The following is a 112,635-nucleotide window of genomic DNA, read 5'->3' on the forward strand; positions in this document are numbered from 1 at the left end:
TGTTGAAGGCGCTGCTTGAGGCGCCATCGACCGTGACCAGCCATGCGCCGACAGAAGCGAACCGCGCCAACCTGGCGAAGAGTTTTCTGGAGGAAGTGCGGGCGCGTTATGCAGGGACGCGGCTGGGGCGGCAGGAACTGGACGGCGTGTTGCTGGCAGACGCGGAGGGGGCGCTGTGGACTTCGGCGGGCCTGAGTGCGGTGCGGGTGGCCAAGGCACCCGAACTGGACCGCGTGGTGGTGGCGCTGGACCCTGCGACGACCAATGGCAAGGGATCTGACGAATGCGGGATCGTGGTGGTGGGGGCGCAGACCCAAGGGCCGCCCGAGACCTGGCGGGCCTATGTGCTGGCGGACCGGACGGTGAAGGGGGCCAGCCCTGCAGAATGGGCGCGGGCGGCGATCCGTGCGCGGGATGAGTTCAATGCGGACAGGCTGGTGGCCGAGGTCAATCAGGGCGGGCAGATGGTGGGCGAGGTGATCCGGCAGGTGGACCCGCTGGTGCCCTACAAAGCGGTCCATGCGAGCCGGGGCAAGGTGGCGCGGGCCGAGCCGGTGGCGGCGCTGTATGAGCAGGGGCGGGTGCATCATGCGGGACCGCTGGATGCGCTGGAGGACCAGATGGTGAAGATGACCGCGCGGGGGTACGAGGGTGCGGGGTCGCCTGACCGCGTGGACGCACTGGTGTGGGCGCTGCACGAGCTGATGATCGTGCCTGCGACAGAGTGGCGGAGACCCGGCGTACGGTCGCTTTGATCGGTATTAACACTTTGTTGGCATAGTGCCCTCAACGCCGACATCACCCGGCTCGGACGGGTGGTGTTGGTCCCGACTTAGACATCAAGGCGTGGCTTGGACGGTCGGCGGTGATCCCGCCGACGCAAGAGGGCTGCGGGGTGGTTGGCACCGGTTGCGCCAACCAAGGACAGGTGAGGAGCGAAGCGATGGTCCTGGATTTCTTTCGACGCGGTGGCGGGCAGGATGCGCCGCAGCAAAAGGCCAGCGCGACGGGGCCTGTGGTGGCCTATCAGACCTCGGGGCGCGTGGCCTGGAGCCCGCGCGATACCGTGTCGCTGACGCGCACGGGGTTCAGCGGCAATCCGGTTGGGTTTCGCTGTGTTAAGCTGATTGCCGAGGCGGCGGCCGCGCTGCCGCTGGTGGTGCAGGACGACGTGCAACGCTATGACGTGCATCCGCTGTTGCAACTGGTGACGCGGCCCAACGCGGCGCAGGGGCGGGCCGAGATGCTGGAGGCGCTGTACGGGCAGTTGCTGTTGTCGGGCAATGGCTATGTCGAGGCGGTGTCGGGTGGCAGCGGCGTGCCGCAAGAGCTGCATGTACTGCGCAGTGACCGCATGAGCGTGGTGCCGGGGGGCGATGGCTGGCCTGTGGCCTATGAATACGCGGTGGGCGGGCGCAAGCACCGGTTCGATGCCAGCGGTGCGCCTGCTCCGGTGTGCCATATCAAGAGCTTTCACCCGCAGGACGACCATTACGGGTTCAGCCCGATGCAGGCGGCGGCGATGGCGCTGGATGTGCACAACAGTGCAAGCCGCTGGTCCAAGGCGCTGTTGGACAATGCGGCACGGCCCAGCGGGGCGATTGTCTATCGCGCGGCCGAAGGACAAGGCAGCCTGAGTTCGGATCAATATGACCGGCTGGTGAGCGAGATGGAAAGCCATCATCAGGGCGCGCGCAATGCGGGGCGGCCGATGCTGCTGGAAGGCGGTTTGGACTGGAAGCCGATGGGGTTTTCACCCAGCGATATGGAGTTCCAGAAGACCAAGGAAAGTGCCGCGCGCGAGATCGCGCTGGCCTTTGGTGTGCCGCCGATGCTGCTGGGGATTCAGGGGGATGCGACCTATGCCAACTATCAGGAGGCGAACCGCGCGTTTTTCCGGCTGACGGTGCTGCCGCTGGCGACGCGGGTGACGGCGGCGCTGGCTGAATGGTTGGGGCAGTTCAGCGGCGATGCGGTGGTGTTGAAGCCCGATCTGGATCAGGTGCCGGCACTGGCCGCCGAGCGCGACGCGCAATGGGCGCGGGTGGCGGGGGCGGATTTCCTGAGCGATGCGGAAAAGCGCAGTCTGTTGGGCCTGCCTGCCGCGCAGGATGGCGACGATGCCTGAGGGGCCGGTGCTGGAGCGGTTCGAATGTGCGCCGGGGTTGCGGTTGCAGGCGCACGAGCGGGTGACACAGATTCATCTGGAGAACATTGCCCGCCGTCTGGACCGGCTGGACGAGACCATGGAGCGGCTGGAGCGGCGGTTGTGGCTGACGGTGTACGGCGTGGTCGCGGTGATTTTGGCGCAGGCGCTGCAATCTTTTCTGGTGGCGACACCATGAGCGGACAAACAAAGGAGTGGGCCATGAGCGTGGAGACTGGACTGGAAACGAAATTCGCCCGTTTCGGCGAAGGCTTGCAGGTGCAGGACGGGGCGGTGATCGAAGGCTATGCCAGTCTGTTCGGGGCCTGTGATCAGGGCGGCGACGTGGTGGCCAAAGGGGCCTATGCCGCATCGCTCAAGGCGCTGGTGGCATCGGGGCGCAAGGTCAAGATGCTGTGGCAGCATGATCCGTCCCAGCCCATCGGCGTGTGGGACGAGGTGCGCGAGGACGCCACGGGGCTGTGGGTCAAGGGCCGGTTGCTGGACAGTGTCGAGAAGGGCCGCGAGGCCGCGTCGCTGATTGCAGCGGGGGCCATTGACGGGCTGAGCATCGGTTATCGGACGGTGCGGGCGGCGAAGAATGACAAGGGCCAGCGGCTCTTGACGGAACTGGAGCTTTGGGAGGTGTCGCTGGTGACATTCCCGATGCTGCCCAGTGCGCGTGTGGCTGGCAAAGCGGGCGACATGCTGCCTGACGAAGCTGCGGCACTGCGCGGAATGGCGGCGGCCTTTGAGGACGTGCGCACAAGGCTGATGCGCACGTAAGTCGCGTCTGAACTGCAATCAACCAAGGACATGCGGATGAGCAAGACCGAGATCAAGGCTCGGACCGGGGAAGATCTGTCTCCGGTTCAGGAAGTCACGCGGGCCGTCAATGGCTTTGTCAGCGATTTCAAGGGCTTTCAGGCTGACATTGAGATGAAACTTCAACAAACAGAAGAGCGACTGACCATGCTGGACCGGAAACAAATGACACCTGCGCGCCCCCCTTTGGCGGGCGCTGTGGACACAGGCGCGCCGCATCAGAAGGCGTTCAATGCCTATCTGCGGACGGGTGACGATGACGGGCTGCGCGGCCTGGAGATGGAGGTGAAATCGCTGTCGACCGCGGTGAACAGCGATGGGGGTTATCTGGTGGACCCGCAGACGGCGGACACGGTGAAGTCGGTTTTGAATGCGACCGCATCGGTGCGTTCGATTGCGTCGGTGGTGAATGTCGAGGCGACGACATTCGACGTGCTGGTCGATCACACGGATGTGGGTGCGGGTTGGGCCACGGAAACGGGTGCCGTGTCGGAAACCGATACGCCGCAGATCGACCGGATCACCATCCCGCTGCATGAATTGTCGGCGCTGCCCAAGGCGTCGCAGCGGTTGCTGGATGACAGTGCGTTCGACATCGAAGGCTGGCTGGCCGGGCGCATTGCGGACAAGTTTTCGCGGGCCGAGGCGGCAGCCTTTGTCAACGGTGATGGTGTGGACAAGCCCAAGGGGTTCCTGGCCCATCCGAAGGTTGCGAACGGCAGTTGGTCGTGGGGCAGCATCGGCTATGAGACGACGGGCATTGACGGGATTGTCACGCCTGACGCGATCATTGGCCTGGTCTATGCGCTGGGGGCGCAATACCGCGCCGGCGCGAGTTTTGTCATGAACTCGAAAACCGCAGGCATCGTGCGCAAGCTGAAGGACAGCGACGGGCGGTTCCATTGGTCTGACGGCATGGGGGCGGGGCAGCCTGCGACCTTGCTGGGCTATCCGGTGCTGGTGGCCGAGGACATGCCGGATGCAGCGGACGAAGGCTTTGCCATTGCCTTTGGCAACTTTGCGGCGGGCTACACCATCGCGGAACGTCCCGACCTGCGCATTCTGCGCGATCCGTTCAGCGCCAAGCCGCATGTGCTGTTCTACGCGACCAAGCGCGTCGGCGGCGATGTCAGCGACTTTGCCGCGATCAAGCTGCTGAAATTCGCCGTCTCTTAATCGGGGTGGTGGATGGCGCGGGGGGCGTTGGTTTCCCCGCGTTGGCCGGGCGTGTGCCCTTTTGACAGGCCAGCGTTGTCTAGCTGCTCCCCTCCGTCTGAGCAACGCGGGCTGGTGTGCGTCCGGCTCTGATCTTTGAGGGGCCGGAATTTTGGAGATGTTCCATGATGTTGATCGAAGAAACCACGGTGCCTGACGCGGGCCTGCCGGTGGATGAATTCAAAGCGCATTTGCGTCTGGGAACCGGATTTGGCGCGGGATCGCTGCAGGACGAGCTGTTGATAAGCTTCTTGCGGGCAGCAATGGCGGCGGTGGAGGCGCGCACGGGCAAGGTCCTGTTGCAGCGTGGTTTCAGCTGGTCGTTGACCCGCTGGCGGGACCGTGAGGCGGCAAACATTCCGGTGGCGCCGGTGGTGGCTGTGACCCGTGTCGAGATCGTGGACCGGTTGGGGGTGCGCAGCGAGGTGCCCGCGGCGCACTACTGGCTGGAGCAGGACGGACAGCGGCCCCAGCTGCGCCCGGTGGGTACATTGCTGCCTGCGATTCCCGCGGCGGGTTCGGTCGTGATCGGCTTTGACGCGGGATACGGCGCCACATGGGGCGAGGTGCCCGCGGATCTGCAGCAGGCGGTTTTGCTGCTGGCGGCGCATTACTACGAATTCCGCAATGAAACGACGCTGAGCGAGGGTTGTATGCCCTTTGGCGTCAGCAGCCTGATCGAGCGGTATCGCACGTTCCGCGTCTGGTCCGGGGGGGTGGCATGAAGCTGCCGCGTTTGAACCGCCAGCTTATCCTGGAGACGCCCGTGCGGGTGTCTGACGGGGCGGGGGGATATGCGCAGAGCTGGACCGTGCTGGGCGTGCTGTGGGCGCAGGTTTTGCCGCGCACGGGGCGCGAGGCGGCGGCGGGGCCTGTGGCGGTGTCCAGGGTGTCCTATCGCATCATCGTGCGGGGCGCGCCCGAGGGCCACCCCGAGCGGCCGGCGGCGGAACAGCGGTTTCGGGATGGGGCGCGGGTGTTTCGCATCACGGCGGTGGCCGAGCATGATCCCGAGGGACGCTATTTGACCTGTTTCGCAGATGAGGAGGTGGCGACATGAGCTATGGTGTATCGGCTGCGCTGCAAGGCGCGATTTACGAGGCTTTGACAGCATCGACCGCGGTCACGGACCTGGTTGGGACGGACATTTACGATGCGGTGCCCACGGGAACTGTCCCGTCGCTGTATGTCAGCATCGGGGCCGAGACCGCACAGGCGGCCAATGACAAGACCGGCACCGGTGCGCTGCACGATGTGCGGATTGCAGTTGTCACGGATGTGCAGGGCTTTGCCGCAGCCAAGGCGGTGGCGACAGCGGTCAGTGACACGTTGCACGGTGCCGACCTGACGCTGACGCGTGGCAGGCTGATTTACCTGAATTTCGACCGCGCGGTGGCGGACCGCAGCGATGCGGGTGCGGGACGGATGATTGCCCTGCGGTTCAAGGCCCGCGTCGAAGACGCATGATGTGACGCGCGTTGGGGGCGCATGACCTGGCGCGTGACGAGAAAGTTTAACCTTTTGCCCTGATTGGAGAATTTCATGGCTGCTCAGAATGGAAAAGACCTGTTGGTCAAGGTGGATATGACCTCGGACGGTCAGTTCGAGACGATTGCGGGCCTGCGGGCCACGCGCGTCAGTTTCAATGCCGAAACGGTGGATGTGACCAGTCTGGAAAGCCAGGGCGGCTGGCGCGAGTTGCTGGCGGGGGCAGGCGTGCGGTCGTGCAGCATCAGCGGCGCGGGTGTGTTCAAGGACGAAGGCACGGACGAGCGCGCGCGCCAGTTGTTCTTTGACGGTGAAGTGCCGGATTTCCAGATCATCATTCCCGATTTCGGTGTGATCGAAGGTCCGTTTCAGGTGACGGCCATTGAATACGCGGGCAGCCACAATGGCGAGGCGACCTATGAGATGTCGCTGGCGTCGGCCGGTTTGCTGACTTTTGTGGCGCTGTGATCTGACATGGCCAATCCGTGGAGGGGAGACGTGGCGCTGACCATCAATGGACAGCGGCATGTGATGCGCCTGACCCTGGGTGCGCTGGCGTCGCTTGAGGCGGCGCTGGAGACCGGATCGCTGGTGGCGCTGGTCGAGCGGTTCGAGAGCGGTGCGTTCTCTACCCGCGATGTGCTGGTCCTGCTGGGCGCGGGGTTGGAGGGGGGCGGCTGTGATCTGTCACCCGCCGCGCTGGCGCAGGCCGAGATAGAGGGCGGGCCGATGGCGGCGGCAAGGGCGGCGGCAGAGTTGCTGGCGCGTGCCTTTGTGGTGCCCGCAGCATGAGGCAGACGATGGACTGGCAGGCGTTGATGCGGGCGGGATTGCATGGACTGGGGCTGTCCCCGGACGTGTTCTGGAGCCTGACGCCTGCCGAGTTGCGGATGATGCTGGGGGATGCGGGCGCGGGTGCGCCGCTGTTGAACGACGGGCTGGCGGCGCTGATGGCGGCCTATCCCGACAAAGAATGTGAGGGAACGAGATGAGCGAGTATCAGGACAAGATCGAGGATCTGGACGCCAGTGCGGACGCGCTGTCGGACAGTTTGGGTCAGGCCTCGGTCATGGTGACAGGATTTGACAGTGAGCTGCGCCGGATGCGCATATCGCTGGCGGCGACGGGGCAGGATGTGCAAACGCTGGAACGCGGGTTGAGCCGTGGCCTGCGCCGCGCGTTTGACGGTGTGGTTTTTGACGGGATGAAGCTGTCGGACGCGCTGCAAACCGTGGCGCAGTCGATGATCAACGCCACTTACAATGCCGCGCTGAAACCCGTGACCACCCATTTCGGCGGCTTGCTGGCGCAGGGGGTGAACGGGCTGGTGCAGGGTATTCTGCCCTTTGCCGGCGGGGCGTCGTTCAGCCAGGGGCGGGTCATGCCCTTTGCCAGTGGAGGCATCGTCAGCAGCGCCACGCCTTTCGGGATGCGCGGAGGAATGGGGCTGTTGGGGGAGGCAGGCCCCGAGGCAATCATGCCGCTGGCACGCGGGGCTGATGGCAAGCTGGGCGTGCGCGGTGGCGGGGTGGCAGCGCCCACCATCGTGATGAACATCACCACGCCGGATGTGCAGGGGTTCCAGCGCAGCCAGAACCAGATCGCGGCCAAGATGGGCCGTGCGCTGGGCCGTGGCAACCGTAACCGCTGAGGAGGGGAAGAACATGAATTTTCACGAGGTAAGATTTCCCGCGTCGCTGAGTTTCGGATCGCTCGGGGGGCCGGAGCGACGCACCGAGATTGTCACGCTGGCCAATGGGTACGAGGAGCGCAACACGCCCTGGGCGCATTCGCGCCGCCGCTATGATGCGGGGCTGGGGATGCGGTCGTTGGATGACATCGAGGCGCTGATCGCCTTTTTCGAGGCGCGGCGCGGGCAGATGTTCGGGTTTCGATGGAAGGACTGGGCCGATTTCAAGACCTGCAAGGCCAGCGGGCAGATCGCCTTTGACGATCAGGTGATTGCGGTGGGTGACGGGGCGACGGTCAGCTTTCCGCTGGTGAAAACCTATCGGTCAGGGGTGCAGAGCTATGACCGGATCATTTCCAAGCCTGTGGCGGGCACCGTGCGCGTTGGCGTCGAGCAGGACGAACTGCAAGAAGGCGTGGATTACGAGGTGGATGTGACCACTGGCATCGTTGCCTTTGCCCATCCGCCCGATCCGCAGATGCAGATCGTGGCGGGGTTTGAATTCGACGTGCCGGTGCGTTTTGCAACCGATCAGATCCAGACCAGTGTTGCCAGTTTCCAGGCGGGCCAGGTGCCGGATGTGCCGGTCATCGAGGTGCGGGTCTGATGGCGGGGCTGAGTGCTGCGTTTCAGGCGCATGTGGCCACGGGCACGACGACATTGTGCCGGGCCTGGGCGATCACCCGTGCGGACGGGGTTCAGTACGGGTTTACCGATCATGACAGGGCGCTGTCCTTTGACGGGATGACGTTCCGGGCCGACACGGGTTTGAGCGCGGCGGCGCTGGCGCAAAGCACGGGGCTGTCGGTGGACAACACCGAGGCGCTGGGCGCGCTGAGCGATGCCGCGATCACCGAGGCGGACATCGAGGCGGGACGTTTCGACGGGGCCGAGGTGCGGGCGTGGCTGGTGAACTGGCAGGACGTGTCCGTCCGATGGTTGCAGTTTCGTGGCAGCATGGGCGAGTTGCGCCGTGCCAACGGTGCCTTTCACGCAGAGTTGCGCGGGCTGACCGAGGCGTTGAACCGTCCCTTGGGCCGGATCTACCAGAAGCCCTGTACGGCTGTTCTGGGGGATGCGCAGTGTCGGTTCAATTCCGCGACGCCCGGTTATTTTGTCGACGTCACGCTGGAGGTTGGCAGCGACGGGTTGCTGTTCGAATGGCCGGATGCGGGCGCGTTCGAGCCGGACTGGTTCCGGCGCGGGCGACTGGATGTTCTGAGCGGTGCGGCAGCAGGCTTGTGGGGTGTCATCAAGGATGACGCGCTGATCGGAGGGACGCGGCGGATCGAGCTGTGGCAAAAGCTGCGGGTGCCGCTGGTGGCGGGGGACCGCGTCCGCGTCTTGGCCGGGTGTGACAAACGCACCGAGACCTGCCGGTTGAAGTTCGACAATCTGGTGAACTTCCAGGGCTTTCCCGACATTCCGGGCGAGGATTGGGTGATGTCGGTCCCGCGCGCGGACGGTGTCAACACCGGGGGCAGCCTGCGATGAGCGGGGCGCGGGTTGTTCATGTGGCGCGGGGCTGGATCGGCACGCCCTATGTGCATCAGGCGTCCTGTCGCGGGGCCGGGGCCGATTGCCTGGGGCTGGTGCGGGGCATCTGGCGCGAGGTGATCGGGGCAGAGCCGGAAGTGCCCCCTGCCTATTCGATGGATTGGTCAGAGCCGCAGCGCGACGAACGGCTGTGGGCAGCGGCCTTGCGGCATCTGACGCCAAAGGCGCTGGAGGATGCGACTGCGGGTGACATCCTGTTGTTCAGGATGCGCGACGGGGCGGTGGCCAAACATCTGGGGGTGGCGGCCGACATCGGTGCGGGTGCCAGTTTCATACATGCCTATTCCGGTCACGGCGTAGTGGAAAGTCCGCTGAGCACGCCTTGGCGGCGGCGTCTGGTGGCGCGGTTTCAATTTCCCGAGGAAGGGTCCTGAATGGCGACGATAGTTCTTTCGGCGGCGGGTGCCGCAATTGGTGGCTCGGTTGGTGGCACGTTGGCAGGTCTGTCGTCGGTGGCCATCGGTCGGGCCGTTGGCGCGACGCTGGGCAAGGTGATCGACCAGCGGTTGATGGGCCAAGGCTCGGATGTGGTCGAAACCGGCCGCGTGGATCGCTTTCGCCTGACCCATGCGGGCGAAGGCGACCCGGTGGCGCAGGTTTACGGGCGGATGCGGGTCGGCGGTCAGGTGATCTGGGCGTCGGATTTCCGCGAGACAGTGGCGCAGTCGGGGGGCGGCAAGGGCGCGCCAAGCCGTCCTGCGACGCGCGAATACAGCTATTCTGTGTCGCTGGCGATAGCGCTGAGCGCGGGGGAAATCCTGCGCGTGGGGCGCGTCTGGGCGGATGGCGAGGAAGTGGCGGCGGATGAGTTGAACATGCGTGTCTATACGGGAACGCAGGACCAGTTGCCCGATCCCACGATCGAGGCGATCGAGGGCGCGGGGCAGGTGCCTGCCTATCGCGGGACGGCTTACGTGGTGATGGACGACCTGGGGTTGCAGCGCTTTGGCAACCGCGTGCCGCAGTTTTCGTTCGAGGTGATCCGCGCCGAGCAGCCCGGCGAGGACGGTTATGCCGCCGAGATGGCGCAGGCGGTGCAGGGGGTGGCGTTGATCCCCGGCACGGGAGAATATGCCCTGGCCACGACACCGGTTTATTACGACGATGGCAAGGGCGGTCGGTGGAGTGCCAATGTAAACACGCCTGCAGGCAAGCCTGACTTTGCACAATCGCTGGAGGTTCTGGACGGCGAGTTGCAGAACTGTGGTGCGGTGTCATTGGTGGTGTCGTGGTTCGGGGACGACCTGCGCTGTGACACCTGCACGATCCGGCCCAAGGTGGAGCGCAAGGATGCGGACGGCCAGAACATGCCGTGGGTTGTGTCGGGGCTGACACGCAGTGCTGCGCAGGAGATTGCCGAGGTGGGCGACCGTCCGATCTATGGCGGTACGACGGCGGATGCCGCTGTGGTCGAGGCGATCCGCGCGCTGAATGACGCGGGCAAGGCGGTGATGTTTTACCCCTTTGTGCTGATGGATCAGCTTGCGGGGAATGATCTGCCAAATCCCTATTCGGATGCGTTGGGCCAGCCCGCTTTGCCGTGGCGGGGGCGGATCACCACGTCCAAGGCGGCTGGGCAGAATGGGTCGCCTGACGGGACGGCTGTGGCGGATGCGGAGGTTGCGGCCTTTGTCGGCAGCGTGACGGCGGCGGATTTCATCGTGGGCGATGGCACAGTCACCTACACCGGCCCCGAGGAATGGAGCCTTTCGCGGTTCATCCTGCACTATGCGGCGCTGTGCGCGGCGGCGGGTGGTGTTGACGCGTTCTGTGTGGGGTCCGAGCTGCGCGGGCTGACGCAGATCCGGGGGGCCGGGAACAGCTTTCCTTTCGTGGCCGCCTTGCGTGGGCTGGCAGGGGACGTGCGCAGCTTGCTGGGGGCCGGGACCAAGATCGGCTATGCGGCGGATTGGTCGGAGTATTTCGGCTATCAACCGCAGGACGGGTCGGGTGATGTGTTCTTTCACCTTGATCCGCTGTGGGCCGATGACGAGATCGACTTTGTCGGAATCGACAATTACATGCCTCTGTCGGACTGGCGGGAGGGCGACGCGCATCTGGATGCGGACCAGGGGGATATCTACAACCTGGATTACCTGCGTGCCAACATCGAGGGTGGCGAAGGCTATGACTGGTATTACCATTCCTCGGACGCCCGCGACGCGCAGATCCGCACGCCGATCACCGATGGCGCGCATGACGAGCCTTGGGTCTATCGCGTCAAGGACTTGCGCAACTGGTGGCAGAACACGCACCACGAACGGGTGAACGGCGTGCGAAGCGAAGTGCCGACCGCCTGGGAGCCGCAATCCAAGCCGATATGGTTTACCGAACTGGGCTGTGCGGCGGTGGACAAGGGGACCAACCAGCCGAACAAGTTCCTGGATGCGAAATCCTCGGAAAGCGATCTGCCGTATTATTCGGACGGCACGCGCGACGACCTGATTCAAAAGCGTTATCTGCGGGCGATGTATTCCTATTGGGGGGAAGCAATGCACAACCCGGTGTCGGTTGAATACGGGGGGCCGATGCTGGACCTGTCGCGCAGCTTTGTCTGGGCCTGGGACACGCGGCCCTATCCGTTCTTTCCCAACAACACAGCGCAGTGGAGCGACGGGGAGAATTATACCCGTGGTCACTGGATCAACGGGCGCACCGGCGCGCGCACGCTGGCGTCCGTGGTGGGTGAGATTTGCGAAAAGGCAGGCTTGCAGGCCTATGACACGTCGCAATTGCATGGCTATGTGCGTGGCTACGTGGTGGACGATGTGGCCGACGCGCGGGCGTCGCTGCAACCGCTGATGCTGCGGTATGGCTTTGACGCGATTGAACGCGACGGGGTGCTGGCCTTTCGTAAGCGGGACGGGGCCTTGACGGCAGATCTGGCACGCAGCGATCTGGTCGTCAGTGACGAGATGGAAGGCACGCTGGAACGTATCCGCGAGGCCGAAGCCGAAATGGCAGGGCGCGTGCGGCTGCGGTTCGTGCAGGCAGATGGCAATTTCGAGACCATCGCGGAGGAAGCCGTGCTGCCGGATGACGCGACGCATGCGGTTGCCACATCCGAGGTGGCGCTGGCGATGACGCGTGCCGAGGGACGGCAGGTGGTGGAACGCTGGCTGGTCGAGGCGCGTGTGGCGCGCGACGCGGTGCGTGTGGCCTTGCCGCCGTCGGTGATGGGCGTTGGTGCGGGAGATGTGATCGGGTTGAGCGGTGAGGGCGAAGATGCCGCGCGCTACCGTGTGGACCGGGTCGAGCAGGGCGCATTCCAGATGCTGGAAGCGGTGCGGATCGAGCCGGGTGTTTATGAACCTTCGGACATGGAGGATGCGCTGGCGCGGGTGCATGACTTTGTCCCGCCGGTGCCGGTGTCGCCGTTCTTTCTGGACCTGCCACTGATGACCGGCGACGAGGTGCCCCATGCGCCGCATCTGGCGGTAACCGCGCAGCCCTGGCCCGGGACGGTTGCCGTATACAGCGCACCGTCGGATGAGGATTACACACTGAACAGCATCATCGCGCAGGAGGCGGTGATTGGCCTGACGCAATCGGCATTGGTGCGCCATGCGCCCGCGATCTGGGATGAGGGCGAGGCACTGGAAGTGCGCCTGTTGCACGGGGCGCTTTCATCGGTTTCAGAGGCAGCGGTGCTGAATGGGCGAAACCTGTGCGCCATCGGGGATGGGAGCAGTGACAACTGGGAGCTGTTCCAGTTCCAGGAAACGGAACTGATCGCGCCGGACACCTATCTGTTGCGCCGCAGGTTGCGGGGACAGTTGGGCACCGATGCGCTGATGCCGGATGCCTGGCCGGTGGGGTCATGGGTGGTGCTGATGAACGGCACGCCTGCGCAGATCGACATGGCCGCCAGCCTGCGGCGCGTGGCGCAACATTACCGCATCGGCCCTGCGCGGCGGGGGCTGGACGATCCGAGCTATGTCGCGCAGGTGCAAGCCTTTGACGGCAACGGGTTGCGGCCCTATGCGCCGGTGCATCTGCGCGCGGATGTGCTTGGCTCAGGTGATATTGCAATAAGCTGGGTGCGGCGGACGCGGATTGATGGTGATGGTTGGGACATGGCCGAGGTGCCGCTGGGCGAGGATATCGAAAGCTACCGCGTCCGGGTGCTGAAGGACGGGGCGGTGCTGCGCGAAGACAGTGTTGCGGGGCCCGTGTGGACCTATGATGCCGCGGCACAGGCTGCCGACGCGGCGCTGGGCGCGGTCGTGGTCGAGGTGGCGCAGCTGTCGGCGCGCTACGGGGCCGGGCTGGCAGGGCGGATCACGGTCGATCTGTGATGCGTCCCGTGTTGCACACCGACCTGCGCGATGCGGCGCGGGCGCTGATGGCGGTGCCTGCGCGATTGCGCGCCGATCAATGCAGGCGGATGCTGAAAGAGGCCACCTGGGCCGACAAATATGCCCGCCGCACGGGGCGACCGCATCCGCTGTGGGGCAATGGCACCTTGTCGGATGCGGCACGCAAGCGGGTTCTCGCAGCCGAGCCGACGCTGGATGACAGTGGCTATTGCGACTGTCTGGCCCTTGTTTTGTTGGGGCTAAGGGATCGCTTGGGGCAGGTCAGGGACGGTTTCTAACGCCGCCGGAGCGGACCCATCAGATTTGGGAATGTGCCCCTTCACAGGTTTGCGTTTGGTCATTTTACCGCTATTGCGCTATCAATAAGCGTGAAAGGACAGGTGTCATGGCTGAATTGAGAACCAACGTCTCTGCAATCGACCCGGTGTGGGACCAGATCATGGACGAAGCCCGCATGGCGGTGGATGACGAACCCCTGATCGGGGGCTTTGTCCACGCGTGTATCCTGCATCACAAGACCATCGACAAGGCGCTGAGCTATCGGATTGCCGCGAAACTGGCGTCGAACGAGATGTCGATGGTGGTGGTGCGCGAGATTGTCGACGAGGCCTATGCCGCAGCTCCCGAGTTGATCGACGCCGCGCGCGCCGATCTGGTTGCCGTCTACGAACGCGATCCTGCCTGCCACCGGCTGGTGCAGCCGATCCTGTATTTCAAGGGGTATCAGGCGGTCCAGGCCTATCGCGTGGGGCATTACCTGTGGCAGCAGGGGCATCGTGATCTGGCCTATTTCTTCCAGATGCGGGTGAGCGAGATTTTCGGCGTAGACATCCACCCCGCTGCGCGCATCGGCAAGGGGATCATGATCGACCACGCCCATTCCATCGTGATCGGTGAAACCGCCGTGGTCGGCGACAACGTGTCGATGCTGCATTCGGTGACGCTGGGCGGGACCGGCAAGGAAGAACAGGACCGTCACCCCAAGATCGGCGATGGTGTGCTGATCGGGGCGGGGGCCAAGGTTCTGGGCAACATCAAGATCGGCCATTGCAGCCGGATCGCCGCCGGGTCCGTGGTTCTGGAAGAGGTGCCGCCCTGCAAGACCGTGGCGGGCATTCCCGCGCGGATCGTGGGCGAGGCGGGGTGTGACCAGCCTGCGATTTCGATGAACCACATGCTGGGCAAGAACGAAGAGTTTTAACCCGCTCTTCGCGTAATCAGATTGAAAAAGCCGGGGCAATGCCCCGGCTTTTGTCGTTTTTGCCCTGCCGCCCTTGCGGGCGTCTCCGGATTTCTCAAACCAGAGATCAAACGGGCCTAAGCCAGCATTGCCATCGGGTTTTCAAGGTTGTCCTTGATCGCGTTCAGCAACTCGGCCCCCAATGCGCCGTCGATGACGCGGTGGTCGACCGACAGGGTGACCGACATGACCGTGGCCACAGCCAGTTCGCCGTCCTTGCCGACAACCGGTTTCTTGACGCCGGCACCCACAGCCAGGATCGCACCGTGGGGCGGGTTGATCACCGCGTCGAAGTTGTCGATGCCGAACATGCCCAGGTTCGAGATCGCAAAGCTGCCGCCCTGGTATTCATGCGGCGCAAGTTTGCGGTCGCGGGCGCGGGTGGCGAGGTCTTTCATCTCGGATGACAGGGCCGACAGCGACTTGTGGTGTGCGTCTTGCAGGACCGGTGTGAACAGTCCCCCTTCGATTGCCACGGCCACGGCCACGTCCGAGGGTGTCAGTTTCAGGATGCGGTCACCGGCCCAGACCGCGTTGGCGTCGGGCACCTGTTGCAGGGCGTTCGCGCAGGCCTTGATGATGAAGTCGTTGACCGACAGTTTCACACCGCGCGCTTCAAGCTGTTTGTTCAGCGTGGCGCGGAAGGCCAGCAGTTCGTCCAGATGGATGTCGCGGCGCAGGTAGAAATGCGGCACGGTCTGCTTGGCTTCGGTCAGACGGGCAGCGATGGTTTTGCGCATGCCGTCCAGCTTGACCTCGGTGTAGTCGCGGCCTTCGTACATTTTGGCGACGGCGCTGGCGGACGGACCAGAGGCCATTGCCGCTTTGGGTGCATCCGACGCCTCGGCGGGTTTGGACGCGGCGGCCTTGGGGGTGTCCGAGGCGGACAGCCCTTCGACGTCGGCCTTGACGATGCGGCCGTGCGGTCCCGAGCCGGAGACCTGAGCCAGGTCCACGCCCTTGTCCGCCGCGATGCGACGCGCCAGTGGCGAGGCAAAGATGCGTTTGCCATCGCCGCCTTTGGGGGCAGGTGGGGCAGCGACGGCTTCGGGTGTTGCAGCTTCCGGTGCTTTGGCGTCCGGGGCTTCCTTGGTCGCGTCCTCTTTTGGCGCCTCCTCTTTCGGCGCGTCGTCTTTCGGCGCGGCCTTGGCCGATCCGAGGTCATCGGCGCTTTCGCCGTCTTCCAGCAACACGGCGATCACGGTGTTCACCTTGACCCCCTCACTGCCTTCTTCGACCATGATCTTGCCGATCACGCCTTCGTCCACGGCTTCGAATTCCATCGTCGCCTTGTCGGTCTCGATTTCCGCCAGCAGGTCGCCCGAGCTGACGGTGTCGCCTTCTTTCACCAGCCATTTGGCCAATGTGCCCTCTTCCATGGTGGGCGAAAGCGCGGGCATGAGAATTTCAATAGGCATATCGCGCGCTCCTTATTTGTATGTCACGGTCTTGACCGCTTCGATAACCTCGGCGGTGGTGACCAGTGCGTGTTTTTCCAGGTTCGCCGCATAGGGCATCGGCACATCCTTGCCTGTGCAGTTGATCACCGGCGCATCCAGGTAATCGAACGCCTCCTGCATCAGGACCGAGCTGATGTAGTTGCCGACAGACCCCTGTGGCCAGCCTTCTTCAACAGTCACACAGCGGTTGGTTTTCTGTACCGATTTGATGATGCTGGCGGTGTCCATCGGGCGCAGGGTGCGCAGGTCGATGACCTCGGCGCTGATGCCCTCTTCGGCCAGTTTCTCTGCTGCTTCCAGGGCATAGGTCATGCCGATGCCAAAGCTGACGATGGTCACATCGCTGCCCTCGCGCCAGATGCGGGCCTTGCCGAACGGCACGGTGTAATCTTCCACGTCAGGTACGTCAAAGCTGCGCCCATAGAGGATTTCGTTTTCAAGGAAGATCACCGGGTTCGGATCGCGGATCGCGGTTTTCATCAGACCTTTGTAGTCCGATGCCGAATAGGGCATCGCGACCCTAAGGCCGGGGATCTGCATGTACCAGGCGGCATAGTCCTGAGAGTGCTGCGCACCGACGCGGGCGGCGGCTCCGTTGGGACCACGGAAGACCATGGGCGACCCCATCTGCCCGCCGGACATATACAGCGTCTTGGCGGCAGAGTTGATGATCTGGTCGACGGCCTGCATGGCGAAGTTCCAGGTCATGAATTCGACGATGGGGCGCAGACCGCCCCAAGAGGCGCCGACGCCGATACCGGCAAAGCCGTGTTCGGTGATCGGCGTGTCGATCACCCGCTTGGAGCCGAATTCATCCAACAACCCTTGGGAAATCTTGTAGGCGCCCTGATATTCGGCCACTTCTTCGCCCATCAGGAACACGTTTTCGTCGCGGCGCATTTCCTCGGCCATGGCATCGCGCAGGGCCTCGCGCACGGTCTGTTGTTTCAGCTTGGTGCCTTCGGGCCAGTCGGGTGTGGTGTCGACCGAAGGTGCCGCCGGGGCAGGGTGGTCCTTGCCGCTGGCGGCACTGTCGCCTTTGGCCTCTTCCTTGGCAGGGGCCTCGGCGGGTTCGGCAGGCTTGGACGCCTCGACGTCGCCGACCTCTTCGCCTTCTTCGACCAGAATGGCGATGGCGGTGTTCACTTTCACGCCTTCGGTGCCTTCTTCGATCAGGATCTTGCCAATCACACCTTCGTCGACGGCTTCGAATTCCATCGTGGCCTTGTCGGTTTCGATCTCGGCCATGATGTCACCGGATTTGACGGTGTCGCCTTCCTTGACCAGCCATTTGGCCAGCGTGCCTTCTTCCATCGTGGGGCTCAGGGCGGGCATCAGAATTTCGGTTGCCATGGATCAAGCCTCCTGCGGAATTTCGGTTGCGTAAATGTCGGTCCACAGCTCGTCGAGCGCAGGCTCCGGGCTGTTCTTGGCGAACTCGGCACTTTCGTTCACCACGTCTTTGATCTTCTTGTCGATGGCTTTCAGGTCCTCTTCAGTCGCGTGCTCGCCCTGAAGCAGCAGCGTGCGCACGGCTTCGATCGGATCACGCTCGTCACGCATTTTCTGCACTTCCTCGCGGGTCCGGTATTTGGCCGGGTCCGACATCGAGTGGCCGCGATAGCGGTAGGTTTTGATTTCCAGGATATAGGGGCCCTTGCCCGAACGGGCGTGGGCCACGGCGGTTTCGCCGGCGGCCTTGACCGCAAGAACATCCATGCCGTCCACGGCTTCGCCCGGAATGCCGAACGCCTTGCCGCGTTCCCAGATTTCGGCGCTCGAGGTCGAGCGTTGTTGCGAGGTGCCCATCGCGTACTGGTTGTTTTCGATCACGAAGATGCAGGGCAACTGCCACAGCGCGGCCATGTTGAAGGTTTCGTAAACCTGACCCTGGTTGGCCGCGCCATCGCCGAAATAGGTGAATGTGACGTTGTCATTACCCTTGTACTTGTCCGCAAAGGCCAGCCCCGCGCCCAGTGGCACGTTGGCGCCCACGATGCCGTGACCGCCGTAAAAGCGTTTGTCCTTGGAGAACATGTGCATCGAGCCGCCCTTGCCCTTGGAATAGCCGTCCTCGCGGCCGGTCAGCTCGGCCATGACGCCATTGGGGTCCATGCCACAGGCCAGCATGTGGCCGTGGTCGCGGTAGGTGGTGATGCGGCTGTCGCCTTCCTTGGCCGTGGCTTCCAGGCCAACGACAACGGCTTCTTGCCCGATATAAAGGTGACAAAAGCCGCCGATCAGACCCATGCCATAAAGCTGTCCTGCCTTTTCTTCGAAACGGCGGATCAACAGCATGTCGTGATAATAGGCCTTCAGCTCGTCTGCCGAGACATTCGGCTTCTTGGTGGTCTTTCTCGCGGCCATGCGCGACCCTCCCTGACGTTAATAGTTTAGCGTTAAACTATCTTTTATCGGATTCGGCGGAGTGATGCGAGAGGTTATATTCAAGCGTGGCAATTCGCGCCCGTATCGTCGGGGAGTGCCTTGTTTTCCGGCACTTGAGTGTCTGAACCTGCGTGCAGGCGGCGGATTTGCAGGGCGTCGGCGCAGATCCGGGGGGCCAGACGTGCCACTGCCCCCGGCATACGGGGGCAGTGTGTCACTTGCTGTGCCGCGCCCTCGCGGTGGAACGGGATGAATTCCTCTGCGACAGACCGGGGGCGCGGCGGCGGGATTACAGAATGATATCCGACCCCAGCAAGGTGATTTCGCCGTCCAGGATCAGGTGGAAGTCGGCCAGGCCATCGCCGTCCACGTCACCGCTGACAAAGGTGCGCCCGTCCGAGATCACCGACCGCAATTCACCCGCGGTGCCGGTAAAGTCCGCGTCACCCAGGAAATTGAAGTTCTGGTCGCCGGCGGTGTTGATGTCCGCGTCGATGCCGCGCATCCGCAGGCGGTCCTCGCCTTGGGTAAAGTCGGTGATCACCTCGCGGGCGCCGCCGTTCCACAGGTCCTCGATCTCGGTAAAGATGAACAGATCGGCACCTGCGCCCCCTGTCAGCGTGTCGTTGCCGTGGCCGCCATAGATCATGTCGTCGCCCGCACCGCCGTCGATGACATCGCGCCCCTTTCCGCCATCCAGTATGTCGTTGCCATCGCCGCCGTTGATCACGTCGTTGGCCCCTTCACCCCGCAGCAGATCGTCGCCGCTGCCGCCGGTCATCGTGTCGTTGCCCTGACCCGCGATCACGGTGCGGGCCTGCGTGGACCCGGTGCCGTCAAAGCTGTCGTTGCCGTTGCCCAGCCGCACAAATCCCGACAGGCTGCCGGTCGCGGTGACATCGTCATCGCCCGACCCGGTCAGGATATTGCCGTTGATCGCGGCCGTTTCGCCGACGTTCAGGACATCATTGCCGCCTTTCATGTAAACACGTCCGTTGACCTGCGCCTGATCGGTCAGCTCCAGCGTGTTGGCTTGGTTGTTGAAGGTCAGGTCTGTGTTCACGGCAGAGGTGCCCATCAGATCCAGCCCGCCGCCGAACTTCAGCGATCCGGACAGGGTGCCGCCGTTCATGGTGACATCAGAGGAAATGGTGCCCGTGCCACGCAGCACGCCGGTGCCGGACAGGCTGACATCCGAGGTGGTGATATTGCCGTTCACCTCAAGCACACCCATCGACACCGTGGTGGGGCCCGCATGGCTGTTGGTGCCGTTCAGGATCAATGTGCCGGTGTCACCCAGAACCACGTCGCCTGCGGTGATATCCTGGTCGATGGTCAGGGTTGCGCCGTTGTTGACCGATATGATCGATCCGGTTCCCAGCCTGAGGTCTTCGCCGGCATCGCCGTCGATCAGGATGTTGCCGCCTTCGACGACAATGTCACCGGCCCGTACGCCCAGTCCGCCGGTGTCGAAGGTAACCGTGTAATTGCCCGAACCGAAAACGGCATCGCTGCCGTTGGTGAACAGGGCAGGAAGCGACACGACGATCAACAGGTCGGGGTCAAGCACCTCGACCTCCCAGTTGAGCGTGGTGAAATCCCAGTCGCCGTTGTCATTGAAGAGATTAAGAGAGTTCCAGGTGAGCTGTGTCATACCGATACCTCGTTAAACAATGGTTAACTCTCCCTAAGGATGTATTCAGGACTGTGTCACGAATTTGGCAAAAGATTGCTACTGGCAAATTATTTTAGATTTAGCCCTTATAAATATGATCATATCGCGCCCGTTCCGAGTTCTGGCCGCCATGTGGTTTCGAAGAAAAACAACCAAAAGTAGACTTGATATTTGAGTCCGATTCGGCCCTAAAGTCTTTGAATCCTAAGACTTTATCGCGCGCCGCATGGCCAGTGCGCTCCGGCGGGGATCAGAATGCACCCTCCGCGCCTGCGGAACATGGCAACTGGCAGGACAAAATACCCCGCAACCTCAGTCAGAGGGCGCAGTGTGCAGCAGTGGCAGGAGGAATGGCGAGAATCGGGACAGGCCAGCGCACAACTCTGCCACATTTGGCAGGGCGAGGCAGGTCGCGCGCGATTCGAACGTCGGAAAAATGTCAGGGAAAAATGTCGCGCGGGGGTCTTTGCCCGCCGCCGCGGCTTTAGCGGATCACGATCTCGTCGCTGCGGACCATGCCCAGAACGCGCCGTGCCTGTTCGTCCAGCAGGTCCAGGTCAAGAAAGTCGTCCGACAAGCGATAGGTCAGGTTTTCCATCCGCCGGACATCGGCGCGCACTTCGGCCAGCTGTGCGCTCAGGGCGCGGCTTTCGGCCTCGATCTGGGCGCGCTGGAACAGTCCGAAATCCCCCTGAACGGCGGCAAAGGTAAAGTATACGCACAGGGCAAAGGCCACGGCGAAAAAGAGGAATGTACCAAATGCGGGGCGCGCGATGCGGGTCATGACTGCTGCCTTCAGGTTTCGCCTCTTGGGTGGGCGATAGGATCGTTATGGCACAGATGATTCGCCAAGGGAATCCCTCGATTCGCTATGTGCGCACACAATCGGGTCAGGTGAATCCGGCGTGCAACACTGTGAAATGTGCCACCGCACCCCGGCGAGCAGGGCGGGGCGCGTGCGGCGATTGACCGGGTGCGGCTGCTTAGGAAAGCGCCGCCACGCCGGGCAATTCCTTGCCTTCCATCCACTCCAGAAACGCGCCTCCGGCGGTGGAGATATAGGTGAACGCCTCCGCCGCACCCGCCTGGTTGAGGGCCGCGACCGTGTCGCCGCCGCCTGCCACCGTCACCAGCGCACCCTCGCGGGTCAGCTTGGCCGCTGCTTGGGCCGCCGCTACGGTTGCGGTGTCGAAGGGCGCGATTTCAAAGGCGCCCAGCGGGCCGTTCCAGATCAGCGTTTTCAGCGTCTCGAAGGCGGTGACAATCTCGACCACTGCCGCATCACCTGCGTCCAGCACCATCTGGTCGGCCTCCAGCGACGTGTCACCGTTCAGCGCGATCAGCTCATAGGCGGCCCCGGCGGCAAAGGTGCGTGCCACGCGACCGTCCACCGGCAGGATCACCCGGCAGCCTCGGTCTTTCGCCTCGTCCAGAATGGCGCGGGCGGTGTCCAGCAGGTCATCCTCGCGCAGCGACGCGCCCATATCGGCGCCCATGGCGGCGAGAAAGGTGTTGGCCATGCCGCCGCCGATCACCAGAATGTCCAGCTTTTGCACGAGGTTCTGCAACAGGTCGATCTTCGTCGACACTTTGGCCCCGCCGACCACGGCCCCCACGGGACGCTCCGGCGCGCTCAGCGCGCTTTCCAGCGCCTGCAGTTCCGCCTGCATCAGACGCCCCGCGCAGGCAGGCAACAGCCGCGCCAGTGCCTCGGTGCTGGCGTGCGCGCGGTGGGCTGCGGAAAATGCATCGTTGCAATAGACGTCGCCCAGACCCGCCAGGCGCTGCGCAAAGTCAGGGTCGTTCTTTTCCTCGCCGGGGTAGAAACGGATGTTTTCCAGCAGCAGCACGTCGGCGCCCGCGATCTCGTCAGTGCCGGCCTCTGCGGCCTCGAGCGTTTCGATCAGGCGCACCTTGCGGCCCAAAGCCTCGGACAGGGCAGGGACCACCACCCGCAGGCTCAGGTCCAGCACGACCTTGCCCTTGGGGCGGCCAAAGTGGGCGATCAGGATCGGTGTGCCGCCCTGTTCCAGGATATACTGCACCGTGGGCACGATCCGCTCGATCCGCGTGGCATCGGTGACGTGGCCGTGTTCGACCGGCACGTTGATGTCCACGCGGCACAACACGCGTTTGCCCTTCAGGTCCATGTCGTCCAGTGTCTTCCAGGTCATCGTTTTCGTCCCCTTGATCCGATCCGTTGCGCGGTGTTTCGCGGCATTTCTCGTTCAGGTCAATGCAGCGGCTTGGCAAAAGCGGGTCTGCGCCTTAGGTATCCTTGCAATATCAAGACAGAGGAGCCGAAAATGGCCGAGATCAAAGACCCGGAAAACACCATCCTGATGGAGCTGAAAGACGGCACCGTCGTTATCCAGCTGCTGCCCGACCTGGCGCCCAAGCACGTCGAGCGGATGAAAGAGCTGGCCCGTGCCGGTGAATATGACAACGTTGCCTTCCACCGCGTGATCGACGGCTTTATGGCCCAGACCGGCGACGTGCAGAACGGCGACATGGAAGACGGCTTTAACCTCCGTGCCGCTGGCACCGGCGGCTCGTCGCTGCCCGACCTGCCTGCCGAATTCTCCAAGGTGCCGCACGCGCGCGGCTCCATCGGTGCGGCCCGTTCGGCCAACCCCAACAGCGCCAACAGCCAGTTTTTCATCAACTTCAAGGACAATGATTTCCTGAACGGTCAATACACCGTCTACGGTCAGGTCATTTCCGGCATGGAACATGTGGACGCGATCACCCGTGGCGAGCCGCCTGCGCAGCCCGACCGTATGATCAGCGTCAAGGTTGCCGCAGATGTTGCGTAACTTTCTGATCCCGCTGGCCTTTGTGGCCAGCCCTGCGCTGGCCACCGGTCTGGCCATCGAGGTCGAGGGCGAAAATGCCAAGGGCACGATCCAGATCGACCTGCTGGAAGACGTGGCGCCCGAGCATGTGGCCCGCATCACCGAACTGGCCGAGGCAGGCGCCTATGACGGCGTGGTGTTCCACCGCGTGATCGATGGCTTTATGGCGCAGACCGGTGATGTCCAGTTCGGCAAGTCCGATGGCGACACCTCTCGTGCGGGCATGGGCGGATCGGACAAACCCGACCTGCCGCAAGAGTTCTCTGATATCCCGTTCGAGCGCGGCGTGGTCGGCATGGCCCGTTCGCAAAGCGTGGACAGCGCCAACAGCCAGTTCTTTATCATGTTCACCGAGTATCCCTCGCTGAACGGTCAATACACGGTCGTGGGCCGCGTGACCGAAGGTCTGGACGTGCTGGACAGCCTGAAGCTGGGCGACCCGCGCACAGGCGCCATTGACGGGCAACAGGACGTGATGAAATCGGTGACCGTGACCGAGTGATCGGTTTTCAGGTTTCTTCGACAGGCCCGCGCAGCGATCTGCGCGGGCCTGTTGCGTTTGGGGCCATGCCGTGCGGTGCGGTATGGCTTTACCTTGGGCGCGACCTTTGTCACGGCGTTACATAGCGCGGGCAAAGGAGGATTCATGTACAGCTTTGGTCAGTTTATGTACAGTTTCGCAAAGATCGTGCGGGGGCTGGGGCCTGCGATGCCCACAGCCCATCCGGCCGAGGCGTTGCGCGCCGGTGTCGGGGCCTGCGTCGGGCTGGGGGTGGTCGGGTTGTTCATCCTGTCACCGCTGGTCGATCTGCGGTTGGGCCTGTATCTGATCGCGCCATTCGGAGCCAGCGCCGTGCTGCTGTTTGCCGTGCCCAACGCGCCACTGGCACAGCCGTGGTCGGCGGTGGTGGGCAACACGGTGGCCGCGTTGATTGGTGTGGCTGTCTGCCTGTCGGTGCCCGACCCTGCGCTGCGCATTGCGCTGGCGGTGGGGCTGGCGATTGCGGCGATGATCCTGTGCCGTGCGGTGCACCCGCCCGCAGGCGCCGTGGCGATGACCGCTGCCATGAGCCCGGATGCCGTGGCCCATCTTGGCTATTGGTTCGCGCTGGCCCCTGTGGCCGTGGGCACGGCAGCGCTGGTGGTGCTGGCGATGATCTATGCGCGCCTGACCGGGCGGCGCTATCCCTTTCGACATTTTGAGGATCGCAACGCACAGGGCACGACCGACCCTGCGCCGATGCAGCGTCTGGGGTTGACCAGGGCCGAATTGACCGACCTGCTGGACCGTTATCGCCAGTCGTTCAACATGGGGGCCGAAGATCTTGCGCGCTTGATCGGTGCCGCAGAGTTGCAGGCGGCCAGTCACCGCACCGGACCATTGACCGCCGCCGACGTGATGTCGCGCGATCTGGTCACCGTCACCGCCGAAACGCCGCTGGGTCAGGTGGCCGATCTGTTCCGGCGGCACCGCTGCACATCCTTGCCGGTGGTCGGGGCAGAAGACAGGTTTCTGGGTTTGATCTTCCAGATGCACCTGATCGACCGCGCCCGCGACGACGCACTGCGGCTGAACCGTGGCTTTGGCGCGGCGATGGCGCGGATGCTGGACCGCAGTCGTGACACACCCGCCCAAGCGCATGAGATCATGGGCGTTGCGGGGCCACGCGCGGTGCCCGAGACGCCGATCGCTGCCTTGCTGCCGATGATGGCCGAAGGCGCGGTGGACGCGGTTCCGGTGCTGGCGCGGGGCCGGTTGCAGGGCATCGTTACGCGTACAGACCTGATCGCGGCGCTGGCCAAGGTCAGCCTGCAACAGCCCGTGGCGGGCTAGGCGCTCAGGTTGGCGCGGGTGAAGGTCTGTCCGGCTCTGTTATGCTGCGGGAAGCGGACCATCGCGCAGATCGCAGCGAAGGTCGGCTTCGAGCCCTTTCCGCATTCCCCCGCGCGGAACAAGGCCGAAGGCCGCCGCGCATCGCCGGGCCGTCCGCCGGCACGGCGATTTGGTTTCTGTTGTGCGTGACGGATCGCTAGGATGTGCTTGGCTGCCATAAAGTGCCAGTCAGGCAGGTCTGATCGCCGCACCACGGCCCGACGATGCGCGGCTGAGTGAACAACCACACCCTCCCGCACATCGGACCTTGAACCACATCGCGCCTAAGGTCCGCTTTGAAGCGTTTCGCATCTCCCAACGAAAACGGGCGTCGCGGCAATGCCGGACGCCCGTTTCCCTAATCTCGAACGCAAGCCTTAGCCTTGTGGCTGGCCTTGCGGTTTGGGCGCGGGGGCAGGGGCCGCCTGTTTCGCGCCGCCGGGGTTCAGCGGGTCGTCCTGACGCTGCACGGACCCTTCGAAGTGCGCACCGCTTTCGATGGCGATGGTCTTGTGGATGATGTCGCCCTCGACCCGTGCGGTCGATGTCAGGCGCACCTTCAGGCCCCGCACGCGGCCGACGATGCGGCCGTTGATCACCACATCATCGGCGGTCACTTCGCCTTTGATCGTTGCGGTTTCGCCGATGGTCAGCAGGTGGGCGCGAATGTCGCCTTCCACGGTGCCCTCGACCTGGATGTCACCGGTTGTCTTCAGGTTGCCGGTGATGTGCAGATCGGACGACAGAACCGAGGCGGGCGGCTTTGCCTTGGGCGCGCTGGCCTTGAATTCGTTGGATTTCGGGGCCGCCGACGCCGGTTGGGCCGAAGCAGCAGGTGTGCTGGTTTTGGCCGCGTCGTCTTTGGGTCCGGGTTCGTTGATTTTGCTCTTAGAAAACATCGTTTGCAGCCTTGATATAGATCATGGGGTTTACAGCTTTGCCGCCAACGCGGACTTCGTAATGCAGGTGCACGCCGGTCACCCGTCCAGAGGCTCCCATATCACCGATACGATCCCCGCGCGAGACCCTTTGGCCAACTTTCACACGAAGTTGCGACATATGGGCATAGCGCGTCTCGATGCCGAAATCATGCTGGATCTTCACCAGTCGGCCATAGCCGTTGGACCAGCCTGCATGGGTGACCACGCCGTCGGCAGTGGCATAAAGGGGTGTGCCGGTGGGGGCGGCGAAATCAACGCCCTTGTGCATACGGCGGCCGCCCGTCTTGGGGTCGCGGCGATAGCCGAAGCTGGACGTGAAGCGAAAGGCGTTTTTCACCGGCAGCGCAAAGGGCGCTTTCTGCGCGGCGATGCGGTACATGTTCAACTGGTCCATCTGGTTCAACAGACGGTTGGCGCGCAGGGCATCGGCGCTGGGTTCTTCGCCGCGGGTCGAGAAGGACAGCGGCGTCAGCGGGCCACCTTGACCGGAATAGCCGCGGCGGACCTGTTCGATAATCTGTTTGGTGGGCATGCCAGCGGCGCGGAACATCTTGTCCAGCGGGGCGACGGAGATGGTCATCGCATCCTCAAGCTGGCGGAAAATCGCGTCGTTCTGGTCTTTCATCGTGGCGATCTGGTCGGACAGCTCGTCGGCGGCCAAAAGGGCGTCTTCGGCGTCGCGGGCGATCTGGTCACGTTCGGCTGCGGTTTCGGCCAGCGCGGTGGCGACAAAGTCCATCGGCGCACCAGCGCCGCCATTGTCCATCGCCATGCCGGTGTCGCCGTTGTCCAGGCGTTCGGTCAGGGCGGCGACTTTCTCGCGGGCCTCTTCACGGTCCTTCATCGTGCCGCGCAGGGTCGACTGGATCACTTCGATCCCGGTCTCCAGTTCACGGCGGCGCGTTTCGCTTTCCAACAGTTCCGATTGCATCACCGAAATCTGGGTCAGGGCGGCGTTGAACCGTTCCTGTGCGGCATGGGCTTCGGCGGCCCGGGCGTCGCGCTGTCCCGCCAGATCGTTCAGCCGGGCCTGATAGGTGCGCTGGTCGCGTTTGGCCTGTTCGCGGAAGTTGCCCGACCCGATGCTGTCCATCAGGATCACGGCGGTTGCGACAATGGTCCAGGCAATCAGCAGGGACGATCCGGTAAAGACCACAAGCTGTGTAACCGGACGCAGGCGTATGAAACGCGTGTCGCTGTCGGATTTGAGGAACACCCTACGTTCCGGAAACCACCGCTCGAGGGCGGCATCGAATTTGATTGCAAGGCGTGTGCGCAAACTGCCCGTCCTTTTCCCATCCCAAAAAAGGCGAAGTGTTCCCCAACACGGCCACCTTGTCGCTGTTGCATAAAGACCTCGGTGCAATCGGGCAACCGCTTTGGCCCTTGATCGGGGTTTTCCGGTAGATTCGGTGCCAAATGGGCAGAAAACCGCTTAAATAATTCGACTTAGCGGAGAGGCCTTGGGTGCGATAACCTCAGGTTGAAACTGCCAGCGGCCAGTAAAAGTCGGGCGGGATACCGGCCTCGGCGCGCTTTTCCTCGTTGAAGGGCGGCTTGAGCGCGCCGTGGAAATACTTTTGTACCAGTGTGTGAAACACCTCCTTGGGGTCGGCATTCTCGCGCCCGCAGAGGAAGTGAAACCATTTGGACCCGTATGCGACATGCGCCACTTCTTCGGCATAGATTGTCTCGAGCGCGGCCACGGCGCTGTCCGCTTTGGCCTGCTTGAAGATGCGGATCATGTTGGGGGTCACGTCCAGCCCGCGTGCCTCCAGCACCATCGGCACGACCGCCAGCCGGCCCATCAGATCCTCTGCGGTGTCCTCGGCGGCGCGCCACATGCCTGCGTGTGCGGGCAGGGCTCCGTAATGGCTGCCCATCTCTTCAAGACAATCGGCCATCAGGTTGAAATGTTTGGATTCTTCGTCTGCCGCTTTGACCCAGTCGTCAAAGAAACCCATGGGCATGGGCACATGGGAAAACCGCGCGATGATGTCCCAGTGCAGGTCGACCGCGTTCAATTCGATGTGGGCGACGGCGTGCAACAGGGCGATGCGCCCCTCGGGGCTGCCGGGTTTGCGGTGGGGCACGTCGCGGGGCGCCAGCAGTTCGGGGCGCGCGGGGCGGGCGGGCTGCATCGGCGGGCTGGCGGTGCCCACTTCGGGCGTCTGACCCGCTGCGCGCGCGCCTTGCCACTGCGCGGCCAACTTGCGCGACAGCGCGGTTTTTTCACGGCCATCGCCACAGCGCAGCACGGCGTCGGCCATCTGGGCCAGCGGCATCATCGGGGCGTCGGTCACAGGGCCTTCACCGCCTCCAGGACCTCCTCGGCGTGGCCGGGCACTTTGACCCGTGGCCAGATGCGGGCGATGGTGCCATCGGCGGCGATCAGCACCGTGGTGCGTTCGATCCCCAAAAAAGTCTTGCCATACATCTGTTTTTCCTTCCACACCCCGTAGTCTTCGCAGACCGTACCGTTTTCATCCGACAACAGCGGCACTGTCAGATCGTGTTTGGCGGTAAAATTGGCGTGTTTTTTCAGGCTGTCCTTGGAAATACCGTAGACCTGTGCGCCCGCATCGGCAAAGGCTTGCATATGCTCGGAAAAGGCAATGGATTCCTTGGTGCAGCCCGGCGTATTGTCCTTGGGATAAAAGAACAGAACCACAGGGGTGCCACGCAAGTTGGACAGCGTGACCTCCGGCCCTTCGGTTTGCGGCAAGGTGAAATCGGGTGCGGTTGAAGCTACTTCTATCATGACGGTCCTTGTCATACTGGCCCATCTGGGCATGCGCGAAACTGACTGTCATAGTAGCTTTGGAGCAGCAAGAATAAAGAGATGACCGACACCAAGTCGCCAGAACACTCCGTGACCGACCTGCCAAAGGTCAAGGCCACGGGCCGCAAGCGTCGCATCGCCAAGCGTGTGGGGCTGGGCAGTCTTGTGTTGATGGCGCTGTTGGGTGTGGCCGCCGTGGTGCTGATCACGGTGCTGGTGGGCAAGCCGATCGCAGCCCCCGACTGGCTGGAACAGCGGATTGCGACGCGGGTGAATGACAACCTGCAAGGCGTGCAGCTGACCTTTGACGAGGCCGAGCTGGTCGTGAACAAGGGCTGGCGGCCGCGTGCGCGCATCCGCAACGTGACCCTGCGCACGGCGGCGGGTGACGAGATCGTCAAGTTTTCCGAACTGGAAGCCAGCCTTGCGATGAAGCCGTTGCTGTCGGGCGAGGTGGTGCCGAAGAAAATCGAACTGACGGGTGTTTTCGTCACCCTGCGGCGAGATGCCGAAGGACAGGTGTCGTTGTCGAGCGGTCAGGGCATCGGCGGCGGGGTGGCCCGCAACGTGTCCTTGCCACAGGTGGTGGTTTCGCTGGACGCAGCTTTTGAACAGCCGCAACTGAAGGCGCTGACCAATGCGGACATTTACGGCGTCACCCTGCGCTATGAAGACGCACGTGCCGACCGTGCGTGGACGGCCGACGGGGGACGCTTCCGGTTGATCCGCACGGGCGAGGAACTGGCGATCTCTGCCGATCTGGCGCTGTTGTCGGGCGGCACGGGCGTTGCCACTGTCGAGGCAAACTATTCCAGCCGCATCGGCTCGGCCGCAGCCGAATTCGGGGTCACCATGGAAGACGTGGCCGCAGCCGACATCGCGGCCCAGGGACCGGCGTTCGCATGGCTCGAAGCCCTGCGCGCGCCGATTTCAGGGGCCTTGCGTTCGGGCGTGCTGGCCAATGGCAAGTTGGCCCCGATCAGCGCGACATTGCGGATCGGGAAGGGCGTGCTGCAACCCAACAACGAAACCCGCCCGATCCCCTTTCAGTCCGCAGGGACCTATTTCAACTATGACCCGGCCACGCGCCTTTTGCGTTTCGACGAAGTGACCGTCGACAGCAAATGGGTCACGGGGCGCGCCGAGGGTCAGGCGATGGTGGGTGGTCTTGAGGGCGAGGTCGGCCAGGTCGACACGCTGATCGGACAGTTTTCGGCCTCGGACCTGAAATTCAATCCGCGCGATCTTTATGCCGTGCCGGTGGTGCTGGACGGGGCCAACCTGGATTTCCGGCTGGAGTTGAACCCTTTTCGCGTGACGCTGGGGCAGATGCTGGTGTCGGACCAGGGGCAATGGCTTCGGGCGAACGGCAATATCACCGCCGAGCGCGAAGGCTGGCGGTTTGCCTTTGACGCGCAGGTCGACGAACTGGCCCCCGAACGGCTGCTGGCGCTGTGGCCCGAAAAGCTGATCGTCAAGACCCGTGACTGGGTGTCCCAGAACCTGCTGTCAGGGCATCTGCGCGAGGTCGATCTGGCGCTGCGGGGCGCGCCGAACACGCCGATGGAAACCTATCTGAGCTTTGACTTTGCGGATGCAGACCTGCGTTTCATGAAGACGATGCCGCCTATTCAGGAGGCATCCGGTCACGCCAGCCTGTTGCGAAACCGTTTTGTCGCCTCGGTCGACCAGGGCTTTGTCAGCGCACCGCAGGGGGGACGCGTGGGCATGGCCGGATCGTCCTTCATCATTCCAGACGTGACGGTCAAGGACGGGGCACCGGCCATCGCCCGGCTGGAAACCACCAGCACCGTGACCGCGGCCCTGTCGTTGCTGGATCAGGAGCCGCTGTTCGTGATGGACAAGGCCGGTCTGCCGGTGGGACTGGCAGACGGTCGGGTGACGCTGGACGGCACCATTGCCCTGCCGCTGCGCAAGGAACTGCAACCCGGTGAGGTCACCTATTCGGTCAGCGGCGCGCTTGCGGATGTGCGCACCGACGCGTTGGTGCCCAATGAGACCCTTGCTGCCAGTGCGCTCACGCTCAGTGCCGATAATGATGGCGTGCGAATTGCGGGGCAGGGCCGGTTGGGCAACGTGCCTTTTGACGTGGCCTGGGACCAGCCGCTGGGCGTCGAGGCCAAGGGCGGCAGCCAGGTGCGTGGCACGGTCGAAATCTCGCAGGCCACGCTGGATGAATTCAATATCACCCTGCCGCCGGGATCGGTGCGCGGCAAGGGCGTCGGCGAGATCGTGGTTGATCTGCCGCCCAAGGGCGGCACGCCGCGCATGGTGCTGACCTCGAACCTGCGTGGCCTCAGCATGCGACTGGCGCCGCTGGGCTGGTCCAAGGCCGCGGGCACGGCAGGATCGCTGCGCATCGAGGCCACATTGGGCGAACGCCCCGAGGTAACCGCCATCAGCCTGGACGCCGCGGGGCTGCAGGCCAGGGGCAGCGTGACGCTGGATGCCGCCGGCGCGCTGCAAAGGGCCAGTTTCTCGCAGGTGAAGGTCGGCAACTGGATGAATGCGCCCGTCGACATCATCGGACGTGGCCGCAGCGCCGCACCGGAAATCCACGTGCGCGGGGGGACAATCGACCTGCGCACCGCCAATTTCGGTGCGGACAGCGCGGGCGGAAGTGGCCAGTCTACCGGACCGCTGGTTCTGTCGCTGGACCAGTTGCGGATCACCGACACGATTGCGCTGACGGGGATGCAGGGCACCTTTGGCACGGCCAACGGGCTGGATGGCAAGTTCACCGGCAAGATCAACGGCGGCACAGCGGTCGCGGGGCGCGTTGTGCCGCAGAACGGGCGCAGCGCGGTGCGGATCACCTCGCAGGATGCGGGCGGGGTCGTGGCCTCTGCCGGGATCATCCAGAACGCGCGGGGCGGTGACCTGAACCTGACCCTGTTGCCGGTGGGGCAGAACGGCGCCTTTGATGGCGAACTGACCATTCGCAACACACGGGTCAAGAACGCGCCCGCCATTGCCGATCTGCTGGCGGCCATTTCGATCGTCGGCCTTCTGGAACAGCTCAGCGGTGATGGCATCGTCTTTTCCGAGGTCGACGGATCGTTCCGGCTGACACCCAACCGCATGACCCTGACCAAGGCCAGCGCCACCGGCCCGTCGTTGGGCATTTCGATGGACGGCATCTACAATCTGAACGATTCCACGCTGGACATGCAGGGGGTGGTTTCACCGGTTTACCTGCTGAACGGGATCGGTGCGATCTTTACCCGCAAGGGCGAAGGGCTGATCGGCTTCAACTATCAACTGACCGGTCCCTCGGCCAAACCCAAGGTCAGCGTGAACCCGCTTTCGGCGCTGACGCCGGGGCTGTTCCGCGAGATTTTCCGCCGCCCGCCGCCGCAGGTGCCGGACCTGGACAGTCCCGAAGTGCAAGACGGCGGCACAGTGCCCGAGGCATTCGCGCCGCCCGAGCAAAACGTCACACCGGCGCAGGAGCGGCGGCAACGCCTTGATAGCCCGAATTATGGGCGTTAAGGGCGGGGTCATGAAACTGACCGACTTTGATTTCGACCTGCCCGAGGGGCTGATCGCGACCCGCCCTGCGGTGCCGCGCACGTCGGCGCGCCTGTTGGTGGCGGATGCCGCGCAGATCCATGATGCGCGGGTGTCCGATCTGGGGTCGTGGCTGCGACCGGGTGACCGGCTGGTGCTGAACGACACACGCGTGATCCCTGCGCGCCTTTCGGGCCTGCGGGCAAGGATGTCGGCGCAGGGCGCAACCGAGGCGCGGATCGAGGTGACCCTGCTGGAGCCGCGCGCGGATGGCACATGGTCGGCGATGGTCAAGCCGTTGAAAAAGCTGAAAGTCGGCGAGGTTGTCCAATTTTCCGAAGCGCTCTCCGCCACGTTGGAGGGGACTGCTGAGGGGCAGGGACATTTGCGGTTCAACCTGACGGGCGACGATTTCGACGCGGCCCTGGCCGAGGCGGGGGCGATGCCGTTGCCACCCTATATCGCGGCCAAACGCCCGGCGGATGCGCAGGACAAACACGATTATCAAACCGTCTGGGCACGCCATTCGGGGGCCGTGGCCGCCCCCACCGCATCGCTGCATTTCGACGAGGCATTGCTGGCCGAGCTGGCGGCGATGGGCGTGACCTTTACCCATGTCACCCTGCATGTGGGGGCAGGCACCTTTCTGCCGGTCAAGGTGGACGACGTGACCACCCACAAGATGCACGCCGAGTGGGGCCATGTCAGCGATGCCGCCGCCGCGGAAATCACAGCGACCAAGGCCGCGGGCGGTCGGGTGATACCCGTGGGCACCACCGCATTGCGCCTGATCGAAAGCGCGGCCCGCAACAGCGGCACCGTGCAGCCGTGGGAAGGTGAGACCGACATTTTCATCTATCCCGGCTTCCGCTTTCAGGTCGCCGACGGGCTGATGACCAATTTCCACCTGCCCAAATCGACACTGATGATGCTGGTGTCGGCCCTGATCGGTCAGGACCGCATCCGCGAAATTTATGCCCACGCCATCACGGAATCGTATAGATTCTTCAGCTATGGTGACGCATCGCTTTTGCTTCCCCACGGGGCAGGCGACCCAAACAGACCGCAATAAGTCGTTTTCATCCCTGACCGCACCGCGCATGGTGTGGGACAGGGGGAAGTCATTCCCTACCGCAGCACCAGCCACACACGCGACACATATCGGAGCGCAAAATGTTTTCAGTTCTATCCAGTGCCTGGGCCTTGCTGTTCGGTATGGGGCTTTTGATGGTTGGCAACGGGATGCAGGGCACATTGCTTGGCATTCGCGGCAACATCGAAGGGTTTTCCACGCTGGAGATGTCGATTGTGATGTCGGCCTATTTCGTGGGGTTTCTGGGGGGCAGCCGGATGGCGCCCAATATGATCCGCCGCGTCGGTCACGTGCGGGTGTTTGCTGCGCTGGCCTCGTTGATCTCGGCGGTGATGATCCTGTATCCGACCTTTGCCGAACCCTGGGCGTGGACGCTGGGGCGCGTTGTGATCGGCTTTTGTTTCTCGGCGGTCTATGTGACGGCGGAAAGCTGGCTGAACAATGCGGCCACCAACGAGAACCGCGGTCAGGCGCTGTCGCTTTACATGATCGTGCAGACGCTGGGCATTGTCGCGTCGCAAGCCTTGTTGGTGACGGCGGACCCATCCGGTTACGTATTGTTCGTGATCCCCTCGGTGCTGGTCAGCCTGGCGGTCACGCCGATCCTGCTGTCGATCAGCCCGACACCGGCCTTTGACACCACCAAACCGATGTCGCTGCGTGCGCTGGTCAAATTCTCGCCGCTGGGCTGCGTCGGCATGTTCCTGCTGGGCGGCGTGTTCTCTGCCCAATTCGGCATGGCGTCGGTTTACGGGGCGCAGGCGGGGCTGAGCATTGCGCAGATCTCGACCTTTGTGGCGATGTTCTTTGTCGGGGCTGTGATCCTGCAATACCCGATCGGATGGATTTCCGACCGGATGGACCGGCGCCTGTTGATCGTCGCGGTCAGTGCCATCGGCGGTGCCGGTTCGATCCTGGGCATGCTGATGGGCCACAACTTTACCATCCTGCTGGTTTCGGCCTTTTTCGTGGGCGGGATGTCCAACCCTTTGTATTCGCTTCTGATTGCGCACACGAACGACTTTCTGCAACCCGAAGACATGGCCGCCGCGTCGGGCGGGATGCTGTTTTTGAACGGTCTTGGCGCAGTGGCGGGGCCGCTGATCACCGGTTGGCTGATGGACAAGGTCGGGCCGGGGGGCTTTTATCTGTTCACCGCCGTGCTCTTTGCCGCCCTCGTGGTCTATGCCATCTACCGCTCGACCCAGCGCGCCGCCATTCCGGTGGAAGAGACAGGGTCGTTCGTGGCCATGTCCCCGGCGGGCACCACGGTCGTCGGCATGGAGATCGCGCAGGAATGGGCCATCGAATCCGCCGAAGCCGCGCAGGATGACTCCGACGGCACGGAAGCGGCTTGATGCTCATGAAACCGGCATCGCCGGATTTATGTCGCCACTGTTGCATTTCGTGAATTGAACCATTTTTACAAAACTTTAACAGTGCAGGGGCAGAGCAGGCGCAAACGGAGTAACCCATGGCCCAGCAAACCGAAGTGACCGCGGATGACGTTCTGAAATTCTGGCTGGACGACTGTACGCCAGCGGATTGGTACAAGGCCGAAGATGCCTTTGACGACAAGATCCGTGCGCAGTTCGGGGATGCCTGGGAGAACCTGTGCGACGGTCATTATTCGCTTTGGCTGACCTATCCCAGCGGTGCGCTGGCCTATATCATTCTGGCGGACCAGTTTTCGCGCAACATGTTCCGCGGAGAGGGCAAGGCCTTTGCCAGCGACCGCATTGCCTTGGCTGCCGCCAAATCCGCCATCGACAAGGGGTGGGACCTGCGCATCGATCCGCCAGCGCGGCAGTTTTTTTACATGCCGCTGATGCATTCGGAAAACCTGTGCGATCAGGAACGCTGTGTGCGGCTGATGTGTGAACGTATGAACGATGGCGGCAACAATCTGCTGCATGCACGGGCGCATCGTGAAGTGATCCGCAAATTTGGCCGCTTTCCCTATCGCAACGATGCATTGGGCCGCAGTTCGACAACGCTGGAACAAAGCTATGTCGAGGACGGCGGTTATCGGACCACGGTGGACGCGCTGGAGCAGACCGAAGCGGCCTGACAACGTTTTGTCGTCCCGAAACCTTGCGGTTGTGACGAAGCGAGATATGGTTTAACGCTAAACTATATTCCATTTCGCAGCCAGCGAGGACACATATGGCCGAGACTTCCTTTGATCTGATCGTGATTGGCGCAGGCCCCGGCGGCTATGTCGCTGCGATCCGTGGCGCACAGTTGGGCATGAAAGTGGCCATCGTCGAACGTGAAAACCTGGGCGGCATCTGTCTGAACTGGGGCTGTATCCCGACCAAGGCGTTGCTGCGCACGTCCGAGGTGTTCCACCTGATGCACCGCGCCAAGGAATTCGGGCTGAAGGCCGAGAACGTCGATTTCGATCTGCCCGCCGTGGTCAAACGCTCGCGCCAGGTGGCGGGGCAGTTGTCGGGCGGCATTGGCCACCTGATGAAAAAGAACAAGATCACCGTGATCATGGGGGCCGCGACGCTGCCCGCCAAAGGCAAGGTGAAGGTGAAAACCGACAAGGAAACGCTGGACCTGACCGCCAAGAATATCGTTCTGGCAACCGGCGCGCGGGCCCGTGAATTGCCGGGTCTTGAGGCGGACGGCGATCTGGTCTGGACCTATCGCCACGCGCTGGACCCGAAACGGATGCCCAAGAAGCTGCTGGTCATCGGGTCGGGGGCCATCGGCATCGAATTTGCTAGCTTTTACAACACGCTGGGTGCCGACACGACCGTGGTCGAAGTGATGGACCGCGTGCTGCCTGTTGAAGACGAGGAAATCTCGAAATTCGCCAAGAAGCAGTTCGAAAAGCAAGGCATGAAGATCATGCAAAAGGCGATGGTCAAGAAACTGGACCGCGCCAAGGGCAAGGTCACCGCGCATATCGAGGTGGGCGGCAAGGTTGAGACTCAAGAGTTCGACACGGTCATTTCCGCCGTGGGTATCGTCGGCAACGTCGAGGATCTGGGGCTGGAAGCGCTGGGTGTGAAAATCGACCGCACCCATGTGGTGACAGACGAATATTGCCGCACCGGTGTCGAGGGTCTGTATGCCATCGGTGACATCGCCGGTGCGCCGTGGTTGGCCCACAAGGCCAGCCACGAGGGCGTGATGGTGGCCGAACTGATGGCCGGGATGCACCCGCACGCCGTCAAACCCGAAAGCATCGCGGGCTGCACCTATTGCTATCCGCAGGTCGCATCGGTCGGCTATACCGAGGCCAAGGCCAAGGAACTGGGGTATGACGTCAAAGTGGGTCGTTTCCCCTTTATCGGCAACGGCAAGGCGATTGCACTTGGCGAGGCCGAGGGCATGGTGAAAACAGTCTTTGACGCGAAAACCGGCGAGTTGCTGGGCGCGCATATGGTCGGTGCGGAAGTGACCGAGCTGATCCAGGGCTATGTCGTGGGTCGCCAGTTGGAAACCACCGAAGAGGACCTGATGAACACCGTGTTCCCGCACCCGACGCTCAGCGAGATGATGCATGAAAGCGTGCTGGATGCCTATGGCCGCGTGATCCATATGTAAGGCAGGGGCTGCCCCACGAAAAACCGCCCGCAGGTGATGCCTGCGGGCGGTTTGCGTTTCACAAGGTGTCTTGGGGAAAGGTTTAAAGCATTAGATAAAGTCCATCATGATAAAAAACTGTTCTTCGGTGGCAAACGAGCCGCCGTTGATGATCATCTGGGCCTCGCCGTTGAAATCCACGGTCCAGACGGACCCGACATTGGTGGCCGAAATGCCGGCATCGCGGATCGCCTGAAACCGGTCGCCAAGGTCCAGATCCATCACGCTGGCGTCCAGCCCTTCGAACCCTTCCAACAGCAGGTGGTCGCCGCCAAAGCGGGTGATGTCCACCAGCTTGGTGCCGCTGATCTTGCCGCTTTGAAACACAAATGTGTCCGCGCCTTGCTGACCGTGCAGCACGTCATTGCCGCGCCCCGCGATCAGCACATCGTCGCCCGCGCCGGCATAGACAATATCCTTGTTCTTGCCGCCGTCCAGCGTGTCGTTGAAATCGCCGCCATAGAGGAAATCATTGCCCTTGCCGCCTTTCAGGTGGTTCACATCGTCCAGCGCATCGCTGTCGCCGTTCTTGTCCGAGGCATAGAGTGTGTCGTCGCCCAACCCGCCACGCAGCACGTCGCGCCCGGCGCCGCCCACCAGCATGTCGTCGCCCGCGTCGCCGTTGATCTTGTCGCCGCCCAGGCCGCCGTGCAATTCGTCGTTGCCCTTGCCGCCGATCAGCAGGTCGTTGCCATCGTCGCCATACATGGTGTCGTTGCCGTCCAGCCCGCGCAGACGGTCATTGCCGTCCAACCCATGCAACACATCATCCAACGCGGTGCCGCTGAAAATATCCACGCCATCCGTGCCGGTCCAGTCCAGCGGCTCGGGCGGCAGCACGTTCACCAGGTCCTCTTCGGCCCACGAGGTGACCAACTCGCGCGGGGTGGGGCCTTCGCCGTCAAAGTCGATGTCGATCCTGAACCCGCCGCCGCGCGTGTCGATCAGCGTCAGTTGATCGATCTGGATGTTGCCAGCGGCCTGAAGCCAGTTGTTCAGCGTGTTGATGTTGGACATCTCGGCAGGGCTGAGCGGCGCAGGCCAGTCGCCGGTAAAGAATGCGGTCACCGATTGCGGTACGCCGTTCACGGTGCCCAGGTTCATGGTTATGGTGAAGACGTTTTCGGTCTGGAATGTGGTTTCGGGCGCACCCGCCAGCACCGATGAATTGGGCGGAAAGCTGTAGGCTGTCTGGTTGAAGAATGTCAGGTCCACATCGTCCAGTGTCAGCTGTTGCAAGGTGGTCAGATTGATCGCGGTATAGGATACGGGCATCGTCGAATTCTACCTTTTGGAATGTGTAAGTGATTGGAATAAGACGAATTAGGACAGGTTTTCGTTTTGCTTCAAGATGGATAATGCAAGGCAAAGATGACAATTGCAGTTAAGGTTGGCCAAGCTATGTCAAGTGACATAACTTTGCTGCGTTCAAGGGGCAGTAACACGATTTTCTGTGCCCGAAATGGGGGCAGAGACGGCGGAATTCGCCCCTGCGCGCGCAGCGATCGCTTTTACAGCGCCCCCAAGGCGCGTATGCGTTGATGCGTCAGCGCACCGCTGAACATTTTGACAAAAGGACACATGCGCCATGTCTGACAAAACCCAGGACAACAGCCCGTTCAAGAAACCCACCGTTGCCGTCACCGGTGCCAGTCGGGGGATCGGACATGCCATCGTCAAGGAGTTCCACAATTCGGGCTGGGAGGTGTTCACGCTGGCCCGCACGCCGTTCTCGGACGTGTGCCCCTGGGCCGAGGGGATCGTACAGCACATCGAGGTCGACCTTGCCGATCCGGTGTCGATCCGCGCCAGCATGGCCGAGTTGAAGAAACGTCTGGGCGCACGGGGGTTGAACGCTTTGGTGAACAACGCCGGAATCTCGCCCAAGGCCGCGGATGGCGGGCGCATGTCCGCGACGGGCACATCGCTGGAGGATTTCCAGCGGGTGATGATGGTCAACCTGATGGCGCCGATGATGCTGTGCAGCGAACTGCTGGGCCCCTTGCAACAGGCCAGGGGCGCGGTGGTCAATGTGACCTCGATCGCTGGTCAGCAGATCCATCCCTTTGCAGGCTCTGCCTATGCAGTGTCCAAGGCGGGGTTGTCGGCGCTGACCCGCGAGCTGGCTTTCGAGCTGGGCGACAAGGGGGTGCGGGTGAACGCCGTCTCACCCGGCGAGATTGCCACGTCGATCCTGTCGGCGGGCACCGAGGAGATGGTGGAGCAGCAGGTGCCGATGAAACGCCTGGGCAGCCCTGCGGAAGTGGCCGAGGTGGTCAGCTTCCTGTGCAGCGCCAAGGCGTCCTATGTGACGGGGGCAGAGATCCCGATCAACGGGGGGCAGCACGTCTGAACGCGCCGCGCCCCCAAGCCCTTATTTTCTCGCCAGCCCGGCCGCGAAATCGCACAGGGTTTCCAGCGCCGCGATGAACCGGTCGTCGTCGATGGTCATCGCAACGCGGATGTGACCCGCCGCCGCCTGACCAAAGCTTTCGCCCGGCATCACCGCAATGTGGTGCGTGTCCAACAGATCGTTGGCGAAATCATCGCCGCTGAGTCCCGTCGCGCGGATGTCCAGCATCAGGTACATCGCCCCCTGTGCCGGCACCAGTGAAATGGTGTTCTGTTTCGCCAGCACCGCCATCGCCTTTTCGCGGCGGCGGCGGAAGGGTTCGGAGACTTCGGCCTCGACCTGCGGGCCCTGGTTCAGGGCAAAGTTGGCAGCGTCCTGGATATATCCGGGCACACCGTAGGTGGTGTTGGTGGCAAGGTTCACCAGGTTGGCGATCACGTCCTGTGGTCCCACGATCCAGCCACAGCGCGACCCGGTCATGGCGTGGGATTTCGACATCGACCCCACCACCAGCGTGCGGTCCGCCATGCCGGGCAGGGCGCGCGGGCTCAGGTGGTCGCCTGTCCACACTTGCGTGTCATAGACCTCGTCCGAGATCAGCCACAGGTCGTGCGCCTTGCAGACCTGCGCGATCCCGTCCAGCGTTTCGCGGCTGTATACCACGCCGGTGGGGTTGTTGGGCGAATTGACCAACAGCGATTTTGCCCCCTGTTCCGCGGCCTGCGCAATATCCGCCGCGCGGGGCTGAAAGGCATTGTCAGCATGGGCGGGCACCGATTGCGGCACCGCACTGACCGCGCGGATCGTGCCGGGGTAGGTGGCGTAATAGGGATCGATATACAGCGCCGTATCGCCGGGATCGCAGGCGACCGAATGCGCCGCGAACAGGGCCGCCTGACCGCCCGGCGTGATGATCACATTGTCGCGCGTGGTCGGCACGCCGGTGCGCGCCTGAACCCGTGCCGCCACCGTGTCGCGCAGCGTGTTGATGCCCGGCACCATGGCATAGCCTGTGTGCCCGCCCATCGCGCTGCGGTGCATTTCTTGCAGGATGGGGGCGGCGGTGCGGATGTCGTGTTCGCCAATGGTCAGTTCGGTCACGGCGACGCCTTCGGCGATCATGCCGCGCGCCTTCAGGAACACGTCCCAGCCGTCCGATCCGCCACCATTGATATTTGTGACCCGATGCGAAATCTTCATGTGCTGTTCCTTTGCCGTCCTGATTTTCGGCCAAGGGGTCAGAGCAGCCCTGAATTGTCAACACCAGCGGGGACTTGACCGCGCGTGTCGCTGTGGGTTAGCTGGCGTCATGACAAGAACCTGCATCATTATCACCTGCTGCATTATCTGCTGATCCACTCAGCGGGCCGGTTCTTTGTTTCCATGACACATCAGAATTGCTAGGCCCGCGCCAACACCTGCGCGAGGACGCCTGATGGACATTCATCTGTATAACACCGCCACCCGTCGCAAAGAGCTGTTTGCGCCGTTGGACCCTGAAAATGTGCGGATGTATGTCTGTGGACCGACGGTCTATGACCGCGCCCATCTGGGCAATGCGCGGCCTGTGCTGGTGTTCGATATTCTTTACCGGCTGCTGAAAACGCAGTATCCGCGCGTGACCTATGTGCGCAATTTCACGGATGTGGACGACAAGATCAACGCCCGCGCCGCCGAAAGCGGGCGCAGCATCGGTGAGATCACCGCCGAGACGTCGCAGTGGTTTCTGGATGACATGGGGGCCATCGGCGCGCTGGAGCCGGATCACATGCCGCGTGCGACGGCCTATATTGCCGAGATGGTCGAGATGATCGCAGGGCTGATCGAGGGCGGCTTTGCCTACGCGCGCGAGGGGCACGTGCTGTTCCGGGTGCGCGAGTATGCGCGGTATGGCGCGCTGTCGGGGCGGTCGGTTGATGACATGATCGCGGGCGCGCGGGTCGAGGTGGCGCCTTATAAAGAGGACCCGATGGATTTCGTGCTGTGGAAGCCTTCGGACGACCAGACACCGGGCTGGGACAGCCCGTGGGGACGCGGTCGGCCCGGCTGGCATATCGAATGCTCGGCCATGGCCAAGGCGCTTTTGGGCGACCGCTTCGACATTCACGGCGGCGGCAACGACCTGATGTTTCCCCACCACGAGAACGAGATCGCGCAAAGCTGCTGCGCCAATGGCACCGAGCAGATGGCGACCGTGTGGATGCACAACGAGATGTTGCAGGTCGAGGGCAAGAAGATGTCCAAGTCCTTGGGCAATTTCTTTACCGTGCGCGATTTGCTGGAGCAGGGCGTGCCGGGGGAAGTGATCCGGTTCGTGATGCTGTCGACGCATTACCGCAAGCCGATGGACTGGACCGAGAAGAAGCGGGCCGAGGCGGAGGCGACGTTGCGCAAGTGGTACGGGCAGGTCGAGGGAGCCGACGCGGGGCAGGTGCCGCAGGCTGTCATGCAGGCGTTGGCCGATGATCTGAACACGCCACAGGCAATTGGCGAGATGCACCAGCTTGCTCAAAATAGTGATGCAAGCGCGCTCTTGGCAAGCCTGCGATTGGTTGGACTGGTTGCAGATGGCGTGCCAGCGTGGGCTGCGGCGACTGATGCGGATTTGAGTGCCTATGAGGCTGCGTTCTCCACCGTCCGTGCTGAGGCCATGGCAACCAAGGATTTCTCGAAACTGGATGCCATGAAGCAGATGTTGGTGGCAGCTGGCGTCGAAGTGAAGATGCGCAAGGACGGCGTTGATCTGGTCGCTGGGCCTGCGTTTGATCCTTCCAAGCTGGAGGATCTGTGATGGTGCGCTGTCTTGAATGTCCCGCCCGGCGGTACGCCGGGCAGCCCCCGACCGCCCCCCCGGGCGGGGGCTTCTCCCCCACCCGCGGTCGGGGGCTGCCCTATGATCTGAAACGCGAAGGTAAAGTTGCTGCTGGGTTGGTCGCAGACACCAGAGCCCAACTGGTCGGGAGGGTATCATGACCCGCGAACGCCTCTATCTCTTCGACACCACTCTGCGCGACGGGCAACAAACCCAAGGCGTGCAATTCTCGACCGACGAGAAACTGACCATCGCCCGCGCGCTCGACAGCCTTGGCATCGACCACATCGAAGGCGGCTGGCCCGGGGCCAACCCCACCGACAGTGCCTTTTTCGACGCGGCCCCCCAGACCCGCGCCACCATGACCGCTTTCGGCATGACCAAGCGCAACGGCATGTCCGCCGAGAACGACGACGTGCTGGCCGCCGTGCTGAACGCAAACACCCCTGCGGTGTGCCTTGTGGGCAAGACGCATGACTTTCACGTCGAAACCGCCCTTGGCATCACGCTTGCGGAAAACACCGACAACATCGCCAAATCCGTGGCCCATCTGGTGGCACAGGGTCGCGAGGCGATCTTTGACGCGGAGCATTTCTTTGACGGGTACAAGGCGAACCCCGACTATGCGCTGCGCGCGATCCGCGCCGCCTATGACGCAGGTGCGCGGTGGATTGCGCTGTGCGACACCAATGGTGGTACGCTGCCTGCGGATGTGGGGCGGATCACCGCCGCCGTGATCGCGGCGGGCATTCCGGGCGATCACCTTGGCATTCACACCCACAACGACACCGAAAACGCCGTGGCCTGTGCGCTGGCCGCCGTGGACGCAGGTGCGCGGCAAATTCAGGGCACGTTGAACGGTCTTGGCGAACGCTGCGGCAATGCCAACCTGACGACGCTGATCCCGATCCTGCTGTTGAAAGAGCCCTACGCCAGCCGGTTCGAGACCGGCGTGCCGCCCGAGGCGCTGGAGAACCTGACGCGCATCAGCCGGATGCTGGACGAAATCCTGAACCGGGTGCCGCAGAAACAGGCGGCCTTTGTCGGTGCTTCCGCCTTTGCGCACAAGGCCGGCCTGCACGCCAGTGCGATCGCCAAGGACCCCACGACCTATGAGCACATCGACCCCGCCCGCGTCGGCAACACGCGCATCATCCCGATGTCGAACCAGGCGGGCCAGTCGAACCTGCGCGAGCGCCTGACCGGCATGGGGCTGGCCGTGGACCGTGCCGACCCCGCGCTGGGGCGGATTCTGGACCGGATCAAGACGCGCGAGGCCGAAGGTTACAGCTATGACACCGCACAGGCGTCGTTCGAGCTGCTGGCGCGCGAGGAGCTGGGGCAATTGCCCGAGTTCTTTGATGTCAAACGCTATCGCGTGACGGTCGAACGGCGCAAAAACAAATATGACAAGATGATAAGCCTGTCCGAAGCCGTGGTCGTGGTGAAGGTCGATGGCGAAAAGCTGTTGTCGGTCAGCGAAAGCATGGACGAGACCGGCAGCGACCGTGGCCCGGTGAACGCGCTGTCCAAGGCATTGTCAAAGGATCTGGGCCGCTATTCGGCGCATCTGGAAGACTTGCGGCTGGTGGATTTCAAGGTGCGTATCACCCAAGGCGGCACCGAGGCCGTTACCCGTGTCATTATCGACAGCGAAGACGGGCAAGGGCGGCGGTGGTCTACGGTCGGCGTCAGCGCCAACATAGTCGATGCCTCGTTCGAGGCCTTGCTGGACGCGATCAAATGGAAGCTGATCCGCGATGTTGCTTAGTGTCCTGAAGTTTGCGGCCATTTCTGCCGTTACGTCCCTGGCGATTGCAATCGGGCTGATCGTCACGCAACGCCCCGGCCCGACCAAGTCAAGCGACGACAGCGGCCTTGATTTCACCGAAACGCTGGCGCGGGGGCTGGAGGATGTGCCCGCCACCACGCCTGTACGGATGCGCGACGGATATGCGCTGCAAATCCGACGCTACGGGGCGGCGGGGCGCGAAAATGTGCCTCTGGTTGTGCTGATCCACGGATCGGGCTGGCATGGCATGCAGTTTCACACGCTGGCTTCTGCGCTGGCGTCCGAGGCCGACGTGGTGGTGCCCGATCTGCGCGGTCACGGCGCGGCACCGGGGCGGCGGGGTGATGTGGATTATATTGGTCAGTACGAAGATGATCTGGCCGATCTGATCACCGATCAGGCCCGCACGGGGCAAAAGGTTGTGATGGTGGGCCATTCCTCGGGCGGGGGGCTGGTGGTGCGCATGGCCGGTGGCGCGCATGGCGCAATGATTGATCGCGCCGTTCTGCTGGCTCCGTTCCTGAAACACAACGCGGCCACCACGCGGCGCAATTCAGGCGGCTGGGCGCGGGTGCTGGTGCGCCGTGTCATCGGGCTGAGCATGCTGAACGCGGTGGGCGTGCGCGCGCTGAACCACCTGACGATCATTCAATTCGACATGCCGCGTGCCGTTCTGGAAGGCCCGTTGGGACGCACGGCGACCACGGCCTATTCCTATCGGTTGAACAGCAGCTTTGCGCCGCGGTCCGATTTTCTGGGCGATGTTGCGGCACTTCCGCGCTTTGCGCTGGTGGTTGGCGCGCAGGACGAGGCCTTTGTTGCGGACGCCTATGCGCCGCTGATGCGCAGCGTGACCGATGTGGGACAGTACCATATCGTCCCGAACGTGGGGCATTTGGACATTGTCGATGCGCCGCAAACGCTGGCTGTTATCCAAGAGGCGATTGATGCCGTTCGACAGTGACCTGACCGCCTGTGCCGCTTTGGTGCAAAAGGCCGATCCCGACCGCTTTCGCGCCACCATGGCCGCGCCAGTGGCCGCGCGTTCGGTGCTGTTTGCGCTGTATGCGTTCAACGTCGAGGTGGCGCGCGCGCCTTGGGTTACCCAAGAGGCGATGATCGCCGAGATGCGTCTGCAATGGTGGCGCGATGCGCTGGAAGAGATCGCAAAAGGCGGCATCGTGCGGCGGCATGAGGTGGTGACGCCGCTGGCCCATGCGCTGGATGCCGATGCGGCCCGCGCGTTGGACCGTTTGGTCGCCGCGCGGCGCTGGGATATTTACCGCGACCCGTTCGAGGACGCGGCGCATTTTGACAGCTATCTGGCCGACACTTCGGGTGAACTGATGTGGGCGGCGGCACAGGCATTGGGGGCAGGGGCCGAGGCCGAGGCACCGGTGCGCGCCTTTGGCACCGCGACGGGACTGGCGCGGTTCCTGCAGGCCGTGCCCGAGCTTGAGGCGCAAAAGCGCGTGCCGCTGGTGGACGGGCGGGCCGAGGCGGTGGCCGATCTGTGCAAGGCTGCGTTGGCATCTATGCCCAACCGTGCGGCGTTGCGCCGTGTCGCGGGTTCGGGCGCGCCTGCGCTGACCGAAGGGTTCCTGACGCAGGCCATCCTGAAACAGGCGGCCCGCGATCCGGGCCGCGTGGCGGCAGGGGCGTTGCAGATCAACCCGGCGCGCCAGTCGTTTTTGCTGTGGCGCTGGTCCTGACGGCTTAGGCTGCGGCCTCCTTGGGGCGCAGCATCAGCCAGATCAGCGACCCGCCCGCCAGAACCAGAAACGGCACCATCGCGATATTGACCGCGGCCCAGCCCTGGACGGGGCTGCCGCCGGAACAGTTCATCAACCCGCCCGAGGCCAGTGACGCCATGGTCACGCCGCCGAACACCAGCAGGTCGTTCAGGCCCTGCATCCGCCCGCGTTCATGGGGCAGGTGCGATCCCGACAGCATGGTCGTCGCCCCGATAAAGCCAAAGTTCCAGCCCAGTCCCAGCAGGATCAGCGCGATAAAGAAGTTGGAGAGGGTCACACCGGACAAGGCCACGATGCCAGCCGCGCCCAGAATGGCGATGCCCAGCCCCATGATCTTTTCCACGCCAAAGCGGTTGATCAGATGCCCGGTAAAGAAAGAGGGCGCAAACATTGCCAGCACGTGGCCCGTGACCACGTTTGACGCCAGATTGATGAAGGTCGAGCGTTGCTCGGCAGCACTCAGCCCGCTCAGGTCCGTGCCCGGCAACAGGTCGCCCGTCATGCCACAGCCCACAACCGCCAGCGGGGTCGAGGTCATCACAAGGTTCATCAGCGCGTAGGACACCGTCCCGCAGATCACCGCGACGGCGATGCGCGGCGTTTTCAACAGCTCAAGACGGCTTCGGCCACTGGGCGCATCCAGCGCAGGGACGGGCGGCTTGGGGATGTCGATGAAGAGAAACAGCAGCGAGCCGACCACGTTGACGGTGATCACGGCAAGGTATGTGCCGAGGAAGGGGATCACATAGGCGTCTGCCGTCAGCTTGACCACCTGCGGGCCGATCACCGCAGAGAGCAGCCCCCCGGCCATCACATAGGAAATTGCCTTGGGGCGGAATTCATCCGACGCGGTGTCGGCGGCGGCAAAGCGGTAAAAGCCCTGGGCCGACATGTAGATACCGGTCAGAAAGCTGCCCGCCAGAAAGATCGGGAAAGATCCCAGGTACAGGCCGTAAGCCCCCACCATGCCACCCACAGCACCCCCGGTTGCGCCCACGAAAAAGCCCGCGCGGCGGCCAAAGCGTTGCATGATCGCCGACACCGGCGTCGCCGCCAGCATGGAGCCCAGAACGATCAGCGAAATAGGCAGCGTGGCAAAGCAGACGTTGGTCGCCAGCGATTGCCCCGCCAGCCCCGCCACCACGAAAATCATCGGCATCTGGCTGCCCAAAAATGCCTGGGCGCAGACCAGAACGGCCACGTTACGCTTGGCCCGGCTGTCATGTGTGTGTGTCATTTCGAGAGGCGTAAACCTGAAATTTGACATCGGCAAGTATCGGGCCACAGATATTTTCCAGCGGGGCCTTTTCGCGGCTTCTGCTACGTCACGTCACTTCGGGGGCAATTCAGCGGCTGCGCGCCCGCGAGGCCTGTGCTATAGGCGCCGCACCGGAAAACTGAACGCAACACTGACCAGCCGATCCCCCGGGGTTTTTCCTCGACCGGCCTGGGACACGGGACCAAGACATCATGACAGAGACCAAACGCATCGTTATCTCCAGCGATCACGCCGATATTGCAATGCGCCAGAACATCGCCGCGCATATTGCAAAACAAGGCTGGGAGGTCGTGGACATCGGCCCGACCACATCCGAAAGCACGCACTATCCGCTGCACGGCAAAGCCGCGGCCGAACGAGTCGCATCGGGCGATTGCCAGCTTGGCATTTTGTTGTGTGGCACCGGGCAGGGCATCATGATGGCGGCGAACAAGGTGGCGGGCATCCGTTGCGGCGTGTGCTCTGACACATTCTCGGCCCGCATGATCCGCGAGCACAACGATGCCAACATGATGTCGCTGGGCGCGCGCGTGCTGGGTGAGGGGCTGGCGCTGGACATCGTCGATGCCTTTCTGAACGCCACGTTTGAAGGTGGCCGTCATGCCACGCGCGTGGATATGATCGAAGCAGGCGCGGACGTGACCGCCTGAGGCACCTGCAAGGGGTATGGCATGACACCACAAGCGCCGCGTGCGCGCATATTGCTGCTGGGCGGTGCCGGTGAGACGGCTGCGGCTCTGGCGGCGGTGCGCGGGCGTGCGGGGCTTGAGGTGCGCGTTCTTTGCGACGGTGCCCCGCCCAAGGGTGTGGTGTCCGACTTGCCGGAGGTGACGCCGGATCGTGCGGGGCTGACACAGGCGCTGCGGGCAGGTGGCTTTAGCCATCTTCTGGATGTGACCCACGGATTTGCGGGGCGGATCAGCACCGACGCGGCGGCGGCTTGCAAGGCGACAGGGGCGCAATATGCGCTGTTGCGTCGGCCTGCCTGGAGGCCTGCACCGGGTGACCGATGGACCGATGTGCCCGACATGGCCGCGGCATCCGATTCGATTGCGCCCTTCGAACGCGTCTTTACCAACGTGGGCCGTGCGCTGTTGCCGGCGCTTGCGGGGTTCGGTGGGCAGTTGTTCGTGCGTCAGACCACGCGGCACGCCATGCCGCCACCGCGGGGCAACATTCGCTATGTTTTCGGCAGCCCGCCGTTCTCGCATGACGCCGAGGTGGCCGTGTTGCGCGAGCTGGCGGTCGATGCCGTCCTGTTTCGCAACACCGGTGGGACCGCGTCGGAAACTAAAGTGTCAGCGGCGCGTGCCTTGGGATTGCAGATGGTGATGCTGTCGCGGCCCGTTGCACCGGAAGGCACACATTTGCCCGATGTCGCCGCCGTCGCCCGCTGGGCTGATAGCCTGTGAGCGTGGGGCGCATCATCGAAACCGACGCCGACGTGGCCGAAGGGGCTGCGTGGCTGGCTGCAAACGATCCACAGATGGCGCGGGCGCTGGCGCAGACAGGTCCCTTGCCGTTGCGCCGCCGGCCGGACGGCTTTGCGCATCTTCTGTCCGCGATCGTCAGCCAACAGGTCAGCACGGCCTCTGCTGCCGCGATCTGGGCGCGGATGGAAGGTGCGGGCCTGACGACGCAATCCGCTGTTCTGGCTGCGGGTGATGACGGTCTGCGCGCTGTCGGCCTGAGCCGTCAGAAGATTGCCTATGCGCAGGCGCTGGCGGGGGCGGATATCGACTATGCCGCCTTGCGCGACGCGCCCGACGCGCAGGTCATTGCCACATTGGTCGCGGTCAAGGGCATCGGTGTGTGGACCGCCGAGATCTATGCCATGTTCAGCCTGGGCCGTGCCGATGTGTTCGCGCCGGGCGATCTGGCACTGCAAGAGGCGGCGCGGGTGCTGTATGATCTGCCCGCACGGCCCACGCCCAAACAGCTGCGGACGATGGCCGAACGCTGGACACCGTGGCGATCGGTTGCGGCGCGCTGCCTGTTTGCGTACTACCGAGTAGCAAAAGGCAGGGAAGGGATCACATGACTCGCGTTCTTCAATCGCAACGCCGCGAACCGGCATCAGGCGAGGTCCGCTCGGCCGTCGTCTTTCTGCATGGCTACGGCGCAAACGGGGCTGACCTCCTTGGGCTGGCCGATCCGTTGTCGGAACATCTGCCCGACACGCTGTTCGTCTCGCCCGATGCGCCGGAACGCATCGACGGGATGCCCAATGCCTTTCAATGGTTCCCGATCCCCTGGATCGACGGATCAAGCGAAGAAGAGGCCGAACGCGGGATGCGCGCAGCTGTCGAGGATGTGAACGCATATCTGGACGCGCTGATGGTCGACGAGGATCTGATGCCCGAGCAGGTCGCGCTGTTCGGGTTCAGCCAGGGCACGATGATGGCGCTGCACGTGGCCCCGCGCCGCGAGGATGCGCTGGCCGGAGTGGTGGCGTTTTCGGGGCGTTTGCTGAATCCCGAGGTGCTGGCGGACGAGGTTGTCTCGCGTCCTCCGGTCCTGTTGGTTCATGGCGATCAGGATGACGTTGTGCCACCGCAGTCGCTGCCACAGGCCGCCGAAGCCCTGCAGGAAGCGGGCTGGAAAGACGTGTTTGCGCATGTAATGAAAGGCACCGCCCATGGCATCGCGCCGGATGGTCTGAGCATTTCACTGGCATTTTTGCGCGACAAACTGGGATTCTGACGCCGATTAGGGCTGCAACCCTTTTTTTCAACGAATTTTTATGCCTCACTTGTCACAATAGCAAAAGAGCAATGGCAAGCAGGGATAGAGCATGTTGAATAAACAGGTGAAATCCGCCTTAACTCAGGCGGTTATGGGAATTTCGGTTTTGTTGGGGGCGCAGTTCTATGCACCTGTCGTCTACGCCCAACGCGGCACCGGAGATTTTGTTCCACCGATCACGCTGGAAAAAGAGCTGGGCCGCAAATTTATTTTGCGCATGGCCGGAATGCCCGAGGGTGTCGGCCGTGCGATGATGCAGATTGATGCACCCGATCAGGCGATGAACCGGCATCAAGAGGTGTCGGACCTGTCGGGGGCCGATGTCTGGGTCGTCGGCTTGCAGGATTGGCAACAGACCGACTGGCTGCGCGATACCCCGTGGAGCGCGCTGTTTGCCGAACGTCTGAACGAAACACCGGACAGCACCGTTTACCGGTCGTTCCAATGGCGCGTGCGCACGGGCCAATATGTCGACGTGCATTTCGTGAACCTGTCGCAGACCCAGGACATGCCGCCGCTGTGCCTGGCGTTGGCGGTTTATGATCTGAGCCGCGAAATCATGCCGGAATTGCGCGTGAACGGACGGGCGATCCGGTCGGCGCGGGCACGCAGCTGCGCACGCGAGGGATGGCGCGATATGCCGTTCGCCAGCAATTAAAGGCGATTCCAGTTGTAAATGCGGCCACAGGCACCCTTTGGGGTGCCTGTTTTTGTAACGGGGATGTGAAATTTTGCCCCTTTGCGCGCATCGAACATCTTGTGGGAAAAACCGGACTTGTCAGAAACTTGCTACGAGATATAGTCAGTGACATCAGGCGTGAGCAGATGCTCTGACCCGATGTCGCAGGGGCGGCGCGGGTGTCAAATCGGGCGAGGATGATTGCACGAAATGGACGGCGATTTCAGAACGGAATTCACACGCGCTCCGGGCGCGTTGAAACAGCATCCGGCACTGGTGCTGAATGCGGATTACAGGCCACTCAGTTACTATCCTTTGTCGCTGTGGCCCTGGCAGGAAGCGGTCAAGGCGGCCTGGCTGGATCGGGTGGACATCGTCGCCGAATACGACGAAGTGGTCCGAAGCCCCAGTACGGTGTTCAGGATACCGTCCGTTGTCGTCCTCAAAGATTATGTCAAACCTCAAAAGCGCGTGGCCTTCACGCGCTTTAATTTATTTTTAAGGGATGAATTCCGTTGCCAGTACTGTGGCGCGCGGGGCGATCTGACCTTTGACCACGTGGTGCCACGTGCCAGCGGGGGCGTGACCAGCTGGCAGAACGTCGTCGCGGCCTGCAGCCCGTGCAACCTGAAAAAAGGGTCCAAGGCGCTGCATCGTACCGGCATGGCGCTGCGCAAACCACCGCGCCAGCCCGCCGCAGAGGAATTGCGCAACATGGGCCGGAAGTTCCCGCCCAACCATCTGCACGAGGCGTGGATGGACTTTTTGTATTGGGACGCAGAGCTGGAGGCTTAAGGCTCGGGAACTGGTGCTGGAACGGGTTGGGCGGTGGCCTGCGAATTCGACGCGATTTTCGGAACGTCGTGCCTGAGTGGTGTTATGCGATAGACCGCAAGGCGTTCTCAACGCCAACCCCAATCACCAAAGCCCGGAACAAGGCACGCAGTGCCGCCGGGCAGCGCCCGACCGCCCCATGGGCGGGCGCTTCTTCACCGTCTTGCACCTCATCACACCCACGCCAAAGCGGGTAAATGAAGTGGTATGAGTGAAGGTAGCTGCGCCCACCCGCGGTCAGGCGCTGCCCTGTGTGGACCGGTTCGAGCCAATGGTAACCGGACCTTCGCCGCGATCTGACGAAGGTTCGGTTGTCCAATCATGGCCCGTCTTTGAAGGCCTCAAAACCACCGCACGCGCCACGTCTGCCTGCAAGATAAGCCAGTCTATGCCTTCGCGCGTTGCAGCATCCCGAACAGGTCGCGCGGATCATCGGGGTCGGCGAGCAAATCCAGCGGATGGAAATAATCCGTCCCCGCGATCTGGTCGCGCACGTAGCGCAGGGCGCTGAAATCCTCGGTGGCAAAGCCCACGCTGTCGAACAGGGTGATCTGCGATTGCGACGTGCGCCCCGGCTTGGCGCCGCTCAGAACCTCCCAGAATTCGGTGACCGGGTGGTCGGGGGCAAGCTGCTGGATCTCGCCCTCGATCCGGGTCTGGGCCGGGAATTCCACAAAGATGTCCGACCGCGTCAGGATGGCCGGGGCCAGCTCCGTTTTGCCCGGACAGTCGCCGCCGATGGCGTTGATGTGCACGCCGGCGCCGACCATGTTGTCGGTCAGGATCGTCGCATATTGCTTGTCCGCCGTGCAGGTGGTCAGGATCTGTGCGCCTTCAATGGCCTCCTGTGCGCTGTCGCAGGACACAACGGTCAGCCCGCTGTTCGCCAAGTTGGCGGCGCATTTCGCGGTGGCTTTGGTGTCGACGTCATAGAGCCGTACCGTGTCAATGCCAACAATTGCCTTCATCGCGATGCTCTGGAATTCGGACTGCGCGCCGTTGCCGATCATGGCCATTGTCGTGGCCCCCTTGGGCGCCAGCACCCGCGCCACCAGCGCCGAGGTGGCCGCCGTGCGCATGGCGGTCAGCATGGTCATCTCGGACAGCAATACAGGATAACCCGTCGCCACATCCGCCAGCAGGCCAAAGGCGGTGACCGTCTGCAATCCGTCGGCGGTGTTCTTGGGGTGGCCGTTCACGTATTTGAACCCGTAGACCTCGCCGTCCGAGGTCGGCATCAGTTCGATTACGCCCTCGGGTGAATGCGACGCCACGCGGGGCGATTTGTCGAACAGCTCCCAGCGGCGAAAATCGGCTTCGATATAGTCGGCCAGACCCTTCAGCGCGTCCTCGATCCCGATGTGGTGGATCAGCTGCATCATGTGATCGACGGATACGAAGGGCACAAGGGCCTTGTCGGAGGGGGTCAGCATGGCGGTCTCCTTAACTGAAGGCGCGTGTGGGGCGGTCAAAGATGCGGCGGCCAAGCGCCGATGCGGTCAGCTCCACCATCAGCTGTGCGGTGCGGCCGCGTTCGTCCAAGAAGGGGTTCAGTTCGACCAGGTCGAGCGAGGTCATCAGCCCGCTGTCGTGCAGCATTTCCATCACCAGATGCGCCTCGCGCACCGTGGCACCGCCCGGAACCGTGGTGCCGACGGCAGGGGCGACGGAAGGGTCCAGGAAATCCACGTCCAGCGAGACATGCAGCATCCCGTCCGCGGCACGCACCGTGTCGAGAAAGGCATTCAGCGGACCCGCTATGCCGTGTTCATCGATGGCGCGCATGTCGATATAGGTCACATCCGTGTCCTGCAGCGCCGCGCGTTCCGCCGGATCGACCGAGCGCAGGCCCAGCATACAGATGTTGGCGTGCGGCACGGGGTGGTCGACCGCCGGAAAGCCGTCAAAGCCCTCACGGCCCGCGAGGTAACCCATCGGTGTGCCGTGCAGGTTGCCAGAGTCGGTGGTCTGCGGGGTATGGTAATCGGTGTGCGCGTCCAGCCAGAGCACGAACAGGGGTTTGTCCTGCGCGGCGGCATGGCGGGTGGCGCCCAGCACAGTGCCAAGCGCAAGCGCATGATCGCCCCCCATGAAAATCGGGAAACCGTCCTGCAGCGCCGCCTCGCTGGCATCAGCCAGCGCTTTGGTCCAGGCAATGGTTTCAGCCAGCTTGTGCAACCGATCATGCGGGATCGGATCAACCGGAGCAGGGGTGACATTACCACGGTCCTGCACCTTGTGACCCAGCGATTGCAGCGCACCGGCCAGGTCGGCGGTGCGATAGGCATCAGGCCCCATCAGGCAACCGGTGCGGCGCTTGCCGCAGTCCATCGGCGCACCGATCAGAATGCAGTTTTGAGTGGTCATGGCGGCTCTCCTATCTGGTTGGAACAAATGGTATTGTGCGAAACGGGTTGCCTGCAAGCGACCAAAGTGATCGTATCGGGTGGCGATTGATCAAAACGGAAGGCTAAAATGGACGAAATGGACAGGCGGCTGATCGCGGCGCTGCGCCACGATGCGCGCGCATCGCTGTCGGATCTGGCGGCCAGCCTGGGCGTGACCCGCACCACCGTGCGCGGACGCATCGAAAAACTGCAGGCGCGGGGCGATATCCTGGGCTTTTCTGTGGTCCTGCGAGAGGATGCGCTGCACGATCCCGTGCGCGGATTGATGATGATCGGAATCGAAGGACGCGGCACCGAACGGATCATCCGCCAGCTTCACGGCATCAGCGCCGTGCGCCACATCCATTCGACCAACGGACGCTGGGACGTGATCGTCGAGATCGGGACGGAAACGCTGGAAAGCTTTGACAGGGTGTTGTTCGACATCCGCCGCCTGGACGGGGTGGTCGCTTCGGAGACCTCGTTGCTGCTGTCGACGCGGAAATCGTCCTAGGCGCGGCGCAGCGCCATCAGCCAGCAACCGACCAGCACAAAGGACAGGATCGCATTCCAGCCCGCCATCGACAGGCCTGCCAACTGCCAGACGATATCGTCGCAGCGGGTCAGGGGGGCGTTCATGATCTGGTCGAACAGCGCATCCGTGCTCATCCCCGAGATGTCGCCCGAGGTGCAGGTTGTCGGACCTTCCCACCATTTCCATTCCACGCCCGCGTGATAGACGCCAAAGCCGCCGGTCACTGCGGCACTGAGCGCGCCCAGCAGGATCAGCAGGCGGTTGGGCATCCACAGCGCAATCGCACCGATGACAATGGCGACAACATGGGGATAGCGCTGCCAATAGCACAGCTTGCACGGGTGAAACCCGCCCAAGAACTGAAACCCCAATGCGCCCAGCATCAGGGCGGCGGACCCAAAGGTTGCAATCGCGATCCAGTGGCGCTGTGTCATAGATACCTCGTGGCAAAGAACCCGCCGATCAAAAGCAGCAGGCAAAGGGTAAAGACAAGGCCCAAACGCCGCTCGATGAAATCACGAATTGGTGCGCCAAACTTCCAGAGCAGGCCCGCGACGACAAAGAACCGTATCCCGCGCGCCAGGATGGAGGTTGCGACAAAGGTGCCCAGCGGCATTCCGGTCCAGCCGGACATGATGGTGATCACCTTGAACGGGAAGGGGGTGATGCCCGCGCCCAGAACCGCCCAGAACCCCATGTCGTTGAACCGCGTGCTGAACTCGGCCATCGCGTCGGCCTTGCCCAGCATGGCCAGGATCGGGCGGCCCAATGTCTCGAACGCCTGCGCGCCGATGGCATAGCCCAACAGCCCGCCCAGCACCGACGCCACAAGGGCCACGCCGGCGATCAACCAAGCCCGCGAGGGGCGGGCGATGATCATCGGGATCATCAGGACATCGGGGGGGATCGGAAAGACGGAGCTTTCGATAAAAGCGATGAAGGCCAGAAACCACAAGGCCTTGGGATGGTCCGCGAGGCGCAGAACCCAGTCATATAAATTGCGTATCACCCGATGGCCCTCTTTGCGGCGCTTTGTCATGCCAGACCATGTGGGACAAAGCCCGTCAAGACTGTGCGCGACAGGACTTCGCTGCAAAAAGCCTCTGGACGTGCGCAAACCAGCAGGCTAAACGGCGCATGTGAGGCCCAAGTGGCGGAATGGTAGACGCAGGGGATTCAAAATCCCCCGCCGCGAGGCGTGCCGGTTCGAGTCCGGCCTTGGGTACCACCTCATCAACGTGCTGCTGATATTGTTCAGTTTTTTTCGTTTTCTGTCCCACGGGATAATATCGTGGGACACTTTGATCTCGAACAGATCAGAAAACGACGTGTCGAATACCGTCCATTGCGAGTGCCGCCATTCGGCGACGATCTGCATTTTCAGTGTAGATCGCGCTCGTCGCGGGCTTGGTGTGTGCCATCACAGACATGATCTGATGCTGTGTGCATCCAGCTTCTGCCAGCAGTTCGCCCATTGCCTTTCTGACACCGTGTTGTGAACGGCCGGTTAGTCCCGCCTGTGCTGTCCATGCCTGGATCATTCGACGTAACGATTCCGGCGTTCGGTATGGGCGCCCATGCTGGCTGAGCAGGTAGGTTGCGCCTTCGACGGTTGGCGCCCGCAATTCTTCCAGCAGCTGCGGTGCGATCGGGATAGACACGAACGCAGATCCGCGTTTCTGCGGTTGCCAGTCCAGCCAAAGACGGCCGTCGCGCGTGACTTCATGCTTCCTGCCGTGCTTCACGGTGTCGCTGATGCGTCCGGCTGTGAACATCGCCAGAAACAGCCAGCGGCGTGCTGTCGTGCCCTTTCCGTGTGTTTTCAGGAAGGCTTTCAGATCCTCAGCTGACCAAGGCGTTGCGCCACCTTTGGAAACGTGCACCTTGCGCACACCTGCGACTGGATTAACCGACACCCTCCGACGCTCGATCCCCCATTTGTAGGCGGCGCTGAGGCCCTTCAGCGTGTTGTCTGCCTGCGCCGTGCGTCCGCCCCAGCTGTCGCGTATCAGCACGAAAGCTTCTGGTGGCAGATCGACGTGCAGGGATCCTATGCGATCGCCCTGATCGTCAGTCACATCCATGGCCCGGGTCAGCAGCGACTTGCGCTGTTTCAACGTGAGGGGCGACATTAGCTTCGCCAACACCTGACCCTCGATCCATGTCAGATAGCCCTGGATCAGCTCGTCTGCAGAGTAGCGCGCAACTGGCGGCAGGGCAGTCGGTGCATCGACGGTACTGCCTGCACGGGCTGCGTAATAGTGTTCGGAGAATGTGGGATGCTCAGGCCCCACGGGTATCCGGATGCGGCGCTTTGGATTGCCCTCGACCCGCACCCTGTGGCGCACTTCGCCCGAGGGGAGCTTTTCGGGTACGTAACCCTTAAATCTGACCTTCACATCGATGTCCGTCATTGTCCAAACCTGCGCGGTTCGGCGCGGTTCTGATGTAAGGGTATGACCTTCTGTCCGCTGTCGGCAATGATTCTGACCGATCCGTCCTTGTCGACAATGACCTCGGCTATGAGCATGCCGCATGCTTTCGCTGCCTCGATGGCATTGGTGATTACTGCTTTGGTCGCTCTCGGGGCTGGCATAAGTCAGTTGCCTTCTTTGGTTACGCGCAGAGCCTTGCGCAGGTCATAGTCCCGTGTCGCGTCGTCCCATGCATCGCTCGGGCAATCCCGCCAACCGGCATTCATAACGGGGATCCAGATCGGGATCAGCCAAAGCAGCTTGATGCGCCGCTCGGCGCGCCAAGAAATGCCTTCATGTCCTTGGCTTGTGACCATGACGATCGCGGGCCGGACCCGGTAATCCTCAAGCTCTCTTGCGTTGCTCATTCTTCCACCTCGATCCGCTTGACGGCCTTGAACGGCCAGTCCCGACCTTCCATCGCAGCCCGATCGCGCAGGGCGCGCGCCTGGGCCTTCGTCCCGCTCCAGGCGTACCGCGTGCCATGGGTCACACCCGCGCCGGAGAGGTGCAGGTATTGCTTGGTGCCCGTGATCCTGAACCGCACCTTGGGCGTCTCTGTGCGGTACTCGGTTTTGATCCGGGGCAGCCCGCTGGTGAGCATGGTCATGTCTCGACCTCCGAAGAATAGTTGATGAAGCGCCGACCCCGCACCGGCGCCGGACAAAAACACGGCCCCCAGTGACCACCAGTCGATGCGTTTGTGGCTTGGCCTGTCTGCGACGATCCACCAAGGCACAGTGCGGGCACGGCACAGATCGCAGTCGCTGGCGCCGCAGCGGCACGCCAGCTCAGACATCGCGCCGCAGCCAAAGCAGTCGGGGCGCCCGCAGGGGCACTTGGGTATGTGGCGGCGGGCAGGGCAGTCGCGGCCCTGATTGCAGCGGCCGTTGCATGGGGGGCAACTCAAGGTACAACAGCTCATAGGGACCGGCCCTTCCTTGCTTCCCGTGCGCTGTGCTCGAGCCGCGCAATGGCCAGAAGGGTGGGACGCACCTCCGGCTCGAAGCGGTCATAGCTTTTGCCATGGGGGCCACCGGACAGGCGGGGCATGCAGGCCTTGGGGACCAGGGCCCAGTTCGCGGGATCACAGTTAGTCTTGTCGCCATCCAGGCACTTCAGAACGTGACCTTCGGGGATCGGGCCGTTGGCCTGTTCCCAAAGCCAGCAGTGCTTGAGAACCGGACGCGTGGGCGCGCCCGTTCGCGGGTTCGGCGCATCGATGACCAGGATCACGTAGCCCTTCCTGTTCACGCGCTCATAGCCGACGGGGCGACAGTTCCGGGGGCGTTGGCCTTTCTTGAAGTAGTTCTTGACCCTGTTCTCGTTGAAGGGCGGTGTCTGCCCCTCAAAGAGACCGGTGTTTCCGTTGCGCCACCCCTTGCGGGCGCAGAGCCGCTTGATGTGTTCGACGGACACATCCGTCCGCCGCGACCAGGCGGCGAACCTTGCATGCAGGTCGCGGCGGGCCATCTTGTGGTGGGCCTTGATGAAGGCCAGCTCGGCCTCTGTGTACCGGATCCTGACGCCCTTCATGACCCGCCCCGCGCTTTGTCCTGGTTGCCGATCTTGGGCAGGTGGGGCAGGATTGTGGGCCCGTGCTCCGCAAAGAGCTTTGCGGCTTTGAGGCTCAAATCGGCATTGGTGCTGATCCGGTCGGCAAGGCCGACCATGGCGGCCGCTTTCCGGATCTCGGTATCGGTCTGTTCGGGGGAAAGGCTCTGATCCGCGAGGCGGTCAAGCTGGTCGAACAGGTGATCGTTCAGGTCGGCAAGGCTGACTTTGGACATGGTGGTTCTCCTGGTTAAGCTCTGTTGCCGGGGGCGATCTCCGGCGGCAGCCAGCTGTCGATCCGCGCGGTGTCGGCGCGGCCGAGGCCCATGGCCTCGCGCACGGAGAGGTCATGCAGCAGGCCGTGCAGGTCCTTGACCTTGTGGCCCTTGCCCTGCGCCGCGAAAGCCTGCACCCGCTCGTCGTCGCGGGTGAGGCCAGTCAGCGCGACAAAGTGGTCGACCAGGTGCGTCTGGCTGCAGCGGCTGAAGTAGATCGGCGCATCGGGCGTCCACGTCTTGCGGATGTCGATCGACAGATCCGCGGCCAGCATGGCCCCCAGCAGGGCGGTGCTGTGCTGCGGGCGCTGGACGGTGCGGGCCAGGTGCTGTGCCAGCACCGTGTTGCGGTGCTTCTTGCCCTTGGCCCGGAAGGCCGCGAAGTCGGCGGCCATGTCGGCGGGCGCGGGCTTGCCGCTGGCGTTGCTGGTCTCGGTCAGCCGCTTGTCGAGGATCAGCGCGCTGTCGGCCGCGTCATGTTTTTCCGGGATGATGGATTGGTCGCTCAGGGTCACGGCCAGCAAGGCGGCGTAGGTCGGCAGCTGCGCCTCGACCTGGTAGGCCAGCAGGTCCAGCAGCAACTCGGGCTTGTCCACCAGGGCGGTTTGCAGGGCCAGCGTCTGGATGCGGTGCAGGTCCTCGATCGCGGCCTGTGCGACGGGCGGCTGGCGGGTCGTGGTCTTGTCGATGCCGTTGCCATCTGCGCCGGTGGGGGACTTGCCTGGCTTGGGGCGAAAGGCGTCGCTGACCTTCAGCTCGCCCTTGTCGTTGACGTAGAGCCAGACGCCCGCGGTCTCGATGTCCTCCGGCTCATAGTCACCCTTGGCGCGGGCGCGCAGGCTCTGCAGCGTGGAATAGCCCTCTTCGTCCAGAGATCCGTCTTCTTCCAGCTCTTCCAGCCGGTCCCGTTCGTCCTGGTCTGCCTCGGGCAGCTCGACGGGCACGCGGTAGATGCGCTCAAAGCCATCGGTCTGCCTGTAGCCCAGGTAGGCGTCCTCATAGACAGGCAGAACAAAGGCCCAGCCGCTGTGCGCCGCTTCGGCCTCGACGGCCAGGTCCAGCTTGTGGCGGAACAGCCTGTCCAGCAGATCGCCGTCGTGCAGCAGGGTCTCGTCGTCGAAGAGGTTCTCGGTCAGCGCCCCGCCCTCGCCACGGTAGGTGTCGAGACCGACGAACACGGCGCGTCGGTCGGTCGCCTCGATCCGGCCATCGCGCAGGGCGTGGATGATCTGGTGCCCACGAAGTTCGCCCGCAAGAACAGCCTTCAGCACGCGCTCCAGCCGTGCCGTGTCGTCGAGCGACTGGGTCAGCGCCTTGGCCATGTCGAGACTGATCCTGTTCTCGCGCAGGGCCATCAGGGCCGGGGCGGGCAGGGCGGCCAGTGCCAGCCGCCCACGCACATGGCGTACGGGCTTGGCGAAAGCGCGGGCAATGTCCTCGGGGGTGCGGCCGAGCTTGGCCATGGCGGCGTAGGCGCGGATCTCGTCGGCCGGGTGATGATCAACACGGGCGTGGGTCTCGGCACCGGCCCAGGCTTGGGCGGTGGCGGGATCGTCGGTGACCAGGACAGGGATCGGGTCGATCACATCATCGCCGGTCAGCTTGTTCAGCCCGCGCAGGCGGCGGCCCCCCGCGACGATCTCGACGCCGGTGTCGGTCTGCAAGCCGATCAGGTTGGTGAGCAAGCCGCTGACGCGCAGGCTGTCGGTCAGCTGGTCGATCTCGGCCTCGGGTGGTGCTGCGCGGGTGTTCAAGGCGCTGATCTTCAGCTCCGCCAGCGGGATCCACCGCACGGCATCAATGGGGGCTTGGATGTTCATTGGAGGATGTCCTTCTGTGTGCGGGTGATCCGGCGTGCGAAGTGTTCGGCGAGGCCCATGACCTCCTTGAGGTCCGGCTTTGCGCAGACGTAGCGGGCGGGCTGACCGTCGAACCAAGGGGCCACGCGCAGCTCGAACAGCGCGTCACCGGTGCCCATGGCCTTGATCTTGTGGATGGATGCTGTGACGGCACCGTGGGTCAGGGTGGCCGAGGTTGGCCCGGTGCGCTTCCACCCCGTGTCGGCCCTGCCGGGCGCGTGAGTGGTGGCAGTGGTCATGGCAGGGCCGCGTATCCGGTGGCCAGCAGCGCGGCGGCAATGAAGGCCAGCGCGCAAAGCTTGCGGGTGGATAGGGAGGGAAGGCCGGACTTATAGGGACTGCCTGTGTAGCGCAACAGGTCCGCCACCAGCTGGTAGGCCAGGAACCCGCTGACGAAAGCACCAACCGCAAGCGCGCCAACGGCCAGAAGCTCGGAGGGCAGGCCGTTCATCCCGCCACCCGCGCCGGAGTGATTTGAGTGCAGCGCTGTGCGCCAGCCCTGAACAGGATGTCGAAAAGACCGCTCATGCCCCGACGCCGCCGGAAGGGGTGTTGGCGGCAAGACGTTTGAGTTCGCGGACGCGGGCAGAGATCCGCGGCAGGCGCCGGTTCAGATCCATCTGCAAGACCGAGACGGGCGCGGTGATCAGGTGGTGCGGCGCGCCAATGCGGTCGAGATGGACCGTTTGGCCGCGGGCTTGCTTCAGCGTGATCCACGCGCCGACGATGGCCGTCGCGTGTGGCACGCGTCCGCTGCTCGGCGCCAGCAGCGTGCGGCGGTGGTGGTCGTTGGTGGGGGTGGGGCGCTGATTTGACATTGCTCTCTCCATGCCGAGTGGCGGTATGGAGGGAAGTGTTACATGGGGACAAAAGTCCCTGTCAATACGTTTGGGGGATTTATATCCCCATTTCGGCGGCGAGGCTGTTTGAGATTCTGATCGTTGGAGGCCGCCGTCAAAGGATTGCCAGCCGCTCAGGCGGGTTGGTGGTTGTGGATTTTTTGGGGAGGGGTAGCTTTGCGGAGTCGTTTTTGAGGTGCCTAAGCCAAGAGCTTTCTAGCTCTGAGTTTAGATTGATGTCGGGTGATCACAGTCGGCGGGCCAGATCCGCGGGCAAATGTAACCGAACCCGTGATGCCCATTTGAGCTTCACGTCGTGCTGATTGTGGGCGCCGGGATTCAAAGAGATCAGGTTGAAGAGCCCAGGTTCTGATCCCGCGCGCACCTGTTTGACCCATCCCATGCCATCGATGTCTTCACAGACGCAGCGGTGGCCAACAGCGTCGGACGGCACCCCGTCTGCTGTGTCGCGGGTGTAGAATAGCAGATCACCCGATGAAAATACCGGCTCCATGCTGTCGCCGATAACTTCAACCGCGACGATGCCGCTGGGTGAGAGCTGGGGAGGGCACTCAACCTGTGGCCCGTCGCCTTTTTCATAGGCATCAAAGACGGGAACTTTTGCTCCTGCGCCGACTTGCCCTGCTATGCTTACCGTGTTCGTTTGTGAAAAGTCAGCGTTCAAAAACTGGTCTAGCGTCAAGCCAATTGCTGACGCGACTTTCTGCGCATCATCCACGTTTGTGGATTGAGTTTTGCCCTGCTTAACCTTTTTCAATTGTTCATAAGAAACGCCCGCGCTCTCGGCGATGTGCCGAAGCGATTTTCCTGAATAGATCAGGGCCTTAGCGAGTGCGTCTGAAAAGGTCGTCGGCATAAGGGGACAATAGTCCACCTCGGGCGTTGTCACTAGGCGATGATTGTCCCTTGCATGGAGGGGACTTTTATCCCTATAACCGGGTATGACCAGAGAGCAGCTTGTATCAGACATTGAAGAATTTGCCGCGATTAACAAGATCGCGCCAGCGACGGTCACTAGCCGGGCGGTCGGCAATAGTCGCCTGTACCGACGGCTGAAAACTGGGAAAAGCTGCACTCTTGAAGTGGCGGCAAGACTGAAGAAGTTCATGGAAATTCCCCCGTCGGAGGACGCAGCATGAGCGCCGCGGTCTCTCGTTCAAACAAAACGGGGCGCGCTGCCTGCACACCCCGTTCCGCCCCTCAATCTGTTTCAGATGTTGCCTCTTCACAGAACGCAACATGTGATCGGAATTCAGGAATGTCTCCAAGAAAGTTTTCCCACCGCGCGAAGGTGCTGACCTATCGCCAGCACTTCGCGGCCCGCTGGTCTGATTTTGTCCGCAGCAATTTCGATAGCCCCGAGCACGCAGCCATGGAGTTTGGTGTCGACGGGTCCACCGCCAAGAAGTGGTGGGCTGGTAGCCACGCACCCTCCGGTTTTGCCGTGGGCTATGCTTATGAGCACTACGGAATGCAGGCGGCCAGCACGCTGAAGGCCAGCGCATGACCGGTGTTTTGCGCTGGATTCTCATCAAGGAAATCAGCGCCGCCGTGCGTCTTGGTGCGCTTGGTGATTGGTGGGCAGCTTCAGCTGTCCGCCGTTTGAGAAAACTTTCTGCAAGTTCTCCGGGGGGCGGCAAATGATGTCTTCGCAAGGTTTCCCATCCGTCGATCTTTCCTCCTCCCGGGGTCGATGGTCCGCGCACACCGGTGGCGGCCGGTGTGCGCAACAGTTTGATCCGTTCCGCTGTGCGTCTCGCACGGGGATGTGCGCGCGGCGTCGAGCGGGTCAAAGTCGGGGCGGCGGTTTGAGGGTTGCCGCCGTCCCGACACACCCAGGTTCGCTCATGGTACCTAAGCTGTTCGCCCGTGTTCGCCCGTGCTCGCCTACGTGCGCCTACCTGTTCAATCTAATGCTGTGGAAGGCTTCTGCAAAGGTACCAGAGGTGAACCCATGACAATGAAACAAGTCGCTTCAGAAAGTAATTGTGCTTCACGGATTGCCGTCTTTGCTACATCAACAATTTCGCGCGGCGGGACTTTGCTTGTCCTCATGATCCGTACCCGGGGGCGCGGTGCTGCGCGAATGCCCCCGATCTGCCTCGATCACTGGCTGGCCGGGTTTGGGCCCGGTCAGCCCTTTTTGCGGGGCAGGGCATGAATCTGCGCAACCAGGTGCACGCGATACTGTCTGCCAGGTGGGAGAACAGCGGCAATCATGATTTTGACCTGGGCCCGCTCGGCGTGGCCGAGCAGCTTGTGGCTTCCGGTGACATCGATGCAGGCGGGCGCGGCGCAGAGGCCTTCTTGATCTTTGCCGCGATGGCCGTGGCTGAATGGCGGTCAGAGCGATGAGCCAGAACAGATCCTCTGCCGTCATGCAGCAACGGGCCGAGCCGACCGACAGCCTGGACGACTTCCCGACGCCGCCGTGGGCCACGCGGGCGCTGCTGGCGTTCCTGAAGCAGATGAACCAGCCGCTGGATGTGCAGCACGCCTGGGAGCCTGCCTGCAACCGTGGCCAGATGGCCCGTGTGCTGGGTGAGGAATTTGCCGAGGTCTGGGCCACGGATGTGCACGACTATGGCTATGAGGGCATGGCGGGCCGCGTCGATTTCCTGATGCCGGACCTCGAGCCGCCGGTCGGCATCGATTGGATCATCACCAACCCGCCGTTCCGTCTGGGCCCGCAGTTCATCCTGCGGGCGCTGGAGCTGGCCGAGGTCGGCGTGGCGGTCCTTGTGCGCACGTCCTTCGACGAGGGCACCGCGCGCTACCAAGCCCTCTTCCGCGACAGGCCGGAGACCTGGGCGCTGCCCTTCGTCGAGCGCGTGGTGATGTGGCAGGGGGTTCTGCTGGATCCGGACGTGCCGGTCTGGCGCCCCTCGAAGGACGATCCCGACGATTTGACCAAGGGCAAGATGGAAAAGCCCAGCAGTGCCACGTCGTATCAGTGGCTGATCTGGTTGAAGCCAGCCGTTGCCGTCGATGAGATCGCCGCCTCGTTCAAGCGGCGCATTCCCCCGTGCCGCAAGGCTCTGACCCGTCCCGGGGATTACCCGCCCGTGCCTGCGCATCTGCGCGCGCCTGCCGGTCTGTCACCGGCGCCCTTGCTGAAGGAGCTTTGATGTCTGTCGCCGACTTTAACGCCACCGATCTGAGCGATGATGTGGATCTGCTGAGCCTGTCGATGGCGCAGTTCTACGCGGCACACGACCGTGTCGTGGCCCGTCATGAAGCGGAACGCAGCAATCCCAAACATGGCCGCAAGGACACAGAGGTGCGCCCGGTCTGGCCACAGGAGTGGCGCAGGACGCAAGCGGATCACGGTGTGGGCCGCCAGCTCAGCCGGTTCTGGTGCGCGGTGCTGCAGCAAGCCATCCTCGAGGCCTGCGAGGAGTACGCCAAGCGGGGACAGGTCCCGGCTTGGGTCGGGTCACGGGGCCCGCGCGAGGTTGGCAACCTGGCCGGTTTGAACGGCGAGGCCGTGGCCGAAGTCCTGCAGGGCCATTTTGCATCGCAGGCCGGGGTCATGGACCTGCACGCCGCCATCCGCGCCGGTGCCTCCCACGAGCCCCGCAAGGCGGCGCGCGAGAAGCAAAAGGTGGACCAGCTGTGAGACAAGCAACCTCTTCAAATCCGGGCGCCGTCTTTCGCCTGGTCGGCAATACCGAGCTTCCCGAGTATCCCGTTTCGTCATCGGTGCGATTGGACAGTCACGGGTTCATCGCGTGGGAGTTCCGGCGGTATCTCAACTCGGACATGCGCTGGAATGCGACCCACGAGGTCAAGGGCATGTGGTTCGACCTCGCACAGATGTCCCATGAGCAAACGCCGGTCGGGACATTGCCGGACGATCACGCGCGGCTGGCCCGCATGCTCGTGCCCTTTGTCGATCTCATGACCTTCGAGGCGCTGGTCGAGCGGCCCTACGGGGTGCTGCATGGCTGGCACCCTTGCGTGTGTGACGATGGCACCGTGCGCCTGATGCACAACACGGTGACCCGCGTGGTGCTCGAGGCGCTGACCCGCAAGGAACTGAACGCCGCGCGCACGGACAGCGCCTCGGCGCGCAAGCGGCTGGACCGCCTGGCGGTGGCGCTGGCCGGTGTGGCGCCCTCGATCGCGATGGAGCCTGCGCAGGTCTACTGGGTGGACGCGCATATCCGCGACGCCATGGACCGCGAGGGCAACAAGCGCCGCACCGAGGCGCAGCTGCACGGCGCCATCCAGGCCTGCCTCGAGAAGGTGGCCGCAGGCTTCTTCCGCAAATCGCAAAGGGAATGACATGTGTCTCTATGTGTCCACGGACACATAGAGACAGTCCCGGGACACATAAGGACAGTCGCGGACACATAGACGGACATAACGGCGACTTAAGGGGTCTATGTGTCCCGCACCACAAGACAAGACACGACAATATAAGAAACCAAGGGCGCGGCAGGACGCAAACGGGGTTGAGGGTTGAAACGAAGCTGGCTGGGAAAAGGGGTAAGGCATGGATGAACGGGCACAGAAAGACGGGGAGAAGCGGGTGCGGCACCTGCTGATCGATCAATTGGAACGGTTGGGGCTGATGCGACCGGCGGGCATGGCCAAGCCTGCGTTCGAGGCGATGCAGGACGAGCTGTGCCAGCGGCTGGCCTACATGACGGCCGACGGCCTGGGCGCGCTGGCCGAGGACATGGCCGGGCGCGGCGGCGGCAAGGAACGCGACCGGTTCCCGCTGGCGGCGCGGGTGCTGGAACGGGCGCGGGTGATCGAGGCGCCACAGGCGGATGCCTCGCCGCTGATCCGCAAGGTCTTTGCGGCGCGGCTCGGCGAGGCGGCGTTGGCGCAGGGCTTTGCGCCCGAGCTGATGCGGTGGCTGCGGTCGAACCGGCAGTGGCCGAGCAGCTTCGTGGTCAACGGGATCCGCGACGGCGCGCGGGAGAACCTGCGCCGGGCCGAGGATCTGCGGGCGTCGCAGGGCAGGGGGCAGGAGCTGGGCACGGGCGACCTCGCCTGGCTGGAGGCGCGGCAGGCGGAGATCGCCCGCTGCGTGCAGGCCCGTGAGCTGGGGCTGGGCGATGCGGCCGGTCGGGGAGGGGCTGCGGCATGAGCGTGCAGGGTGTGATCAAGCCGGACAGCATGGGCCGCGTGCGGCGGGAGATCTCGATCCAGCGGCTGCTGGAGTGGGCCTTCGCGGATGAATGCGCGCAGGTGGACTTCGAGGACCCGGGCCGCCTGGTGCAAGGCTATTGGCCCACGGGCAATGCCTACCGGATGGCGCAGCGCGGTGTGCTGGGCTGCCGGATCGACGGCGGCGGCCGGTCCGATCCGGATCCGGATGCGGATCTGGTCGCGTCGGCCGTTGCAACGCTGCCGGAGCGCTGTGGCGGGCGCCGGATGGCGGTGGCGATGGCGGACTATGCGCGGGCGCGGCGGGTGCCGGACTGCATGGAGGATGCGCGCATCGAGTGCGTGGTCACGGACTGGACCAGCAACCGCTATGGCAGGCGGGCGAAGACCGAGCGCATCGGAACCGAAATCGAGATCCGGGGCAAACGGCGGGTGAGCGTGCCGGTGCTGATCTGCCCGATCAGCTTCAGCCCGACGCAGGCCCAGATCGGTGCGGCGCGCCGTGCCTACCTGGCATGGTACGGCGCCCTGCTGGAGCTGCGCGGCACGTTCCAGGCGCACCAGAACCTGAGCCGCTGGAAGGTGACCTCGGCCATGCCGGTGATGCGACCGTGGAACAAGGAAGGGGCCAAAAGGTCATAGCTGACTGGACGACGTGGCGGCACCACGCAAGCGCCCGGATCGGATTGCCCGCTCCGGGCGCTTTGCATTGGGGGGGGAGCGGCGCGTGCCGGTGGTGTGAAACTCGACACGGAGGGTGGAGAGCGGTTGTTCGCTGCACCCGAGCGGATTAAGATATGCCGCAAGTAAAGCAGCCATTCACAGTCCGAAGGGAACTATCACGGTGCTGATGCCTGCGCCAAGGTCAGCTATTCGGTCGTAACCAAATGGACCAGCGATGCTGTTATCAGTGATTGGTTAAGTGAAACGTCAATAGTGGATACCAAGAGCTTTCTTTTGGCCTCGGCAGTACCGATTGCATATGCCTGCTGCTGCGGAATACCAGATAGCCCATGGTGATGCGGGTAGAGCAGCATGACGCGGTCGCATTTGTATAGTTCTGAATAAGCCATCAACTGATATACATCGTCCTGACTAATGCCTTGTTTGGCGTCCTCAATACGGGGAGATATGCGTTTCCACTTTGTGTCGATGACCATGACTACTTCACCGTGGTGACGAATTATGATGTCAGGGCGCGTTCTAAATCGGCCTTGCTCCCCCTCAAACAAGCAGTCCTTTTGACCACCTTGGGAAGTAGCTGTGAACGGGGTGCCAGCAAGCCCTCGTTTAAGAAGCTTGGTGACATACTCCTCAAAGAGCACATTCATTTCAAACAAGAGGGCGTGGCCGCCACTGGCTCCTGAATTTGTTGTTTGGTGGCGATCCCCTAAAAGAAGCTTGGCAAGTGATAATAACTCGCGCCATCTGTCATTGGTGCGATCAAGTGTAATACGGTCCCAGCGAAGCGCCGAGGGTGCGACGTCGGTGATGTCGGCGTAGGCAAAAGAGAGTTCACGCAGAGACCTAAGATTATCCGCGGCGGTCGCAACCCGAGACAGTTTAGAAATTGCGGCCTTCAGGACCCGATTGAGGTCAATGTCCGGAGAGAGCTCGTCATATTCGCACGCCAGATGCTGGGGCTGTGCCGCTAGAACAGAAAACTGCCTTGTGATATTCAGACGCCCACGCAGCGCTGGAAGATCATCTGTGTGGGCGATGTAGCGACGCGGGATCCCATGACGCACGGCTTCTGTCATCTTGTTGCAGAAGATCCTGATCAGGATCTCAAGCAGAGTGTCGCGCTGCCATCCCAGACTCGCTGTATTCTGTGCGTCAATGCGAAGATCGCGCGCCACAGACAGCATGTGAACAAGACGTCGGCGTAGAGTTTCTGGCGCTGCGTCGTGCTCCCCTGATGCTTCAATTTTGGGGAGTATCTCAAGCTGGCAGTCTGTGGCGGCAATTACCCCGACCACACCCCGAGCACGCAGGTGCTTGCGGCGGTGCTCCAAAACACCTTCTCCGCTGCTGCCTGAAAAAACGGATTGCCGCGCTACTTTTGCGAGGCGGTCAGCCTGGCCTTCGGTAATGGGATCGCTGTCCGTTCCGAAGGAGATTTTCTCCCATTCACGGATGCTGCACGAGTTCATCAGGCCATCAATCTTGCATAGTCAAAGCCTTCATCTGCATCCTTCAGGCTCCAGCGGAACCTTGTTGGGCCATCCGCGTCGCTGTCCATTCCCGGAGGTGCTTCCAACAGTTCTCGCTTCAGAAAGCCGCCAGTAATTGGACCTTCATGAGCCTCGGCATCCCCCAACACTGCGGCAACCTTGTGCCAATCCTCGAAGAAATACTCTGCCAGCAGCGGGATCACCTTATGGCGCATTGTCTCGTCAACGCCTTCGCGGGACGCGCAGCCAATGAAATAGGCATGCCCGATCCGATGCTCGCGATCATACAAGTATTCAATGCGATCGTTAATGACGCGTAAGATCTTGGGTAGATCAAGACCACAAAGCTGTGCTGCATCGTGGAGCGTTTCGGGATCAGGTTCGATCTCTTTGAATTCGAACCTTCGACGCAGGGCAGTGTCGAGGAGCGCGATCGAGCGGTCAGCGGTGTTCATTGTGCCAAGGATATGCAAATTGCTGGGGAGCCCGAAGTCTTCGCCAGAGTAAGGCAGGCGCACCTTAAGAGCGTTTTCCATCCCCAACCGCTTGTCCGGTTCAATCAAGGTGATCAGTTCGCCGAAGACTTTCGAAATATTGGCACGGTTGATCTCGTCGATGATCAGCACATGAGGGAGCTGTTCGAGGACCGCTTCTTCATTCACGCTATTGATCAGGCGGAGAAGGGCGGGCTTCTTTAGCTTGCTTTCCCCCAGGCGGTAGATCGAACGCATCGTGAAATTCGAGCCGTATAAATCTGATACCGGAAGCCCCTGACGGTCTACCCAAAGCCAGTTCACGGACCTGCGATGGCAATATTTTTGATTGTCTCTCTGCTTGTACTCATACTCTCCCGTCACTTCTCCGATTGCTCGGAACAGACTATTGCCCTTCGAAACAATGAGGATATCACCGACCTGAACCTGGTTGCGGAAGGCGTCAACAAGAGCGACTTGGCCGGATTGTTTCGTGACAGGTCCTTCGCGGCGCCCTTCGGCACGGCATATCTTCAAAATTTCTTCAGGGTCGGTATATTTGGGGTCGCTGAAATCAATGTCTTCCCATCCTAAGAGAGTGTGACCTTCCGAGATTGCCTCATCGAACAGGTATTGTTCAGAGGGATCCTTTCCAGCGGCAATCGACATTTTGAAAACCTGTCGGCCCTCTAAGGAAAAGTCGTCGTCTCCAGTGCTTTCGGATCCGCCGAATTGAGCTTGCTCTGCCATTCGCCGAATAACGCCAGGGACGGTCTGCAGCCTAAACCCGGTTCCAGAACTGCTGTCTCCCTCTGCATCAGTGGTAGGTTGCCGGCCTTCTACAAAGTCTTCGTAGGACATCGATTGATGGAAGGTTACAAATTCTATCCGCTTCTCCGCTTTCAGGCGGTTGTAGGCCTCCATAACCGCCTTGCGGTCTTGCGGGACCTCTTCGCCACACAGGCGCAACGCTTCGGTTGCCGTCGCATGTGTTTTACCGGTGCCGGGCGGGCCGTAGAGAATCAGGTTCTTCGCTTGTTCCATATCTAATCCCTGTTCTGGCCGTAGTATTGTTTCCGGTGTGGTTGCGCCGGGGGTACGGGTCAATTGATAGGTGAATTCGGTCGTGCTGCTGGGCTGCGGCTCTGTGTAGGTGGGCTTGGGAAGGCCAGTCATTTCTTGAAATTTCGAACCCAAGAGTGCGCTGCAAATGTTTGGATGAGAGTTTTGTAGACCTATTTCTTTTCCAAGCTCTCCAGCTTTGATCGTAACGAAAGCCTGTCCCTCCTCACGGGCTGGTTCAATATGGTAGTTCAGTGCGCAAGCCCGGATGCGATCGGCATCTCGAATAAGGTGACTATAGCGCTCTGGCGGCTCAACAGGGGTATTGTCCTGATCTACGATAATGTAGCCGGCGTTGTGGAGACGGGCGGCTGCATCCGATTTTTGCCCCCACCCGCCATTCAGCGTCGTTTTTCCGAGTAGAAAGCCAACCAGTGGTTTGGTCGGGTAAGGCTGTGTGGCTGTTCTCCGCGTTGATCTCACCCAGTAGTCTCTGGGATCACCGAAAGCATCGAACACCTCCTTCTGGGAGCCATCAAATACATAAGCGTCATAGGCGACCATGGCCGCTTCAACATTCTGTCGAGAGAAATCGGCGGGTTGCTTGTCTTTCTCTCTGTTGTCGATCAGTTCAAAGCCCAATTCTTTCAAACGCTCGAATGACTGGCTTTCTCCAAAGCCGTTGAAAAACTCCTTAGCAGATAGGGCAGGCCCGTCTGGTAAATTTGCAACTGCCGCGGCTACGATCGCTTTTGCGGGGTAACGTTGCGCCTCACTGTCGTCGTGGCCGGCCTCAGCGACCGGTCGTGTCGTCCAAACCTGCGGCTTTCCGAAGCTGCGTTTCTGTAGAAATGCTTCGAGGCCCTGCGCGTCGCAATCATCCATGGCAGCGATGATTTCGGATTTAGTCAGCTCTCGAAGGTAATGTGAGTGTTCCAGTTTGTTGGGCATGGATGAGCTGTTGCGAATAAAGTCAGCATATAGGCTGATGGATCGGCGCAGGCTTGCCAGACCGTTCCTTAGATTACCATCAATCTGCACAGGTGATGGATTGGGAGCATTGTTTCTCTCGTTTTCCGTGCTGTAGGAAAACTGCCGCAACAGGTCTTTTAGTTCTTGCCCTGCAAGGACCTCATCCAAATCCCCGATCGCATTCTCAACTCGGCGCGCCGTGCTAATTCTGGAACCTATTGATGTTTCACTTTGCCCTTGGGCTTCGAGCCATTTCCGAAATTCAGATTCTTGCATCTTTAGCTCTCAATATTCAGGCCGCGACGACCAGATTGTTTACACCTCTGACCACCCGCATAAAGTCGTCAGGCTTTGTTGCAGCAAAGACCTCAGAATTAAGCGTTTGCCCACCCGCGTTGTGGGATAATGTTGTAAACACAATGCGTACCTCAAAGTTTCCTTTAATTATATCCCATCCACCTAAGGACAAGAAAACTTTGACGGAGCCGCGGCCAAGGATCACTTCGTTCCGCATGCCCGACCTTACCATGAAAAATACGACGTGATGCGTGAATGGCGGGTTTCTGGAAGCTGCACTGTGGCGAAGCCGCGTTTTATGAAAGGCTGGATTGGGCCGTTCACTGCAGAACATCACGCCAAGAGTGCTTCGGCTGAAACCCGACGAGCTTCTTCGCCTTCTTGTTGCAAAAGAAGGTTTCTTTTCGGCCCATTTTGCCACGAACTTCGACATTCTTGTAGAACTGTTCGATCACCTGATCCGTGGTGATACCAACCGACATGTCGTCGTTCGATACGTTGAACACTTCAAACCCCAAACCGTCGGCCTTCAGACAGCAGTCGACCATATGCCCGAGATCGCGGGCATCAATATACGCGAATATATTGCGCCGCCGCAGGGCCGGGTTTTCCATGAAAGCGGGGAAAACTTCGGCATATTCATGTGGCTCTATCACGTTGTTGATCCGCAATCCGTAAATGTCGGCACCGGACCGCGCCTGAAAGGAACGTGCGGTCGCCTCGTTGCAAACTTTCGACATGGCGTAGCTGTCGTGGGGCACGGTCGGGTGGGTTTCATCAACCGGCACAAAATCCGGTTTCAACTCACCGTCCGCGAAACATATGCCATAGGTCGTCTCGGAACTTGCAAATATCACCTTCGGGACGCCGAGCTTCACAGCCGCCTCGATGACGTTATAGGTGCTCAGAGTATTCTGCCGAAAACACTCGCCATCTGTGCCGATCATGACGCGTGGAATGGCCGCGAAATGCACAACCGCATCATATTTCGGAACGCCCGTTCCTGCGTCCAGTTCAGCAGCTTCGGTGAACTGGGACATGGCACCAATGACCTGCCCTGAATCGCACAGATCCACCAACAATTCGGGACACTCCAGCCCGGACGGTGATCGGTCAACATTTACGACATGGTGGCCTTGTGCCTGAAGATGCTGGATGGCCCATCGGCCAGCCTTGCCGCTGCCACCTGTGAAGAAAACTCGCATTGAACCCTCTATCTGTTCGCTCAAAGGCATCTGTTTTGTTGTGCCTGACCTTGAACTACCAATGGTGGGTAGTTCAAGGCAGACTGCCAGGATGATCTCCCGCCCCCCCCCGGGGGGGGTATGCTAAAAACTCAGCCGTCCGACATAGGACCGGCGGGGGAACATTTCTTTCCGTGCACGCGAAATTGGAGAAAAAAGCCCAATGGGAAAGCTATTGGGGTACAAACGGTGTTCCGAACACTTGGTTCTTGCCTAACGCCACCGCAGCTGTTCATTGATCTGGCTTTGACGATGCCGTTCACTATCGCGCTTAAGATTTGGGTTAGATATCCGAATGCCGAAGAACGGCGGGTCATGTTTGTTGCCGTGAGCAGGGCCCGGAGAACGGTGACCATCCATATATCCGACGCGCGCCCCTCCGTCGTTGTCGAATAATTTCTGAAAGAGCCCGAGTTCGGCGTGGTTGTGCCAGGAAGGCTCAGAAGCACGTCTATATGGGTGGGAATTTGCTCTTGGTTCGCGCAGTGCGCGGAAAGCTGCGTGTGTTGGAAGAGCATCGGAACAAAGCACCGTTTCTGTCGGTTTTCCTTACATCACACAGACAGGAGGAATATCTGATGGAACAATCGACACAACGAAGTCTTGTATCGTCGTCCGATGTCAACGGCACGGCGGTTTATGGAAACGATGGTGTCCAAATTGGAACTATCGACCACCTTATGATCGACAAGGAGTCCGGACGGGTCGCGTACGCTGTTATGGGCTTCGGCGGATTTCTGGGATTGGGTGAGGACCATTTTCCCGTGCCGTGGGGCAAGCTCCGCTTTGACACGGCACATAACGGGTTTGTGACGGATCTCACCGAAAGTGAAGTGACCGGCGCGCCTGACCGCCACGACGATTGGCGTACGGATCGCGACTGGGAGCGGCGCACTCATGAACACTATGGCGTTCCGTTTTACTGGATGTGAGCTGTTGCCAAGGCAAAATCGTCTGCCAAGGCAAAATCGTCGCCGACCGCGACAGCGGGCGGTCCGCACCTATAACTTGGCCTTAATCGACTAATTCTAGGGGATAAAGATGCCACCCGAAGATGCAAGTGAGGACAAGGCCCACACCTCGACTGATCGGGAAATCGAGAAAGATGTGGTCCGGCGGCTTGATGAGGATCAAGGCATAGATGCGTCGGAAATCACGATTGAGGTTGCCGATGCCAAGGTGAAATTGACCGGTACAGTGTCGTCCAAGGACGAACTGGAACGCGCCGGGACTATTGCATGCACAGCGTCGGGTGTTCGTCATGTAGAGAACGCCATCCAGTCCACGTCTTCGGCCTATCACCGCTGGACCAATAAGATGCCTGGTGAACAAGAACTTTAAGAACGGTGACGGTTTAGGCATATAGCCGAGCGATTTCTTGATCTTAAAAAGGGGGAATTTTATGAGCCCGGCCGATACAAATCTGGAAAAACAAAAGCTCGTCACCGTGGACCTTTGATCGGGATGGGTGTCATTGCCGTGTTTGGTGTCGCGCTAATTCTGTACTGGCTGAACTGGTCGTTATTGCGCCCACCGTCGATGAACACGGTAAGAGTACGACTCCGGCTGAATACCGCGACGGGGATGTGAAAGTGCCTGACGGTGCGCCAACGCAAACGATAACGCCAGATGATCCCGAAGTTGAAGTCGAAAAATGAACTGAGCCGGCTTTTTTAGGCCGTACGTAAAGGAAATATCATGTCAGACAGAAGTGAAAAGAAGAGGATCATTCCACCCGACGAGCTGAGGCGAGACGGAAACACGATTAACCAGTCCGCCCAACAGATTGATCCGGCGGGGCGGCATCGTGTGGATGTGAACGCCAATGCTCAGGGAGATCTGAACACGAAGCAACCCGGCGAATTGCCGTCCGACGCGGAGGAGGACTCCGAGGAAAAGCAGGTGCGCAATGCCGGTCCTGGACAGATGCGTAACCCGCCCCAGACGTGGACCTTAGTGGACGAGGAAAGCGACGAGTCCTTTCCGGCCAGTGACCCGCCCGGGAATTATTGACATTACAGGAGTGTTTGAATGCCCAAAGCATTCCGTGAAAAACGCACTGCGCAGAGCGATCGCCAGAACAGTCAGAGCGGTCACGAGGGCGGTGGAGAGTGTCATGAACCTTGTGTATTTGGTCTGGTCTACATTTTGCAGCATTTTTTGCCAAAAGTCGGCTATGCGGGAAAAAGCATGTCTATCGGCACGCAAACTTGCCCCCCTATCGGCATGCAAAAATGACTCTGACTCAAAGTTGATGCACCTTTTCAACTATGATGCTGCGACAAGCCGAGCCTTGAGCAGGTCGATATTCGCGCGACCATACATCTGGCGTTTCAGCGTCTTCAGGCGATTGATTTGGCCCCCGGTCTGCCCGTTCGACCAAGGCTCCCGCAGCGCGGCAGCAACTGCGGCCTGGTCGCTACGAAGGCCACGCGCGAAGGATGAGAGCATGCTGTCCTCGGCTTCGTCGAGCCAGGCGGCCAGGGCATTCTCACGGGCGTTTCGCACCATGTCAGTGAATCGGTAGGTCAGTTCCCGGGCGGTTGCCAGAGCTGGTAGCGCCGCTTCGATCCGCGCGACCTGGATTGCATCGGCACGGGTCAGATGATCTCGTCCCATGGTCAGGAGCCGCGCAATCGTTCGGGCAGGTGGCGACTTTCTTGTTCCGGACGGCACCGCTTGTTCGGCGCGGCGCAGACGTGTTGCCCACTCGCCGACGACCCGGAGACTGCCTTGAAATCCATCATCCCGTAACCGGCGCCAGAGTTCTGCGCCATTACGGCATCCGCCGCTCCACTCCCGTTCCAGCCGAGGCAACCAAGCGGTCAAGCTGCTCTCGCGGATGCGGAAAACATCTTCTCGCTCACCGCTGGTGATCTGGCGGACCAAGCCGCGGCTCAGCCCGGTCAGGCGCACGATCCGTTTGATGGGAACACCCTCGTCTGCCACTCGGCGGACCATGTGGTTGGTCTGCTGGCGCCTTTGAAAACCCTCGAATTGCAGCCTTTCCGCTGCCGTCAAAAGCCTCGGATCGAGGGTCGCTACCCCGATAGCCTTGCGAATGGCTGGCATGTTCCGCTGCACGGCGGCCAGGAAGGCGGCACTTGCATTCTCTAACAGATGCCAACGATCCGCGACTTGAACCGCGTCCGGCAGGGCACGCGCGGTGGCACCGCCGTAGCCACCATTGCGATCACGGGCAACAACCTCGATCCCGGGACGCGCGCGGAGCCACGCTTCTACAGTGGCGGGCTCCCGGTCGGGGAGCAGATCGATGACCTTCCGCCGTTCGAGATCGCAGATCAGCGTACCGTAGCGCTGTCCCTTCCGCCATGCCCAGTCGTCGATACCCACCACGCGGGGGTCCGCGACAGCCCCCTCGGTCTTCGCCCGAACGCTGCGCAGGAACGTGTCTTTGCTCACCGGTAGCAAAAGCCGTCCGGCAAGCGCCTGCGCGGGGCGCCCACCGAGAGCAATGCCGATGTGACGCACCAGTTCCTGCAAGCGTGACGTCCGGCGCGCATGTGGCCGCGTGACATCAGGCGGGAACCGTTCAGAAAAAATCTTCGTTGGGCAACCTACAGCGCGGCAACGAAATCGACGAACCAGCAGCACCAGTTCAACTTCTCGGCCATGGGCGGGAAGATCGGCTGGCCGACGCCAAAACTTGCTGTGGACATGACGAGAGACCGCGCCGCAGCGGGGACATGCTGCCGAGGCATCCAGGGAACGTGCGTGGACCCGGATCCTGTTGCCATCAAGCTCAATCTGGCCGGCCTTCAACCCTGCCGGTAGAAAATCTCGTCGCGAAAACCATGAACCCATCGGCAATCTCCATCAAGTTAGCCGAGATATAGCGTTCTGGCAACTCAACTGCACCAAATGCGCGACAGAGCCATTTTTGCATGCCTGTTCACACAGAAATTCGATGGCGCAAGCCTGTAGCGGTGACAGGGGCCGGACCGGGGACTTCAGTCAGGACACATGCGATGGTTCCGCGCAAGGCGTGACCGAAGACTCGCAAGGCGCCGCTCACCAAAGAGCGCGCCTTTCAGTGGACAGGCCTCAGCTCACGGAACGCTGCGCAAAGGATGGAGGCGCTTCACAGTCTCTGATGCGTTAGGACCGGCTCGTTCCTGTGTAGTCGAGTGTTCCAACGGAATAAGCCCAAAACGTCAAATGCTGCGCATCGCCGGAACGATCACTCTATGACTTCTGCAGGCACAGTTGTTTGCTCGAATTGACATAATACCAACTGGTTGGTATGTATATTCTATGTCACGTCCAACGAAACATGCTCCAGAACGCGGGGATGCCCGAAACAGGCTGCTGGAAGCGGCCCGCGACATCGTGCGGAAGCAAGGATTCGCCGCGACGACCGTCGACGATCTCTGCAAGGCAGCTGGGGTGACGAAAGGGGCGTTTTTCCATCATTTCAAATCAAAGGACGCGCTCGGCGTCGCCGCAGCAAATTTCTGGACGGACACAACGGGCGCTTTCTTCGAGGGTGCGCCTTATCATGCGCCAAGCGATCCATTTGATCGCGTCTTGGCCTATATCGCCTTCCGTCGCGCGATGATCACCAACGACATACCGGAATTCACCTGTCTTGTTGGCACTCTGGTGCAAGAGGTTCATGCGACCGCGCCGGAGATCCGCGACGCGGCCGGTGTCAGCATCTTCGGCCATGCCGAAACGCTCGAAGCCGATATCGCGGCGGCGATCGAAGTGCGGGGCATCTCACCGGATGGTTGGACGCCACAATCCCTCTCTCGCCATTTTCAGACCGTCATTCAGGGCGGTTTCATCCTTGCCAAAGCTGGCAATGACCCTGAGCTCGCACGAGACGCTCTGGACCACCTCGACCGCTATGTCCGCTGCCTGTTCGGCGTCCATGCGGTCGCCTATTCAGGAGATCCACGATGACTGACCGACCGAACTCCCGCCTGTGTATCTTTCTCAAAGAAGGGGCCGAAGACGCCGCCCGCTTTTATGCGGCGACGCTTCCCGAAACCTCGGTCGACTTTGTACAGCCTATTGGGCCGAACATGTCGATGGTTCTGTGGACCTGCATGGGCACGCGATACATGCTCATGGACGGGAACGAGACTTTTGCGCCACAACACGATCATTCAATTTCGGTGGCTACGCTCGACCAGGCCGAAACCGACCGGCTTTGGGAGGCCCTGAGCGAAGACGGCAGCGAAGGACGGTGCGGCTGGCTTTGTGACCGTTTTGGCGTGCATTGGCAGATTGTGCCGACGGCCATGACGCATATGTTGTCCGATCCCGACCGAGACGCCGCGGGGCGCGCGCAGGCCGCCATGATAGGGATGACGAAGATCGACATCGCCGCCATGCGCGCCGCATTCGATGGTGTATCCGAATGACTGAGATCACCTGCACCTGTGGCGCCGTGGCGCTTTCGCTTTCCGGGCCGCCGATACTGGTCGCAGAATGCCATTGCACCTCCTGTCGCACGGCGGCTGACCGCCTGGGCGTGGCGATCACGGAGCCGAACGGGGGCACCCGCTTTGTCGTGCAACGCAAGGATCGGGCAGTGCTGCAGCGGGGGCTGGAACATCTTGCCGCGTTCAGGCTGACTCCGCAATCGGGCACACAGCGGATCGTCGCGACATGCTGCAACAGCCCGATTTGGCTGCAGTTCAAGGGCGGTCATTGGCTTAGCCTCTATGCCGCCCAGTGGCCCGATGGCGCCGCCCCAGGGCCGGATCTGCGCACCATGACCCGCGACGCCCCGGATAAGTTGCCCGATGATCTGCCCAATGCCGCTACCCAGTCGACCGGGTTTATGGCGCGACTGCTGTGGGCATGGATCTGCATGGGTTTTCGCAACCCGCCCGTCGCTGATGTAAGGAGAGTGCTCGATGTCTGACGACAAGATTGAAGTTGAAAACCCGAATACGCCTGGCCGCACCACTCGGCTCGACCGCGCCAAATACGAGGCGATGCAGGCGGCGTTTCTTCCGATTTTGCCGAAAGACCCGCCGGGCCTTAAAGTGGCCGAGGCCAAAGCGGCCTTGTTGCCGCATCTGGACCAGAGCCTGTTTCCGGGCGGCGCTAAAGCGGGCTGGTGGCTGAAAACGGTACAGCTCGATCTTGAAGCAAAAGGCATCATCGCTCGCGCAGATGGAAGCCCGGTACGGCTCTATCGAAAATGACAAGAGTCGCGGACATTTTGTCTGACTTTACGAAAGCCAGGTTTGTCCGCTCCCCTGTCACACCACGCTAGTTTCATGCTGCACTTAGGACGAGCGGCAGCTTTTGGTTGCGATAGCGCGGCGAAAATCGTGCGTTGGTTAGGTTACTGGGCTAGGTTTGGAAAGGGTGCTTTCTGCGCATAGCCAACCATTAGTCAGTTCGCGAAGAGTAAGCGCTCTCCGCCTTTCGTGTAGAGGGTCATCCCACCGACGCGAACGGCCCGGACCGGACATTCGCCAAGATGGTCACCTCTGCGGCGCAGCTTCACCAAACCGGCCATTGCTTCATCTTGCAGCATTTTTAACGGGTGAAGATCGGTTGAACGGTCAAAGCGGACATCAACACTTAGAAGGTCAACGTCCGCTCTGCTATGCCTAAAATTTGTTAATCGAGTTTCCACCGTCGGCGACTATGGCGCTACCGGTCACAAAGGATGCGCTCTCGGAAAGCAAGAATAATGCGACCTGCGCAATTTCTGACGGGTCAGCCATCCGTTTTAACGCATGAAGGCCGCGCACGACCTCATGAAAGCCGGGATCATCTCCTGCCATGGCGGTCATTGTGCCTCCTGGCAGGAGCGCATTGACCCGAATGTTCTCTGCGCCGTGTTCTGCAGCGAGCACTTGAGTCATACTAATCAGCCCCGCCTTGGCGGCTGCATAGGCAGCCATGCCAGGGTCAGGACCCATTAACTGATTGAGCTTGTGGCGCTGTCATGATTCACGGCCCCCAGTTTTAGGGGGATATGATGAGCAATCTTTATTGGCTGACGGAGGCGCAAATGCAGCGGCTTCGGCCGTACTTTCCAAAGAGCCGCATTGCCGCCATTCGCTGCACAAGCAGTATATTGGGCTGGTTGTGATTGAATACCGCACTCCTTACGCTTTACATTCTGATTGGTCTGGCAAAAGCGCCAACACGTTATAGTCCATCATCGAGTTGATCCATGAATAGACGCCACTTGTTACTGGCTTTGCCGAGCTTGGCTGCATTACCTGCTTGGGGTCAGCAATGGCTAGTGGATGCGTGGAACCGCTGGAAAAGCAACTACCTCGCGAGTGATGGCCGCGTGGTCGATGACGGGAATGGCGGAATCAGCCATTCCGAAGGCCAAGCCTACGGACTTTTGCTCGCGCAGGCGTTTGGCGATCGAACGGCATTTAATCTGATCGAGACCTGGACCCAAGCCAAGCTAGGGATTCGGGCGGACGGGCTAATGGCTTGGAAATGGCAACTAGACGGGCTCGCGGATACCAGGAATGCAACCGATGGGGACCTTTTACGCGCTTGGACGCTGTTGCGTGCCAGCCGCGATTCAGGGTGGCTTGGGCATGAGGATAAAATCGCGCCGATATGCCGCGCACTTGTCGAAAAATGCCTTGCTCCCGACCCACGTGCGCCGCTTGAGTTGCTGCTTAAACCCGCAAGCCACACGACCGCGGACGGAAACTCGGTCATTCTGAACCCCTCCTATTATATGATTCGGGCGCTTATTGAGCTAGGCGACGCGACAGGCGAGGTTGAACTTTTGCGTGCGGCCGCCCATGGGGAGCGTTTGTTGATCACTCCAAACGCGTTGCGGGACTGGATCAACGTGACCCCAGGCGGCATCAAACCCGCGTTAAACCTTTCGAACAATTTTGGCTGGGATGCACTACGCCTTCCGCTCTATCTCTTTTGGTCTGGGCGCGCGGCCCATCCCGCGATGCAAATCGTTAGTACCCGTTTTGCGGCTGCCATGCTGGATCGGCATGTGGCAACAGTTACAGACTCTTCGGGGAAAATGCTCGTCCAGAGTGATGCAGCTGGCTTTCGTGCGGTAGCGGATCTTGCTGCGGGCAGACCCCCCACCTTGCCAAATCCCGGTCAGGGCTACTATGCGGATACACTTGCACTTCTGGCGCAAATCGCATGGCGGGAAGGCAAATAATCGCCATTTTCTGATTGTACGATGCTGTTCACTGCTGGTTTGCCTAGGGTCGCCATGCGGTCCATACAAGGGTACAACCTTTCGTAGATTAAATCTGAAGCTGGAGAGACCGCATGAAGCTGCTACGCCTGATCATTAGTATCTTTCTTATCGCGGTGGCGCTATGGGTCATCATCGCCGAGCAAATGGCCGGAGCGAGTGCCAACGCCTTTGTAAATGCGCCGGTGGTGACAGTTCGCGCCGATACAGCCGGTGACCTTACGCTACCCAACCTCCCGTTTGGCGCACGCGTACAAAAGGGTGAGACGCTTGCCTCTATAGACGATCCGCTGGTCGACAACATTCGATTGAACGATTTGCGAATGGAACAGAGCTTCATTGAGGCAGAGATCGCCCGCCTTGAAGCGGATCTGAAAAGCACTGAGGCGCTACGGACTAGCCTGCTGGACCGTGTCGAAACTTTCCGCGTGGCGCGGCTGAAAGAGCTGAGCACCCGTCTCGAACACGCCCGTATCCGGCTTGCCATTTTGGAGGGAGGCGAACTGCCAGAGAACACAGATCAAGAGATTCTCTCGCTTGTGGGAGAGCTGCCAGGCCGCATTCCTATGGAGCCGGGGCTGGTGCCGCTGATCCTCGATCACGCTCGTGAACGGGTCGAAGTGTTGCAGATTGCCCTTGATACTGCGCGCGCTGGAGTTTTCCTCGGCGACGGATACAACGATTCTCCCAATGCCCAGCAGCGCGCAACAGAATTGAAAACCGTTATTTCGCAGCTCCAGAATGGGCTTGCGGAAGCGCAAAGGAGGCTTAGGGCAATCACCACGCGCAGTCAGCGCGAAAATCTGCTTGTGAACGCGGCAGGCGGTAGAGAAATAACCTCTCCAGTCAACGGACTTTACTGGGAGGTGCTTCAATCCGATGGCATCAACGTGCAGCGAGGCGATCCGATCCTCAGACTGGTGAACTGTGATGCGACCTTTGTCTCGCTTTCTGTCACCGAGCGTGTATTCAATTCGCTACAAATTGGCGAAGCCGCTTCATTTCGCCTGACTGGAAGAGAAGAAGTCTTTGAGGGCACCGTCGCCCGTCTGGCGGGGGCCGGTGCGGCGTCTATCTACCAGAGCCTCGCAGTTGCACCTTCCCAAAAGCACCTTGAACGTTATGACGTCGCTTTGTTGGTGCCGGAACTGACTGCGGATAGCGAGCGCGGTTGCGCCATCGGGCGCACCGGACGCGCATTTTTTGATGAGCGCCCCCTCAATTGGTTCCGGGCTATGCTGGATTGATGCTGCCCTTTCCGCATCTTGGTGAATTGGGCTCGGCCGCCATGCACCTTCTTTTGGTGGTCGGTGTCGGGACACTGATACCGCTCTTTGTCGACCCTCTGAAACACTGGCATCGTGCGCTATTGCTTGGCGTCGCTGGTATTCTTGCCCTGCGCTATATGTGGTGGCGGGCCACACAGACGCTAGCGCCCCCCGAACTCAGTCTCGACATGGTCGGAAGCTGGCTTCTCTTCGGGCTTGAAGCCTTTTCAATCGTCGGGTCACTCAGCGCCTTTCTGATCCTGTCGCGCTACAAATTGCGCAGCAAGGAGGCCGACGCCCATGCAGGCTGGTGGGGTCGGCAAGAACCGCGGGTGGCGATCCTGATCGCCACCTATAACGAAGATAAGGAAATCCTCGAACGGACCATCGTCGGTGCAAAGTTCCTGCGGCATCAGAACAAGGAAATTATCGTTTGCGACGACAACCGGCGGGATTGGCTGCGTCATTTCTGCGAAGAGCTGGAGGTGCGCTACATGCGCCGCCCGACCAATGAAGGGCAGAAAGCCGGTAATATCAACCACGCGCTGGACCGTCTGGCCGAGGATGTAATCCCTCCTGACTTCGTGGCCGTGCTCGACGCCGATTTTGTGCCACATCGGGGCTTTTTATCCCGGACGCTGGCGCTGTTTCATGACCCCGAAGTTGGTCTGGTCCAGACTCCACAGCACTTTTTCAACCAAGACCCGATCCAGCATAACTTCAATGTCGGGCGGTCCTATCCCGATGAACAACGTTTCTTCTTTGACCACATGCAGCCCTCTCGGGATGGCTGGGGCATTGCCTTTTGCTGCGGCACATCCTCGGTCTGCCGCTGGCGTGCCCTCCGCGAGATCGGCGGGTTCAACACCGAATCCGTAACTGAAGATTTTATGCTGACACTCGCGCTTCAAAACGATGGCTGGCGATCTGTTTACCTCTCAGAGCCACTCTCCGAAGGTCTCGCACCGGAAGGGCTGAAGGAGTATGTGACCCAACGCGCGCGCTGGTGCCTTGGCCTGATGCAGATTGCGCGATCTTCCCTCGGACCGCTGTCGGCAAACAACCTGCGGCTGCGTGACCGATGGAGCGTTCTGGATTCGATCCTGTTTTGGACAACCACCTATCCGTTCCGCATCGCGGCCATCATCTTTCCACTCCTTTACTGGTTTTTCGACATCATCGTCGTCAATGCACGGTTGCCTGATGTGATCAGCTATTTCGGATCCTATTATTTCTGGATCCTCATCACACTGAACTTTCTGACCCGTGGTATGGTTGTGCCAATCCTGAACGATGTCAGTCAGCTTCTGGGTGCGATCCCGATCAGCCGTGCTGCCTTTACAGGATTGTTCAAGCCGCATGGGCACCCATTTTCGGTGACTGCCAAAGGCGGAGACCGCTCGAAAGTGGTGGTGCAGTGGCGCCTGATGATGCCGTTTCTAATTGGCTTTTTGCTAACGCTTATCGGCTTGCTTCTTGGGATCATCTTCGACCAATACGCCACCTTTTCTTCCGGTGACGGGAAATGGGTCATCCTTTTTTGGAGCCTGTACAATCTAGCGGTATTGGCCGTGACATGTCTTGCCTGTGTGGAGCGCCCGCGCAAAGAGCTGCACGTCAGCGACAAGCCGGAACGCGCGGTCTTTTCGACCGATGGGCGTCATCACGAGCTTTGGATTACGTCTCTGACTATGGACACGGTGCGTATTCGCGGCCTCTCGATCCCCATTCAGTCCCGTGGACATTTGGTGATCGAGAGCATCCCGGGGCGCATTGAAACCTACGCCATATCAGAAGTTGCAGACGGGGCGCGTCTCCAATTGTTGCCAACGGAAGCGCAGCGCGAAGCATTCTTCGTTAAATTCTACGCCGATGGCCATGAGCCGGGGGTCAACGAAGTCAAAATGAGGAACCTGGTCCGTGACATCTTTCGTGGCTTTGGGATCAGGCGACACTGATAAGCTCAGTATGTGTTGACGGACACCCCAATAAAAACTTCCTTCGCATCAAAGCGGTACCCCCCGCGAAAACTGGTTGGCCCGCCGTTTAGGCGATAGTTCACCGCAACGGATTGTTCGGAGTAATTGTCGCTGCCACCCGCGGTGAGATCGACGGACAGACCCTGTGCGTTGCCGATCTGGGCAAGGGTAAACCAGTCATTCTCATTCGTATTGTATTGAGCCGATAGGAATAAAAACCCAAAGTTGGTTGGTTGATAGCGCTCTAAAATTATTTTTCCGCCAAGTTTAATGCGTTTCACTTCATCACTGGTGCCGAGGCTGGGACCGATTTTCAAGGTCCCAAAATCCTCGATGGCGAAATCGCGAGTGACATGGATACCGGCGCTCCAGCCGCTCTCATAGTTTGAATAGTTCGCACCATAGCTCATCTTGCCCCGCGTCGCAGCCAGCACGGCGTCCGCAGTAGGCGCGCCCAGATCAAGCTGGAAAAAAGTGCCGTCTGCTTGTGCTGCACTGCTCGCGAGGCACAGCAAAGGTATGGCCAGTGACAATCGCGTATACGTCGTGTTGTCGTTTCGTCTGGCATACCAAGATGGGTGAGCCCTGAACTGCATTGTATAGCCCGTCTTGCTCACGTTTTTCTCCTCGTCTTCTTTTGGTGCCAAGGTTCGTCAGAGTTTTGGTCTGAGGTATCTCCATCTCTGAGTGGGGTCACTTCTGCGCCACTTGGCATGGCTCGCCGCGAGTGAGTTTCCTGATATGCTTTCAGTTTCGCATGCAACGCTAGGGTGCCCTGAATTCGCGTCAGAGCTTGGGATAGCGCGATCGCTTCGCGCGAGCTTCGGCTTTCCAGCGGGTATTCAAAGTCGCCTTCCGCCATAGCTATTGCGGTGCTGGTCAAGTCTTGCAGTGGGCTCAGCACGATACGTGCAACCAACAATGTAACGATTAAAACAAAGCCCGCCGCGAACAAAACTGCGACAACAGAGGTGCGAAGCAATTGCGGCATAACGTCGATCAAATTACTCGAATCCAAAACAGCAAAGACCCGCCAGCCGAAGTCCGGAAGTTCATCGCTAACGAAGTTCGGGGAAAAGGCATAAAGCCCGTCCGTCTTGTCGAGCAGGTAGAAGGTGTTGCCTAGATCTCGCCCCAGCTTGGCCTGAACTATTGCAGCTTCGGGAAGGCTGTGCGCCGTCTCGCGGGTGTCTGCAAGCGTTTCCCCCTCCCGGTTCTGCACCACCACATCAATGTTCAACTGTTTTCGCGCACGGATAAGAAAGTTTTGCACCCAAGCCATCCGAAGACTGTAGACAAGTACCCCCGTAACCTCGCCACTTTCCTCATCCAGAACCGGCGTCGAGAGGTTGAGTAGAGATTGCTTTCTATGGTTTTCGTCACGTTCAAGGAAGTCGCTGGTATAGACATTTCCTACATTGGCCTGGCGCAGTCCCTCGCGGTACCAGCGACGCTCACTCACGACCTCTCCCTCACGCAAACGGTTCGAGCCCGATTTAATTCGGCCGTCCAGATCAGCAACACCCGCCCACGCAACCTGCCCCCCGGTCTGTGCCACTGCATCCACAAAATCATCAATCTCTTCCTTGCTGGAATTACTGATATTGCGGGCAACGGCGTGAAGACTGTCCCACTCCCGTTTCAGGGCTGTGTTAAAGCTAAGACCGATGGCATCAGCACCGCGCAGAACGATGTCATGTCGCAATCGCTGCTGCGCCAGATTGCTACGCTGCGTGACAATGTAAGCCACGAACACCGCGGCACAGAAAACCGAGACAATCAGCGCTGCCGCAATCCAAAAGATGGCACGGGGTGCAGGTTTTTTCTGTGCTCTACGCATTTTGCATTTCCTCTCTGAGATCCACCTGTGAAGCTGAATTAGTACCCAACCTTAGCGCGAAGTAGCTGAATGAGGCAAATCTGCCTAAGTCCGTTCCATTCTGAAACGGGAACATGGCAATTAGGTGACCAGGAATGCGAAATTGACAGGTTGGGCGTTGCAAAGAAGGTTCCTGCGGATGGTTTTATGCTTGGTGCCGCCTCAATAGGAAGGAGGCTATCCGTGTCCGGTGGAATGTCCGCTTCCGCGGTGGATCTCAGGCGAGTTCGCACTTGCGGCGAACTTCCGGAATCCGCCCATGGTGCCGATTGACGCGAACGTCCCGAAGCCGACATTGTCGCTCTACGTAGTAAAAGTCCACCTACGGAACATTGCGACATTCTGAGGCTTAGATTGTCCTGGCGGGGCTGACTTGAAATGAACCGATCAGATAGCTTTCTGATTTACGCGTACTGACAACTCCTCGGCGCTTTCTTTTCGCTCGCTGTAGCGATCCAACAGGTAATCCTTGCTGTCTCTGGCCAGAATCGTAAATTTCATGAGTTCTTCCATGACATCAACCACCCGGTCATAGAATGGCGACGGCTTCATACGGCCAGCCCCGTCAAACTCCAGAAATGCTTTCGGAGTGGAGGACTGGTTCGGGATCGTCAAGAGGCGCATCCAGCGCCCGAGGATGCGGAGCTGGTTCACGGCATTGAAGCTTTGTGAGCCACCGCTGACCTGCATGACGGCCAGCGTCTTGCCCTGCGTCGGCCGCACACCACCAAGAGAGAGTGGAATCCAGTCGATCTGCGTTTTCATGATGCCAGTCATGGCACCGTGCCGTTCTGGTGAACACCAGACCATTCCTTCGGACCAGGTGACGAGATCACGCAGCTCCTTCACCTTTGGATGAAGGTCCTCTGCATCATCCGGCAGCGGCAGGCCAGATGGGCAATAGGTACGCGTTTCGGCTCCCAATCGCCTAAGTATGCGAGCCGCTTCCTCGGTCATCAACCGACTGAATGACCGGCCCCGGAGCGAACCGTAAAGCAGCAGAATCCGTGGGGCGTGCTCAGCCCGTGCAGAACTCAGCAAGCGATCCCTGTCAGGGGCTTGGATGTGCTCTTCGTCAAGGTTTGGGGTATCAGCCAACTCGGTTTCCCTCCGCGTCAATTAACGGCGTACCATCCTCTTTCGTCATTGGGCCAGGTGGCAGGTGGTCGAGAAGATCCAGTACCGCTTCGCTTGGTCGGCAAAGCCGGGTGCCTTTGGGGGAGCAAACGATAGGACGGTTCACCAAAACGGGATGCTCCAGCATCGCTGCCAACAACGCGTCGTCGTCTACTGACGGATCGAGCAGCCCCATTTCCTTGGCTGGAGATTTTGTTGTCCGTAGTCCTGTACGCGGTGTCAAATCCGCAGCGGCAAACAGTGCCAACAGCTGCGGACGGGTCCAGCCCGTGTCGAGATAGGAGATGACCACGGGCGTCTCGCCCGAAGCTTCGATGATGGCCAGGACGTTGCGGGACGTGCCGCAATCAGGATTGTGATGAATAACGACGGTCATGCTGAATCCTTTCCGGAGGAAAACCAGTGCTGAGTTCTGTTTGCGAATGCGACGAGCGACAGCATCACCGGCACTTCGACCAACACACCGACGACTGTTGCCAGCGCAGCCCCAGACCCCAGGCCGAACAGGCTGATCGCGACGGCAACGGCCAGTTCGAAGAAGTTGGAGGTGCCGATGAGGGCACAGGGTGCCGCGACGTTGAAGGGAATGCCCCAAGCTCGCGCAGCACCGTAGGCCAAAAAGAAGATGCCATAGGACTGGATTAAGAGCGGCACGGCAATCAGGGCGATCACGAGTGGGCGCTCAAGGATCACTTCCCCCTGAAAAGCAAAGAGTAGCACGACAGTAACCAGCAAGCCGATGATCGAGAACGGTTGAACGCGCGATTTGAAGGTATCGACAGCCGCTTCGCCGCCCTTGGCGATCAGACGCTTTCGCGTCATGTATCCGACCAACAGCGGCAACATGACATAGAGGCCAACCGACAACAGCAGGGTGTCCCAAGGCACGACAATGTTCGTCGCCCCAAGCAGGAAGGCCACGATGGGCGCAAAGGCAAAGACCATGACGACATCGTTCACACTGACTTGCACCAGCGTATAGGTGGCGTCGCCGCGCGTCAGGTTCGACCAGACAAACACCATCGCGGTGCAGGGCGCAGCACCCAACAAGATCACGCCCGCGAGATAGGCTTGGGCGTCATCTGGCGGGATCAGGCCTGCAAAGACGTAGCTGAAAAACAGCACACCGAGTGCTGCCATCGTGAACGGCTTGATCAACCAGTTCACCACCAGTGTAACAACCAGTCCTTTCGGCTTATCGCCCACTTGACGCAGCGCACCAAAGTCCACACCGACCATCATAGGATAGACCATGGCCCAGATCAGCACCGCCACGGGTAGGTTGACTGAAGCGATCTCCAGCGCAGCGAGTGCAGCAAACACACCCGGAAACAAGTTTCCAAGCAATAGCCCTGCGCCAATTGCCAATGTTACCCAGATGGAGAGCCAACGTTCAAAAGGTCCCAAGCCCGCCGCAGCGGGAAGCGATGTATCAGTCATGTCAGGCTTTCAGAAAAGTGGGGGGTTAATTGGCGTGGGCGGCAGAACGGCCAATCTCGTCGAGGTTGCGCTGGAGAGCCATCCGATCAAGCGCGCCAAGCGGCAGGCTGACGAAGATGGAAATCCGGCTGCGGAGCATCCGATAGGTTTCCGAAAAGGCCAGCCGTTTGACGGCTTCCGGACCTTCAACGCCTGCGGGGTCAGGCATTCCCCAATGTGCGGTCATCGGCTGGCCGGGCCAAAAGGGACACTCCTCAGCCGCAGCATTATCGCAAACCGTAAACACAAAATCCATTTGCGGCGCATCGGGGCCTGCAAATTCATCCCAGCTTTTTGATCGCGCGATGCTTGTGTCATGGTTAAGGCCATGCAGGAGATCAATCGTGTAGGGATGCGGTGTCGGACCTGGCCGTGATCCAGCGGAAAATGCTCTGAATTTTCCCATCCCTTCCCGATTCATGATGGCTTCCGCCATAATCGAACGGGCAGAATTTCCAGTGCAAAGGAACAAAACGTTGAAGATGTCCTTGTTCATGTCTGTCTCCTAACAGGCGCAAGCGAGTTCGTTGATAACGGGTTGGCACATTTCCGGGCGGCCTCCGCAGCAGTCCTCCATCAGGAACGCAAGCAAGCCGCGCATTCCCTCCATGTCGGCAAAATAGCGAATACTGCGTCCCTCGCGCTCGCTTCGGATCAGACCCGCCCGCGCCAGTATCGCGAGGTTGTTCGACATCGTGTTTTGAAGGACATTGAGGGTCTGGCCGATGTCGCCAGCGGACATGCCAGTCTCGCCAGCCTTGATGAGGAGACGGAATACATCGAGGCGAATGGCCTGACTGAGTGCAGCGAAAGCGTCGAGAGCGTGATTCTTATCCATAAATCTAGAATTGTAGATATGTATAGCTTGAGTCAAGATTGCTTTTTGTCACCTGAGCGTTTGCCAATTTTCCTGCTTAGCTGACGTTCACCTAAACGCAGCAAAGGTCTGCTCTCCGCCCTTGAAGGCCGAGTATGAGACAAGTTGACTATGTCCCAAAGCAAGATTTTTGAACCACGTTCAGCAAAAGATCGTGGGACACGTCGGTCATAAGTTGTTGATATTTATGAAGTCTAATGACGGTTGCTTTGGGACACCCCTAGGTTGAAAACAAAGCAATTTTCCCAACTAAGGTCAGTCCGGCCTTGGGTACCACCCTGATTTTGTTGCAGAAATCGGGGGCCTCACAGGGGAACACAAACATCGGTGTTATCGGAGTGTTACCACCTTTGTCACCGATGGGTGCTTTTTCGTTCTCACAGATCACCGCTTCGCCCTCATCTGAATCACTTTGTTGGCCGCCTCAGACCGGCCGCGCGCATAAATATCCGTGGTCGATCGCTGGGTGTGCTGGGCGGCGTGTCGCAGTGAATAGGGGGCGATCAGGCTTTGGCCTCGGTGATGCCCCCTGCGCGGCTGTCCCTGAGTTGCAGGTCTCCGAGCAGGTCGATTTCCAGACCCGCAAGCGTCATTCGATCCAGTTCTTCAACAGCCAGGAACGTGCCGCTTGCTTCGGGGGGGCCAAGTTTGCCAAGTGAGGTCAGCGAAGCGCCCATCGCGACGCGCCCAAGGGCGAATTCCTTTGCTGGTCATCAGTGACCGCCGTCCCGCAGGCGGGCTTGGGGCGCGCGTTGTGACGCCTGTGCGGGTGCCGCCGCGATCCATGTTGCAGATCGGTCGTCCCAAACAAGCCCCGCGGCCACTTTGGCGGCATAAAGCCCTCCATCGCCGAACCCGTAGCTCACCGTTTCCGGGATACACTCAAGCCGACTGAGGACCTCGCCGTTGCGGGCGACTTCGACCCATCCGAAATGCCGGGGACCAAGCTGCATCTCCTCGTCCGAGAAGGGCCGCTCGAAACCGCCGCCAACTTCATAGCTGAAGCCGTCTTTGTAGAATGTGACCCGCTCGTGTATGGCCGTCCCCGAACCGGACCAGGGTTCGAAATCCACCAGCGCCACCGGTTCCGAAAGAAACAGATCGGGCGCGCCGCCAATGGGTCCATAGCGATAGGTCGCAACCTGGTTGTCCGAACAGACCATGACCTCTGTGTCGCGATCCGCAATCTGGCAGGAGGTGAACATTTCCAGCCCATCCGGACAGCCCGCGTTTGCGGCACTGGCGAAACACCCTCCAAGTCCAACAAGACAGGCACCCGTCAACTTGCGCAAATTCCTATTCCCTCTGTCACAGGTAACACGTGGACCTTTTCCCGCAGATCAGGTGGTTTGCCTATCCAAAACTGCCGCAGAGGCGGCTTATCGTAGGGGGGCAGATCGTCTGCCAGAGGATCAACGCCTATGTACCCCCTGCGAACAAACGCACAGTCGCTGAACAGGCGTCGTGGCAACGGCCACCCCCTTGAATGCGGGGACGAATCGGTCCGATAAGCTGCTTTATTGGCCAATTTGAGCCAAAATCTCATTTAGGACACAATTGGTTCCGGTTTGGGAACGTGCGCGGTCCTGGTCATCGATAAATTAGGGCAAAAACTAGGCACAACCTGAGGGATGCGTGTTGTTTCTGTATTGGAAACGGACTTCTTGGGTTTTGTCTGTTTTCACGTGTTTCAGGGGCAAGAAACATTGAATTTTGCGATCTCTCGCGGAAACAATCTGGGCAAAGGCCTGCACAACTTCTGGCTGAATTGCGCCTCAACTTTGTTTAAAATGCAGCAATGTTGCGAATTTACGGACATTTTTTCCTTTGTTCGCCCCATTGGCAATTGTATGACTGATCCTGCCCAACTGGGGGGCGATGTCTGTAGGTCACGGGGGCGACCGCACTGAGGCACACCAAATTTCGGTGTGGAAGATGTGCGTCCGCCGGGTTGCTGCCGCAACACCGTATACGCAATGTGGTCAAGGTCTCTCCTTGGCGACTGAACCTGTGTGTCAGGTCATCTTCCCATCATTTGTGTGTTTCTGCGCGGGTCGCCCGACCGATGCAGGAATCGTTCTTTAAAGGGTTCGAGTTTGGTTAGTCCGCGGCGGTGCGGCATTGGCGTGCGCCACGCCTTTAGAGGAAATACACTGATGACATTTTTTTATGATCCGAAGACTCCCGTGGACCCGAAGACGCCCGAGAAAACCACACGCGACGGCGTGGTGGACGGTGACAACAATGCCAACGTGATCAACGCGGCCTATACCGGTGACCCGGAAGGCGACAAGATTGACAACAACGATGCGATCATCGGCACGGACACCGGTGATCAGGATATCGTTGATGCGCGGGGCGGAGACGACAAGGTCTATGCGGGCGCAGACGATGACGAAGTTTATGCAGGCGCGGGCAACGACACTGTATACGGCGGCACCGGCGACGACCTGATCTATGGTGACAGCGGCTATACCGGCGGCACCATCGGCAAGACCACCGGCGACGAGAACATGTTCCGCTGGAGCGAGTTGCCCGATCCCGATGGATCATGGCATGGCAAGGTCGACGACGGCGACGATCTGGAAAACATGACGCTGACCCAACAGGTTGGTGGCGTCAAAGTGACCGTGAAAACGCCGCCGCGTCCCTCGTGGCACTCGAACGGTCTTGAAACCGAGTTTGACAACGAAGCCATTTACGTTGGCGGTCTCAAGGACAGCATCAACACCCGTTCCAGCCTGGAGTCCGAAGCGGACAACGGTGAAAGCGGCACCTACAAGATCGGCTTTGACAAGGCGGTTGATCAGGTTCGGTTCAACATCACCGACATCGATGCCGATGTGGGGTATGTCCGCGTGCTGGCTTATGGGCCCGATGGCACGCTTATCCCGGTTGATTTTCAGGCCGGTTCCGGTCTGTCCGTGGGTGGCAACAACACCATCACCGCCAATGACGACCACCAGGATGCACGCACCGATGCAGACGCGTCGGTGACCGTCACAATCACCGGCCCCGTCAGCCGGATCGAAGTGATCCACGCAGGCGACGGCCATGGCCAGTCGAACATCTACATTTCCGACATCGGCATCGTCGAAACCTTTGAAACCATCGAAGGCACCGACGGCGAAGCAACCGCAGCACAGGGTGCGGGCGCCGATTTCCTGAACGGCGACGCAGGCAACGACACGATCTATGGTCAGGGCGGTGACGACACCATCAACGGGGGTGACGACGACGACCTTCTGGTTGGTGGTTCGGGCAACGACAGCATCGACGGTGGTTCGGGCAATGATGTGATCTATGGCGACAATGCCGGTGAAACACCGCCCTCGTCGACCGAGACCGTGCGCGAAAGCTTTGAGTGGGATCAGGCGGGCGTGGCCAACGGCCATGACCTCGACGGGTTCACCCAGAACACCGGGAACGTGAATGTCACGTTCAAGATTCTGCAGGAAACCGGTGCCGCTGATACCGAATTCTCGACCGACCAGCAAAAAATCCACTCGATCAAGGATGACGGCAAAGGCGTCGACGCCTACAGCTCGCTGGACAGCGAAACCAAGGGGCAGGGCAACCAGGCCGATTACGAGCTGTCGTTCAGCGATGCGGTGGAAAACGTGTCCTTCCGCGTCAACGACATCGACGGTGACGGTGTTGTGCGCATTCGTGCCTATGACGCGAACGGCAAGGAAATCAACGTCGACATGACCGGCGGTGCCAAGCTGACGCTGATCGACAGCGACGGCAAATTCGGTGTCGACACGGCGGACAGCAACGGCGGCTACGAGGAAGATACCTCGGGCAACTATTCGATCCTGGTGGACATTCCTGGCCCCGTCAGCCGGATCACCATTGAGCATGATCAGAACGGTTCGAACAACTCGGGCATCAATGTCACAGACATTTATTTCGATGCAAAGGTCGGTGTGCCGGCCGGTGAGGACGGCAACGACGTCCTGAACGGCGGCGACGGCGACGACATGATCTTTGGCGAAGGCGGCAACGACACGCTGACCGGCGGCCAAGGTGACGACACACTGTCCGGCGGCGATGATGCCGACGTGATCTTTGGCGGCGCGGGCGATGTGGTCGATGGCGGGGCAGGCGGCTTTGACGCTGATCCGGCCAAGAACACCGACAACGATACGCTGGACCTGACCGGCCAGGGGCCGTTCTATATCACCGACAAGGTTGTGGACAGCAACGGCAACGGTTTCAACGGTACAATCGTCTTTGTGGACGGTGACGGCAAACCGACAGGCGACACGCTGACGTTCACCGAGATTGAAAACATCATCGGCGACGAAGTGAACCGCGGCCCCGACGCCATGGACGACACCGCGACCACGGATGAGGACACAGCGGTCACCATCGACGTGCTGGCCAACGACACCGATCCCGATGGCGACACGCTGACCATCAAGTCGGCCACTGTGCCTGCCGATCAGGGCACCGTTGAAATCGTTGACAACAAGCTGGTGTTCACGCCCGCCGAGAACTTCAACGGCGACGCGACCATCACTTACGTGGTTCAGGACGGCAACGGCGGTGAGGACACCGGCGAGGCGGTTGTGACCGTAAACCCGGTCAACGACGATCCGGTTGCCGTGGACGACACAGCGACCACCGACGAAGACACTGCCGTGACCGTGGACGTGCTGGCGAATGATACCGATGTGGACGGCGACACGCTGACGATCAAATCAGCCACTGTGCCTGCCGATCAGGGCACCGTGGAGATCGTGGACAACAAACTGGTGTTCACGCCCGCCGAGAACTTCAACGGCGACGCGACCATCACTTACGTGGTTCAGGACGGCAACGGCGGCGAAGACACCGGCGAGGCGGTTGTGACCGTAAACCCGGTCAACGACGATCCGGTTGCCGTGGACGACACCGCGACCACCGACGAGAACACGGCCGTCACAATCGACGTTCTGGCCAACGACACTGATGTGGACGGCGACACGCTGACCATCAAATCGGCGACTGTGCCTGCCGATCAGGGCACCGTGGACATCGTTGACAACAAGGTGGTATTCACACCCGCAACCGACTTTGTCGGGGATGCGACCATCACCTACGTGGTTCAGGACGGCAACGGCGGTGAAGACACCGGCGAAGCGGTTGTGACCGTGAACAACGTCAACGACGCACCCGATGCGGTGGATGACGTAGCTGCAACCTTCAACCAGGACCCGGTTCTGATCGACGCGCTGGCCAATGACACCGATCCTGATGGCGACAAGCTGACCATCACCAATGTTTCGGTTCCTGCGGCTTTGGGTGTGGCGATCATCCAGGACAACAAGGTCCTGTTCACACCTGCCGCAGACTACGAAGGCATCGTGAACATCAGCTACACCGTCGAAGACCCCTCCGGGGCGTCCGACACGGCCAACATCCAGGTTACGGTCAACGACGGTATCGTCAGCGGCACAGCCGGCAATGATCTGATCAACGCAGGCTATACCGGTGATGTCGGTGGCGACATGGTCGATGCGGGCGACAACGAGTTCTCGGACGATCCGACCAAGGCCGATGACGACATCATCGAGGCTGGCGATGGCAATGACACCGTGTTCGCGGGCAACGGCAACGATCTGGTCAATGGCGGCGAAGGCAATGACAGCCTGAACGGCGGCATGGGCAATGACACACTGAACGGTGAGGGCGGCAACGACACCATCAACGGCGGTGCCGGTGACGATCTGATCAACGGCGGCGCGGGTGACGATGTCATCAAGGGCGGCGACGGGTCCGACACCATCTATGGCGGTGACGGCAACGACGTGATCACCTCGAGCGATCCCGACAACGATTTCAAGATCGACAAGGGCTATCCGGGTCTGTTCACCGGCGAAGAAGGTACGCCAGCTGCCGAAAACGAGCGTGACTTTGTGGACGGCGGTGCCGGCAACGACACCATCAGCACCGGCGACGACCGCGACACCGTCTTTGGTGGCACTGGCAACGATGTGATCGACGCAGGCATTGACGACGATGAAGTGCACGGCGACGACGGCGACGACCGGATTGTCGGCGGCGAAGGCAGCGACATCATCTACGGTGGCATCGGCAACGACACGATCTACGCCGGCAACGACCCGCTGAAGGTCCCGGATTCGACCAACATCGAAGACGACGGATCGAACCCCTTCGGTGCCGACAAACGTCAGGACAACGGCCGTGACACCGTCTATGGCGGCGAAGGCAACGACGTGATCTATGGCGCGGACGACGATGACCTGCTGTACGGTGACGAAGGCGACGATTATATCGACGGCGAAATCGACGACGACACCATCTTTGGTGGTGTTGGCAATGACACCCTTATGGGCGGTCAGGGCAACGACGAGATCGACGGCGGCGAAGGCAACGATTACATCAACGCGGGCCGCAACGCCGACACCGTCTATGGCGGCGCAGGCAACGATACGATCTTTGGCGAAAACGGCGCAGACAAGTTGTATGGCGGCGACGGCGACGACTGGATCGACGGCGGCACCGGTGACGACACGCTGGATGGTGGCGACGGCGATGACATGATCATTGGTGCAACCGGTGACGACGTGATGACCGGCGGCGCGGGCAATGACACCATCGACGGTGGCAACGGCGGCGACGACATGATGTCGGGCGGCGACGGGCGCGACACCTTCCTGAACGCCAACGCGGGTGACACCGTGGACGGCGGTACGGGCGGCGACGACTTTGACACGCTGGATCTGACAGGTGCTGGCAAATACGAGTATGTGTCGCGCACCGTGGACGCGGATGGCGACTCGACCTCGGGCACCATCCGGTTCCTGAACGCCGATGGCACCAGCAAGGGCACGCTCGATTTCTACGAGATTGAATCGATCATCCCCTGCTTTACCCCCGGCACCCTGATCGCCACACCCAAAGGCGAGCGTCGTGTCGAGGACCTGCAAGTCGGTGACCGGGTTATCACCCGCGACAATGGCATTCAGGAAATCCGCTGGGTGGGTCAAAAGGCGATGACAGGCGCCGAGTTCGAGCGTGCAGAGCACCTCAAGCCGGTCCTGATCCAGAAAGGTGCGCTGGGTGGCGGTCTGCCAGAACGTGACATGATGGTGTCGCCCAACCACCGCGTTCTGGTGGCCAATGACAAAACCGCGCTCTATTTCGAAGAGCGTGAGGTTCTGGTCGCGGCGAAACACCTGACCGGACTTAAGGGGGTCGACATTGTTGACGTCAGCGCAACAACGTACATCCACCTGATGTTCGACCAGCACGAAGTGATCCTGTCGGACGGGGCCTGGACCGAAAGCTTCCAGCCTGGCGACCTGACACTGGCCGGTATCGGCAATGCACAGCGCAACGAACTTTTTGAACTCTTCCCCGAGTTGAAAACGCGCGAAGGCATCGACGCCTATACATCGGCACGCCGGTCCCTGAAAAAGCACGAGGCGGTCCTTCTGACCAAGTAAGCGCGCCTCGCGCACACCCAAAATATGCAGTGAGTGAGTCGCCGGTGTGGTCCCAGACCACACCGGACGAGGATAACGGCGCAGGGGGCTGCGCCGTTTTTCGCGTTCAATGGTGCGGGATTTTGAAGACTGTTTCTTAAAACGAAAATGTGCCGCATTTCACTGGGGCAACTAAGGCAAATTTACGTGATATTGGGCCAGAATATGTCCAATCCCCATATACTTCCCAGAATTGTAGGTTAATACATCTTTAAGACGAGCGTGGGGGCGCGACGTCTACCTACTCAGCATTGGGAAACCGCTGCCATGACAGTGATCAATGGAACGAATAACAACGACACCCTTCAGGGTGGCGCTGGTAATGATTCAATTTATGGCTACAACGGCCAGGACCGCATCTCGGGCGAGGGCGGCAACGACTACATCTCGGGCGGCGCTGGCAACGACACGCTTTTTGGCGATGCAGGCGAAGGCACGGCCCCCGGCAAGGACGCCTCTGCGCTGTCGTTGCGCAGCGAGAACGTGGTGTCCCAAACCTATTTCGGAAACAATGCCAGCGCGGGCGACTCGGCTATTTACAGCAACGTCGCAACGCTGGCGGATGGCACGCCGATTTCGGGCCGTCTGGTTCTGGTGTCCAAATCCGACAGCAAACTTTCGGTCGATCTGACCGGTGGCAAGGGGTCGGAAATTCTGCTGAACAATCAGTTCATCAGTTCCGGCAAGGGTGACACCGCCACGTTCCGGTTCGAGTTTTTCAACCCTGCCACGGGCCAGCCCGTTGCGCTGAACTCGGTTGCGACGTTCAATGACCTGGATAAAAACGGACCCGGCGACCAAGAGGCTGTGACGCTGCAAGCCTCCAGCTTTTCGGCCTTTGGCGTGGCGTCGAATTCGGTTTTGAACGTTCAGACCACTGCGACGACGGTCAAGGCAATCGGCAGCGGACAGAACGATCCCGCCGATCAAGAAGCATGGTTTAGCGCGCAGTTCGAAAACCGCACATTCATCGAATTCACGCTGGAATCGCGCAGCACGCAGTCGGGCTTTACCTTCTCGGGCGACCTGATTGACAATGCGGTCGTGACCCCCATCGTGGCGGGCAACGACACCATCGACGGCGGTGCGGGCCAGGACGTGATTTTTGGCCAGGGCGGCAATGACGTGCTGTCGGGCGGCGACGGTGACGATTACGTCGATGGCGGCGAAGGCGACGATGTGCTGGATGGTGGTACGGGCCAGGACACGTTGATCGGTGGCGCAGGCAACGACACGATGTCGGGTGGCGACGGTGATGACTCGCTTGACGGTGGCGAAGGCAACGACCTGCTGAACGGCGGGCAGGGCCAAGACAAGCTGATCGGTGGTGCGGGCAACGACACGCTGATCGGCGGCGCCGGTGACGATACGATGACCGGTGGCGACGGACAGGATCTGTTCGTGATGGGCAAGGACCATGACACGGCCAACGGCGGCTTTGGCAGCGATCGGTTCACCTTTGACGGCATCAATGGCGGCACCATTGTCGGCGGCGAGGATGCGGATGGTTCGGACATCGACGTGATCGACCTGACCGGCGTGCGTGCCAAGGTCTATTCCGACGGGCCGGGGACGGAATCCGGCCGGATCGACTTTTACGACGAACATGGCAATGTTTCGGGGACCACCCACTATTCCGAGATCGAGCAGATTATCATGTGCTTTACACCCGGCACGATGATCGCCACCGACAAGGGCGAAGTGGCGGTCGAGACATTGAAGCCGGGTATGCGCGTGTTCACCCGTGACAACGGCCTGCAAAAGCTGCGGTGGGCAGGGCGGCGCGATTTGACCCGTGCGGAATTGGCTGCAAATCCGGCCTTTAACCCTGTGCTGATCCGTCAGGGCGCCTTGGGGCGCGGCTTGCCTGACCGCGACATGCTGGTCAGCCCGAACCACCGGATGCTGATCACGTCGGATCTGGCGGCCGTGATGTTCGACGACCGCGAAGTGCTGGTCGCGGCCAAGCACCTGACAATGATGGAAGGTGTCGACGTGGTCGAGGCCGATAGCGTCAGCTATATCCATCTTATGTTCGACCACCACGAGGTGATCCTGGGCGATGGCACATGGACCGAGAGCTTTCAGCCCGGTGACATGTCGCTGCGCGGGATCGGATCGGAGCAACGCCAGGAAATCCTGTCGCTCTTCCCCGAGCTCAAGACGGTGCAGGGGCTGGAAGATTACACGTCGGCACGCCGGTCGCTGCGGTCTTTCGAGGCACGTTCGCTGTTGGGTTAATCCCTGAGGGCGCGCCAGTTTGCCCAATCCTCTGGCGTGTCCAGATCATTGCGCGCGCGATTGCCTTGCAGGGCAATCCGCGCGACGCGATGTCCGGCGGATTTGACAATCGACTGGCCGCCAAGGTCGCCCGTCAGCTTTGCAAACTGTGCAAACAATGCCTTTGCAAATATGATAGGATGCCCGTCGCGCCCATCCGAAGTCGTGCCGCGCCATATCAAGGTTTCTGAATTCAGATCAACGGCTTGGATAACGGTGTTCAAGTCGTCCTGCGTCAGATCGGGCAAGTCGCCCAGCAGCAAAAGCGCGGCCCTGGCGGTCTTGGGCAATGCCGCAAAAGCTGTGCGCAGCGATGCGCCCATGCCTTCGGCGGCATCTGCAACCGGCACCGGCGTCACATCCAGCCCGCTGATCGCGGTATAACGGTCGTGGGGCGCGGGCGGCAGTGCCACCAAGACCCGTTCGCAGACCTGGCGCGCGATCCGGCATTGCCGCCGGATCAGCGGCTCGCCATCCACGTCCTGCATCAGCTTGTCCGCACCGCGCATCCGCGACGATTGCCCGGCGGCAAGGACGATGGCAGGGATATGTTTGAGCGCACACATTGGCCCACCATACTCAGCCACGCATCCGCGCGCCATCGGGATCAAAGGGCGGGGTTAGGGTGACCACTGCGGGGCGCATCTGGCCAAGGATTTCAATCTTCACCTTTAGCCCGTCCGACACGGCCTGTCTGGGCAGGAACCCTTGGGCGATTGATGTGCCCGTGTGGTGCGAATAGCCGCCCGAGGTGCAAAAGCCCACAACCTCGCCATCCAGCCAGATCGGCTCGTATCCATGGACGTCGGCGTCATCGGTATCGACCGCAAGCGCAACCAGCCTGCGTGGGGTCCCCCGGTCTCGTTCAGCCTCGGCGGCGGCGCGGCCGATGAAATCCGTGTCCTTCTTGAAGTCGATAAAGCGATCCAGCCCCGTCTCGGCGGCGGTGTAATCGGGTGAAAATTCGGCCATCCAACTGCCGAAATGCTTGTCCAGCCGCAGCGACATCATCGCGCGCATCCCAAATGGGACCATGCCGTGCGACTGACCCGCGGCCCACAGGGTCCACCACAGGGCGCGCTGGCCCATCGGATCGCAGTAGATTTCATAGCCCAGATCGCCGGTGTAGCTGACCCGCTGCACGATACAGTCGGTCATGCCCACGGTCATGCGGCGGACATCGCGGAACCTCATGTCCGAAATATCGGCGCGCGTGCAGGCGGCCAGAACCGCGCGGGCCTTTGGCCCTGCGATCTGGAATCCGGTGCGCGTGTCGCTGATGTTTTCGACATCAATACCGTCTTCCAAGTGACTGGAAAACCATATGAAATGAAAGCCCTGGCTGCCGTAGGATGCGGTCAGCTGAAACTCATCCGCGCCCAGGCAGGATATGGTGAAATCCCCGATCAGCTTGCCCTTGTCCGACAGCATCGGCGTCAGCGACAGCCGTCCCGGTTGCGGCACGCGGCCTGCCATGATGCGGTCCAGCCAGACCCGCGCGCGCGGGCCTGTGACGCGGTACTTGCCAAAGTTGTGCACTTCGTTGATGCCGACACCACCGCGCACGCCGCGCACCTCGCGGGCGATGGCGTCGAAGGCATCCGAACGGCGGAAAGACGGTGTTTCAAACACCGGCTCGCCGTCCTGCGCGTAGTAATTGACCACCTCAAGCCCGTATTGCTGTCCCCAGACCGCGCCCATGTCGGAAAAAATGTCATACATCGGCGTGGTGCGGTTGGGACGCGCGGCGGGCAGTTCTTCGTTGGGGTAACTGACGGAAAACCGTTTCTGATAGTTCTCGATGACCTTGGGAAGCGTATATCCGGGACTGATCCAGTCGCCAAAGCGTGCCACATCCATCGCCATCACGTCACGCTCCGGCGCGCCTTCGATCATCCATTGCGCCAGCGTCAGCCCGACGCCACCGCCCTGGGAAAAGCCCGCCATGACGCCGCAGGCGGACCAGTAATTGCGCACGCCGGGCACGGGGCCGACCAGCGGGTTGCCGTCGGGGGCAAAGGTGAACGGCCCGTGGATCACCGATTTCACCCCCGCAGTCTCCAGCGTCGGGAAGCGTTTGTAGGCAAATGCGATGCTGTCCTCGATCTTGTCGAAATCATCGGGCAGCAGCTCGTGACCAAAGGTCCATGGCGTGCCGTTCACCGCCCAGGGGCGGCAGCGCTGTTCATAGAACCCGATGCAAAGCCCGCGCCCTTCCTGCCGCAGATAGCTTTCGCCGGCGGGGTCCATCACATGCGGATGCTCACCGCCTGCATCCACGATATCGGCGATCATCGGCACGTCCTCGGTGACGATGTACTGGTGCTCCATCGGGTGCAGGGGAAAGTAGATGCCCGCCATCGCCCCAACCTCACGCGCCCACAAGCCGCCCGCGTTGACGACGTGCTCGGCGTGGATCGTGCCCTGATCCGTCACCACATCCCATGTGCCATCGGGGCGTTGGTTGGTTTCGGTGACCATCGTGTGCGTCTGGATCGTCGCCCCGCCCATGCGCGCCGCCCGCGCATAAGCGTGGGTGGTGCCCGATGGGTCAAGGTGGCCGTCGAGGGGATCGTATAGCCCACCGATGATGCCCTTGATATTGGTTACGGGCGCAATCCTTGCGATCTCTTCGGGCGTCACGATCTCGGTCTCCAGCCCCATGAAACGGTGCTTGGCCCGTTCCGCCAGCAGCATGTCGAACCGGTCCCGATTGTCGGCCAGTGTGATGCCGCCCACATGGTGCAGGCCGCAGGACATGCCGGTGATCTGTTCCAGTTCCTTGTACAGGCGGATCGTATAGCCCTGAAGCGCCGCCATATTGGTGTCGCCGTTCAGCGTGTGAAACCCGCCCGCCGCGTGCCACGTGCTGCCCGAGGTCAGTTCCGACCGTTCGATCAGCATCACGTCGGACCAGCCGAGTTTCGTCAGGTGGTAGAGCACGGACGCGCCGACAACGCCTCCACCGATAACGGCAACGCGGGTGGTGGTTTGCATGGGGCAGCCTCCGGCAGTCAAGTTGTGTCGCGTCAAGTCTAGGAGGCACCGGGGCGTGGGCTGGTCCGTTTGCGACAGGTTGCGACGTTTCAGCGGGGTGAAAGGGCAGGCCGGGGCGCTGCCCCGGACCCCGGAGTTTGTCTGGCAAGATGAAGAAGATTATTCCTGCGCTTGGTGTTTGGCCGACATCGGGCGTCGGAAACGATCAATCTTATGTGCCACAAGGCGGCAGGTTGAGGACCAGGTGAATTCAACAAAGGCCAAACCCCATGCGCACCCATGCCCAAGCTGTCGTGATCGGCGGCGGCGTTATCGGATGTTCGATCCTGTACCATCTGGCCAAGCTGGGCTGGCGGGATGTGGTGCTGCTGGAGCGGGACGAGTTGACCTCGGGCAGCACGTGGCACGCGGCGGCCAATATTCACGGTCTGCATGACAGCACCAACATTAGCCGTATCCAGCATTACACGATGGGTCTTTACAGGGAACTGGAACAGGAAACCGGACAAGGCTGTGGCGTGTTCCAGCCCGGATCGCTGTATCTGGCCCAGACCGAAGCGCGCGAGCATCAACTGCGTTTGCAGGCGGCCAAGGCCAAGCTTTACGGCATGAACTTTTACGAGGTGGACCGCAGCGAGGCCGAGCGGTTGCACCCTTTGGTAAACTTCGACGGTATCCGGTGTATCATGTGGGAGCCCGAGGGCGGCAACGTGGACCCGTCCGGCGTGACCAATGCCTATGCCGCCGGCGCGCGGGCCATGGGGGCCGAGATCGTGCGGTTCTGCCCCGTTACGGGCACGGAGCAGCAGGCTGATGGCACATGGATCGTGCGCACGGAAAAGGGCGATATCGCAACGCCCTGGGTGGTGAACGCCGCTGGCCTCTGGGGGCGCGAGGTGGCGGCGATGGCTGGGCTGACGCTGCCGCTGCAACCAACCGAGCATCAGTATTTCGTGACCGAGACCATCCCCGAGATTGCTGCATTGGATCGCCGTTTGCCCTCGGTCGCCGACCGGGACGGCGAATATTACCTGCGCCAGGAGGGCAAGGGGCTGTTGGTGGGCGCCTATGAAAAAGACATGCGGTTCTGGGCCGAGGACGGGACACCGCCGGGCTTTGGTCACGAACTGTTTGCCGACGATCTGGAACGGATCGAGGACAACATGATGCGGGCCATCGACCGGGTGCCGGTGGTGGGAACGGCAGGGATCAAGCGGGTGATCAACGGGCCGATGATCTGGTCGCCGGACGCCAATGTGCTGTTCGGGCCGGTGCCCGAGTTGCGCGGATATTTCTGTTGCAACGGCATCATCCCGGGCTTTTCCCAATCCGGCGGCATGGGCCTGTTGGCGGCGCAGTGGATCATCGAGGGTGAGACGCAATACGACATGTTCGCATGGGACATGGCACGGTTCGGGGACTGGGCGGACAAGGCCTTTACCAAGGCGCGGGTGCGGGACCAGTATGCAAACCGGTTCAAGATCCATTTCCCCAACGAGGAACGCAGCGCAGGACGCCCTGCGCGCACGCGGCCCGTCTATGATGTCCAAGGTCAGATGGGCGCGGTGTTCGGGCTGAACGCAGGCTGGGAACATCCGCTGTGGTTTGCCGATGCACCGGGCGCGCAGGACACCGACGGGTTCACGCGGCAGAACTGGTGGGGGCCTGTGGGGGCCGAATGCCGGATGCTGCGCGAGCGGGCGGGGATCATCGACATCTCGAATTTTGCGAAATACCGATGCAAGGGGCCGGAGTCCGAGGCGTGGCTGAACGCGGTCTTTGCCAACCGGATGCCTGTCGCGGTGGGGCGGTCGTGCCTGACGCCGCTGATCGGCAAGCGCGGCGGGATCGCGGGCGATTTCACCGTGACGCGGCTTGCGCCAGATGAATTCTGGGTCATTGGCTCGGGCATTGCGGAACGTTATCACCAACGGTTTTTCCGGACTGTGCCCTTGCCGGAAGGAACCAGCTTTGACAGCATGACCGAGGCGATGTGCGGGTTCAACGTGGCCGGTCCCGACAGCCGCGCGCTGTTGCAGCGGTTGACGAATACATCGCTTGCCACGGTGGATTTTCCGTTCATGCGGTCGCAGTGGATCGAACTGGCGGGCGTGCAGGTGCTGGCGCTGCGCGTGTCGTTCACCGGTGATCTGGGGTGGGAACTGCATTGCCGCACGCAGGACCAGGCGCAGCTGTACGCGGCGTTGATCGACGCGGGCAAAACATTTGGCGCTGGCCCCGTCGGCAGCCGCGCGTTGATGAGCTTGCGGATCGAAAAGGGATACGGGTCATGGGGCCGCGAATACAGCCCCGAATACTGGCCGCAAGAGGTTGGGCTGGACCGGCTGTGCAAGATGGACAAGACGTTTTTGAACAGCGATGCACTGGCCACGACGCTGGCTCAGCCTGCGCGAGAGCGGTTGGTGCTGCTGGCGCTGGAGGCCGAGGGCACCGAGGCCTCGCAGGCGGACGCAACGGGCGGTGAGCCGATTTTCAAGGACGGGCAGGGCATCGGGCGGGTGACCTCGGGCGCTTATGGCTATTCGGTCGGTCTGTCGCTGGCGCTTGGCTACGTCAGGGGTGTCGGGGACGGTGAACGGGTTGATGTGATGGTGCTGGGTCGCCCGCATCGCGCCACGATCCTGCACGCGCCGCCCTTTGATCCGAAAGGTACGCTTTTGCGTGCATAGAGGTAACTCGAACCCTTGAACTCGTGACGTGATGGTATAAACCCATTTGATATAGCGTTATGAGGGCCCGGAATGCGCGCACAGCTCCATCCCAAACAGAGCGAACGGCTGGCGCATCTGCGCGAGCTTGGCATTCTGGACACCGAGGCCGAAAGCCAGTTTGATGAAGTCGTTGATCTGGCATCTAAAATCTGCGATGTGCCGATTTCTTTGATTTCCTTGGTGGATGAAACCCGCCAGTGGTTCAAGGCGCGCGTGGGGCTGGATGCACCCCAGACCGATCTGGACCGTTCGATTTGCAGCCATGTGATCCTTCAGGATGATCTGGTCGAGATTTGCGATACGACACTGGATCTGCGCACAGCGGACAATCCCCTGGTCATGGGCGAAGAACACATCCGTTTTTATGCCGGGATGCCGTTGATCTCGGGCGAGGGGTTGCCGATCGGGACGCTGTGCGTTCTGGACACCGAACCGCGCGTTCTGACGGACCTGCAACGTACCACGCTGCGGGTGCTGGGCGCGCAATTGATGCGTCAGATGGAATTGCGGCTGGCCTTGCACCAGGCGGCGGTTCTGCGCGACGAGATCGACCACCGCGTCAAGAATTCGCTGCAAACCGTGGCGTCAGTGGTGCGGATGTATAAGTCGCGGGTCGACAATGCAGCGGCCATCGAAGCGCTGTCGGCGGTCGAGCGGCGCATTGATGCGGTGGCGATGCTGCATCAGGAGCTGTACCAGACCAGCCAGTCGAACCGCGTGTCGCTCGCACCCTATCTGGTGCGCGTGGCCTCGCTGCTCGAGGCGTCGGCACCGTCGAACGTGCGTCTGGACATGGATGTCTGCGAGGTACAGGTGGAATCCTCGACAGCGGCCAATATCGGCATGATCGTCAGCGAATTCACCGCCAACGCGATCAAGCACGCCTTTCCGGGGGGGCGGCGCGGCACGGTGGCCATCACCGTCGAGATGTCCCAAGATCATTCGGAAATGCGCGTGCACTGCCGCGATGACGGCATCGGCAACGCGAACCCGGCCGAAGAGACCGAAGTGACCCGGCTGGGCCAGCGCCTGATGCAGGCCGCTGCCCTTCAGATCGGGGCGGAATTCACGCTTGAGGCGCGGGCAGACGGCTATCACCTGAACATGCAGGTGCCGATGAAAGACGCGCCTAACGCCGAACTAGCGGCCGAATAGCCAGCGCCGCGATGCGGTTGCCGTCGCGGGCGGTGACCTCGAACCGGAAGCCGTGGAACGAAAACACCTGACCGACGTCGGGGATCATCTGGGCCTCGTGGATCACCAGACCGGCGACGGTGTTCGCCTCGTCATCGGGCAAGGTCCATTCGGTCGCACGGTTCAGGTCGCGGATGGTCATCGAGCCGTCGACGATAAACTGTCCGTCCTCGCCGCGTGTCAGCGGGTGGTCGGCGTCGGGGTCGAATTCGTCCGTGATCTCGCCCACGATCTCTTCCAGAATATCCTCGAGCGTGATCAGCCCCTGAAGGCTGCCGTATTCATCCACCACCAGCGCGAAATGCGTGTTCAGACGCAGGAACTGGCGCATCTGGTCATCCAGCGTGGTGGTTTCCGGCACGAAATAGGGGCTCGTGGCCACGTCCAGGATGTTGAACGACTTCAGTGCCTTGGCATCGCCATCCGGGCCGCCGACGATCTTGTACATCGCGCGCAACAGATCCTTGGCATGGACCACACCAATGATGTTTTCCACGTCGTCACGGAACAGCGGCAAGCGGGTGTGGCTGGATTTCAGACATTGCTCAAAGATGGTCTCGGGGTCGTCTTGGGCGTTGATCATCTCGATGCCCGAGCGGTGCAACATGATCTCTTCAACCATGCGGTCCCCCAGATCGAGGGCACCCAGGATACGGTCGCGGTCTTCTTTCTCGACCACACCTTCGGAATGGCCCAGATGCAGCGCGCCCGCGATTTCCTCGCGCACGGCCAGCACGTTGCTGTCGGGGTCGATGCGCACGCCGAACACGAACAAAACGCCGCGCACGAAATAGCGCACAGCCGCCACGATGGGCGAAAACACCAGAATGATCAGCGCAATGGGCCGCGACACGGCGGCGGCTGCGCTTTCGGCGTTGGTGATCGCATAGGTTTTCGGCAACACCTCGGCAAAGATCAGCACCAGCAGCGTCATGACCAACGTTGCCAGCGCCACGCCGCTTTCGCCAAAGACGCGGGTGAACAGGGCAGTGGCCATCGAGGCCGCCAGGATGTTGACAAGGTTGTTGCCCAGCAGGACAGAGCCGATCAGCCGTTCATTGTCTTCGGTGATTTTCAGCGCCCGTTGCGCGCCGCGTGACCCTTTGTCGGCCTGGCTGCGCAGTTTCCCGCGCGATGCCGCCGTCAGGGCGGTTTCCGAGCCGGAGAAAAAGCCGGAAAGAACCAGAAGAAACAGGATGATCCCGCAGGTTATCCAGAAAGCGCCGTCCAGCGTTGCAGAAGAGGGGTCCATTGGTAAGTCTGTGATCCTTGTGGGTTCATAGGGTTATGGGGGCGATGGGCCGCGCATTCAAGGGAATGCAGGCAGATGATTGCAATCCATCGGGCCGGATCGAAGTTTTTATTGTTCGTCCGTCGGAGTCTTGACCGATGTTTTGCGTGCGCTGTCGCCTGCCAGCGGATGATGATCCAGCACCAGTTCCGTCAGGCGCGCGTCCAGCACATGGGTGTAAATCTCGGTCGTGGCCACATCTGCGTGCCCCAGCAGCGCCTGGATCGACCGCAGGTCGGCCCCACCCGCCAGCAGGTGCGTGGCAAAGGCGTGGCGCAGCGTGTGCGGTGTGACCTTGTCGGGGTTCACGCCGCCAGCGAGGGCAAATTCCTTGATCATCAGATAGAAACGATGCCGCGTCAGATGCCCCGCAGCCCCGCGCGACGGAAACAGAAAGCGCGAGGCGGGCTTGCCCTTGGCGCGGGCTGCATCCTCTTGTGCATCGCGGATTTTCAGCCAGTCGACCAGCGCCGCACGGGCCGGTGGGGACAGCGGCACGATGCGTTCCTTGCCGCCTTTGCCCAGGATCAGCAACATGCGCGGATCGCCCCGTGTCGCACTGACGGGCAGTCCGACCAGTTCCGTCACGCGCATCCCCGTGGCATAGAGCAGTTCCATCAAACAGGTGTTGCGCGCTGCATCCGCCTCATTGCGCCCCGATGCGCGGGCGGCCTCCAGCAAGCGGTCGACCTCGGCAATCTCCAAGGTCTTGGGCAGGCGTTTGTCCTGACCCGGACCCGAGATCTGGATCGCAGGGTTTTCGGCGCGCCAGCTTTCCTCGAACGCAAAACGGTACATCTGTTTGATCGACGACAACCGCCGCGCACGGGTGGATTTGGCCAGGCCCTGGTCGTCGCAAAAGACCAGGTAGGCTTCGATGTCGTCCTGTTTCACGGTCTCGAACGTGCGGCCCCGCCGGGTGGCCCATTCGGCGAAATCCTTCAGATCGCGCCCGTAGGCCAACAGGGTGTTCTGTGCAGCCCCCAGTTCGGCGGCCTGCGCTTCGATAAAAGTGGAAATCCAGCGGTCGGTGTCGGCGCTCATAACGCGGGCCTGAGCATGATTTGCAGCGCGGTGCGGCGGGCGTTATCTTCCAGTCCCAGTGCGCGCAGCGTGGCCAGACCCTGACGCAGGTTGTCAGGATCGCCCTTGGCACCTTCGTTCACCATTTCCAGCGCCCCCAGCAGCGCACGCCCCAGTTTGCCGGTGCGCGCCAGCCCGATCAGTTCGGCGTCGGGTGTGGCATTGGCAAAGGCATCGGCCAGCGCCTGTTCCATCGGTCCGTTGGGTTGCGTGCCGGTGGTGTCGCCCTGCGCCAGTGCCACCAGAAACGGCGCACGCGCGGCGGCGGTGGGGTATTGGGCGGCGGCCATTTCGTAAGCCGGTGACAGCAGCATCGTTTCAAAAGCGGCCGTGCTGGCGGCACTGTCCTGCAACGCGGGCAGGCGGTCGCCAAAAAGGTTGGCGAAGGGCACGGCCAGGCCTGCGGCCTGCATCTCGGACCAGGCTTTCGGCAGGGTTTTGGCCACCGCTTCGGCGCTGTTGCTGTTCAAGGCTGTCTCGAACCGCTGCACGGCACGCACCCGGTCCCACAGACCGCCCGATGCGGCGGGCTGCCGGTCGGTGTAAATGCCCAGCAGGCGGTTGTCGGCGATGGCACCGGTTTGTGCCAGACGCTCGACCGCCAACAGTTGCGACCGCCATCCGGCCAGCTCGCGCAGGTCCGCGTTGGCATAGACGCGGGGCCACAGGGTCGTGGAAATCGGGGTGCCGATCGCCTCGTAAACGCGAAAGGCCAGCGGGTCGGCCTTGGCCGGTGTCGGCAGGTCCGCCTCGCCCTCGAACAGGTCAGGGTCGAGGAACCGCTCCAGCATGTCGGCGCGCGCTGCGGTGATCGCGTCCAACGCGCGGGCGGTGCCCAGCAGCAGCACTGCGGTCTCCCAGTCACCTGCGCGGGCGGCACAGAACACCCGTGTGGCGTAATCCGGGCTTAGCGACGGTTTGGTGGTGATCTTGGCACAGGCGGTGTCTTCGGTGCCGGCCAACAGGCTGGCGTCGAAATAGCGGGCAAAGACGGCCCGCGACGATTCCGGGCCGATCTGTTCCAGCAACGCAAGCGCAGGATCAAGCGCGCCCATGCGCAACAACGCATCCACGCGGGCGAGGTTAAAGGTCTCGTCCTGAACGGAAGGCGGCAGCGCCTCGGCCAACAGCAGCGTGTAGAACAGCGACTGCGTGGCGGGCAGGCGGATCGACTTGGCCTCGGCGATGGCATCTGCCAGCTCGGTACCGTCCGACCCTTGCCACAATGTGTCGGGCAGGCCGGTCACCGACGCAGGTGCAAGCCCGACGCGCCGCGCAGCGGGACCGTCCAGCGGCGATACGGTGATCGAGGGCACATTGCCATTGGGGGTGACGGCGGGCTCATCGGTGGGAGGCCTTGTTTGTGCCGCCGGCGTGGGCGCATTGCGCTCCAGCCATTCGATCACCGACAGGGGCGCTTCTTGCGCCTGCGCGGTTCCCACGGACAGGGCAACACCCAGGATCAGGCCTGGGACCCGGCCCGCTCTGGGCGAATTTACGCTGCTCTTATTTGCCATCGAGTGTCACGGGCACACGTACTTCGGCCTGTGGCGGGTCAAAGTCAGCACCGAAAAATGGACCGACATAGGCGTAGACCACCAAACCCAGAAGCCCCAGAACGATTAGATATATCAGATACTTGATTAATTTTCCCATGTCTCAGCCTGCCCCGGGTCTTATGATTTTGACCAAGTTATATATGGCCTTTTCTCCAATATCACGTCATTCACCGGAATATGAGCGAAATTCAGCAATCCATGCCAGATAGTCCAGCAGATACTCCGCAATTTGCCCTGCATAAAACCGTTGTGATGGTGGGAATGATGGGCGCGGGAAAGACCGCCGTCGGCAAGGCGCTGGCGGCGAAGCTGGGCGTGCCCTTCATCGACAGCGATCACGAGATCGAGGCGGCAGCGAACATGACCGTGCCCGAGATTTTCGAGCGTGACGGCGAGCCGTTTTTCCGAATCAAGGAAACCCAGGTGATCTCGCGCCTGCTCGACACGGCCCAGGGAATCCTGTCCACCGGAGGCGGGGCATTCCTGAGCGAGGAAAATCGCAGCAACATTTCGCGGCGGGGCGTTTCCGTCTGGTTGAACGCCGACCTGCCGTTGCTGTGGCAACGGGTGCGTTACAAGGACACGCGTCCTTTGCTGCGCGATCCCGACCCCAAGGGCAAACTGACGCGTCTGTATGAGGCGCGGGTGCCGCTTTACAAGCTGGCCGATCTGCATGTGCCGTCCAAACCGTCGTACAGCATTGACGAAATGGCGGACCGGGTGATTGCGGCGCTGCTGACGCGGCCCGATGTGTTGGAGAAGACTGATGCGTGAAACGGTGCATGTGAACCTGCCGGGGCGTGACTATGACGTGGTGATCGGCACCGGCCTGCTGGCCGAGGCGGGGCTGCATATCGCACCGCTGCTGAAACGGTCGCGGGTGGTTGTGATCTCGGACGAGAATGTCGCGGCCTTGCATCTGTCACCATTGCAAGAGGGCCTGCGCAGCCACGGGATCGACAGTGCCGCGATGACCCTGCCTGCGGGCGAGGCCACCAAAAGCTGGCCGCATCTGATGACCTGCGTCGACTGGCTGCTGGACCAGAAGGTCGAGCGTGGCGATATCGTCGTGGCCTTGGGCGGTGGCGTGATTGGCGACCTGGTGGGCTTTGCCGCCGCGATCCTGCGGCGCGGGGTGCGCTTTGTGCAGATGCCCACGTCGCTGCTGGCGCAGGTGGACAGCTCGGTCGGGGGCAAGACTGGGATCAACGCGCGGCACGGCAAGAACCTGATCGGCGCCTTTCATCAGCCCAGCCTGGTGCTGGCGGATGTGGATGTTCTGGGCACGCTGAACGCACGCGATTTTCTGGCAGGCTACGGCGAGGTCGTGAAATACGGGCTGCTGGGCGATGCCGCGTTTTTTGAATGGCTCGAAGGGCAGGGACCGGCTTTGGCCGCAGGCGACGTGCCTGCACGCGTCGAAGCGGTGCGCCGGTCTGTACAGATGAAGGCCGACATCGTCGCGCGCGACGAGACGGAACAGGGCGAGCGGGCCTTGCTGAACCTTGGGCATACGTTCTGCCACGCGCTTGAAGCCGCAACCGGTTATTCGGATCGGTTGTATCATGGCGAAGGCGTGGCGGTGGGCTGTGCGCTGGCCTTTGCGCTTTCTGCGCGTCTGGGCCTGTGCAGCCAGGAAGAGCCGAGCCGCGTGCGCGCGCACCTGCGGGCCATGGGTATGAAAACCGACCTGGCCGACATCGACGGCGCGCTGCCGGGGCCGCAGGCATTGCTGGAGCTGATGGGGCAGGACAAGAAGGTTGTGAATGGCCAGCTGCGTTTCGTGCTGGCGCGGGGCATCGGTGATGCCTTTGTCACGGGTGACGTGCCGCCCGAGGCGGTGTTGGATGTTCTGCGCGACGCCTAGACGCCGCGCAGACCCAAATCCTTAGAACGGAATTTCGTCGTCCAGGTCGCGCGAAGGTGTGGGCGCGTTGTTGCCACCACCGGAAGACGGACCACCGTAACGGTCATCCGAGGGGCCGCTGTCATAGCCGCCGCCACCACCACCGTAGTTGCCGCCACCGCCGCCGCCACCACCGCTTGGGCCGTCCAGCATGGTCAGCGTGCCGCCGAACCCTTGCAGAACAACCTCGGTCGAATAGCGGTCCTGACCGGATTGATCCTGCCATTTACGCGTTTGCAACTGGCCTTCGATATACACTTTCGAGCCCTTCTTCAGGTACTGCTCGGCAACGCGCACCAGCCCCTCTTGGAAGATGGCAACCGAATGCCATTCGGTCCGCTCTTTGCGCTCACCGGTGTTTCGGTCTTTCCATGTCTCGGAGGTGGCGATGCGCAGGTTGCACACCTTGCCGCCGTTCTGAAAGCTGCGCACTTCGGGATCGCGGCCCAGATTGCCGATAAGGATCACTTTGTTCACTGAGCCAGCCATGATGTCCTCTCACTCATTCGTACCCGATCGGGCGATTCCCGAACGGTCGTGACAACCTACAGACTGGTCGGAACATGGTAAACAGAAGCCTAAAGGATATTGGCACCTTATGGGGTGGCCCAAGGCACAAGATCAAGTATAGTGCGCCAACGGGTGAAACCAGAGCCGTGCGGGCTTTGTCGATCTGGGGGCTGAGATTTATGCGCGTATGTATTTCTGCGCTGGTGATAGGTGCGACACTGGCGGGGGCCGCGCATGCGGACGTGTTTTCGACGCGCAGCCGCGGCAAGTTGTTCGGATCACAGACAAAAGTTTTGGACAGCCGCGCGGCGCAACAATACACGGCGTCGGTTCAGCTGCAGCCGCCCAAGGTGAACACACCGACCAAATGGAACATGAACCCGGCCTATAACGGCAAGTACAAGGGCATCTATCTAAGCGCTGCCCGCGAGGCTGCGCGCCGCCATGGTGTGCCCGAGGACCTGTTCTTGCGGTTGATCCAGCAGGAATCAGGCTGGAACCCCACGGCCAAATCGCACAAGGGGGCGCTGGGTCTGGCGCAACTGATGCCCGCCACGGCACGGC

At 61.4% G+C, this 112,635-nt stretch carries 111 protein-coding genes, 1 tRNA gene and 1 pseudogene (2 of these 113 only partly in view); 65 read left to right on the forward strand and 48 right to left on the reverse strand.

Annotated features, from left to right (window positions below; all coding sequences use genetic code 11):
* From BUC08_RS16235 to cysE, 18 genes are all read left to right on the forward strand, one after another.
* Window positions 1-755: the 3' portion of a DNA-packaging protein gene (locus tag BUC08_RS16235; protein WP_174861661.1), read on the forward strand. It extends 616 nt beyond the left edge of the window; only the last 755 of its 1,371 coding nucleotides appear in the window; its start codon lies beyond the left edge, outside the window; it ends in the stop codon at window positions 753-755.
* Window positions 756-943: 188 nt separating this feature from the next.
* Window positions 944-2,128, forward strand: a complete 1,185-nt coding sequence (locus BUC08_RS16240; RefSeq protein WP_037929310.1) for a phage portal protein — start codon at window positions 944-946, stop codon at window positions 2,126-2,128.
* The gene (locus tag BUC08_RS16245; protein WP_037929313.1) at window positions 2,121-2,345 is read left to right on the forward strand and encodes a GTA head formation protein, RCAP_rcc01685 family; all 225 of its coding nucleotides are present in this window, start codon (window positions 2,121-2,123) and stop codon (window positions 2,343-2,345) included. The genes BUC08_RS16240 and BUC08_RS16245 overlap by 8 nt, the downstream gene beginning before the upstream one ends.
* 23 nt (window positions 2,346-2,368) lie before the next feature.
* Window positions 2,369-2,932 carry an HK97 family phage prohead protease gene (locus BUC08_RS16250; RefSeq protein ID WP_037929316.1) on the forward strand — a complete coding sequence of 188 codons (564 nt, stop codon included), beginning with the start codon at window positions 2,369-2,371 and terminating at the stop codon, window positions 2,930-2,932.
* Between the two features lie 36 nt (window positions 2,933-2,968).
* Window positions 2,969-4,147, forward strand: a complete 1,179-nt coding sequence (locus tag BUC08_RS16255; protein WP_037929319.1) for a phage major capsid protein — start codon at window positions 2,969-2,971, stop codon at window positions 4,145-4,147.
* Window positions 4,148-4,311: 164 nt separating this feature from the next.
* Entirely contained in the window at window positions 4,312-4,911 is a 600-nt protein-coding gene (locus tag BUC08_RS16260; protein ID WP_037929320.1) for a head-tail connector protein, read from the forward strand.
* Entirely contained in the window at window positions 4,908-5,246 is a 339-nt protein-coding gene (locus BUC08_RS16265) for a head-tail adaptor protein (RefSeq protein ID WP_037929321.1), read from the forward strand. Before BUC08_RS16260 ends, BUC08_RS16265 begins: the two co-directional genes overlap by 4 nt.
* Window positions 5,243-5,653 (forward strand): DUF3168 domain-containing protein, encoded by a 411-nt coding sequence (locus BUC08_RS16270; protein WP_037929323.1) that lies wholly within the window; start codon window positions 5,243-5,245, stop codon window positions 5,651-5,653. The genes BUC08_RS16265 and BUC08_RS16270 overlap by 4 nt, the downstream gene beginning before the upstream one ends.
* Window positions 5,654-5,728: 75 nt before the next feature.
* On the forward strand, window positions 5,729-6,142 hold the full coding sequence (locus BUC08_RS16275) for a phage major tail protein, TP901-1 family (RefSeq protein ID WP_037929326.1): 414 nt from the start codon (window positions 5,729-5,731) through the stop codon (window positions 6,140-6,142).
* Window positions 6,143-6,148: 6 nt separating this feature from the next.
* Window positions 6,149-6,466, forward strand: coding sequence for a gene transfer agent family protein (locus BUC08_RS16280; RefSeq protein ID WP_037929332.1), 318 nt, complete (start codon window positions 6,149-6,151; stop codon window positions 6,464-6,466).
* On the forward strand, window positions 6,463-6,666 hold the full coding sequence (locus BUC08_RS16285; protein WP_037929333.1) for a rcc01693 family protein: 204 nt from the start codon (window positions 6,463-6,465) through the stop codon (window positions 6,664-6,666). Before BUC08_RS16280 ends, BUC08_RS16285 begins: the two co-directional genes overlap by 4 nt.
* Window positions 6,663-7,325, forward strand: coding sequence for a phage tail tape measure protein (locus BUC08_RS16290; protein WP_037929339.1), 663 nt, complete (start codon window positions 6,663-6,665; stop codon window positions 7,323-7,325). The genes BUC08_RS16285 and BUC08_RS16290 overlap by 4 nt, the downstream gene beginning before the upstream one ends.
* A gap of 13 nt (window positions 7,326-7,338) precedes the next feature.
* Complete coding sequence (locus BUC08_RS16295) at window positions 7,339-7,971, forward strand: DUF2460 domain-containing protein (protein WP_037929479.1); 633 nt, start codon at window positions 7,339-7,341, stop codon at window positions 7,969-7,971.
* Window positions 7,971-8,858, forward strand: a complete 888-nt coding sequence (locus BUC08_RS16300) for a DUF2163 domain-containing protein (RefSeq protein ID WP_037929341.1) — start codon at window positions 7,971-7,973, stop codon at window positions 8,856-8,858. Before BUC08_RS16295 ends, BUC08_RS16300 begins: the two co-directional genes overlap by 1 nt.
* Entirely contained in the window at window positions 8,855-9,295 is a 441-nt protein-coding gene (locus BUC08_RS16305) for an NlpC/P60 family protein (protein ID WP_037929346.1), read from the forward strand. The genes BUC08_RS16300 and BUC08_RS16305 overlap by 4 nt, the downstream gene beginning before the upstream one ends.
* Window positions 9,296-13,219 (forward strand): baseplate multidomain protein megatron, encoded by a 3,924-nt coding sequence (locus BUC08_RS16310; protein ID WP_037929348.1) that lies wholly within the window; start codon window positions 9,296-9,298, stop codon window positions 13,217-13,219.
* Entirely contained in the window at window positions 13,219-13,518 is a 300-nt protein-coding gene (locus BUC08_RS16315) for a DUF7742 family protein (RefSeq protein WP_051694598.1), read from the forward strand. The genes BUC08_RS16310 and BUC08_RS16315 overlap by 1 nt, the downstream gene beginning before the upstream one ends.
* 107 nt (window positions 13,519-13,625) lie before the next feature.
* Entirely contained in the window at window positions 13,626-14,441 is an 816-nt protein-coding gene (gene cysE, locus BUC08_RS16320; protein WP_037929350.1) for a serine O-acetyltransferase, read from the forward strand.
* 116 nt (window positions 14,442-14,557) lie between these two features.
* Here the strand turns inward: cysE and BUC08_RS16325 are convergent, their stop codons facing one another.
* The 6 genes from BUC08_RS16325 to BUC08_RS16350 all read right to left on the reverse strand — a co-directional run bounded on the left by BUC08_RS16325 (window position 14,558) and on the right by BUC08_RS16350 (window position 22,177).
* Window positions 14,558-15,898, reverse strand: a complete 1,341-nt coding sequence (locus tag BUC08_RS16325; RefSeq protein WP_037929352.1) for a pyruvate dehydrogenase complex dihydrolipoamide acetyltransferase — start codon at window positions 15,896-15,898, stop codon at window positions 14,558-14,560.
* A 12-nt stretch (window positions 15,899-15,910) separates the two neighbouring features.
* Window positions 15,911-17,293: a pyruvate dehydrogenase complex E1 component subunit beta gene (locus BUC08_RS16330; protein ID WP_037929354.1), complete on the reverse strand. Its 1,383-nt coding sequence runs from the start codon at window positions 17,291-17,293 to the stop codon at window positions 15,911-15,913.
* 3 nt (window positions 17,294-17,296) lie between these two features.
* Entirely contained in the window at window positions 17,297-18,307 is a 1,011-nt protein-coding gene (gene pdhA, locus BUC08_RS16335) for a pyruvate dehydrogenase (acetyl-transferring) E1 component subunit alpha (RefSeq protein WP_037929356.1), read from the reverse strand.
* Between the two features lie 310 nt (window positions 18,308-18,617).
* Window positions 18,618-19,982, reverse strand: a complete 1,365-nt coding sequence (locus BUC08_RS16340; RefSeq protein WP_051694599.1) for a calcium-binding protein — start codon at window positions 19,980-19,982, stop codon at window positions 18,618-18,620.
* Between the two features lie 505 nt (window positions 19,983-20,487).
* Window positions 20,488-20,787 carry an FtsB family cell division protein gene (locus tag BUC08_RS16345; protein ID WP_037929361.1) on the reverse strand — a complete coding sequence of 100 codons (300 nt, stop codon included), beginning with the start codon at window positions 20,785-20,787 and terminating at the stop codon, window positions 20,488-20,490.
* 199 nt (window positions 20,788-20,986) lie between these two features.
* Window positions 20,987-22,177: a phosphoglycerate kinase gene (locus BUC08_RS16350; protein WP_037929364.1), complete on the reverse strand. Its 1,191-nt coding sequence runs from the start codon at window positions 22,175-22,177 to the stop codon at window positions 20,987-20,989.
* 132 nt (window positions 22,178-22,309) lie between these two features.
* Here BUC08_RS16350 and BUC08_RS16355 point away from each other — a divergent pair, with 132 nt between their 5' ends.
* The 3 genes from BUC08_RS16355 (at window position 22,310) to BUC08_RS16365 (ending at window position 24,692) form a co-directional block, all read left to right on the forward strand.
* A complete protein-coding gene (locus BUC08_RS16355) occupies window positions 22,310-22,819 on the forward strand; it encodes a peptidylprolyl isomerase (RefSeq protein ID WP_037929367.1) in 510 nt (169 codons plus the stop codon).
* The gene (locus BUC08_RS16360; protein WP_037929370.1) at window positions 22,809-23,360 is read left to right on the forward strand and encodes a peptidylprolyl isomerase; all 552 of its coding nucleotides are present in this window, start codon (window positions 22,809-22,811) and stop codon (window positions 23,358-23,360) included. Before BUC08_RS16355 ends, BUC08_RS16360 begins: the two co-directional genes overlap by 11 nt.
* A gap of 144 nt (window positions 23,361-23,504) precedes the next feature.
* Complete coding sequence (locus tag BUC08_RS16365) at window positions 23,505-24,692, forward strand: HPP family protein (protein WP_224769676.1); 1,188 nt, start codon at window positions 23,505-23,507, stop codon at window positions 24,690-24,692.
* A gap of 416 nt (window positions 24,693-25,108) precedes the next feature.
* Here the strand turns inward: BUC08_RS16365 and BUC08_RS16370 are convergent, their stop codons facing one another.
* From BUC08_RS16370 to BUC08_RS16385, 4 genes are all read right to left on the reverse strand, one after another.
* Window positions 25,109-25,630 carry a bactofilin family protein gene (locus tag BUC08_RS16370; protein WP_037929377.1) on the reverse strand — a complete coding sequence of 174 codons (522 nt, stop codon included), beginning with the start codon at window positions 25,628-25,630 and terminating at the stop codon, window positions 25,109-25,111.
* The gene (locus BUC08_RS16375) at window positions 25,620-26,951 is read right to left on the reverse strand and encodes a M23 family metallopeptidase (protein ID WP_037929380.1); all 1,332 of its coding nucleotides are present in this window, start codon (window positions 26,949-26,951) and stop codon (window positions 25,620-25,622) included. The genes BUC08_RS16370 and BUC08_RS16375 overlap by 11 nt, the downstream gene beginning before the upstream one ends.
* A gap of 199 nt (window positions 26,952-27,150) precedes the next feature.
* A complete protein-coding gene (locus tag BUC08_RS16380; RefSeq protein ID WP_037929491.1) occupies window positions 27,151-27,960 on the reverse strand; it encodes a ferritin-like domain-containing protein in 810 nt (269 codons plus the stop codon).
* 11 nt (window positions 27,961-27,971) lie between these two features.
* On the reverse strand, window positions 27,972-28,433 hold the full coding sequence (locus BUC08_RS16385; RefSeq protein ID WP_037929387.1) for a peroxiredoxin: 462 nt from the start codon (window positions 28,431-28,433) through the stop codon (window positions 27,972-27,974).
* Between the two features lie 81 nt (window positions 28,434-28,514).
* Between BUC08_RS16385 and BUC08_RS16390 the strand changes: the two genes are divergently transcribed.
* From BUC08_RS16390 to lpdA, 5 genes are all read left to right on the forward strand, one after another.
* Window positions 28,515-31,967: a YhdP family protein gene (locus tag BUC08_RS16390; protein WP_073194295.1), complete on the forward strand. Its 3,453-nt coding sequence runs from the start codon at window positions 28,515-28,517 to the stop codon at window positions 31,965-31,967.
* A gap of 10 nt (window positions 31,968-31,977) precedes the next feature.
* Complete coding sequence (gene queA / locus BUC08_RS16395; protein ID WP_037929390.1) at window positions 31,978-33,057, forward strand: tRNA preQ1(34) S-adenosylmethionine ribosyltransferase-isomerase QueA; 1,080 nt, start codon at window positions 31,978-31,980, stop codon at window positions 33,055-33,057.
* 101 nt (window positions 33,058-33,158) lie between these two features.
* Window positions 33,159-34,436, forward strand: coding sequence for an MFS transporter (locus tag BUC08_RS16400; protein ID WP_037929393.1), 1,278 nt, complete (start codon window positions 33,159-33,161; stop codon window positions 34,434-34,436).
* Between the two features lie 116 nt (window positions 34,437-34,552).
* Window positions 34,553-35,149, forward strand: a complete 597-nt coding sequence (locus tag BUC08_RS16405; protein ID WP_037929400.1) for a DUF924 family protein — start codon at window positions 34,553-34,555, stop codon at window positions 35,147-35,149.
* 95 nt (window positions 35,150-35,244) lie between these two features.
* Window positions 35,245-36,639: a dihydrolipoyl dehydrogenase gene (gene lpdA, locus BUC08_RS16410; protein ID WP_037929402.1), complete on the forward strand. Its 1,395-nt coding sequence runs from the start codon at window positions 35,245-35,247 to the stop codon at window positions 36,637-36,639.
* 90 nt (window positions 36,640-36,729) lie between these two features.
* On the opposite strand, the gene BUC08_RS16415 is transcribed toward lpdA, so the two are convergent.
* Window positions 36,730-37,953, reverse strand: a complete 1,224-nt coding sequence (locus tag BUC08_RS16415; RefSeq protein ID WP_051694600.1) for a calcium-binding protein — start codon at window positions 37,951-37,953, stop codon at window positions 36,730-36,732.
* Window positions 37,954-38,266: 313 nt separating this feature from the next.
* Between BUC08_RS16415 and BUC08_RS16420 the strand changes: the two genes are divergently transcribed.
* Entirely contained in the window at window positions 38,267-39,031 is a 765-nt protein-coding gene (locus BUC08_RS16420; protein WP_028957666.1) for an SDR family NAD(P)-dependent oxidoreductase, read from the forward strand.
* Window positions 39,032-39,052: 21 nt separating this feature from the next.
* Here BUC08_RS16420 and BUC08_RS16425 read toward each other — a convergent pair whose 3' ends face one another.
* Window positions 39,053-40,231 (reverse strand): pyridoxal phosphate-dependent aminotransferase, encoded by a 1,179-nt coding sequence (locus BUC08_RS16425; RefSeq protein ID WP_037929407.1) that lies wholly within the window; start codon window positions 40,229-40,231, stop codon window positions 39,053-39,055.
* A 235-nt stretch (window positions 40,232-40,466) separates the two neighbouring features.
* On the opposite strand from BUC08_RS16425, the gene cysS reads away from it, so the two are divergent.
* From cysS to BUC08_RS16445, 4 genes are all read left to right on the forward strand, one after another.
* On the forward strand, window positions 40,467-41,822 hold the full coding sequence (gene cysS, locus BUC08_RS16430; RefSeq protein ID WP_037929416.1) for a cysteine--tRNA ligase: 1,356 nt from the start codon (window positions 40,467-40,469) through the stop codon (window positions 41,820-41,822).
* A 178-nt stretch (window positions 41,823-42,000) separates the two neighbouring features.
* Window positions 42,001-43,614 (forward strand): citramalate synthase, encoded by a 1,614-nt coding sequence (cimA, locus tag BUC08_RS16435; protein ID WP_037929419.1) that lies wholly within the window; start codon window positions 42,001-42,003, stop codon window positions 43,612-43,614.
* Entirely contained in the window at window positions 43,604-44,599 is a 996-nt protein-coding gene (locus tag BUC08_RS16440) for an alpha/beta hydrolase (RefSeq protein WP_037929422.1), read from the forward strand. Before cimA ends, BUC08_RS16440 begins: the two co-directional genes overlap by 11 nt.
* Window positions 44,583-45,347 (forward strand): squalene/phytoene synthase family protein, encoded by a 765-nt coding sequence (locus BUC08_RS16445; RefSeq protein ID WP_037929424.1) that lies wholly within the window; start codon window positions 44,583-44,585, stop codon window positions 45,345-45,347. Before BUC08_RS16440 ends, BUC08_RS16445 begins: the two co-directional genes overlap by 17 nt.
* A 4-nt stretch (window positions 45,348-45,351) precedes the next feature.
* On the opposite strand, the gene BUC08_RS16450 is transcribed toward BUC08_RS16445, so the two are convergent.
* A complete protein-coding gene (locus tag BUC08_RS16450; RefSeq protein WP_037929426.1) occupies window positions 45,352-46,626 on the reverse strand; it encodes an MFS transporter in 1,275 nt (424 codons plus the stop codon).
* Between the two features lie 233 nt (window positions 46,627-46,859).
* Here BUC08_RS16450 and rpiB point away from each other — a divergent pair, with 233 nt between their 5' ends.
* The 6 genes from rpiB to BUC08_RS16480 all read left to right on the forward strand — a co-directional run bounded on the left by rpiB (window position 46,860) and on the right by BUC08_RS16480 (window position 50,887).
* Window positions 46,860-47,318, forward strand: a complete 459-nt coding sequence (gene rpiB, locus BUC08_RS16455; RefSeq protein ID WP_037929429.1) for a ribose 5-phosphate isomerase B — start codon at window positions 46,860-46,862, stop codon at window positions 47,316-47,318.
* Between the two features lie 21 nt (window positions 47,319-47,339).
* Window positions 47,340-48,080 (forward strand): precorrin-6A/cobalt-precorrin-6A reductase, encoded by a 741-nt coding sequence (locus tag BUC08_RS16460; RefSeq protein ID WP_037929432.1) that lies wholly within the window; start codon window positions 47,340-47,342, stop codon window positions 48,078-48,080.
* On the forward strand, window positions 48,077-48,709 hold the full coding sequence (locus BUC08_RS16465; RefSeq protein ID WP_037929437.1) for a DNA-3-methyladenine glycosylase family protein: 633 nt from the start codon (window positions 48,077-48,079) through the stop codon (window positions 48,707-48,709). Before BUC08_RS16460 ends, BUC08_RS16465 begins: the two co-directional genes overlap by 4 nt.
* Entirely contained in the window at window positions 48,706-49,371 is a 666-nt protein-coding gene (locus BUC08_RS16470) for an alpha/beta hydrolase (protein WP_037929440.1), read from the forward strand. Before BUC08_RS16465 ends, BUC08_RS16470 begins: the two co-directional genes overlap by 4 nt.
* 91 nt (window positions 49,372-49,462) lie before the next feature.
* Complete coding sequence (locus BUC08_RS16475; RefSeq protein WP_156024896.1) at window positions 49,463-50,071, forward strand: hypothetical protein; 609 nt, start codon at window positions 49,463-49,465, stop codon at window positions 50,069-50,071.
* A 231-nt stretch (window positions 50,072-50,302) separates the two neighbouring features.
* A complete protein-coding gene (locus tag BUC08_RS16480) occupies window positions 50,303-50,887 on the forward strand; it encodes an HNH endonuclease (protein WP_028957655.1) in 585 nt (194 codons plus the stop codon).
* A 425-nt stretch (window positions 50,888-51,312) separates the two neighbouring features.
* Here BUC08_RS16480 and BUC08_RS16485 read toward each other — a convergent pair whose 3' ends face one another.
* Both BUC08_RS16485 and rocF read right to left on the reverse strand, forming a co-directional pair.
* Window positions 51,313-52,359, reverse strand: a complete 1,047-nt coding sequence (locus BUC08_RS16485; RefSeq protein WP_037929445.1) for an ornithine cyclodeaminase — start codon at window positions 52,357-52,359, stop codon at window positions 51,313-51,315.
* Window positions 52,360-52,369: 10 nt separating this feature from the next.
* Window positions 52,370-53,293, reverse strand: coding sequence for an arginase (gene rocF, locus BUC08_RS16490; RefSeq protein WP_037929448.1), 924 nt, complete (start codon window positions 53,291-53,293; stop codon window positions 52,370-52,372).
* A 108-nt stretch (window positions 53,294-53,401) separates the two neighbouring features.
* Between rocF and BUC08_RS16495 the strand changes: the two genes are divergently transcribed.
* Complete coding sequence (locus BUC08_RS16495; protein ID WP_037929451.1) at window positions 53,402-53,827, forward strand: Lrp/AsnC family transcriptional regulator; 426 nt, start codon at window positions 53,402-53,404, stop codon at window positions 53,825-53,827.
* On the opposite strand, the gene BUC08_RS16500 is transcribed toward BUC08_RS16495, so the two are convergent.
* Together BUC08_RS16500 and BUC08_RS16505 are read right to left on the reverse strand one after the other, a co-directional pair.
* Window positions 53,824-54,282: a disulfide bond formation protein B gene (locus tag BUC08_RS16500; RefSeq protein WP_037929454.1), complete on the reverse strand. Its 459-nt coding sequence runs from the start codon at window positions 54,280-54,282 to the stop codon at window positions 53,824-53,826. The two genes, BUC08_RS16495 and BUC08_RS16500, sit on opposite strands and share 4 nt — an antisense overlap.
* A complete protein-coding gene (locus BUC08_RS16505) occupies window positions 54,279-54,857 on the reverse strand; it encodes a YqaA family protein (RefSeq protein WP_037929496.1) in 579 nt (192 codons plus the stop codon). The genes BUC08_RS16500 and BUC08_RS16505 overlap by 4 nt, the downstream gene beginning before the upstream one ends.
* A gap of 135 nt (window positions 54,858-54,992) precedes the next feature.
* Here BUC08_RS16505 and BUC08_RS16510 point away from each other — a divergent pair.
* Window positions 54,993-55,076: transfer RNA gene (locus BUC08_RS16510), tRNA-Leu, on the forward strand.
* Between the two features lie 88 nt (window positions 55,077-55,164).
* On the opposite strand, the gene BUC08_RS16515 is transcribed toward BUC08_RS16510, so the two are convergent.
* The 10 genes from BUC08_RS16515 to BUC08_RS16565 all read right to left on the reverse strand — a co-directional run bounded on the left by BUC08_RS16515 (window position 55,165) and on the right by BUC08_RS16565 (window position 61,726).
* Window positions 55,165-56,262 carry a site-specific integrase gene (locus BUC08_RS16515; protein WP_051694685.1) on the reverse strand — a complete coding sequence of 366 codons (1,098 nt, stop codon included), beginning with the start codon at window positions 56,260-56,262 and terminating at the stop codon, window positions 55,165-55,167.
* Between the two features lie 185 nt (window positions 56,263-56,447).
* The gene (locus BUC08_RS16525; RefSeq protein ID WP_037931158.1) at window positions 56,448-56,690 is read right to left on the reverse strand and encodes a hypothetical protein; all 243 of its coding nucleotides are present in this window, start codon (window positions 56,688-56,690) and stop codon (window positions 56,448-56,450) included.
* The gene (locus BUC08_RS16530) at window positions 56,687-56,932 is read right to left on the reverse strand and encodes a hypothetical protein (protein ID WP_143186765.1); all 246 of its coding nucleotides are present in this window, start codon (window positions 56,930-56,932) and stop codon (window positions 56,687-56,689) included. Before BUC08_RS16530 ends, BUC08_RS16525 begins: the two co-directional genes overlap by 4 nt.
* A gap of 311 nt (window positions 56,933-57,243) precedes the next feature.
* Complete coding sequence (locus BUC08_RS16535; protein ID WP_037931162.1) at window positions 57,244-57,858, reverse strand: HNH endonuclease signature motif containing protein; 615 nt, start codon at window positions 57,856-57,858, stop codon at window positions 57,244-57,246.
* A complete protein-coding gene (locus BUC08_RS16540) occupies window positions 57,855-58,112 on the reverse strand; it encodes a hypothetical protein (protein ID WP_037931164.1) in 258 nt (85 codons plus the stop codon). Before BUC08_RS16540 ends, BUC08_RS16535 begins: the two co-directional genes overlap by 4 nt.
* Window positions 58,113-58,126: 14 nt before the next feature.
* Entirely contained in the window at window positions 58,127-59,971 is a 1,845-nt protein-coding gene (locus BUC08_RS16545; protein ID WP_037931166.1) for a ParB/RepB/Spo0J family partition protein, read from the reverse strand.
* Window positions 59,968-60,249 carry a hypothetical protein gene (locus BUC08_RS16550; RefSeq protein WP_037931168.1) on the reverse strand — a complete coding sequence of 94 codons (282 nt, stop codon included), beginning with the start codon at window positions 60,247-60,249 and terminating at the stop codon, window positions 59,968-59,970. The genes BUC08_RS16545 and BUC08_RS16550 overlap by 4 nt, the downstream gene beginning before the upstream one ends.
* Window positions 60,246-60,461: a hypothetical protein gene (locus BUC08_RS16555; RefSeq protein ID WP_037931170.1), complete on the reverse strand. Its 216-nt coding sequence runs from the start codon at window positions 60,459-60,461 to the stop codon at window positions 60,246-60,248. Before BUC08_RS16555 ends, BUC08_RS16550 begins: the two co-directional genes overlap by 4 nt.
* Window positions 60,462-60,534: 73 nt before the next feature.
* Entirely contained in the window at window positions 60,535-60,828 is a 294-nt protein-coding gene (locus BUC08_RS16560; RefSeq protein ID WP_037931172.1) for a hypothetical protein, read from the reverse strand.
* A 268-nt stretch (window positions 60,829-61,096) separates the two neighbouring features.
* Window positions 61,097-61,726: a LexA family transcriptional regulator gene (locus BUC08_RS16565; protein WP_037931174.1), complete on the reverse strand. Its 630-nt coding sequence runs from the start codon at window positions 61,724-61,726 to the stop codon at window positions 61,097-61,099.
* 402 nt (window positions 61,727-62,128) lie between these two features.
* Here BUC08_RS16565 and BUC08_RS16575 point away from each other — a divergent pair, with 402 nt between their 5' ends.
* The 8 genes from BUC08_RS16575 (at window position 62,129) to BUC08_RS16605 (ending at window position 66,633) form a co-directional block, all read left to right on the forward strand.
* On the forward strand, window positions 62,129-62,377 hold the full coding sequence (locus BUC08_RS16575) for a hypothetical protein (protein ID WP_224769674.1): 249 nt from the start codon (window positions 62,129-62,131) through the stop codon (window positions 62,375-62,377).
* Window positions 62,374-62,514 (forward strand): hypothetical protein, encoded by a 141-nt coding sequence (locus BUC08_RS24645; protein ID WP_156024900.1) that lies wholly within the window; start codon window positions 62,374-62,376, stop codon window positions 62,512-62,514. Before BUC08_RS16575 ends, BUC08_RS24645 begins: the two co-directional genes overlap by 4 nt.
* Before the next feature lie 513 nt (window positions 62,515-63,027).
* A complete protein-coding gene (locus BUC08_RS16580) occupies window positions 63,028-63,225 on the forward strand; it encodes a hypothetical protein (protein WP_037931176.1) in 198 nt (65 codons plus the stop codon).
* Window positions 63,222-63,998 (forward strand): class I SAM-dependent methyltransferase, encoded by a 777-nt coding sequence (locus tag BUC08_RS16585; RefSeq protein ID WP_073194299.1) that lies wholly within the window; start codon window positions 63,222-63,224, stop codon window positions 63,996-63,998. Before BUC08_RS16580 ends, BUC08_RS16585 begins: the two co-directional genes overlap by 4 nt.
* The gene (locus BUC08_RS16590; protein WP_051694687.1) at window positions 63,998-64,489 is read left to right on the forward strand and encodes a hypothetical protein; all 492 of its coding nucleotides are present in this window, start codon (window positions 63,998-64,000) and stop codon (window positions 64,487-64,489) included. The genes BUC08_RS16585 and BUC08_RS16590 overlap by 1 nt, the downstream gene beginning before the upstream one ends.
* Window positions 64,486-65,157 carry a hypothetical protein gene (locus tag BUC08_RS16595; protein ID WP_234973765.1) on the forward strand — a complete coding sequence of 224 codons (672 nt, stop codon included), beginning with the start codon at window positions 64,486-64,488 and terminating at the stop codon, window positions 65,155-65,157. Before BUC08_RS16590 ends, BUC08_RS16595 begins: the two co-directional genes overlap by 4 nt.
* A 211-nt stretch (window positions 65,158-65,368) precedes the next feature.
* Window positions 65,369-65,971, forward strand: coding sequence for a hypothetical protein (locus tag BUC08_RS16600; RefSeq protein ID WP_037931178.1), 603 nt, complete (start codon window positions 65,369-65,371; stop codon window positions 65,969-65,971).
* Window positions 65,968-66,633: a hypothetical protein gene (locus tag BUC08_RS16605; protein WP_051694688.1), complete on the forward strand. Its 666-nt coding sequence runs from the start codon at window positions 65,968-65,970 to the stop codon at window positions 66,631-66,633. The genes BUC08_RS16600 and BUC08_RS16605 overlap by 4 nt, the downstream gene beginning before the upstream one ends.
* A 227-nt stretch (window positions 66,634-66,860) precedes the next feature.
* Here the strand turns inward: BUC08_RS16605 and BUC08_RS16610 are convergent, their stop codons facing one another.
* The 3 genes from BUC08_RS16610 to BUC08_RS16620 form a co-directional block, all read right to left on the reverse strand.
* Entirely contained in the window at window positions 66,861-68,144 is a 1,284-nt protein-coding gene (locus tag BUC08_RS16610) for an McrC family protein (RefSeq protein ID WP_037931180.1), read from the reverse strand.
* Window positions 68,144-70,948: an AAA family ATPase gene (locus BUC08_RS24975; RefSeq protein WP_234973766.1), complete on the reverse strand. Its 2,805-nt coding sequence runs from the start codon at window positions 70,946-70,948 to the stop codon at window positions 68,144-68,146. Before BUC08_RS24975 ends, BUC08_RS16610 begins: the two co-directional genes overlap by 1 nt.
* A 341-nt stretch (window positions 70,949-71,289) precedes the next feature.
* On the reverse strand, window positions 71,290-72,174 hold the full coding sequence (locus tag BUC08_RS16620) for an NAD-dependent epimerase/dehydratase family protein (protein ID WP_037931182.1): 885 nt from the start codon (window positions 72,172-72,174) through the stop codon (window positions 71,290-71,292).
* Between the two features lie 617 nt (window positions 72,175-72,791).
* Between BUC08_RS16620 and BUC08_RS16630 the strand changes: the two genes are divergently transcribed.
* The 4 genes from BUC08_RS16630 to BUC08_RS24380 all read left to right on the forward strand — a co-directional run bounded on the left by BUC08_RS16630 (window position 72,792) and on the right by BUC08_RS24380 (window position 74,451).
* Window positions 72,792-73,145 (forward strand): PRC-barrel domain-containing protein, encoded by a 354-nt coding sequence (locus BUC08_RS16630; protein WP_037931222.1) that lies wholly within the window; start codon window positions 72,792-72,794, stop codon window positions 73,143-73,145.
* 109 nt (window positions 73,146-73,254) lie between these two features.
* Entirely contained in the window at window positions 73,255-73,554 is a 300-nt protein-coding gene (locus tag BUC08_RS16635) for a BON domain-containing protein (protein WP_037931185.1), read from the forward strand.
* 357 nt (window positions 73,555-73,911) lie between these two features.
* On the forward strand, window positions 73,912-74,226 hold the full coding sequence (locus BUC08_RS16640) for a hypothetical protein (protein WP_037931187.1): 315 nt from the start codon (window positions 73,912-73,914) through the stop codon (window positions 74,224-74,226).
* An 18-nt stretch (window positions 74,227-74,244) separates the two neighbouring features.
* A complete protein-coding gene (locus BUC08_RS24380) occupies window positions 74,245-74,451 on the forward strand; it encodes a hypothetical protein (RefSeq protein ID WP_143186766.1) in 207 nt (68 codons plus the stop codon).
* 30 nt (window positions 74,452-74,481) lie between these two features.
* Here BUC08_RS24380 and BUC08_RS16645 read toward each other — a convergent pair whose 3' ends face one another.
* Window positions 74,482-76,038: an ISL3 family transposase gene (locus tag BUC08_RS16645; RefSeq protein WP_037931189.1), complete on the reverse strand. Its 1,557-nt coding sequence runs from the start codon at window positions 76,036-76,038 to the stop codon at window positions 74,482-74,484.
* Between the two features lie 450 nt (window positions 76,039-76,488).
* Here BUC08_RS16645 and BUC08_RS16650 point away from each other — a divergent pair, with 450 nt between their 5' ends.
* From BUC08_RS16650 to BUC08_RS16665, 4 genes are read left to right on the forward strand one after another with little or no spacing between them, the layout of a single operon-like run.
* On the forward strand, window positions 76,489-77,139 hold the full coding sequence (locus BUC08_RS16650; RefSeq protein WP_037931191.1) for a TetR/AcrR family transcriptional regulator: 651 nt from the start codon (window positions 76,489-76,491) through the stop codon (window positions 77,137-77,139).
* Window positions 77,136-77,603, forward strand: coding sequence for a VOC family protein (locus BUC08_RS16655; protein ID WP_037931194.1), 468 nt, complete (start codon window positions 77,136-77,138; stop codon window positions 77,601-77,603). Before BUC08_RS16650 ends, BUC08_RS16655 begins: the two co-directional genes overlap by 4 nt.
* Complete coding sequence (locus tag BUC08_RS16660) at window positions 77,600-78,109, forward strand: GFA family protein (RefSeq protein WP_037931196.1); 510 nt, start codon at window positions 77,600-77,602, stop codon at window positions 78,107-78,109. The genes BUC08_RS16655 and BUC08_RS16660 overlap by 4 nt, the downstream gene beginning before the upstream one ends.
* On the forward strand, window positions 78,102-78,395 hold the full coding sequence (locus BUC08_RS16665) for a DUF6958 family protein (protein ID WP_037931197.1): 294 nt from the start codon (window positions 78,102-78,104) through the stop codon (window positions 78,393-78,395). Before BUC08_RS16660 ends, BUC08_RS16665 begins: the two co-directional genes overlap by 8 nt.
* Before the next feature lie 414 nt (window positions 78,396-78,809).
* Here BUC08_RS16665 and BUC08_RS16670 read toward each other — a convergent pair.
* A pseudogene (locus BUC08_RS16670) lies at window positions 78,810-79,112 on the reverse strand (SDR family oxidoreductase); the annotation flags it as partial.
* Window positions 79,113-79,381: 269 nt separating this feature from the next.
* On the opposite strand from BUC08_RS16670, the gene BUC08_RS16680 reads away from it, so the two are divergent.
* The 3 genes from BUC08_RS16680 (at window position 79,382) to BUC08_RS16690 (ending at window position 83,630) form a co-directional block, all read left to right on the forward strand.
* Entirely contained in the window at window positions 79,382-80,365 is a 984-nt protein-coding gene (locus tag BUC08_RS16680; protein ID WP_081855481.1) for a glycosyl hydrolase family 8, read from the forward strand.
* A gap of 113 nt (window positions 80,366-80,478) precedes the next feature.
* Entirely contained in the window at window positions 80,479-81,651 is a 1,173-nt protein-coding gene (locus BUC08_RS16685) for an HlyD family secretion protein (protein WP_037931201.1), read from the forward strand.
* Window positions 81,651-83,630, forward strand: a complete 1,980-nt coding sequence (locus BUC08_RS16690; RefSeq protein WP_037931202.1) for a glycosyltransferase family 2 protein — start codon at window positions 81,651-81,653, stop codon at window positions 83,628-83,630. The genes BUC08_RS16685 and BUC08_RS16690 overlap by 1 nt, the downstream gene beginning before the upstream one ends.
* Before the next feature lie 5 nt (window positions 83,631-83,635).
* On the opposite strand, the gene BUC08_RS16695 is transcribed toward BUC08_RS16690, so the two are convergent.
* The 9 genes from BUC08_RS16695 to BUC08_RS16730 all read right to left on the reverse strand — a co-directional run bounded on the left by BUC08_RS16695 (window position 83,636) and on the right by BUC08_RS16730 (window position 90,315).
* Window positions 83,636-84,268 carry a hypothetical protein gene (locus tag BUC08_RS16695; protein ID WP_234973767.1) on the reverse strand — a complete coding sequence of 211 codons (633 nt, stop codon included), beginning with the start codon at window positions 84,266-84,268 and terminating at the stop codon, window positions 83,636-83,638.
* On the reverse strand, window positions 84,265-85,491 hold the full coding sequence (locus tag BUC08_RS16700) for a HAMP domain-containing protein (RefSeq protein ID WP_051694689.1): 1,227 nt from the start codon (window positions 85,489-85,491) through the stop codon (window positions 84,265-84,267). Before BUC08_RS16700 ends, BUC08_RS16695 begins: the two co-directional genes overlap by 4 nt.
* 426 nt (window positions 85,492-85,917) lie before the next feature.
* On the reverse strand, window positions 85,918-86,628 hold the full coding sequence (gene arsH / locus BUC08_RS16705; protein ID WP_037931230.1) for an arsenical resistance protein ArsH: 711 nt from the start codon (window positions 86,626-86,628) through the stop codon (window positions 85,918-85,920).
* Entirely contained in the window at window positions 86,621-87,043 is a 423-nt protein-coding gene (gene arsC, locus BUC08_RS16710; RefSeq protein WP_037931205.1) for an arsenate reductase (glutaredoxin), read from the reverse strand. Before arsC ends, arsH begins: the two co-directional genes overlap by 8 nt.
* Window positions 87,040-88,107, reverse strand: coding sequence for an ACR3 family arsenite efflux transporter (arsB, locus tag BUC08_RS16715; RefSeq protein ID WP_037931207.1), 1,068 nt, complete (start codon window positions 88,105-88,107; stop codon window positions 87,040-87,042). Before arsB ends, arsC begins: the two co-directional genes overlap by 4 nt.
* Window positions 88,108-88,132: 25 nt before the next feature.
* On the reverse strand, window positions 88,133-88,642 hold the full coding sequence (locus tag BUC08_RS16720) for an arsenate reductase ArsC (RefSeq protein ID WP_037931209.1): 510 nt from the start codon (window positions 88,640-88,642) through the stop codon (window positions 88,133-88,135).
* A 9-nt stretch (window positions 88,643-88,651) separates the two neighbouring features.
* Entirely contained in the window at window positions 88,652-88,984 is a 333-nt protein-coding gene (locus tag BUC08_RS16725; protein ID WP_037931211.1) for an ArsR/SmtB family transcription factor, read from the reverse strand.
* Between the two features lie 542 nt (window positions 88,985-89,526).
* Window positions 89,527-89,700, reverse strand: coding sequence for a hypothetical protein (locus BUC08_RS24650; protein ID WP_156024895.1), 174 nt, complete (start codon window positions 89,698-89,700; stop codon window positions 89,527-89,529).
* A gap of 36 nt (window positions 89,701-89,736) precedes the next feature.
* Window positions 89,737-90,315, reverse strand: a complete 579-nt coding sequence (locus BUC08_RS16730; protein WP_143186767.1) for a hypothetical protein — start codon at window positions 90,313-90,315, stop codon at window positions 89,737-89,739.
* Window positions 90,316-91,179: 864 nt separating this feature from the next.
* Here BUC08_RS16730 and BUC08_RS24205 point away from each other — a divergent pair.
* Together BUC08_RS24205 and BUC08_RS25125 are read left to right on the forward strand one after the other, a co-directional pair.
* Window positions 91,180-96,480, forward strand: a complete 5,301-nt coding sequence (locus BUC08_RS24205; protein ID WP_051694577.1) for a cadherin-like domain-containing protein — start codon at window positions 91,180-91,182, stop codon at window positions 96,478-96,480.
* 306 nt (window positions 96,481-96,786) lie between these two features.
* The gene (locus BUC08_RS25125) at window positions 96,787-98,760 is read left to right on the forward strand and encodes a Hint domain-containing protein (RefSeq protein ID WP_037928910.1); all 1,974 of its coding nucleotides are present in this window, start codon (window positions 96,787-96,789) and stop codon (window positions 98,758-98,760) included.
* On the opposite strand, the gene BUC08_RS16765 is transcribed toward BUC08_RS25125, so the two are convergent.
* Both BUC08_RS16765 and BUC08_RS16770 read right to left on the reverse strand, forming a co-directional pair.
* A complete protein-coding gene (locus tag BUC08_RS16765; RefSeq protein ID WP_037928906.1) occupies window positions 98,757-99,365 on the reverse strand; it encodes a nucleotidyltransferase family protein in 609 nt (202 codons plus the stop codon). The genes BUC08_RS25125 and BUC08_RS16765 overlap by 4 nt on opposite strands.
* A gap of 13 nt (window positions 99,366-99,378) precedes the next feature.
* Complete coding sequence (locus BUC08_RS16770; protein ID WP_037928903.1) at window positions 99,379-101,796, reverse strand: GcvT family protein; 2,418 nt, start codon at window positions 101,794-101,796, stop codon at window positions 99,379-99,381.
* Between the two features lie 269 nt (window positions 101,797-102,065).
* Here BUC08_RS16770 and BUC08_RS16775 point away from each other — a divergent pair, with 269 nt between their 5' ends.
* On the forward strand, window positions 102,066-104,486 hold the full coding sequence (locus tag BUC08_RS16775; RefSeq protein ID WP_037928900.1) for a GcvT family protein: 2,421 nt from the start codon (window positions 102,066-102,068) through the stop codon (window positions 104,484-104,486).
* A gap of 72 nt (window positions 104,487-104,558) precedes the next feature.
* Window positions 104,559-105,683, forward strand: coding sequence for a sensor histidine kinase (locus BUC08_RS16780; protein ID WP_037928897.1), 1,125 nt, complete (start codon window positions 104,559-104,561; stop codon window positions 105,681-105,683).
* Here BUC08_RS16780 and BUC08_RS16785 read toward each other — a convergent pair.
* The 4 genes from BUC08_RS16785 to BUC08_RS24825 all read right to left on the reverse strand — a co-directional run bounded on the left by BUC08_RS16785 (window position 105,658) and on the right by BUC08_RS24825 (window position 109,752).
* On the reverse strand, window positions 105,658-106,974 hold the full coding sequence (locus BUC08_RS16785; protein WP_037928895.1) for an HlyC/CorC family transporter: 1,317 nt from the start codon (window positions 106,972-106,974) through the stop codon (window positions 105,658-105,660). The two genes, BUC08_RS16780 and BUC08_RS16785, sit on opposite strands and share 26 nt — an antisense overlap.
* Window positions 106,975-107,082: 108 nt before the next feature.
* On the reverse strand, window positions 107,083-108,057 hold the full coding sequence (locus BUC08_RS16790; protein WP_037928892.1) for a site-specific tyrosine recombinase XerD: 975 nt from the start codon (window positions 108,055-108,057) through the stop codon (window positions 107,083-107,085).
* Window positions 108,054-109,613, reverse strand: a complete 1,560-nt coding sequence (locus BUC08_RS16795; protein ID WP_224769574.1) for a hypothetical protein — start codon at window positions 109,611-109,613, stop codon at window positions 108,054-108,056. The genes BUC08_RS16790 and BUC08_RS16795 overlap by 4 nt, the downstream gene beginning before the upstream one ends.
* Window positions 109,603-109,752 (reverse strand): hypothetical protein, encoded by a 150-nt coding sequence (locus BUC08_RS24825; RefSeq protein ID WP_169741853.1) that lies wholly within the window; start codon window positions 109,750-109,752, stop codon window positions 109,603-109,605. Before BUC08_RS24825 ends, BUC08_RS16795 begins: the two co-directional genes overlap by 11 nt.
* 80 nt (window positions 109,753-109,832) lie before the next feature.
* Here BUC08_RS24825 and BUC08_RS16800 point away from each other — a divergent pair, with 80 nt between their 5' ends.
* Entirely contained in the window at window positions 109,833-110,429 is a 597-nt protein-coding gene (locus BUC08_RS16800; protein WP_037928889.1) for a shikimate kinase, read from the forward strand.
* On the forward strand, window positions 110,422-111,522 hold the full coding sequence (aroB, locus tag BUC08_RS16805; protein ID WP_037928886.1) for a 3-dehydroquinate synthase: 1,101 nt from the start codon (window positions 110,422-110,424) through the stop codon (window positions 111,520-111,522). Before BUC08_RS16800 ends, aroB begins: the two co-directional genes overlap by 8 nt.
* A 21-nt stretch (window positions 111,523-111,543) precedes the next feature.
* Here aroB and BUC08_RS16810 read toward each other — a convergent pair whose 3' ends face one another.
* Window positions 111,544-112,050, reverse strand: coding sequence for a single-stranded DNA-binding protein (locus BUC08_RS16810; protein ID WP_037928885.1), 507 nt, complete (start codon window positions 112,048-112,050; stop codon window positions 111,544-111,546).
* 200 nt (window positions 112,051-112,250) lie between these two features.
* Between BUC08_RS16810 and BUC08_RS16815 the strand changes: the two genes are divergently transcribed.
* Window positions 112,251-112,635, forward strand: partial view of a lytic transglycosylase domain-containing protein gene (locus tag BUC08_RS16815; RefSeq protein WP_051694582.1) — the 5' portion only. The gene runs 200 nt beyond the window's last position; 385 of the gene's 585 nt are visible here — the first part of the coding sequence; the start codon lies at window positions 112,251-112,253; the stop codon falls past the right edge of the window.

Origin of the sequence: Pseudosulfitobacter pseudonitzschiae (genome assembly GCF_900129395.1) — a bacterium.
Lineage (GTDB): Bacteria > Pseudomonadota > Alphaproteobacteria > Rhodobacterales > Rhodobacteraceae > Pseudosulfitobacter > Pseudosulfitobacter pseudonitzschiae.

Bases quoted from the DNA above. Each gene is read 5' to 3' on its own strand.
- BUC08_RS16500 (WP_037929454.1), bottom strand. From the start codon at position 54,282: ATGACACAGCGCCACTGGATCGCGATTGCAACCTTTGGGTCCGCCGCC.
- BUC08_RS16415 (WP_051694600.1), bottom strand. From the start codon at position 37,953: ATGCCCGTATCCTATACCGCGATCAATCTGACCACCTTGCAACAGCTG.
- BUC08_RS16600 (WP_037931178.1), top strand. From the start codon at position 65,369: ATGGATGAACGGGCACAGAAAGACGGGGAGAAGCGGGTGCGGCACCTG.
- BUC08_RS16515 (WP_051694685.1), bottom strand. From the start codon at position 56,262: ATGACGGACATCGATGTGAAGGTCAGATTTAAGGGTTACGTACCCGAA.
- BUC08_RS16245 (WP_037929313.1), top strand. From the start codon at position 2,121: ATGCCTGAGGGGCCGGTGCTGGAGCGGTTCGAATGTGCGCCGGGGTTG.
- aroB (WP_037928886.1), top strand. From the start codon at position 110,422: ATGCGTGAAACGGTGCATGTGAACCTGCCGGGGCGTGACTATGACGTG.
- BUC08_RS16390 (WP_073194295.1), top strand. From the start codon at position 28,515: ATGACCGACACCAAGTCGCCAGAACACTCCGTGACCGACCTGCCAAAG.
- rocF (WP_037929448.1), bottom strand. From the start codon at position 53,293: ATGACCACTCAAAACTGCATTCTGATCGGTGCGCCGATGGACTGCGGC.
- BUC08_RS16240 (WP_037929310.1), top strand. From the start codon at position 944: ATGGTCCTGGATTTCTTTCGACGCGGTGGCGGGCAGGATGCGCCGCAG.
- BUC08_RS16440 (WP_037929422.1), top strand. From the start codon at position 43,604: ATGTTGCTTAGTGTCCTGAAGTTTGCGGCCATTTCTGCCGTTACGTCC.
- BUC08_RS16775 (WP_037928900.1), top strand. From the start codon at position 102,066: ATGCGCACCCATGCCCAAGCTGTCGTGATCGGCGGCGGCGTTATCGGA.
- BUC08_RS16785 (WP_037928895.1), bottom strand. From the start codon at position 106,974: ATGGACCCCTCTTCTGCAACGCTGGACGGCGCTTTCTGGATAACCTGC.
- BUC08_RS16525 (WP_037931158.1), bottom strand. From the start codon at position 56,690: ATGAGCAACGCAAGAGAGCTTGAGGATTACCGGGTCCGGCCCGCGATC.
- BUC08_RS16650 (WP_037931191.1), top strand. From the start codon at position 76,489: ATGTCACGTCCAACGAAACATGCTCCAGAACGCGGGGATGCCCGAAAC.
- BUC08_RS16655 (WP_037931194.1), top strand. From the start codon at position 77,136: ATGACTGACCGACCGAACTCCCGCCTGTGTATCTTTCTCAAAGAAGGG.
- BUC08_RS16765 (WP_037928906.1), bottom strand. From the start codon at position 99,365: ATGTGTGCGCTCAAACATATCCCTGCCATCGTCCTTGCCGCCGGGCAA.
- BUC08_RS24205 (WP_051694577.1), top strand. From the start codon at position 91,180: ATGACATTTTTTTATGATCCGAAGACTCCCGTGGACCCGAAGACGCCC.
- BUC08_RS16255 (WP_037929319.1), top strand. From the start codon at position 2,969: ATGAGCAAGACCGAGATCAAGGCTCGGACCGGGGAAGATCTGTCTCCG.
- BUC08_RS16800 (WP_037928889.1), top strand. From the start codon at position 109,833: ATGAGCGAAATTCAGCAATCCATGCCAGATAGTCCAGCAGATACTCCG.
- BUC08_RS16660 (WP_037931196.1), top strand. From the start codon at position 77,600: ATGACTGAGATCACCTGCACCTGTGGCGCCGTGGCGCTTTCGCTTTCC.
- BUC08_RS16790 (WP_037928892.1), bottom strand. From the start codon at position 108,057: ATGAGCGCCGACACCGACCGCTGGATTTCCACTTTTATCGAAGCGCAG.
- BUC08_RS16365 (WP_224769676.1), top strand. From the start codon at position 23,505: ATGTACAGCTTTGGTCAGTTTATGTACAGTTTCGCAAAGATCGTGCGG.
- BUC08_RS16405 (WP_037929400.1), top strand. From the start codon at position 34,553: ATGGCCCAGCAAACCGAAGTGACCGCGGATGACGTTCTGAAATTCTGG.
- pdhA (WP_037929356.1), bottom strand. From the start codon at position 18,307: ATGGCCGCGAGAAAGACCACCAAGAAGCCGAATGTCTCGGCAGACGAG.
- BUC08_RS16680 (WP_081855481.1), top strand. From the start codon at position 79,382: ATGAATAGACGCCACTTGTTACTGGCTTTGCCGAGCTTGGCTGCATTA.
- BUC08_RS16725 (WP_037931211.1), bottom strand. From the start codon at position 88,984: ATGGATAAGAATCACGCTCTCGACGCTTTCGCTGCACTCAGTCAGGCC.
- BUC08_RS16610 (WP_037931180.1), bottom strand. From the start codon at position 68,144: ATGAACTCGTGCAGCATCCGTGAATGGGAGAAAATCTCCTTCGGAACG.
- BUC08_RS16640 (WP_037931187.1), top strand. From the start codon at position 73,912: ATGTCAGACAGAAGTGAAAAGAAGAGGATCATTCCACCCGACGAGCTG.
- BUC08_RS16355 (WP_037929367.1), top strand. From the start codon at position 22,310: ATGGCCGAGATCAAAGACCCGGAAAACACCATCCTGATGGAGCTGAAA.
- BUC08_RS24380 (WP_143186766.1), top strand. From the start codon at position 74,245: ATGCCCAAAGCATTCCGTGAAAAACGCACTGCGCAGAGCGATCGCCAG.
- BUC08_RS16495 (WP_037929451.1), top strand. From the start codon at position 53,402: ATGGACGAAATGGACAGGCGGCTGATCGCGGCGCTGCGCCACGATGCG.
- BUC08_RS16685 (WP_037931201.1), top strand. From the start codon at position 80,479: ATGAAGCTGCTACGCCTGATCATTAGTATCTTTCTTATCGCGGTGGCG.
- cysS (WP_037929416.1), top strand. From the start codon at position 40,467: ATGGACATTCATCTGTATAACACCGCCACCCGTCGCAAAGAGCTGTTT.
- BUC08_RS24650 (WP_156024895.1), bottom strand. From the start codon at position 89,700: ATGGGCGCTTCGCTGACCTCACTTGGCAAACTTGGCCCCCCCGAAGCA.
- BUC08_RS16250 (WP_037929316.1), top strand. From the start codon at position 2,369: ATGAGCGTGGAGACTGGACTGGAAACGAAATTCGCCCGTTTCGGCGAA.
- BUC08_RS16620 (WP_037931182.1), bottom strand. From the start codon at position 72,174: ATGCGAGTTTTCTTCACAGGTGGCAGCGGCAAGGCTGGCCGATGGGCC.
- queA (WP_037929390.1), top strand. From the start codon at position 31,978: ATGAAACTGACCGACTTTGATTTCGACCTGCCCGAGGGGCTGATCGCG.
- BUC08_RS16485 (WP_037929445.1), bottom strand. From the start codon at position 52,359: ATGCTGACCCCCTCCGACAAGGCCCTTGTGCCCTTCGTATCCGTCGAT.
- BUC08_RS16330 (WP_037929354.1), bottom strand. From the start codon at position 17,293: ATGGCAACCGAAATTCTGATGCCCGCCCTGAGCCCCACGATGGAAGAA.
- BUC08_RS16325 (WP_037929352.1), bottom strand. From the start codon at position 15,898: ATGCCTATTGAAATTCTCATGCCCGCGCTTTCGCCCACCATGGAAGAG.
- lpdA (WP_037929402.1), top strand. From the start codon at position 35,245: ATGGCCGAGACTTCCTTTGATCTGATCGTGATTGGCGCAGGCCCCGGC.
- BUC08_RS16280 (WP_037929332.1), top strand. From the start codon at position 6,149: ATGGCCAATCCGTGGAGGGGAGACGTGGCGCTGACCATCAATGGACAG.
- BUC08_RS16645 (WP_037931189.1), bottom strand. From the start codon at position 76,038: ATGGGTTCATGGTTTTCGCGACGAGATTTTCTACCGGCAGGGTTGAAG.
- BUC08_RS16345 (WP_037929361.1), bottom strand. From the start codon at position 20,787: ATGACCCGCATCGCGCGCCCCGCATTTGGTACATTCCTCTTTTTCGCC.
- BUC08_RS16540 (WP_037931164.1), bottom strand. From the start codon at position 58,112: ATGTCCAAAGTCAGCCTTGCCGACCTGAACGATCACCTGTTCGACCAG.
- rpiB (WP_037929429.1), top strand. From the start codon at position 46,860: ATGACAGAGACCAAACGCATCGTTATCTCCAGCGATCACGCCGATATT.
- BUC08_RS16385 (WP_037929387.1), bottom strand. From the start codon at position 28,433: ATGATAGAAGTAGCTTCAACCGCACCCGATTTCACCTTGCCGCAAACC.
- BUC08_RS16425 (WP_037929407.1), bottom strand. From the start codon at position 40,231: ATGAAGATTTCGCATCGGGTCACAAATATCAATGGTGGCGGATCGGAC.
- BUC08_RS16450 (WP_037929426.1), bottom strand. From the start codon at position 46,626: ATGACACACACACATGACAGCCGGGCCAAGCGTAACGTGGCCGTTCTG.
- BUC08_RS16585 (WP_073194299.1), top strand. From the start codon at position 63,222: ATGAGCCAGAACAGATCCTCTGCCGTCATGCAGCAACGGGCCGAGCCG.
- BUC08_RS16460 (WP_037929432.1), top strand. From the start codon at position 47,340: ATGACACCACAAGCGCCGCGTGCGCGCATATTGCTGCTGGGCGGTGCC.
- BUC08_RS16305 (WP_037929346.1), top strand. From the start codon at position 8,855: ATGAGCGGGGCGCGGGTTGTTCATGTGGCGCGGGGCTGGATCGGCACG.
- arsB (WP_037931207.1), bottom strand. From the start codon at position 88,107: ATGACTGATACATCGCTTCCCGCTGCGGCGGGCTTGGGACCTTTTGAA.
- BUC08_RS16470 (WP_037929440.1), top strand. From the start codon at position 48,706: ATGACTCGCGTTCTTCAATCGCAACGCCGCGAACCGGCATCAGGCGAG.
- BUC08_RS16555 (WP_037931170.1), bottom strand. From the start codon at position 60,461: ATGAACGGCCTGCCCTCCGAGCTTCTGGCCGTTGGCGCGCTTGCGGTT.
- BUC08_RS16700 (WP_051694689.1), bottom strand. From the start codon at position 85,491: ATGCGTAGAGCACAGAAAAAACCTGCACCCCGTGCCATCTTTTGGATT.
- BUC08_RS16535 (WP_037931162.1), bottom strand. From the start codon at position 57,858: ATGAAGGGCGTCAGGATCCGGTACACAGAGGCCGAGCTGGCCTTCATC.
- BUC08_RS16275 (WP_037929326.1), top strand. From the start codon at position 5,729: ATGGCTGCTCAGAATGGAAAAGACCTGTTGGTCAAGGTGGATATGACC.
- BUC08_RS16780 (WP_037928897.1), top strand. From the start codon at position 104,559: ATGCGCGCACAGCTCCATCCCAAACAGAGCGAACGGCTGGCGCATCTG.
- BUC08_RS16315 (WP_051694598.1), top strand. From the start codon at position 13,219: ATGCGTCCCGTGTTGCACACCGACCTGCGCGATGCGGCGCGGGCGCTG.
- BUC08_RS16665 (WP_037931197.1), top strand. From the start codon at position 78,102: ATGTCTGACGACAAGATTGAAGTTGAAAACCCGAATACGCCTGGCCGC.
- BUC08_RS16550 (WP_037931168.1), bottom strand. From the start codon at position 60,249: ATGACCACTGCCACCACTCACGCGCCCGGCAGGGCCGACACGGGGTGG.
- BUC08_RS16285 (WP_037929333.1), top strand. From the start codon at position 6,463: ATGAGGCAGACGATGGACTGGCAGGCGTTGATGCGGGCGGGATTGCAT.
- BUC08_RS24825 (WP_169741853.1), bottom strand. From the start codon at position 109,752: ATGGGAAAATTAATCAAGTATCTGATATATCTAATCGTTCTGGGGCTT.
- arsC (WP_037931205.1), bottom strand. From the start codon at position 87,043: ATGACCGTCGTTATTCATCACAATCCTGATTGCGGCACGTCCCGCAAC.
- BUC08_RS16575 (WP_224769674.1), top strand. From the start codon at position 62,129: ATGTCTCCAAGAAAGTTTTCCCACCGCGCGAAGGTGCTGACCTATCGC.
- BUC08_RS16270 (WP_037929323.1), top strand. From the start codon at position 5,243: ATGAGCTATGGTGTATCGGCTGCGCTGCAAGGCGCGATTTACGAGGCT.
- BUC08_RS16795 (WP_224769574.1), bottom strand. From the start codon at position 109,613: ATGGCAAATAAGAGCAGCGTAAATTCGCCCAGAGCGGGCCGGGTCCCA.
- BUC08_RS16565 (WP_037931174.1), bottom strand. From the start codon at position 61,726: ATGCCGACGACCTTTTCAGACGCACTCGCTAAGGCCCTGATCTATTCA.
- BUC08_RS16590 (WP_051694687.1), top strand. From the start codon at position 63,998: ATGTCTGTCGCCGACTTTAACGCCACCGATCTGAGCGATGATGTGGAT.
- BUC08_RS16545 (WP_037931166.1), bottom strand. From the start codon at position 59,971: ATGAACATCCAAGCCCCCATTGATGCCGTGCGGTGGATCCCGCTGGCG.
- BUC08_RS16260 (WP_037929320.1), top strand. From the start codon at position 4,312: ATGATGTTGATCGAAGAAACCACGGTGCCTGACGCGGGCCTGCCGGTG.
- BUC08_RS16400 (WP_037929393.1), top strand. From the start codon at position 33,159: ATGTTTTCAGTTCTATCCAGTGCCTGGGCCTTGCTGTTCGGTATGGGG.
- BUC08_RS16295 (WP_037929479.1), top strand. From the start codon at position 7,339: ATGAATTTTCACGAGGTAAGATTTCCCGCGTCGCTGAGTTTCGGATCG.
- BUC08_RS16810 (WP_037928885.1), bottom strand. From the start codon at position 112,050: ATGGCTGGCTCAGTGAACAAAGTGATCCTTATCGGCAATCTGGGCCGC.
- BUC08_RS16635 (WP_037931185.1), top strand. From the start codon at position 73,255: ATGCCACCCGAAGATGCAAGTGAGGACAAGGCCCACACCTCGACTGAT.
- BUC08_RS16770 (WP_037928903.1), bottom strand. From the start codon at position 101,796: ATGCAAACCACCACCCGCGTTGCCGTTATCGGTGGAGGCGTTGTCGGC.
- BUC08_RS24645 (WP_156024900.1), top strand. From the start codon at position 62,374: ATGACCGGTGTTTTGCGCTGGATTCTCATCAAGGAAATCAGCGCCGCC.
- BUC08_RS16445 (WP_037929424.1), top strand. From the start codon at position 44,583: ATGCCGTTCGACAGTGACCTGACCGCCTGTGCCGCTTTGGTGCAAAAG.
- BUC08_RS16605 (WP_051694688.1), top strand. From the start codon at position 65,968: ATGAGCGTGCAGGGTGTGATCAAGCCGGACAGCATGGGCCGCGTGCGG.
- BUC08_RS16340 (WP_051694599.1), bottom strand. From the start codon at position 19,982: ATGACACAGCTCACCTGGAACTCTCTTAATCTCTTCAATGACAACGGC.
- BUC08_RS16720 (WP_037931209.1), bottom strand. From the start codon at position 88,642: ATGAACAAGGACATCTTCAACGTTTTGTTCCTTTGCACTGGAAATTCT.
- BUC08_RS16310 (WP_037929348.1), top strand. From the start codon at position 9,296: ATGGCGACGATAGTTCTTTCGGCGGCGGGTGCCGCAATTGGTGGCTCG.
- BUC08_RS16630 (WP_037931222.1), top strand. From the start codon at position 72,792: ATGGAACAATCGACACAACGAAGTCTTGTATCGTCGTCCGATGTCAAC.
- BUC08_RS16370 (WP_037929377.1), bottom strand. From the start codon at position 25,630: ATGTTTTCTAAGAGCAAAATCAACGAACCCGGACCCAAAGACGACGCG.
- BUC08_RS16290 (WP_037929339.1), top strand. From the start codon at position 6,663: ATGAGCGAGTATCAGGACAAGATCGAGGATCTGGACGCCAGTGCGGAC.
- BUC08_RS24975 (WP_234973766.1), bottom strand. From the start codon at position 70,948: ATGCAAGAATCTGAATTTCGGAAATGGCTCGAAGCCCAAGGGCAAAGT.
- BUC08_RS16265 (WP_037929321.1), top strand. From the start codon at position 4,908: ATGAAGCTGCCGCGTTTGAACCGCCAGCTTATCCTGGAGACGCCCGTG.
- BUC08_RS16560 (WP_037931172.1), bottom strand. From the start codon at position 60,828: ATGTCAAATCAGCGCCCCACCCCCACCAACGACCACCACCGCCGCACG.
- cysE (WP_037929350.1), top strand. From the start codon at position 13,626: ATGGCTGAATTGAGAACCAACGTCTCTGCAATCGACCCGGTGTGGGAC.
- BUC08_RS16300 (WP_037929341.1), top strand. From the start codon at position 7,971: ATGGCGGGGCTGAGTGCTGCGTTTCAGGCGCATGTGGCCACGGGCACG.
- BUC08_RS16475 (WP_156024896.1), top strand. From the start codon at position 49,463: ATGTTGAATAAACAGGTGAAATCCGCCTTAACTCAGGCGGTTATGGGA.
- BUC08_RS16360 (WP_037929370.1), top strand. From the start codon at position 22,809: ATGTTGCGTAACTTTCTGATCCCGCTGGCCTTTGTGGCCAGCCCTGCG.
- BUC08_RS16420 (WP_028957666.1), top strand. From the start codon at position 38,267: ATGTCTGACAAAACCCAGGACAACAGCCCGTTCAAGAAACCCACCGTT.
- BUC08_RS16380 (WP_037929491.1), bottom strand. From the start codon at position 27,960: ATGATGCCGCTGGCCCAGATGGCCGACGCCGTGCTGCGCTGTGGCGAT.
- BUC08_RS16580 (WP_037931176.1), top strand. From the start codon at position 63,028: ATGAATCTGCGCAACCAGGTGCACGCGATACTGTCTGCCAGGTGGGAG.
- BUC08_RS25125 (WP_037928910.1), top strand. From the start codon at position 96,787: ATGACAGTGATCAATGGAACGAATAACAACGACACCCTTCAGGGTGGC.
- BUC08_RS16350 (WP_037929364.1), bottom strand. From the start codon at position 22,177: ATGACCTGGAAGACACTGGACGACATGGACCTGAAGGGCAAACGCGTG.
- BUC08_RS16480 (WP_028957655.1), top strand. From the start codon at position 50,303: ATGGACGGCGATTTCAGAACGGAATTCACACGCGCTCCGGGCGCGTTG.
- cimA (WP_037929419.1), top strand. From the start codon at position 42,001: ATGACCCGCGAACGCCTCTATCTCTTCGACACCACTCTGCGCGACGGG.
- BUC08_RS16690 (WP_037931202.1), top strand. From the start codon at position 81,651: ATGCTGCCCTTTCCGCATCTTGGTGAATTGGGCTCGGCCGCCATGCAC.
- BUC08_RS16530 (WP_143186765.1), bottom strand. From the start codon at position 56,932: ATGACCATGCTCACCAGCGGGCTGCCCCGGATCAAAACCGAGTACCGC.